Genomic DNA, 110165 nt, shown 5'->3' on the forward strand with positions numbered 1-110165 from the left:
CATGGCCACGAGCATTGGGCTTCACGATCAAGCGCGGCAGCTGTTGCCGTTTCGCGAGTCGGTATTGGCGATGCTCGGCGTCGCGTCGGTTTCGATGCTGATCGCGCTCGACCAGACCATCGTCGGCACCGCTTTGCCGCGCATCGTTGCAGAGCTTAAGGGCTTCGAACTCTATGCATGGGTCGCAACGGCCTACATGCTCGCGTCGGTCATCACGATTCCGATCTTCGGGCGTCTGGGCGATCTGTTCGGCCGCAAACCCTTCATGCTCGCAGCCATCCTCCTCTTCACCCTCGCCTCGGTGCTCTGCGGGGTCGCGACCAACATGCTGTTTCTCGTGCTCGCGCGCGGCCTGCAGGGCATCGGCGGCGGCATCATGATGGGGACGGTGTTCGCGACCGTCGCCGACCTGTTCCCCGATCCGCGGCTACGCCTGCGCTGGCTGGTGTTCGTCTCCTCTGCGTTCGGCCTGGCGAACGTGGTCGGGCCAACGCTCGGGGGCATGCTGACCCAGCACGGCAGCTGGCGCCTCGTGTTCTTCGTCAACGTGCCGGTGGGCGTGGTCGCGCTCTTCTTCGTGCACGCTTTCCTGCCGCATCTGCACCATGTCCGCGAAGGCGCGCGGCTGCGTCTCGACTGGCTCGGCGCGTGCGTCGTCGCCGTCACGTTCGGCGCGCTGCAGCTCGCCATCGAGCTTTTGCCGAGGCAGGGCTGGACGACTTCGACGATCGTGCTCGCGGTGATCGTGCTGGTGTGTTCGCTGACGCTTTTCTTCTGGGAAAAGCGCATGGGCTATCCGATCATCCCCGTGGACATGCTGCTCGACCGCAAGCTCGGGCCGCTCTTTGCGATGTCGGTGCTGGGCGGGTTTGCGTTGTTCTCGCTCGTGTTCTATGTGCCGCTGCTGTTCCAGGGAGGCTATGCGATGTCGCCGCGCGCCTCGGGCATGCTGATCACGCCGCTGCTGCTCGGCACGACGGTCGGCAGTTTCGTGAACAATCGCGTGGTCACGCGCATCCGGCGCGCCAACGCGATCCTCTACGTCGGCTTCGCGTTGGCGGCATTCGCGAGCCTCGCGGTGGTCGTGCTGCGAGGCAACGAGCCGCATCTCGTGTGGATGGCGTGCATGGGCGCGAGCGGCCTGGGGCTGGGCCTCGTGGGCACGAGCCTCACGGTCTGCTCGCAGCAGATCGTTTCGCGCGACCATCTCGGCGCCGCCACGGCGATGCTGCAATCGCTGCGCACGTTCGGCGGCATGCTGGGCACGGCGATGACCGGCGCGCTGCTCGGGCATGTTTACACCATGGGCGTGAATCGCTCGCTCGACTCGTATCAGGCGACGCAGTGGTTCAAGTCGTTCGCGAGTCCCGAACTGCTCGTGGACCGCGCCGATCAGGCTGCGCTGATCAGCCGCCTCGTGAGCGCCGGCCATGCCGGCGACGCGATGATGAACTCGGCGCGCAGCGCGCTCGTGGACTCGATCCATATGGGCCTGATCGTCGCTGCCGTGGCCGCGCTGGCCGGCCTGTGTCTCGCGTGGTTCGTGCCGCCCGTGCGGGTCGGCTATCTCGAGGCGCAGCCGTAAATGAACGACGCAAAATATTTCGCCGGTACTTCATTTCTATTACCGTTTAACATCTGCGTAATAAATTAGTAATTAGGGAGTAATCGAGGGTAAGCATAATTCGCCGCCGTCAGTCAGGAATAACCACACCGCATCAATCACGACGACGGAGCCCTCAGCATGCCCGCATCACGCCATCGAACTGCACTGCCGGTCTACCTGGCAGTGCTTACCAGCGTTGCCGCGCTGACCGCCTGCGGAGGCGGCAATAGCGATCCCGCCACCACTGTTGCCATTCCCGCGCCGCCTGCCGACCCCGGCTTCGTGGACAACGCACCGATTCCCGACGTCCCCGCCTTCGTCGACAACATCGCGACCAACCAGCGCGGCGACGCGCGTTACGCCACGCTCGCAACCAATGCGGGCGTACGCGTGGTGGCGCGCTTCCTCGATCTCTGGCAGCCGCTCACGCTGCTCGTGGACGCGGGCGTTTCCGCGCCGGCCAACGGCACATTCCCCGCGGTCGTGCAGTCGACGTGGACGGGTGTCCCCACCGACGGCACGCCCAACGGCACGATCCTCAACAGCACGGTGCTGAACGCGAACATCCAGTACGTCGTGACCGCAACGACGCAGCGCACCCAGGCGCAGGCCGACGCGGCCTACTACGACGACCGGCGCGGCAAGGGCTACAGCGTGACCGACGGCATGGGGCCGCTCACCGCCGCCTGGCGCTCGGCTGCGCAGCAAATCACGAGCATCACGTCGATTCCCGCGGACGCGACCACGACGCTCTACAACGACTCGGGCAACAACACGGGCGTGGGCAGCACGAGCAACGCGACCTTCGGCAAGGTGGTCGACCTGCTCAACACGATGGGCAACAACGCTTCCACCGAGCCCGCCAAGCGCTTCTACAAGTACGCACGGCCGTTCCGCTGGAGCACGAGCGTCGTGGTCGATCCCACGCTCGTGCCGGCCATCAGCACGACGCCTTCGACGGACGGCGGCTTCATCAGCGGCCACGAAGCCGAAGCCATGCGCGACGCGATGACCATGGCGTACCTCGTGCCCGAGCGCTACCAGGAAATGGCGAGTCGCGGCCTCGAACTCGGCGAAAACCGCATTCTCGCGGGCATGCATTCGCCGCTCGACGTGATCGGCGGCCGCATGTTCGCGCTCGCCGCCACCGCCGCGAATCTCTACGACCCCGCGAACGCCACGCTCAAGAGCGCGGCCTATGCGCAGGCGCACAGCGCGCTCGAACAGGCCACCGGCACGAGCGCCACGACCTTCCCCGCCTTCGCGCATTCGTCCACGACCGCGACCGACCGCTTTGCCGACTATGCGACCAACAAGTCGGAATTCGCGCGCCGCATGACGTTTGGCTTCAGCCAGATCGAATCGACCGAAGCACCGCCCGTCGTGCCGAAGGGCGCCGAGGTGCTGCTCGAAACGCGCTTCCCGTACCTGAGCGCCAGCCAGCGCCGCGTCGTGCTGAAGACGACCGAAGTCGTCTCGGGCTATCCGGTCATGGACGACGCCGAAGGCTGGGGTCGTCTGAACATGTTTAGTGCTGCAGACGGTTATGGCGCGTTCAGCGGCAACGTGATCGTGGCCATGGACTCGACCCAGGGTGGCTTCAACGCCGCCGACACCTGGCGCAACGACATCGCCGGCTCGGGCAAGCTCACGCTGCAGGGCAGCGGCACGCTCACGCTCGCGGGCAACAACAGCTACACGGGCGGCTCGCAGGTGAGCGGCGGCGTGCTCGCGGCGGCGTCGACCACGGCCTTCGGCAACGGCGACGTGTACGTCGGGTCGGGCGGCGGCGTGGCCGTGGCGACGAGCGCGCCGTTGACGGTGGCGGGCAAGTACACGCAGCTCGACGGCACGACGCTCGAACTCGACATCGACGGCGACGGCGGCGGACGCCTGCGCGTGGGCGGACAGCTCACGGTGGCGGGCGGCACGCTGCATGTGAAGTTCGTGAACGGCTATGCGCCGAAAGCGGGCGATACGATCGACGTGATCGACGGCAGCGGCGCATCGGTGAAATTCGCGACGGTCACGGTGGATGGCTTCAAGGCCACGCCCGTTTATTCTTCGACCGGCGTTGCGGTGAAGCTCTCGGCTTCGTGATGTAGTCACTCAGCAAAGCGGCCCCGAATCGCGATGGTTCGGGGCCGTTTTGCGTGTGAATCAGAAGCGATGCCGGATGCCCGCTGCCACGAGCACCTGATTGCGGCCGCCCGACGGGTCGCAGGTGTTGATCATCGCAAACGCACCGGACGACGCGCGCTGATAGATCGCCTCGGTATACACGTCCGTGCGTTTCGACAGCTGATAGGCGGCCTGCAGCGCACCTTGATGCCAATGCGCGGTGGTCGCGCCCGTATAGGCATACATGCCCGCCAGCGAGAACGCGGGCGTCACCTGCCAAAGCGCATTCACTTCGTAGTTGCTGAAGGCGATCGACGGCAACGGTGCGTCGCCATCGGCCTCGCTCACACCGGTATGAATGGAACGTGACCAGGCCGCGCCGAGCGTCACGTCGCCGAGCGCGTAGCTCATGCCCGCGCCAATGGTGTCTTCGCGCTGCACCGCGACCTCGGTCGGCACGAGGCCCGCACCCGGCAGCACCGACGTATCGTACGCACCCACCGAAGAGGCGCCGCGTCCGTCGATGTGCATCCACGCTACACCGGCGCTGAACGGGCCGCCCTCGTAATGCGCGCCGAAGCCGTAGGCGCGGTTCTGCGCGAAGCGCCCCGCCGCGTTCGAAAACGCGTACATCGCGCCGGCGCTGAAACCACCGTATGTGGCGCTCGCGAACTTCACCGCATTCGAGGCGAGCCACGAATTGTTGGCGTTGTCGTTGTCGAACGGATGCGCGAATGCCGTGCCGCCCGCACCGCCCGTCAGCGTAAACGGGGCGAAGTAGTCGTGCATCGTGTCGTACTGGCGGCCGAGCGTAATCGTACCAAATCGTTCGGATTGCAGACCAACGTAGAACGGATGGTCGTTGAAGGCTTCGCCAGAGGTGACCGAGAAACCGCGCTCGAGGCGAAAGATCGCGGCGTTGCCGCCGCCGAGATCCTCGCTGCCCTGCAGGCCCCAAAAACTGCCGTCGATCAGGCCCGAGCCTGCGCGATACTGGCTGCGGCCCGCAACGTCGCTGACATAGTCAACGCTAGCGTCGATCTCACCGTACAACGTGACCTGCTGCGCCGAGGCGCCAGCGCCTGTGAATGCCAACGCCCCGCCGAGGGCGGCCAGAATGTGCTTGTTCATGAGTCTTCTTGTTTGTGCTTGTAAAGAATGCATGGACGAGCGCCGTCAGCCCTCGCTTGTTGCGGCGTGGCGCCCCGACGTCGTCGTTAATCCGTCAATTTCCAGCGTGCTTTTGAACAGCGAACGCCTGGTGGCCCGTGAGCGGTCTACGCCGCATCGGGGCCGGTGGTGGTGGCCGGATTGGCCCGCGTTTCCAGGGCAGGAGGGTGTGCATTGACGGCTCCTTGGGTTACGCGCCCTGGAATGAGTCGCGAAATAAACGTAGCGAGGTCTGACTTCTGGCTCGATTGACAGCCAGTCACAGTGGCGCGACCGCGCCGGATTCTCACCGGCTTCCCTGCTGCGTTTCGCTCGTGCAGCGCCTACGCGCGAAAAACAGCTGCAAGGATAGCGTAAGTTGCGGGAGCGGCCAAACCGGGTGTTTTCGCCACACGACACACGTCAAAGGTTGACGCGGCAAATGCGCGGCCATTACCCTTGCGCGCTGATGGTTCCCGGCGACGGGATCAAAAGGGAACGCAGTGCAAGACTGCGGCTGCCCCCGCAACTGTTAGCGGCGAGTCCATGCCAGAGCGTGCCACTGGGAAACCGGGAAGGCCGGCAACGGACGTCGACCTGCGAGCCAGGAGACCTGCCATCAGCCGAGTCCAGCAGCCGCAACGGGCGGGGATCCCCAATGCGCCAAAGCATCGCCCACGCGGCGATCGCCCGTTGCACGGACAGCCCGTTTTTCAGGAGCTGTTTCCAGCCACCGCATCATGAAGTTTCGCCAATTCGTATTGACTTCCGCCGCGCTCGCCTGTGCGTGGCAAATCGCGCATGCCGCGGACGCATCGCCGACCCAGGCACAGCAGCAAGCCGGCGACGGCACCACGCTGCCCAACATCCTCGTCGTGGGCGACGCGCAGCATCTGCCGCAATCGTTCGACCAGCGCTACGCGAGCACCCAGGTGCTCACGCGCGAGGACCTCGACCGCGTCTCCCCCGCCGACCCAAGCATCGCGCAGGCGCTCGCCACGCTGCCCGGCGTCACCGTCTCGCAGACCGGCGGGCCGGGGTCGTACACGGGCGTGAGCATCCGCGGGTCGTCGGCCGACCAGGTGGCCGTGTTCATCGACGGCATACGCATAGGCTCCGTCACCACGGGCACGGCCGAATGGGCCGATCTGGCGACCGCCTCGTTCGACCGCGTCGAGGTGATCTCGGGCCCCGCGGCCGCCTCGTTCGGCGCGGATGCCGTGGGCGGCGTCGTGCAGCTCTTCACGCGCCATGCGTCGAACCAGCCGAACCAGACCACCGTCTCGTTCGGCGGCGGCTCGAACAAGACCTTCGACACGCAGGTGCGCACCTCGGGCACGATCGGCTCGACCGGGCCGCTTTCCGCACTGAGCGGCCTCACCTACTCACTGGGCCTGCACGACTACAACACGGCGGGCATCGACGCGACCCAGCCCTGGGCCTACGGCCACGAAGACGGCCGCAACCCGTACCACGCGCAGAACCTCGACGCGCGCCTTGGCTACGCGCACGACAACTGGTCGATCTCGACCTTCGCGCTCTACCACCGCTCCGATCTCTCGTACGACAACGCGGGAGGCAACGACCGCCAGCGCGACAACCAGCTCACGACCGGCCTCGCGTTCCACCTCGACATCACGCCGACCACGCAGTTCGACCAGTCGGTGGGCTACGCGACGGACCGTCAGTTCCTCTATTCGAACGACCCGACGATCCCGACCGACGAGATCGACTCGACGCGCTTTTCCACCTCCACGTCGATCACGCATCAGGAAAGAGGCCACACGCTCTTCGGCATGCCGCTCGACGGCGAGACCAAGCTCGCCTACGACTACACGCGCGAGATGGCGTTCCTGCCCGTGGATGTGCCGGGCGGCCTGCCCGCGCGCAACGATTCTGCCGTGTCGATGCATCAGTCGACCACGCTCGGACCCGTCACGCTGTTTCTGGCGGGGCGGCACGAAATCGTGCAGGGGCAATCGGTGAATACGGGCAACGTCGCGCTGTCCTGGGCGATCACGCCGGTCTACACGGCGCGCGTTTCGTACGGCAACGCGTTCCGCCTGCCGACCTTCAACGACCTGTACTATCCGGGCTACTCGAACCCCAACCTGCTGCCCGAACGCAGCGACTCGGTCGAAGCCGCGCTCGATGCCACCACGTCGATCGGCACGTTCACGGCAGCCGTGTACGACACGCGGGTGCACGACCTCATCACGTACAACTCGCAGACCTTCCTGCCCGTGAACGTGGGCCGCGCGCACATTCAGGGGCTCGACCTCTCGTACAAGGGCACGCTCGGCACGTCCACGCCGGTGAGCCTCACGGTGGGGATCCTGAATCCGCAGGACGTGACCGACCAGACCTGGCTCAATCGCCGCCCGCGCCAGACGGCGAGCCTGAGCGTAGATCACACGTGGGACGAGTTCCAGCTCCACGCGCTCAGTACCGGCGTTTCGCTGCTGTATAACGGCTCGACGTTCGACGACCAGCTCAACACGATCTACCTGCCTTCGTGGACCACGGTGAGCCTGCGCGCGTCGTACAAGGTCAATGCGCATCTCGCGCTTTCGGCCACGCTGGCGAACGTGTTCAACCGGCAGTACGTGACCGCCTACGGCTACAACACGCTGGGGCGCACGGCGTTTGGCAAGGTCACCTATACGTTCTGAGCGTTGCGTGCGAGCGGGTGCGTTCAAGCGTTTCGCGCGCCCGCTCGCCTAGCCCTCGCGCTTCGGCCGCCGCACCGCGCGAATCTTCCCGCTGTTGCCGCCGCCGCAGAAGAACTGCTCGCCGCCATCGGACTCCAGCCCCGAAACGGCGGTGCCGGGCGGCATGTCGAGTTGTTCCAGCACTTCGCCCGTGCCCGGATCGATGCGCCGCAAGTCGCTCTCGTCGCCTTCCCAGGTGCCGTGCCACAGCTCGCCGTCCACCCACGTCACGCCCGTGACGTAGCGGCTCGATTCGAGCGTGCGCAAAATCGCGCCCGTCTGCGGATCGACCTGATGGATCTTGCGCTCGCGATACACCCCGACCCAGAGCGTGCCGTCCGCCCACGCGAGTCCCGAGTCGCCGCCGCCTCCAGGCGCGGGAATCGTGGCAAGCACGCGGCCCGTTTCAGGGTCGATCTTGTGGATGCGGTCCTCGGCGATCTGAAACAGATGCCGGCCGTCGAACGCCGTGCCCGCGTGCGCCGCGATGTCGATCGAGCGCCGCGTCTGGCCGCTCTGCGGATCGAGCGACGCGATGCGCTCGCCCACGGCGAACCACACGTGCTTGCCGTCATACGAGACCCCGCCCACCTTCTCGATGCCGGGAAAGGGGCCGTACTCGCGGACGATTTCGGCAGTCGTTCGTTTCATGGTTTCCTCCTTGAATGAAGGGACAGGGGTTCATCCTGGTCGCCTGGCAGCGGCGCGGGGAGTAACAAGGTCGTCGCGAATCCGGGGACGGGCGGCGTGGTCCAGCGGCGCGCGCGGCCGAAGCCGAACGACTGCACCTTGTCCGCCGCGGCGAGCGAATCGAGCGCACGCTGCACGGTGCGCTGGCTCGCGCCGAGCGCGAGCGCCAGCGCCGAACTCGACCACGATTCACCATCGGCGAGAAAAGCCAGCACGGCGGCGTGCTTTTCTTCCACCGGCCGCGCCAGCACCACCACTTCGCTCGCGTGGCGCGGCGCCAGCGCGAAGCCCTGCTGGGTCGCGCCGATCTCGGCCACGTCGCGCATCAGCGTGCGCAAGCGGCCGATTTCCACGCGCAGGCGGGCGCGGTGCGTTTCGTCGGCGTGCTTCGTGCGAAAGGCGCGGGCGATGAGCGCGTCGCGCGGCGCGTCGGCGGGCCACGCCTCGGCGAGCGCGCGAGCGAGCACGAACAGCACGGGCCGTCTTGCGAGTTCGATGACGGTCGGGCCCTCGCGCGCGACGTAGCGGCACGCGTCCACGACGAGCGCCTTCGAGGCGAGCAACGCCTCGACGTCTTCGAGCAGCAGCACCCGCTCTTCACCGCGCGCGATGAGGCGCGCCGCCGGCGAGGTCAACAGCAGCGCGGCGCTCTCGATCTCGGCGCTCAGCGCCGCGATGCCCGCCTCACGCGCGGCGCGCGCGGCCGCGGAGAGCGCGCGCCGCGCCGCCTGCGTCTGAATGCGCCGCATGGCAATGCCGGCGGCGATCAGCTCGTGCGCCGCGCGCAATGCGGGCGGCAGCGGCGCGGGATCGGCTTCGGCAAGCATGCCGCCGGCCTCGTCGAGCCGGCCGATGAGCAGCAAACGGCGTATTTCCAGGTAGCGTGCGTGCGCGGCATTGAGACGGTCGCCATGGGCCTCGAGCGTTTGCCGCGCCGCAGCGAGCGTATCGGTCGGCCAGCCGAGGTCGCGTGAGGCGAGCGCAATTTCGGCCTCGGCGACGACACAGCGCGCACGCGCCACGGCCTCGCGCGAGCCGAAGCCGCGCGCCGCGCTGCGCAGCAGCGCTTTGGCGCGCGCGAAGTCGCCGAGCTGCGCCATGGCGATGCCGCGCAGCGCGAGCGCGGGCGCGTCGTCGCGCAACGCGACCCGGTTCAGCGCGCCGAGCGGATCACCGGCCGCGAGCGCGCGCGCCGCCGCCGTGATCAACGAATCCATGGCCATGGGAATCCCGCCACACTTGTCACTCCCCCTCCTCCTCGGTCCGGACCTAATCTAACACGGCGATCAAACGAATCATCGATCGAACGGCATGGCGATGCGCACAGCGCGCCGCCACCATAGTGAATCCATAGGAGGACCGGGCAATGGCAACCCATACCACAGGAACGCGCGAAGACTGGCTTGCGGCGCGCATCGAACTGCTCGCCGCCGAGAAAGAACACACGCGCCGCGGCGACGCACTGGCGCAGCAACGCCAGGCGTTGCCGTGGGTGCGCGTCGACAAGACGTATCGCTTCGAAACCGAAGAGGGCGGCGCCACGCTCGCCGATCTCTTCAAGGGGCGCTCGCAACTGCTCGTTTATCACTTCATGTTCGGACCGGATTACGCGGCGGGCTGTCCGTCGTGCTCGTCGATTGCGGATGGTTTCGAAGGCATCGCCGTGCATCTCGCGAATCACGACGTGCGGCTCATGGCGGTCTCGCGCGCGCCGCTCGCGAAGCTGCTCAGCTACCGCAAGCGCATGGGATGGCATTTCCCGTGGGCCTCGTCGAGCGGCAACGACTTCAACTTCGATTTCAACGTGGCGTTCACCACGGCGCAGCAGCGCGCGGGCGACATCGAATACAACTACGCGCGCAGCGGCCACGCCATGGACATGAATCCGCCGCCCGCCCCCGTTGCCGAGTTCGCGGCAAGCTGCGGCACCGACGCGGCGACCTACACGCGCGACCGTCCGGGCCTGAGCGCGTTCGTGCTCGAGGACGGCGTGGTCTATCACACGTACTCGACCTATGCGCGCGGCCTCGATGGCGTGTGGGGCATGTACCAGTGGCTCGACCGCGCACCGAAGGGACGCAACGAGGCCGGCATCTGGTGGCACCGGCATGACGAGTACGCAGAGAGCTGAGGCGCATCATGGATAACGTCGGCATGACGGTACGGCTGCGCGGCGAGGCACCGCGCGCGATGTTCTTCGGCGTTGCGTCGCTGGTCTGCGCGGCGAGCGCGGCGGCGACGTTCATCTGGTGCGCTTCGATGCAGGCGATGGGCGGCATGCCAATGCCTGGCGGCTGGACGATGTCCGCGCTCTGGACACCCATGTGCGGACGCACCTGGTTCGACGCCGCCGTATCGTTTGCCGGCATGTGGAACGCGATGATGGTCGCGATGATGTTGCCTGCGGTCGCGCCGGCATTGTGGCGGTATTTCGAGGCTGCGGGCGAGGCACGCGGGGCGCGTGCCGGTGGGCTGACGGTGATGGCTGGCGCGGGTTATTTCTTTGTGTGGCTCGTGGTTGGGATGCTCGTGTTCGCGGCGGGGGTGCAACTCACCGCGCTAGCCGTCGAGGCGCCTGCGTTGGCGCATACCGCGCCAGCCCTGGCCGGCGTTGTCATCGTGATGGCGGGCGTGCTGCAGTTCTCCGCGTGGAAAGCGAGGTGGCTTGCGTGCTGCGGGAACCTGCCGTTGCGCGCGCATGCGCGGCTCGATGTGCAGGCCGCGCTGCGTCACGGCCTGCATCTCGGCCAGCATTGCCTGTACTGCTGCGGGAACCTGATGGCGGCGCTGATCGCGGCGGGCGTGATGGATCGGCCTGCGATGGCGCTGGTCGCGGCGGCGATTGCGGCAGAAAGGTGGGCGCCGGGCGGCGCAAGAGTCGCGCGCGGGATTGGCGTGGCCGCGATTGCGGCGGGCCTGGTGATGCTGGTGCGGGCGTTGGCTGAATAAAAAAATCGCCGTTTCGCACCCGCGAAACGGCGATAAAACGCTCCGACTCTAACGTCGAACTCACGCCTCCAGACTCGCGCCTGCACACGAGCCTGATCGACGCTCCGGATTGTTATCAGCAGTCCGGAGTAACAGCAAGAGGCCGACTGGATTCAACCTCCGTGCTGCTGGGCGAAGCCCGGCGCGACCGGGGGGACTCCCGGCCTCACCGCACTCCGCGCCTCTGGTGGCAGATCACATGCCGCCGAAAGACTTCTTGACCGTCAGCTTGTTGGTCACCGACGTCACGCCGGGAACGCCTTTCGCGATTTCCTCGACCCTGGCGATCTGCGCGGGGTCCGAAACGGTCCCGGTGAGCGCAATCGCGCCACCCTTGGCGCGCACGCTGATATTGCCCGCGTCGATCGACTTGTCCTTGCCGATCGCCGCATACACCTTGCGGCGCATGGCACGATTCGCCTGCCTGTCCGTGGGAACTGCCGCCCCAGGAGCAGCCGTTGTCGGCGCCGCCTGCGCCCCCGCAGCCGCGCTCGCGTCACCCTGCGCCCACGCACTCATGGAAGCCGCCGCGACGAGCGTCGCGATCGCCAATCCGGCTACCGTAGTTTTCTTCATGAATTGCTCCGTTCTTTCTTGAGTTTATGAGGATCAAAACGCGTGACGAATACCCACCATCGCCGCCGTCGTCGACTGGCCCGGCGCGACCGGCGCCCCGTAGATGATCGTCTGGTTCATGGTCCCCTTGTTGCTGACGTAGCCGACCTGGGCGTAGGCCTTGGTCGCCTTCGAGAGGTTGTATTCGGCGCCCACGGCGACTTCGCTCGAATGATTCGCCGAGTTGTTGCGGTCCTTCAAATAGTAGTAGCCCGAGGTGACCTTGAAGACCGGGCTGAACTGGTAACCCAGGCCGGCCGAGATCATTTCGAAGTTGTAGGTCGCTTTGGTGAACAGGCTGGACGAATTGGACGAACTGAACGAGCCGGATATCGAGAATCCGCTGATCGTGTACATCGCGCCGACGTAATAGAAGTTGTTGTTGTTGCGGCCCGTCGCCGGCGCGGCCGGCGTCGTCGGGTAGGTGCCCGCGTACGGGTTGGTGTCGTGCCCGCTGTAGTAAACGCCGGCCAGGTTCAGGCCGTAGTTCGAGTACTTGAGCACGGCCGACTCGCGCGTGCCGCCCTGGAACTGCCCCGGCACGCCGCCCGGCGCGTACTCCAGCGCGAGCGAAGCCCCATAGAATTTCGGCGAGTTATAGACGATCGCGTTGCTGTCATAGAGCGCGCCGATCGGCGCGTTGGTGCTCGTGCCCGGCCAGCCGGCGGCCTGATTGAGGCCCAGCCACGCGGTGAGAATACTGCCGAAGTACTGCGCGCCGCGAACGTCCGTGTCCGCCATCGCGTAGATCATCGGGATGATCTGCCGGCCCGCGTCGATCGAACCGAACCAGCCCGATCCACCGATGGTCGTGATCTGGTTGAACAGCGCCGTCACGCCCGGCGTGTCGGACAGGCCCGGCTTGCCGTTATTCGACGTGAACGACCCTTGCAGCTTGAAGTTGATCTTGTAGCCACCGCCAATGTCCTCGGTCCCCTTCAAACCCCAGATGCTCGAAAAGATGCCGCCGTCCTTGAGCTGCCAGACGCTCCCCAGGTTCTTGGCGGTCCCCGAAAAGTTTGCGGCCGAGGTGCTCTGGTAAAGCACACCGGTGTCCACCACGCCATAAAGCGTGACCGACGATTGCGCATGCGCCGCGCTGGCGAACAGGATCAGCGCTGCCACGCTGCCAAACTTCAATTTCATTGCCTCTCTCCGTGTGTGTGGCTGCCAGGTGGACCCGGCGCCTTTTGTTGTTGCCTGATGGGTATGACCTGAAGGGTATTGCCTGAATGAAACGCTGTGACCTGGGACCTTAACCAGCTTGCAAATAGTGGCCGCCGTATTGATCGCGCAACTGGTTCTTGAGCACCTTGCCCGTCGCGCCGATCGGAACGCAATCGATGAACAGCACGGCGTCTGGCTTCCACCATTTCGCCACGCGGCCGTCGAAGAACGAGAGCAGGTCGTCGGCTTCGAGTGCGCTGCCCGGCTTCTTCACGATCAGCAAGAGCGGCCGCTCGTCCCACTTCGGGTGACGCGCCGCAATGCACACCGCCGTCGCGACTTCGGGGTGCAGGCTCGCGACGTTCTCGATGTCGGCGGAGCTGATCCACTCTCCGCCCGACTTGATGACGTCCTTGCTGCGATCGACGATCTGCATGAAACCATCGGCATCGATTTTCGCCACGTCGCCGGTCGGGAACCAGCCGTCCTGCAGCGGTGACGCGTAGTCGCCGCCGAAGTATTCGCTCGCGACCCAGTGGCCGCGCACCTGCAGGTCGCCGGCGGCATTGCCGTCCCAGGGCAGTTCCTCGCCCGCGGCATCGACGATCTTCATGTCGATGCCGAACACCGAGCGCCCCTGCTTCGCCTGCAGCGCATAGCGGGCGTCTTCGGCCAGTTCGGTCTGATGCGCCTTGAAGCTGCAAACCGTGCCGACCGGGCTCAGTTCGGTCATGCCCCATGCATGCAGGACATCGACGTAATGGCATTTCTGGAATGCCTGGGTCATTGCGGTCGGGCACGGCGCGCCGCCGATGATCGTCCGGCGCATGGAGGAAAACGAACCTGCCGCCGACTCGACGTGCGAAAGCAGCCCTTGCCAGACCGTCGGCACGCCAGCCGATACCGTGACCTGCTCTTCCTCGATCAGTTGATACAGCGACTTGCCGTCGAGCGCCGGGCCCGGAAACACGAGCTTCGCGCCGGTCATGCAGGCGATGTACGGCAGGCCCCACGCATTCACATGGAACATCGGCACCACCGGCAGGATCGTGTCGCGCGCCGAGCAGTTCAACGCATCGGGCAGCGCCGCCGCGAAGGTGTGCAGCAGCGTCGAGCGGTGGCTATAGAGCACGCCTTTCGGGTTGCCGGTCGTGCCCGACGTATAGCAGAGCGACGAGGCGCTGTTTTCATCGAGCAGCGGCCATTCGAAATCGTCCTTGTGATTGCCGATCAGGTCCTCATAGCAGAGCAGTCTCGATCCAAGACCATGGTTGCGCGGCATATTCGCGCGATCGGTCATGGCAATGAAGAACTTCGGCGTCGTCACGCGTGACGCGACACTTTCGATGAGCGGGAGAAACGTGAGATCGAAGAAAATCACGCGGTCCTGCGCATGCTCGATGATGTACACGAGCTGGTCGGCATGCAGGCGCGGATTCAGTGTATGGAGCACGGCACCCGATCCCGATACCGCGAAGTACAGCTCCATGTGACGGTAGCCATTCCACGCCAGCGTCGCCACGCGCTCGCCCGGCGCAATGACGAGGCTCGACAGCGCATTCGCCATGCGGCGCGCGCGCTGCGCGAGATCCTGATAGCGGTAGCGGTGAATATCGCCTTCCACGCGGCGCGAGACGATTTCCCGCGCGCCGTGATGGCGTTCTGCGTGCTTGAGCAGCGAAGCAACCAGGAGCGGTTGCTCCATCATCAGACCTTGCATGGTTTGCTATCCTAAGTGACTTGGTACGTATGCGGTTCTTGAGTGCGATGCCGCGCGGCTATGCCTGGCTCGAAGCCGGCGTTTCCATCACGCTCACCAGCAGCTTTCCTTCCGCGGTACGCACAGCAAATGTCGTGAGCTTCAGCCCACCCGCGCCCGGCATACAGCCGCTGCGCACGTCGAAGCGCAGTCCATGCGCCGGGCAGCGCACCACGCATCCTTCGAGCGGGCCGCTCGCGAGCGAAGCGCCGTTGTGAGGGCACGAATTGTCGATCGCGTGCAGCTGTCCTTCGATATTGAACAGGACGATGCTGCGGCCATCGACGAAAACCAGCTTGCGCTCGCCCGGCGCAAGTTCGTCGGCCGTGCCGACCGGTACTTCACGTGTCATTCCCGTTCCCCTCGGCTTCCTTTAGCTCGCCTCAGTGCGCGACCGCCAGCGCCATCGCGCCGGCCATCGCCACCGGCGAATGCACGCCCGAGAGCGAATAACCCGTGTTGAACACGAAATACGGCACGCCGTTCACCTGCGGTTCGGCATAGGGCACGCGCTGACCGGTCGGGTCCGCGAGGCGTTTCGACGCGGCGATGTGCGTCGCCAGGCTCTCGCGCTCGAGGCCGCATTCGATACCCAGGCGTTCGAGCACCGCGTAATCGCCGATGTTCTGGCCTTCCATGAAATAGGCCTCGAGCACGCGGTCGATCAGCGCCGCACTCTGTTCGCGCGTGCCGCGGCTAACGGCAAACGTGACGAGGTCGTGCGCGGCCGCGGTGTTCGGCATCAGCTCGATGCGCTCGAATGCGAACTCGACACCCGCGTCGCGTCCCGCGCGCTGCACCTGCGCACGCCGCGCCGCGACCGCTTCGGCGCTGCCCAGGCGGTCGCGATAGAACGCCTGATACGGCAGGCCTTCGAGCGGCGTCCACGGCAGCAGCTGGTGCGAACGCCACTGCACACGCACGCGCACGTCGGGCCGCGAATTCGCGAAACGCGCGAGCGCTTCGTCCAGATTGCGCTTGCCGATCAGGCACCACGGGCAGATGAAGTCGAAGAACGCTTCGATCGTCAGCACGGCCGGCTCGCCCGCGTCGCGACTCGCCTGTGCCGCCCACTTTTGATCAGACAAGTTCATGAATCAACATCTCCGCCATCGGCCATTCGCCGAAACCCGCTGCGGGATTCAGGTGGCCGACTTCGCCCAGGTCGACGAGGCTGCTGCCCCAGTCTTTCGCCATGGCCTCCACGCGCTCGAAGCGCGCGAGCGGATCGTTGCGGCTCGCGCCCACCATGCTCGGGAACGGCAGTGGCGTGCGCGGAATCGGGTTCCAGCCGTTCTCGGCCAGTGCATCGAATGCCGGATAACCCGGCGGCAGCGGCGTTTCGAGGTCGGCCGGCGCGGCGAGCAGCGCGCCGTGAATCTTGCGGCTGTGCTGCTGCGCCCAATGCACGGTGATCATCACGCCCGCGCTGTGCGCCACGAGAATGACGGGACCGTCGATCTTCGCGAGCGCCGCGTCGAGCGCGGCTACGCGCGCCGCGCAGCTGAGCTTGTCGTGCTCGAGCGGCGGCACCGAAGCCGCGTTGGGCAGCTTCTGCTGCAGCAGCGTTTGCCAGTGCTCCGCCACGTGGTCGCGCAACCCCGGGACCATCAGGATGGTCGGTGTGGTCTTCAGCGTCATTTGTAAAGATCTCCTGCGCGCTTCAGTACGGCTTGTCGCCGACGATGCCGGCGCGTTCCATCTTGCGGTGGCACGGCGGGTAGTCCATCACCGCATAGTGCTGGGTGCTGCGGTTGTCCCAGATCGCGATGCTGTTCGGCTTCCAGCGCCAGCGTACCTGGTACTCCGGAATATAGGCCTGGCTCACGAGATAGCGCAGCAGGTCGCCCGCACCCGGATTGGCGTCCTGCCCGAAACGCACGCGCTCGGGCGTGTGATAGTTCGTGAAGTGCGTCGTGAATGCGCTCACGAACAGCACTTTCTCGCCGGTCTCCGGATGCGTGCGCACCACCGGGTGCTCTGCGTCGGGAAACTGCGCCTTCAAGCCATGGCGTTTCTCGATCGGCATGGCCGCGCCGAAGCTCGCCTCGATGCTGTGGCGCGCATACAGGCCGGCAATCTGCGCCTTCACGTGTTCCGGCAGCTTCTCGTAGGCGAGCACCATGTTCGCCCACATGGTGTCGCCGCCCACGGGCGGGCACTCCACGCAGCGCAGCACCGCGCCGAACTGCGGCGCCTCGCGCCAGGTAGCGTCCGCGTGCCACGCGTTTTCGTAGCGGTCGTTGGGCTGCTCCGGGTTCTTGTAGATGCGCACGAGGCCCGGATGGTCAGGGTCGCTGCCCGCCACCGGATGATCCTCCAGCTCGCCGAAACGGCGAGCGAACGCCACGTGTTCGGTGCGCGTGATGTTCTGGTCGCGCAGGAACAGGACGCGGTGCTTGAGCAGCGCCGCGCGAATCTCGGCAAAGAGCCCGTCGTCGTGAACGGCATCGGCGAGATTCACGCCGGTCAGTTCCGCGCCGATGGCATAGGTCAGTTGTTCGACTTTCATGCTGCGCTCCTCAGATGACGAAGACCGACGACCCTGTCGTCTTGCGTGCTTCGAGGTCGCGATGCGCCTGCACCGCGTCTTCCAGCGCGTAACGCTGGTTCAGTTCGATCTTGATGCGGCCCGCCGCAACGTGCCCGAACAGCTCGCCGGCCAGCTCGTTCTTCTCCGCGGGGTCGGCGATATAGTCCGCCAGCGCCGGCCGCGTGAGATAGAGCGAGCCCTTCATCGCGAGGATCTGCGGATTGAACGGCGGAATCGGACCCGAAGCCGTGCCGACGCAAACCATCAGGCCGCGGCGCTTGAGCGAGTCGAGCGACGCCTCGAAGGTATCCTTGCCCACGCTGTCGAACACCACGTTCACGCCCACGCCGCTGGTCAGTTCGCGCACACGCTTCGCGACATCTTCACGGCCGTAGTACACGATGTGATCGCAGCCATGCGCGCGCGCCACTTCGCCCTTCGCCTCGTTCGACACCGTGCCGATCACCGTGAGGCCCAGCAGCTTCGCCCACTGCGAGACGATCAGACCGACACCGCCTGCTGCGGCATGCAGCAGGATCGTGTCGCCTGCCTTGAAGTCGTGAATGCGGCGCATGAGATACGACGAGGTGAGGCCTCGCATGGTCATGCCAGCCGCCGTTTCGCACGCGATCGCGTCGGGCAGCTTGATGAGCGGGGCCGCCGGAATCAGGCGTTCGGTGCTGTACGCGCCGAGCGTGTTGATGAAGCCGGTGTAAGTCACGCGGTCGCCCACCGCCACGTTGCTCACTTCGGAACCCACGGCCTCGACCACGCCCGCGGCTTCCACGCCCATGCCGGCAGGCAGCGGCACGGGGTACAGGCCGGAGCGGAAGTAGGTATCCGCGAAATTCAGGCCGACTGCCTCATGGCGCAGACGGACCTGTCCGGGGCCGGGATCGCCCACTTCGACGCTCTCGTAGCGCAAGACTTCGGGACCGCCGGTTTCGTGGAAGCGCACTGCTTTCGCCATGTTCAATCTCCTATCCTTTACTCGAACGCATTGACTCGAACTCAGTCAAGCTGACTCAAACTACTTGTTCAATTTCATCGTTGTGCGTGGCCACCGGCTTCTTCGCGCAGTGTGTTCACACGATCCAGATCGACAGCGTAGTTGCGCTTGCCGATCAGGAAAACAGCTGCTGCCACGAGCGGCGCAAACGGTACGAGCTGCAGCGCGCCAAGCAGGCCGATATGGTCGGCGGCGATGCCCGTGAGCACCGCGGCAGGCGCGAGGCCGAGCAGGTTGTTCGCCAGCGTGAGCGTGGCGAACGCCGAGGCGTGGATCGAAGGCGGCGTGAGGTTCGCCACCATCGCGCCCGAAGGGCCCGCTGCGCCAGCGCAGAAGAACATGGCCGCGCCGATCAGAACCAGCTGTGCCGGGCCCGCCGGAATGCGCAAGCCGACCGCGAGCAGCGCGAAGCAGATCAGGCAGTACGTAATGGCAATGCTCCATTTGCGCGCGCCGTTTTCCTTGCTGAAGCGGTCCGCGAGATTGCCGCACACCACCATGCCAACGCCCGTCACCAGCACGAACAGTGCGGCGGTCGCGGCCGCTTTGCCGGTCGCCATGCCGTAGTAGCGGTTCAAAAAGCTCGGCAGCCAGCTCCACACGGCCGCCGGCACGAGCAGATGCACGCCGCTGCCCACATACGCGCACACCACGGAGCGCGTGGAAAACAGGCCCTTGAGCAGCGCGCGCAGGCTCATGCGCATCCCGAGGCCATTCGCCTCGCGGCTCACGCTTGCCGGCTGCAGCGCGGCAATGCGCTTCTCCGTGACGACGATGCGATAAATCACGACGAGCACGATCCCCATGGCTGCCATCGCGCCAAACGCCGCGCGCCAGCCATGCTGCGCAGCCACCGCGCCGCCCAGCGCCATGCCCAGCACCGAGCCGAAGGCGCCGCCCGCCATGAATGCGCCCGTAATCGTGGAGCGCAGCCGCACTGGAAAAATACTCAGGACAACGGCAATCCCCACGCTGCCATAAGCCGCTTCGCCGATGCCGACGAAGGCGCGTGCAAGCAGCATTTCGCCGTAGTTCGTCGAAAGCGCGCAGCCAAGCGTGGCGATGCTCCACAGCGCCGCCATCAGGACGATGCTCTTCACGCGGCCCCAGCGGTCGGCGAGCACCGACAACGGAAACGTGAGCACACCCACCATCAGCGCGACCACGCTGCTCAGCGAGCCGAGCTGCGTATCCGAAAGATTCCATGTGGTCTTGAGCAGCGGGAACACTGCATTCAGGACCTGCCGCGACATGTAGTCCGAAAGCAGCAGCCCGACCGTCAAGGCGAACACTACCCACGCATATACGCGTACGTTCGTCTCGGTCTTCGTCAATTCGCCCGCGGTGGGCTCGGCATGCGTGAGCATGGGTTGTCTCCGTGGTAGCCCGCTCTTCGTCGGGTTCCGTTGTTCTCTCAGGTCTGCCGGCGGCCACAAGGCAAGCGTCACATACCCGTTTCGAGGCCCGTGCTCGCACATCTGCTCGCCGGGCCTCACTGCGATTACGCCGCGCGCAGCGGCAGGTTCTTCACGCCGGCCACGCGGTTCGGCGCCATGCCGTTCGCCGCAAGCGTTTCTTCGACCGTTTCATACTGCACGCCAATCTTGTAGATCTCGCGCGCTTCCTTGCCCGTGGCAATTTCGCGGCCCAGTTCGCGCGCCACGCGCACGCACTGCTCGATCTGCTGCACGGACGTGAAGCGGTTGCCGTGCTGGTCGATGATCGTATCTTCAATGCCGCAGCGCGGGTGCAGGCCCATGGACATCGCCATCATGTTGAACGGCAGCACGTTCTTGAGCAGCGATTCTGCCGTGATCGTGCAGCCATCGGGCGCGCGATGCACGAAGTTGAAGAAGTTGAACGGGTTCGGGCCGTCAAAGCCGCCGCCAATACCGATCCACGTGAGGTTCAGAGGGCCCTTGTACACGCCCTTGCGCACGAGGCGGTCGAGCGTTTCGAGCGCGTGGATGCCCGTGAGCTGGAAGTGCGGCTGGATGCCCGAGGCCTGCAGGCGGCGCAGATGCTCCTCGACCCATGCCGGGCCAGCGGGGACCGTCATTTCGCTATACGCGGCCATGAACGCCGGGTTGGAGAGCGAGGTGCCCGCCAGGTATTCCGGGTAGAGCAGCTCCATGATGTTCATCTGCGTGGTGTTGATCGCCACGGTCACCTGGTCCGGCTTCGGCTCGAGGTCGGCCAGCATGTGGCGCGTGTCGTCCGAGAGCCACTTCGCGGCTTCGCCTTCGTCTTCCGGCGCGAACGAGATCGAGCCGCCCACCTGGATGATCATGTCCGGCACCGCGGCGCGCACGCCTGCGATCAGCTCGTTGAACTTCGAGAGGCGCTTGGAGCCCTTGCCATCGAGTTCGCGCACATGCAGGTGCAGCACCGTTGCGCCCGCGTTGTAGCAGTCGACGGCCTTCTGGATCTGTTCTTCCATCGTCACCGGAATGTCTTCCGGGAAGTCTTCGGGCATCCACTCCGGGCCATACGGCGCGGTGGTAATCACAACCTTGTCCTGGTTCTCAGGGTGCAGCGAATCGTCGAGGAATTGCATCGTGTTCTCCAATATGGGGGACGGTATTTCAACGTTTGGCAACGTGGCCAGGAGCCTGAAATAACGCTCGGAACTTGGCTGATCCGTTGAGATGCACGATACGGCAAACCTGCGCTACACTTTTCTGATCGCGCGCCATCGTTTTAGCTTTACGCGCCACCAGGCGTTAACACCGATATAAGCGCAAGCCCATGTTCGGCGGGCTGAAAAGGCGCGACGAGGCCGCAGCAAAGAGGAGACACGACAATGGAAACGACGCTGAGCTCGGTCTCGCTGAGCGGTTATTTCGACGTGGCAAAGCGGGTGGGGCTGAACCCGGTCGAGCTTGCCCACGAGGCGGGCGTGGACGCCGCGGCGCTTGCAACCCCCGACCAACGCATCCCCGCCGCCGCGGCGTGCCGGTTGCTGGAGCGTTCGGCAGAAAAGGCCGTGTGCCCGACCTTCGCGCTGCAAATGGCCGAGACCCGCCACAAGTTCGGCACCGGCGTGGTCAACATTCTGCTCGCGCACAAGCGCACGCTGCGCGAGGTGCTGCTCGCCACCGCCGAATACCGGCATCTGCTCAACGAAGCGCTCGCGATCTATGTCGAAGACACGGGCGCAACCGTCACGATCCGCGAGGAACTGGTCGTCGATCCGGGCACCCCCACATACCAGGCCATCGAACTCGCAGTGGGCGTGCTCGCGCGTCACTCCAGCGCGCTGCTGGGCGACCACTGGAAACCGCGCGCGGTGCACTTCGTTCACCAGGCGCCGCCCAGCCTCACGTTTCACCGACGCTTTTTCGGCTGTCCGCTGGAATTCGGCAGCGACTTCAACGGCATCGTGTGCGCGGCCGCCGACCTCGACTACCCGAATCCCGCCGCCGACCCGGAACTGGTGCGCTATGCGGAGAGCCTCGCCGAATCGCTCAACGTAGCGGGGGTCGATTCCACGGCGCTCGAAGTGCGCAAGGCGATCTACCTGCTGCTGCCGCTCGAGCAGGCCACCGTCGAAGGGGTAGCCGCGCATCTGCGGCTGAGCGTGCGCACGATGCAGCGCCAGCTCGGCGTCGCCGATACGAGCTTCACGCGGCTCGTGGAGGAAGTGCGGGGCGAACTTGCCGTGCGCTACATGAGCAACCCGCGCTATCCCATCGGACGTGTGTCCGACCTGCTCGGCTACGCCCAGCAGGGCTCGTTCACGAACTGGTTCAGCGCGCGCTTCGGCATGACGCCGCGCGACTGGCGCAATAGCCATTTGAAGTGACGGGACGACGCCGCGCGTGCGCTGCGCCCCGGTCCCCTGGTCCCTCAGCCCGTATGCGGAAGCGGGTGCAGCTCAGTCGCGTCGGCTTCGAACGTGGTCATGAGCCGCACCAGATCGGCAAGCGAGTTCGCCTTCATCTTCTCCATGACGCGCGCCCGGTGAATCTTGATCGTTTTTTCCGCCGCGCCCAGCTCGTCGGCCACGAGCTTGTTCGGCCGGCCCGTCACCACGAGCGCCATGACCTCGCGCTCGCGCGGCGTGAGCTTTTCCACCCGGCGCTGGATCTCCGCGCGCTGCTCGCGTTGTTCGAACAGATGGCAGGCGAGTTCGAGCGCGCGCGACGTGGCTTCGAACAGCACCTGCGCGTCGATCGGCTTCGTCAGGAAATCCGACGCGCCCGCCTTCATCGCCCGCACCGCCGTATTCATGTCGCCGTGGCCCGAAACGAAGACGATCGGCACCCTGCCCTCGAGCTGCTGCTGCAATTCAATGCCGCTCAAGTCGGGCAACTGGAGATCGAGCAGCAGGCAGGCAGGCGCGCTCGCCAGGTCCGCGCCGTGCAGGAAGGCGCTGGCGCTGCCGTAGGCCTCCACCGTGTAGCCGCCGGATCGCAGCAAGCGGCAGAGTGCGTTGCGAACGTGCTCGTCGTCGTCCACGACGAACACGATGGAAGCTGGCGAATTCATGGTGAAAAACGCGTAGTCGTCTGCACGCACGCGCCCTCCGCGGGAAGTTCGATATGGAACGTCAGGCCGCTATCGACGTTGCGCTCGGCCCAGAGTTGGCCGCCGTGCGCCATCACGATGGTGCGGCTGATGGAGAGGCCTAGACCCAGCCCTTGCGGCTTGGACGTCATGAACGGCTTGAACAGCGTGACGAGCCGGTCGGCGTCGACACCCGGCCCATGATCGCGGATGGCGAGGCGCACCTTGCCGCGATCCTCGCTCGCCGTGACGACGATGCACACGCTGCGGTCTTCCGCGCGGCAGTCGTGCACCGCATCGAGCGCATTCAGCAGCAGATTGACGAGCACCTGCTGCAATTGAACCGCATCGCCATGCACTTGCGGCAGGCCGTCGTCGATGCGCGCGCCCACCGCCGCGCCACATGTCTCCGTCTCGCGGCGCAGCAGGCGCACCACGTCGCGCACGAGGCTGCCGACATCGACCGGGCACAACTCGGGCGGCTCGCAGCGCTCGGACTGGCGCATCTTGCGGATGATCGCGTGCGCCCGCGTGCTGTCGGATACGACCTCGCCAAGCAGTTCCCGCAGGTCGCTCATGGCCGGCGGGCTCTGGGCGAGAAACCGCTGCGCCGCCTGCGCGTTGCTGAGAATGGCGGTGAGCGGCTGGTCGACTTCGTGCGCCAGCGCGGCGGCCATGTCGCCCACTTCGGACGCCCGTTCCCGACGCAGCCGGCGTGGCTCGCTGCTGGACTCCGCGAGCGTCGTGTCGTGACTTTCCGGTTCGATGACGACCACCATGCGGGCCGTGGGTCCGGCCGCGAGCGACGCCGAAGCGCTCACATGCACGTCGATTTCGGCGCCGTTCTTCGAGCGCGCGATGGCCACGCGCGTCACGCTATGCGGCAGTCCGTCCGCGGACTTCAGTGCGGCGAACGATACGGGGCGCGCGTCTCTACGCCAGGCGACGAGCACGTTTTCGATGCGCATGCCGGTCAACTCGCCCAGGGCGTAGCCGAGCACGCGGGTGGCCATGCCATTGGCCCATGCGACGCTGCCCGCTTCGTCGATCACGAGCGCCGCCGCGGGCACGACTTCGAGAACGCTGTGCAGGCTTTGCGCAATGGCCTGCGTGGCCTGCGCCGTTGCGTGGCCGGTGTTGCGAGCGGCCAAAGCCTTGCCGTTCGGAAGAGTGCGTGGCTTCATCCTGTCGAGCCACGCCAGCAGGCTCGCCGCTGCGTGCTCGGCTCTCGATCTGTTCAGTTTTAGTTTTTCGTTCCCCATGTCTGCCCTGATCACGGTGTCCTCCGGCTACGCTGCCCTGCTGCGGCAGCCTGCGAAACGTTTCAAACGCTTCAGCGCCCAGGCGGGGCGGATTTGACGAGCACCAGAATTCCGGCCATTCGCGGGGCAGGCTGCGCCCCAATACTGACTACCGCCTACTTTTGATTTTCGAAGAACGCTCCGGCAGTTGCGGAGACTGAGTCAGTCATTGAAGAAAAGAACGGATGGGATCATGATTGCGGAACCGCGTCACTGTACGCTTTCACCGCGCGTTTATTATATGAAAGAAATTGCCGACGATTCGTTCCGTGCGCAATTGTTTTCGATAACTTTTTCTGCATACAACGCCTTCCAGGCGCTCCAGGCCTTGAATGCGCTTTCACCGGCCTATATACACTGACTATTAGCCTGAAATATTTGCGAACGTTTTATTTGATTTCGGTAAATGGCTCGCGCAATCACTTCTATTCAATACGAGTAGTGATCATGCCGTTTGTCGCTTGAATTATCTATTCTGTTTTTTATGAAATAGCCGCAGCCATTATTTCGATCTGGAAATGAATGCGCTAAATGGCCGTGCAGGATCCGTGACGGCTCGTTGGGTGCCGTTGGCGATCAAGGCGCCGAAGCCGGGGCGGCTGCACTCGCCGCATGATGCTGCGTCGAATTTTGCTGACCGTGCTGCTGGGACTGGTTCGAACGGGCCTTGTGCTCCGCTTTGCGCTGCACGTCCCGCATCTGCTTCGTACCCATCGTTCCCGCTTGCGCAAATACTTCAGACATGAAGGCGGGCGCGCACAGCAGGAGCGCCATCGCACACAGCGCAAAACGCATCTTCATTTTGGATCTCCAGGTAGCGGCGCTGCCAGCCTCGACGAGCGAATAGCATCATTGCCCCGCCATTGCGGTGTCAATAGGACTCTGGTCCGATTGCCAGCACAGAGCGGCTTACCGGACTATACCCGTGGGGCTCTCCGCCTCGCCAGACTCGAACAAGAATGCGCGCACGCGCTCGCCCCTTCACGTTGTCGCTATCCGTCCCGCAGTCCGGTTGAGCAAACGAATGGAAGGATCGGCCATGACCTTATGGATCAAACAACGCACGTACACGCTCTGCCTGCTCGTGCTCGCGTTGCTCCTGGCAGGCGCTCAGGCGGTGCGTGCGCAAGACGCGCCGCAGCCCGCCCCCTATAAACCCGAGGAGCTCGAGGCGCTGGTCGCGCCCATTGCGCTCTATCCCGATTCGGTGCTGGCGCAAGTCCTGATGGCATCGACCTATCCGCTCGAGATCGTGCACGCGGCGCGCTGGGTCAAGGAGCACCCGAAGCTGAAGGGCGACGAAGCCGTGAAGGCCGTTCAGGACCAGCCGTGGGACACGAGCGTGAAGTCGCTCGTTGCGTTCCCGCAGGCGCTCGAGCCCATGAACGACAAGCTCGACTGGACCCAGAAGCTCGGTGACGCCTTCCTCGCCCAGGAAAAGGATGTGCTCGCCGCGGTGCAGCGCCTGCGTGCACGCGCACAGGACTCGGGCAACCTGAAGAGCAACGAGCAGCAGAAGGTCGTGGTCGAACAGCCGCCCGCGCAAGGCGGCCAGACCATCGTGAAGATCGAGCCTGCCAACCCCGAGGTGATCTACGTGCCCGCGTACAACCCCACGGTCGTGTACGGCGCGTGGAGCTACCCGGCCTACCCGCCGTACGCCTGGCCACCGTACCCCGCCTACTATCCCGGCGGCGCGCTGATGACCGGCTTCGCGTGGGGCGTCGGGCTCGCCGCCGCCGGCGCGATCTTCGGCAACTGCAACTGGGGCGGCGGCGACGTCAACATCAACGTGGACAAGGCGCGCAACGTCAATCGCAACTTCGACAGCACGAAGGTTCAGGGAGGCAAGTGGCAGCACGATTCGAGCCACCGCCAGGGCGTGGCCTACCGTGACAATGCCACGCGCGAGAAATTCGGCAACAACGTGGCGGGCGCCGACGGCCGCCGCGACTATCGCGGCCGCAACGGCCAGAACGGCGCCAGCGTGGCCGATCGCGGCAACCGCACGGGCGGCGGTGCAGGCGGCCAGGGTCTGGGCAATGGCGACCGCGGGAATCAGGGCAATCTCGGCAATCGCGGGGGCGCGGGCAATAACGCGAGTGTGGGCAATCGCGCGAACTTCGCCGACAACGGAGCGGGTGGCAATCGTGGGAATCCTGGCAATAACGGCGCCGGAGGTAACCGCGGGAATCTCGGCGATAACGCAGCGGGCGGTAATCGCGGGAACATCGGTAATAACGGTGCCGGAGGCAATCGCGGCGGCATGGCTAACAATGCCGGCGTGAGCAATCGCGTGAGTACCGGGGCAGGCGGCGGGTATGGCGGCGGCGGGGGCGGGAGCTACGGCGGCGGGGGCGGCCGCGATGGCGCCTTCCAGGGTGTAGGCAGCGGCGGCGCCACCCAGCGCGACGCGAGCCGCGGCCGCTCCAGCATGCAGTCTTCGGGGTTCAATCGTCCGAGCGGCGGCGGCGGGATGCGCGGCGGTGGCGGCGGTCGTGGCGGCGGCAGACGCTAGGGAGAACGGCCATGAACAGACATGAGTTTCTCCGTCCGGCTGCATCGGCTGCAGTCGCAGCGGCGATTGCCATTGCCCTCCTCGCGTACGCGCCGCGGCCTTGCGCGGCCGCCGGACAAAACACCTTCGCTACGCCCGACGCGGCCATGGCCGCATTCGGCGACGCCGTGGCCGGCAACGACGAAGCGGAACTGCGCACGCTCTTTGGCGCCGATTTCCGCCAGCTCATCCCACCGGTTGGGGCGGAGATCCGCGACAAATTCCTCAGTGAATGGCAGATCTCGCACGCCATTCAGGATACCGATGCAAATCACGCGATGATCGCCGTTGGCGACGACGGCTGGACCTTTCCGGTCCCGCTCGTCAAAACCGCCCAGGGCTGGCACTTCGACACGCACGCCGGAGTCGAGGAAATGCGCGTGCGCCGCATTGGCCGCAACGAACTTGCCGTGATGCAGACGATGCTCGCGGTCTACGACGCGCAGCGCGAATATGCGCAAACCTATCACGACGGCAGCAACATGCTGGTCTACGCCAGCAAGCTTGCGAGTTCGCCGGGCAAGCAGGACGGACTGTACTGGCCGACCGGCCCCGACGCCACGCCGAGCCCGCTAGGCGTCGCGTTCCTCAAGGCCGGCGCGCGCAACGCCGAAAGCGCCGGTTACTACGGCTACCACTACAAGCTGCTGACCTCGCAGGGTCCGCACGCGCCCGGCGGCGCGTATAACTACATGGTCGACAACAAGCTGTTCGGCGGCTTCGGTGTCGTTGCGTGGCCGGTACGGTACGGCGACACGGGTATCAAGACATTCATGGTGAGCCACGACGGCCAGGTCTACGAGCGCGATCTCGGCCCGGATGGCGCGGCGAAAGCCGAAGCGATGACGTCCTTCGATCCGGGTCCGGGCTGGTCGAAGGCTTCGCCGTGACACGCAACACCGCCGCAGCGCCACTGCGTGTCAGGGCGCGTGCGCGGGTTCGGGGGCGGGCGTTCGTGCCGGTGCGTCTTCACCGAGCATGTAGAGCAGAAGCGCATCGCGGTCGGGTGCGCTCATTGCAGCCGTCGAGCGCATGAGCACCGCGCTCGCCCAGCATATATCGGCCATCGTGGCACCCGGCCCGCCGTTCGTGACGCGCTCGAGCCGCGCCACGGATTGCGGATCGCCAGCAAGCGCGGCGTTGACCGCGTCGTCCAGATGCCGCAGCGCCCGCTCGTACGCCACGGGCGCGGGCAGCGTGACCGGCGCGGCGAGCACGGAACGGACCACCACGCGATAAAGCAACGAGAAATATTCGGCCGTGTCGGCATCGCTCATGCTGCCGATCGAAATGCTCTGGCCAATGTCCTGCACGCTCGCCATGCCCTGGCAATTGCCGCGCGCCGCGCGGCCCATGTATTTCGCGAGCAGCGTGAAGTACGCGAGCCGGTCCTGCGGCGTCAGGCGCGCAATGCCGCCGCGGATCAGGCGCTCGCGCGCCGCGTCGTCGCGCAGCCGCGCCTCGAGGCCCGCCACGCCGCCGGGCACCGCAACCGCTACGGCCGGGTCCGCACGCAGCCGGTAGAACCAGGCTTCGACGATGCGCGCCTTGATCGTCTCCTGCTCCACGCCGGCCTCGCGCAACGCCACCGCGCTCTGCGCGGACGTCGGCTCGGCGGGCGCGACCACGTAATCGAGCACCGCGAAGAGTCCCGCTGGCGTGTCCTCGTTGCGCGGCACGCTGCCCGACGCATCGTGGCCGGCCAGCGCCAGCGCCGCGGTCAGTGCGAGCAACGCACAACGCAACGTCTTCATGAGATCCCGCGCGGCGCGCTCACTCCGTCGCGCTGCCAACGGTTGCATGGTCCGCGCGAATCGCGGCCGCAATGTCGGCGCTGATGGCGGCGAGCGCGCGATCGTGCGCGTCGACGAGCGCGCCGTAGTCCTGGCCCGTCACCTGCTCGTGCGCCACCGTGTGCCCGAGCGTCAGCGCCTGGTGACCCGGCGGGCGCACGACCCATTGCGCATCGATCGTCACCGAATCTCCCAGTACGCTGTCGATACGCGTGATATCGACGCGAACGCGCCAGACCGGTGGGGTGGCCGCGCCATCGAACGTCGAGACGTGCGCCGTACCGAGCCGCTGCGCAAGGTCCGCGGCAACGACGCGCCCGACGTCCAGTTTCAGCGGCGTGGCCCAGCGCGCGAACTCGTTCATCTGGATCGTGTTGTCCGCATTGCGCGTGACGATTTGCGGGCGATCCACCATGTCGGGCACGGTCACGGGGCCGACGATGACATCGAGTGCAGCGGCGCTCGTCGGCACGGCGGGCGACGTGCTGGCCGTTGCGGCGTCCGATTCGTCGGCGCGCAGCGCATAGAACGTGGGCGACGGCGAGGAGCAGCCGGCGAGGCACGCTATCGCAGCGGCGAGAACGGCAGGCAGGGTCGGGTTGCGGCGGTTCACTGCTTGCCTCCAGGTTTGCCTTGCACCACGGCCTCGGGATGGCGCTCGAGATAATCCGTGAGCATGCGCACGGACGCGGCGGTGCGGGCCAGTTCGCGCATGGCGTCGCTCGTGTTCTGCTGGAGCTGCGAGTCGGGCTGCAAGGCGTCGGTGGCCGAGTTGAGCGTGGATTTTGCCGCCGAGAGCGTATCGTGCGCCTGCGGCACGACATCGGTACCGAGCTTCGCCATCACGTCGTTCGCGCTTTGCAGCGTACGCTGCGCGTTTGCGCCGATCGCCTCGAACGGGATGCCGTTGAGCTTCGCGAGCAGCCGCGTGAGCGAATCCTGCAGCGACTGCAGCGTGCGCGGCACCGTCGGCATCTCGGGCGGCGTTCTCGCCCAGTCGATCTTCGCCTTCGGCGCGTCCGGGAAAACGTCGAACGCGACGTAGAGCTGTCCCGTGAGCGGATTACCCGAGCGCAGCTGGAACCGGAAGCCGCTGGCAACGAGGAACTCAGCAAGCTGGTGCGGCTGCGCAGTGAGGCGCCCGGCCGGCTGGCCGTTCTCGAAGCGCGACGTAAAGCGCTCCGGATACAGGTTGATTTCGACAGGAATGCTGAACTGTTTCTTGACCGGGTCGAAGCGCGTGTAGATGCGTGTGACCTCGCCGATCACGACGCCGCGGAAATCGACGGGCGCGCCAACGGTCAGCCCGCGCACCGAGTCGTAGAACGTCACGACGTAGGTGTCGACTATGCGGTCATGCACCTTCATCGCGTCGGCGTGCGTGGCGTAAAGCTCGAACTTCGATTCGGCGTCGGCCTCGGGCGATTCGCTGCTGGCGTCGTCGGGCATTTCGAACGCCACGCCGCCAATCAGCATCGACACCACCGACTGCGTGTTGATCTGCACGCCATCCGGGCTGAGCGAGACGTCGAGCCCGCTCGCGTGCCAGAAGCGCGTATCGCTGCGCACGAACCTGTCGTAGGGTGCGTTCACGAACACACGCAGCGTCACGCCCTTGCCGTTCGGGTCCATTTCATACGAAGCGATCTGCCCGACCTGGAGACGGCGGAAGAACACCGGCGAGCCGACATCGAGCGAGCCCATGTTCACGCTGTGCAGCACGAATTCGCGCCCCGGAATATCGCTCGGGATCACGGGCGGCACTTCGAGCCCCACGAAGTCGTGGCGCGCCTTGCCGGAGTTGCCTTCATCCATGCCGACAAACGAGCCGGAGAGCAGCGTGCCCAGGCCCGACACCGTGCCGCCCGAAATGCGCGGACGCACGACCCAGAAGCGCGTGTTGTCGACGAGCATGCTCGCCGCATCTTTCACGAGCTCGCCCGTCGCGATCACACGCTTGTGATCGGGCGAGAGCGTGACCGCCTTCACCACGCCGATATCGACGTCCTTGTACTTGATCTTCGTTTTGCCGGCCTCGAGGCCGTCGCCGGTCTTGAAGCTGATCGTGATGGTCGGCCCTTCCTCGATGATCGCCTTGGCGGCGAGCCAGCCGCCAATCAGCACCGCGACGATCGGCACGAGCCAGACGATCTGCATGCGCCAGCGCGAGCCCCGCACCGGCTTCGCCTCGGGCAGGTCCGGCAAGGAATTGTCGTTACCGGGCGCTGCCATTTTCGCGCTCCATCGCGTCCCAGATGAGACGCGGGTCGAACATGTTCGCAGCGAACATCGTGAGGATCACGACGGCGCCGAAGGCGATCGCCGCGGGGCCCGCCTTGATCGTGGCGAGCGCGTTGAACTGCACCAGCGCGACGAGCATCGTGATCACGTAGATGTCGAGCATCGACCAGCGGCCGACCAGCTCGATCAGCCGGTAGATGCGCGTGCGCTGCTCGGGCAGCCATGTCCAGCGGCGCTGCGTGGTCCACGTCAGATACGAAAGCCCGAGTATCTTCAGCATGGGCACGGCGATGCTGGCAATGAACACGAGCAGCGCAAGCGGCCAGGACCCCGACACCCACAGATACACCACACCGCTCATGATCGTGTCCTTCTGCGTGCCGAACAGCGAACTCGTGTCCATGACGGGCAGTACGTTCGCCGGCACGTACAGCACCATCGCCGCGACCAGCAGCGCCCAGGTGCGCGAGAGGCTCGCGACCTTGCGCATATGCAGCGCGCTGCCGCAGCGCGGACACGTCGCCGCATGCGCGGCCGCTGGCATGCGCGCGAGCATCCCGCATGCATGGCAGCGCGCGATGCCGCATGCGGCGCCCGTGAGCGGGCCTGCGGTGCGCTCCCCGCGCGTTCCGGCCGCCTCGCCAGCCGCGAAGTTCGTCGTCACGCCGGGCGCGTCGGGCACCCTGACCGCGCTGGCCGGCTGCGTCGCCCGCGCCACACGCGACCAGAACTGGCGCGCGTCGAACGCCGCGCTCGCGCCCGCGAGCACCAGCATCAACGCGCCGAACGACCACAACGCAACGCCCGTCACGACCGTGGCGATGTGGGACAGCTTCACGAGCGCGACCAGCAGGCCGAGTATCAGCACCTCGGTCATGCCCCAGGGCCGCGCGATGTACATCGCGCGAAACAGGAGCGGCGCCTGCCAGGGCGCGCGGTTGAACGCGAGCGGCACGAGGAGGGCGAGCAGACACACGACCTGCATGCCCGGCATGAAGATCGTCGTGGCGAACACCAGCGCCGCGATGGGCCACATGCCGTCGAGATAGAGAATCTCGACCGCATGCCACAGCGTCGTGCGCACGAGATTGCCGTTCACCGAAAGCCCGACGATCGGATACAGGTTGGAAATGACGAACAGCACGAGCGCGCCCAAAGCGAACGCGAGCGCACGGCCGAGGCTTTCCGGTAGATTCCTTTCGAGTTCGGCGTTGCAGCGCAGGCAGCGCAGCGTGCCCCCCCGCGGGCAAGGCGCGCCGCGCTGCATGAGATCGCAGTCGTGGCAGACAAGAAGCTCGGCGCGCTTCATTGCGGGGCCTCCCGGAATCCGGTCGTGGCGTGGTCGATTCATCGTCGCTGTACCGATTCGGCATGCGGGGGCGTCAGCCCGGTGGCGGCACACCAAGCACCGCATGGACCGCGCCGATGAGCGCGGAGTCGTCGAACGGTTTGCGCAGGTACGCAACCGCGCCGGCCGCTTGTGCCTGCGCGCGCACGCGCGCGTCATCGTGCGCCGTGATCACGATGCACTGGATGCCGGTGCCGCCCAGCCGGCGCTGCACCTCGATACCGTTGATGCCGGGCATCTGGATATCGAGGACCACGCACACCGGCGCGTGGGGCGCCGCAGCCGCCAGCGCGTCGAGAAAGGCCTCGCCGCTGGTGTACACGTCGGAGTCGATGCCGACCGATTTCAACAGGCGCTGAATCGCACGCCCGACCGACTCCTCGTCGTCGACGACGGCCACGGATCGTGTCACGTTGTTCATTTGACTTAGCGTTCGGTTACTGACGAGGACAGCCAGAGCGGCGCCGCCGTGCGCGCCGACCGGCATCCTGAGCGCAAGCGGCTGCCCCATGCGCGACTACTTGTGTTGTGCAGGCTTGACGGATACGGCGAACGCTTCCGTATACACTGCCTCGACCTGATCGCCGACCTGCACGTTTGCAAGCTGTTGCGGATCCTCGACCCGCAGGTCCATCGTCCCCCCTTCGGGTCCCATCAGGGTGACCGTTTTCGTTTTGGTGTCGACCGCCACGACATTCGCCGTGACCTTCACCTCACGCCCGACCATGCCGCCGGGCTTCTCGCCGGCAGCCGCGCGCTCGACCTGCGGCGTTTCCTGCACCGAGGTCTCGCCGCCGCCTCCCTTCTTCAGGCTCAGCGTGAGCGATTCCTTATAGGTCATCGTCACGACATCGCCGACCTTGAGTTGGTCGAAGTTTCTGACTTCCGGTCCCAGCTCGGCTTCGACCAGCTTGCCGTCATGACGCTTGAGCGTGACGGTGCGGGTGTCGGCATCGATCTTCGTGATGGTCGCCGTCACCTTGTGCATGCCGGTGACGGTCGCCTTGCCAGGCTCATGCGTCACGTTGGCCGTCGTCTGGCCCTGGGCCGCGGCAAGCTGCGCCGCGGCTACGATGACTGCGGAAACAATCCATTTGAGGTACGGCATCGCGACCTCCTGTTACAGATCGAGCTTCGTCACCTTGGTGCCGGCGACCGACGCATCGGCCATGATGCCCGTATTGGTCATCACGATCGCCTGGACCGGCGCCGTTGCGGTTCTCGTGTCGATCTGCCCGTTCGCACCGACCTTGACGAGCGTAACGGCAACGTCGCCGCCAACCGACCAGCCCTTCGAGTTGCGGAATTTGTCGAGCGACTCCTGCGTCATGAAGAGGAAGATCACGGCGGTGGACTGCACCCCTGCCTGCAAGCCGAACGAAGCGGCCGCCGTGCTGTAGTAACCGACCGTCGATCCGCCTACGCGCAACGCACCCTGGCCATACGACCCGCCGATAATGAACGCCGCCTTGCCGACCGATGGAAACACCAGTACGCCTTGCGACTTGGACACGAGTTCCTGCGAGCCTGGGACAGTCGAGAACAGCCGGGACATCGTGCCGTCCACGGCCGCGTCGATCTCCTGGCGTTTCGCCGCATCGGTCGCGCCGCTCGTCCCACTGCTCGTGGTCGTGCTGCAACCCGCTGCAGCCAGCCCAGCCGCGGCCGCCGCCGTAAGCACAAAAATCCGTCGCTTCATTGTTGTCCTCCATTGAGTTTAGACAGCCCGGATACGGCACTCACGCATGCGGATCGAACGTCACGCGGAAATGAGACGTTACTCGCACATCGTTGCTCATCGAGCAGTTACATAGTCGCAGACGCGGCGCACAGGACAAATCGGACCTTGGTCTTACGCCGCCGCGAGCCACAGCAAGCATCGCGGCCGCTACTGGACCGTGTAGCCGCGCCCTTGCATGCACGCGGCAAAGGCGCGGTTGAAGGTGTCGATTGCGCCCTGCTGCTGTTGCTGGGCGTTGGCCTGCTGGGCACGCCGTTCCTGCCGCGCACGCGAGCCACCCACCATCGTGCCGGCCGCCGCGCCCACTGCCGCGCCCTTGCCCGCGTCGCCGGTGATCGCGCCGATCACCGCGCCGCCCGCCGCGCCGCGCGCCGCGCCCTGGACACGCTGGCCGCCGCCCACGGCCGGGCCCGAAGGCGGCGGTGGCGTCGACGCAACCTGCTTCGGGTCGATACCCGTGTTGCTCTTCGCCCACGAGTAGCATGCCGATTCATCCGCATGCTGTTGCTGCGCGCTCTGCCCTTTCGCCGGATAGGCGATAGGCGTTGCCTGCGCGGCACTCATCGCAAGCAGCACGGCGGCGCACAGGGCGCCGGTCCGACGATTTATATAGGTATCCATATCAACTCCTTGAGTGCGTGCGAGAGCGCACCGATTACGCCTGCTGCTATCGGCGGGAGGTTGAGAAGCGACAGTCGTGCCGACGGCACGACGCCCGAATGCGGGCAAGCACCGCGCCGCGCGACCGGCGCAGTGGTCCATTCAATGATGTGGGAGCGGCACAGCGAAGACAATCAGACCATGGTCCTACCGCCAGCCACAGCGGCTGACAGGCGCCATGAAGCGCCCGCCGGCCCACGGCCGGTACGGCCACGTGGTATGGCGGGCGTAGAAGAGAGACAGTGGCGAATCAAAACTTGTGGCGAATGCCGAGGCTCACCATGATTTGCGAACTCGAACTGCCGTTCAACCCGTAGTCCGCCACGGAAGCGACCGCGGTGGTCAGAATGGAGCCCGTTGCGGTCGGTACGCGCTGCGTGCCGTTGGCGTGCTGCCACGCGCCGACCAGGTACACGTCGGTGCGCTTGGAGAGGTTGTAGTCGCCGCCCAGCGAGACCTGGTTGTAGGTTGCCGAGGTGTCGCCCGCGCTGTGCGTCCACGTATAGCCGACACCGATGAGCGACGCCGGCGTGAGCGCATAGTTCACGAAACCGCCAGCGACGTTGTAGCGCTGGTTGGATGGGAAAAGCGATTGCGCGTCGGCCTTGTACTGCGCATTGCTATACCGGCCGCCGAACGTCCACGGTCCGGCCACGTATTGCAGCGCGACGGAGCCAATGCCGACCCACTTGGCGGTTTCGTAAGCGAGGTTCTGAAAGCCGCCATCGAACGTGCCGTCCGAGGTGCTGGTCCAGGTGGTGCGGGGAATCGTGGAGTTTGCGTTATGCATGCGGAGATAGCCCGCCGCGATGCTGAACGGGCCGGTCACATAGCTCGCCGCCGCCGACCAGGTCTGCTGCGAGCCCGTCGCGCCCGCGACGCCGCCGAACGCATACATGCCTTCGATCTGGAAGCCCGCGAAGTTCGGCGAGAGATACTTGACCGCGTTGTTCGTACGCGAGCTGTTGTCGTTGTTGTCGACGTCGCCGGGCGTGGCAAAGGTGCTGCCCCAGTAATTGTCTGCGGTAAGCGGCTGGACCATGTCGACGACCGGGTCGTATTGACGGCCCAGGGTCAGCGTACCGTACTGCTGGTGCGTCAGGCCCACGAACGCCTGGCGGCCGAACAGGCGGCTGCCCTGCTGCGAAGTCCCGCTATTGATATCGAATCCGCTTTCCAGCTGGAAGATCGCTTTCAGGCCGCCGCCCAGATCCTCCGTTCCCTTCAAGCCCCAGCGGGACCCTTGCAGATTGCCGCCTTGCATCCGATACAGGTTGTTGCCCTGAGCGTCGGCGTTGTGGACGAACTGAAAGGCTTCGTCGATCACGCCGTACAGGGTAACGCTGCTTTGCGCTTGAGCGACCGGCGCCAGCATGGTGAGCGGAACAGGAAGCAACATAAGCGCAAGCTTTTTCATGTTTGCAACTCCTTCACGCACCGGGTAATCGGTATTCCTATATTAGTCGCTTGCTCCGGAATGCCCCCCGCGTGAAATTGGTGCCGTTGTTGGCGCAAGACACCCAATGCGGTACGGATGAAGGCCGGCGATCTGTAACCGCAGCTTAAATAAAGCGTTGAGACCGGCATGTTTGCAAATGCCGCGACGCCCATACTTCACCGTGCCGACGTTCGCTGCGCATAAACGATCAGGAGTCCATACACGATGCCTGCTGCGAGACTCGTACAGCCGCTATACCAGACGAGCCCGAGCGCCCAGCCCTGCACCGCTACCGCAAGCCACAGTGCAACGAGCAACGCGCACCATCCGGCACCGCGCAGAACGCGGGAAAGCACGGCGCGCTAGCGATAGAAGAACTCGCCGCCCAGCGCGTCGCGCGCGCTGACCTTTGCGCCCGTCGCGGGATCGAAGGTCGCTTCACCGAAGGCGCGCTTGCCTGACGCCGTCGCCGGCATGCGCCAGAACGCGCTGGCGATATTGCTGCGCGCGGTCGGCAGCTGCATGCTCCACTGCGGGCTGCCCGCCGCGAGCGTTGCGAGCGTGCCGTTCACGCGCTGCGCGACGGCGGCGGGGTCGGGCGGGATCTGCTGATTACCCCGTGTGCGCAATGTGGGCAAAACGGAGGACCCGAGCGCAAACGCAGGCGAGCGCCTGCGTCATCTGTTGTACTCACATCCATCCGGTAATGCGAGGCGCGCCGGTGCGGGAACCGGCGCGCCTCGCCGCTCAGATCGACTTGACCTCGCCGCCGTCCATCCTGAGCGTCGTGCCGGTCATCCAGTGCGCGCCCGGCGAGACGATGAACGCCATCAGTTCGGCGATTTCCCCGGGCATGCCGTAGCGCGCAATGCCGGCTTCGGTCGGGAACTTCGCCGTGGCTTCCTCGACGCTCACGTCATGCAGCGGTGCCCAGTGCTCCAGATACGATTGGCGGCGGCCCGTCATCACGGGGCCGGGCAGCACGCTGTTGACCTGCACGCCGTCCGCGATGCCGCGGTCCGAGAAGGCCTTCGCCAGCGCGACGATCGCCGCGTTGATCGTGCCCACGGCCGCATAAGGCGCCTTCGGAAACACGGCCGAATTGCCCGACATCAACACGACCGCGCCCGAGCTGGCCTTCAGCGCCGGCCACGCTTCGATCGTCAAGCGTCGCGCACCGTGCAGTTTGAGCGCGAGACCGCGCTCCCATTGCTCGTCGGTCATTTCGAACAGATCGATCTGCGGCACCGCGCCGGCAATGTTGAGCAAGGCGTCGATACGTCCGTACGCCGCGAGCGTTTGCTCGACCACTTGCCGCGCAGCCTCGGCAAGCGAGAGATCAATGTCGATGACGAGCGCCTCGGCGCCCGCGTTCCTCACCTGCGCGGCGGTCTCTTCGAGCTGCTCGCGGTTGCGCGCCACCACGGCGATCGCGTCGAAGTCACGCGCCAGCCTCACGGCCGTCGAACGGCCAATGCCCTGGCTTGCGCCCGTTACGATTGCGACTTTTCCGGCCATCTTCCCGCTCCTCATTCGATCAGTATTGCCAACCATCAAGCGAGAAATTCCGTGATCGCCGTGGCGATCTCGTCAGCATGCGTTTCCAGTGCGAAGTGGCCGGTGTCGAAAAAGCGCACCACGGCTCGCGGCAAGTCGCGCTTGAATGCCTCCGCGCCCGGAGGCAGGAAGAACGGATCGTTCTTGCCCCACACGGCGAGAAACGGCGGCCGATGCGTGCGGAAATACGCCTGAAACTCGGGGTAGAGCGCAACGTTGTTCCGATAGTCGCGGAACAGGTCGAGCTGGATCTCGTCCGCACCGGGGCGGTTCATATAGTAGTCGTCGAGCGAATAGCCGTCCGGCGACACCGCCGACGGATCGGGCACGCCGTGCGTGTATTGCCAGATCGTCGCTTCGCGCGAGAGCATCGCACGCAGTGCCTCGCGATTGGCCGGCGACGCGTCCTGCCAGTAGGCGCGAATCGGATTCCAGCCGTCGCTCAGGCCTTCCTCGTAGGCATTGCCGTTTTGCGAAATGATCGCCGTGATGCGCTCGGGATGCGCGAGTGCGAGGCGAAAGCCCGTGGGTGCGCCGTAGTCGAACACGTACACCGCGAAGCGGTCGAAGCCGATGCGCTCGGTGAGGCGCCCCATCACCTTCGCGATGTTCTCGAACGTGTACGCAAACTGATCCCGGGCCGGCAGGTCCGATTGACCGAAGCCGGGCAGATCCGGCGCGACGATATGAAAGCGGTCGGCCAGCTTCGGGATGAGGTCGCGGAACATGTGGCCGGCACTCGGAAAGCCGTGCAACAGCAGTAGCTTCGGCGCGCCGACGCGCCCGGCTTCCCGGTAGAACACGTTGAAGCCGTCGACATCGGCACGGCGGTAGGCAATGGCAGTCATGGATTCCTCCAGAGGTGAACGGAAAACCGCGCGTTTAGCGCGAAGAGACGGACCGAACGGCTTCAGCAATGACCTCGGCCACGGCATCGGGCGCCGTGACGCTCGGCGTGTGATCGACTTCATCGACGCGGATCTGGGCATTCATCCGGCTGGCCATGAAGCGCTGCGTATCGGGATCGATCATGCGGTCCTCGCCGGCGACGAGAAACCAGGCCGGCCGGTCTCTCCAGAGCGGCCGCGCCACCGCTTCGCCAATACACGCCGCCGCAATCGGACGCTGGATCGCGGCGAGCGCCGCCGCCTCTAGCGCGGTGGCGTGCTGCGCAAACGCATTCGCAAACGCCTCGTGCGGCAGCCAGATCCAGCCGTGCCGGTCGGGCGCGAGTTGCGGTGCCTGCGGGTGCGTCTTGCCGCGATAGAACACGTCGGCCACGGTTTCGCCTTCGTCGGGCGCCAGCGCGGCCACGTACACCAGCGCCGCGACATTCGCAGCACGCGTGGCGCCGATCACGGCCCCCGCGTACGCGTGGCCGGCCAGCACGACCGGCCCCTCGACCCGTTCGAGCGTGCGCTCGAGCGCCGCCACATCGTCCCCCAGCGAAGCGAGCGGCAACGGGGCCGCCACGGCGTCGATGCCCAGCCGGTTCAGCCGCTCGATCACCTTGCTCCAGATCGACCCATCCGCCCAGGCGCCGTGCGCCAGCACCACGCTCGTTTTGCAGCGAGACATGCTTCGCTCCTTGTGTAACCGCTTAGTTGATGGTTTAGAGGTTACTCACCAGAGATGTAACTTGTCAAGGACGATTTTAATGGTTACACTGAATGCACCCTGATTACCCTTTTGCGGCAAGCAAATGGACTTTCGTCCCATACCGGCGATATTCGTGGCCGACGCGCCGGGGCTCGACTTCCTGAACTCGGTGGCTACACCGGTGGACGTGCCGATCGACTGGATCGCCGACGGCGAAGGTTTGCTGTCCTGGCTCGAACAGGCGGGCATGGTCCCCGCGCGGGCGCTTGCCGCCCTGCGCGCACAGTTCACCGCGGCCGAGTTCGACGCCGTGGCGGGCGAGGCGCGCGCGCTACGCGAATGGTTCAGGCGCTTCGTGCGGGAAAGAAAAGGCCGGCCGCTCGCCAGCGCCGATCTGGGCGAACTCGCGCCGCTCAACGAGTTGCTTGCGCGTGACGACGGCTATGGCGAAGTCGTTGCGGCCGGCAGTGAGGGCGCGGCGACGTTCGAGTACCGCGTGAATCGCCGCTGGATTACACCGGAATCGCTCTTGATGCCCATTGCCGAGGCGCTGGCGAAACTGGTCTGCGAGCAGGACTTCACGCACGTGAAAGCCTGCGAAGGCCCGAAATGCACGCTGCTGTTCGCAGACCACACGCGCGGGCACGCGCGCCGCTGGTGCAGCATGGCGATCTGCGGGAATCGCGCGAAAGTTGCCGCGCACCGCAAACGGCTCAAGGAGCGCGAAAGCGCTTAGGGCCGATTCACCCGCCGGGCGCGGGCCTTGCGGGTTCCGGCGGGTCTACCGGAACGGGAGAGGAACGATGACCGCCAGCACCCCAAAGCCCCATGAACATGGCGCCAGCCAGGCCAGCGAAAACCCGCAGCAGAAACACACCGAGCACAGCGACGACCAGCGCAGCGCGATGCCCGAGCGCGATGACAAGTCGCGCAAGCAGTCGCCCGCCGACCGCCCCGGCAAGCAGTCCGGCGAAGGGGAGCCTTCGGTGGGTTGATTCCGATGTCTGTAGAGCGAAAGAGGCTTGCATGGCATCGCGCAAGCCTCTTTTCGCATTCCCGCCCCGCATACTTTGCATCCCTTAACGAAATCGCGCTCTCAATCGCGATCCGGCGCACCGAGCGGAAAGAGCGGACGATGCGGCCGCGCCTCGTTCACGGCCCGCGCGAAGGAGGGCCGCGCGAGCAGGCGCTCGCGATAGGCACGCAGCACGGGATACGCCGGGGCGATGCGATGCGTCCAGTCCGCGTAGAAAAGCGACGAAGACGCAGCGCAGTCCGCCATCGTGTAGTCCTCGCCCGCCGCCCACGTCTTGCCCGCCAGATGGCCTTCGAGCCATGCGTAGGCGAGTTCGAGCTTTTCCTCAGCAAAGGCACGCCCTTCGTCGCGCCGCGCCGGGTCGCCGGTCAACGCGCCATCCACGGCGCGTTGCACGGGCGTCATGACGTGCAGGTCGAAGAAGCGGTCGAGAAAGCGCGCGTCGAGCGCGGCCATGGGATCGGCGGGCAGCAGGCGCACCGGCCCGGGATGCGCGAGCTGCAGGTATTCGATGATGATGCTGGTTTCCGCAACGTTGCGCTCGCCGTCCACGAGCACCGGAAACTTGCGCAGCGGCCAGCGTTGCAGCCACTGCGCCGTATGCTCGGGCGAATCCGGACCGACGCCGCGGAACTCGAAAGGCGTGCCGTTCTCGTACAGCGCGATGAGCACCTTCTGCGTGTACGAGGAAAAAGGATGACCGTATAGCGCGAGCGACATCGTTGAGTCTCCTGGTTCGAGCCGGGGAAAGTCGTTGAACCATGCACCGGTTGCGTGCGGATTGCAAGCGTTGCCGGGAACTGCAGCGGCGCATGTTCGGGGAACTGTATATGGCCGCGGCCACATGCATGACGTATCGTGCACGGGCGCGACTCCCTCTTCTTTCCTTTCGATATGCTCAACATCCTCGGCAAAGCATCGTCCATCAACGTTCGCAAGGTGCTCTGGACCTGTGTCGAACTGAACCTCCCCTTCGAGCGTGAGGATTGGGGCTCGGGCTTTCGCTCGGCGCATACGCCGGAATTCCTCGCCTTGAATCCCAACGCGCTCGTGCCGGTCATCAGAGATGGCGATTTCGTTCTGTGGGAGTCGAACACCATCATCCGCTATCTGGCGTCGCGCTATGGCGGCGCGCAGCTCTATCCTGCCGATGCGTTCGAGCGTGCTCGCGTCGATCAATGGATGGACTGGCAGGCGACCGACCTGAACCGTTCGTGGAGCTACGCATTTCTCGCCCTGGTCAGAGCGTCGCCGGCTCACCAGGCACCCGGCGAAATCGCGCTTTCCATCGAGAACTGGACCCGACATATGCGCATTCTCGACGCGCGGCTGCAGGCGACCGGCGCGTTCGTCGCCGGCGCGCAATTCTCGCTTGCCGATATTCCCGTTGGGTTGTCGGTGAACCGCTGGTTCGGCACGCCGTTCGAGCACCCGCATTTGCCGGCTGTTTCTGCATATTTCGAACGGCTGGCCGAACGGCCCGGGTTTGCCGTGCATTGCGCAAACGGGACGCCGTGAGGAACGGCACGGGCCGCAGGCCAAGTTGCCAGGGCACTCAGGCAGCGAAGTCAGTCGATGCCGACAACGCCTGCCACGTTTGCATTTCCTGCGTCACGTAAGCGTTTTTCGCAGCAATGGCAGCGAGGGTGTCGGTGCCGAGCGGACGGCGCAACGGCGGGTTCGACGCGTCGACGAGCGTGATCAAGGCGGCGGCCAGCTTCGTCGGGTCGCCGGGCTGGTTGTGATTCATTTGCGCGGCCTTGCGGGGCGAACGGCGCCCGAAGTTTCGTCGTAGTCGTCGATCACGTCCGGCGCGACGAGCAGCGAGGAAGCGTCCAGAAAGTCGGTCCGGAAATAGCCCGGCTCGACAACAGTCGCGTGAATGCCGAGCGGCTTCAACTCGGCATGCAGCGCTTCCGTAATGCCTTCGACGGCGAACTTCGTCGACGAGTACACGCCAAATCCGGCCGCGGCGCGATAGCCGCCAATCGATGAAATATTGATCACGTGGCCCGAGCGGTTGGCGCACATCGTCGGCAACACCGCACGCGTGACGTTCAGCAGGCCGAGTGAGTGCGCCGCGCGCCGTCGGGCTCCCCGTCCTGTGGCGGTACTTCGAGGAATTCCAGAAGCGTTATCAGAACGTGCAACTCGAAGTGCAATTCGACGATCAGTTCACGGATCTCGTGACCGACCGCGCCGATGTGGGTATTCGCGGCGGACCGCCGCCTGCGGGCGGCTCGATCGCGCGCCGGCTGGTGCCGATTCAGCTGATCGTGTGCGCATCGCCGGAATATATCGAGCGCAACGGCGCGCCGCAGACCATCGAAGAACTCGCGCAACATGGCTGCACCGGCTACCGGCGCGCCAATACGGGCAAGCTCGCGCAGTGGCAGTTCCGTGTCGGCGACGAGATCGTCTATCGCGACGTGCCCGCCGCCATCTGCGTGAACGATACGGAACTGGAAACGCAGGCGGTGCTCTCGGGTCTCGGCATCGGGCAGTTGGGCAGCTTCAACGCCACGACGCATATCCGCAGCAGACGACTCATCCCGTTACTAATGCAGCACGTCACCGAATACGGCACGATTTATACCTACTACCGGCATCGAACCGAACAGTCCCTGCGCGTGAAGACGCTCATCGACTTCATGGTCGCGCGCATGGGCGGCAACCGGGACTTTTTCCTTGATCCGTCCGAGCTTCGCGCCCGCTAGCATTCGCGCGCAAACGCGAGGCCGTGCACAATACCGCCATGCAAGCCCAAGACCTCGAACGCCTTGTCACCCTCGCCATGCCCTTCGGCAAATACAAGGGCCGGCTCATCGCCGACCTGCCCGGGCACTACCTCAACTGGTTCGCCCGCGAAGGGTTCCCGCCCGGCGAGATCGGCCGTCTGCTCGCGCTGATGCAGGAGCTGGACCATAACGGCCTGAAGGGCTTGCTCGAGCCGCTGCGCAAACGCGGCTAGCGCCAAGCCGGCGCCCGGCGGACAATGCCCGGGCGAATCTCTTGCGAGGCTGCCCGACATGGCCAATTTTCAGCCCGATGGATGGCACACCGTTACGCCCCGAATCGTCGTACGCGACGCGGAGAACCTGGTCACCTTCATCAAGACGGTGTTTCAGGCGCAGGGCGCGTTCCGCGACGGCCTGCCAGCCGAAATCAGGATCGGCGATTCCGTCGTCATGGTGAGCGGCTCGGACGGTCTGCGCGAGCCGATGCCGGCATTTCTGTACGTCTACGTTCAGGACACCGATTCGACCTATCAGCGGGCGATTGCGGCAAACGCGGTCTCGCTCGAGGTTCCGGCCGACCTCCCATACGGCGACAGGCGCGCGATGGTCAGAGACCCGTGGGGAAACACCTGGCAGATCGCCACCCATCAGCGCGACCTCTCGGCTGCCGAGATCCGCTCAAGGATGGACAGCGAAGGTTAGGCCGGTATTCGAGCATTACGCGAATGAGGACTGCAGGACAATCGCATCGTCGCGCTCGGGGCCGGTGGTGACCATCGCCGCAGGAACGCCGACTTCGTTCTGGATCGCTTCGATCAGCGCCGCTGCCTGCGGTGGCAGATCGCTGTAGGAGCGGATGCCCCGGGTCGAACCGGCCCAGCCGTCGAAGCGCTGGAGAACCGGCTGCAGGCGCTGCTGCTCGGCGTTCGTGGATGGCATGTAGTCGATCCGCTCCCCATCGAGCAGATAGCCCACACAGAGCTGCACCGACTCGAAGCCATCGAGCACATCGAGCTTGGTCAGCGCGAGCTGGTTGATGCCCGCGACTTTGCAACTTTGACGCAGTTGCACGGTGTCCAGCCAGCCGCAGCGGCGCGGGCGACCCGTGTTGACCCCGTACTCGCCGCCGCGCTGCCGCAGCACGTCGCCGAGCGCGCCGTCCAGTTCCGACGTGAACGGGCCCTCGCCGACACGCGTCGCATAGACCTTGCTGACGCCAAGCACCTGCCCCAGTTGCGACGGCGCGATGCCGGCGCCGCTGGCCGCGCCGGCGGCAACGGTGCTCGACGACGTCACGTAAGGGTAGCTGCCCCAATCCACGTCGAGCATGACCGCCTGCGAGCCTTCGAATACCACGCGTTTGCCCGACGAATGAGCGCGGTCGAGCTGCTCCCAGACGCGGCCCACGAACGGCAGGATGCGCGGCGCCATGGCTAGCAGGCCGCTCAGCATCGGCTCGCACGGGAATGGCTCCTGGCCCGAGCCACGCAGCCAGGCGTTGTGGTGCTCGAGCAGAACGCCGAGCTTTTCGGCCAGCAGGGCCGGTTCGGCCAGGTCGCACACGCGCAGGCCGCGGCGCCCGACCTTGTCTTCGTATGCCGGACCAATGCCGCGCAAGGTCGTGCCGAGCGGCTTCGCGCGCGTCCGTTCCTGGGCAGCGTCGAGCGCGCGATGCACCGGCAGGACCAGCGTGGCCGTCTCGGCGATCTGCAGCACGTCCGGCGTGACGCGCACGCCCAGCGCCGCCATACGGTCGATCTCCGCGAGCAGCGCCTCGGGGTCGAGCGCGACGCCATTGCCGATCAGGCCCAGCTTCCCGCGCACGACGCCGCTGGGCAGCAGCGCCAGCTTGTAGGTCCGGCCGTCCACCACCAGCGTGTGCCCGGCGTTGTGGCCGCCGTTGTAACGGACGACGATATCCGCCTTCTCCGCGAGCCAGTCCACGATCCGGCCCTTTCCCTCGTCGCCCCACTGCGCGCCGACCACGACGACATTCGACATGCGAGATTTCCCCTGGTGAGTTAATCGAACAGATCCAGAACCGGAACTGCTGCAAAGGGCCTCAATATAGAGCGACGCTGCTGCCACGAAAAGCGATGTAAACTCACGGGACTTGTCAGGAAAAGTCACATAGGAGTGTGGGCTGATGTCGCGCCGTCTGCCACCGTTGAACGCCCTGCGCGTATTCGAAGCCGCCGCTCGCGCGGAGAGTTTTTCCATGGCGGCCGAGGAGCTTTGCGTCACGCACGGGGCCGTTAGCCGACAAGTTCGGCAACTGGAGGACTGGCTTGGACTCGACCTGTTCGAGCGTCGCGGCCGCAGGGTCGTCTTGACCGCGTCGGGGCGCGCCTACCTGGCCGAGGTATCGGCGGCGCTGGATCGCATCGCGCTGGCGACCAGTGAGCAGCTTCGGGCCACGCGCGCGCAGATCGTGAGGGTCAACGCGCCGACGACGTTCGCGCTGCGCTGGCTATTGCCGCAGCTCTCCAGCTTCCAGTTGACCAACCCGGCGGTGGAGGTCCGTCTGACGACTTCGGATGAGCCCATCGAAAAGCTCGGCGACGAATGCGACGTGGCGATTCGCGGCAGCGAGCAGAAGTCGGCGGGGTATGCGGTCAAGGAGTTTCTATCGGAAGTCCGGCTGCCGGTGTGCTCACCCAGGGTCTTGGAGTCTCACCCGATACACCGCGTTGCGGACCTGGCGCACCACACCCTGCTGCACACGGCGACCTATCCCGGCCTCTGGGCGGAATGGCTTGCGGCAAGCGGCCACCCAGAGCTTGCCACGCGCCATTCCCAGCAACTGGATCACTTTTACTTGACCCTGCAAGCCGCCATCGACGGTCTGGGCATCGCAATGGGTCCTACCGCACTGGTCGCGCTCGACGTCAAAGAGGGCCGTCTCGTGTTTCCGTTCGACGGCCCCGCCCTACCGGCATGGCGCTACTGCAGCTATGTCCGCGAAGCACGCCTCGACGATCCTGCAATCCACACCTTTCTCGCGTGGTTGCGCGAACTCGGCCAGCGCTTTTCGCATCATGCGTAGCGCTGGATCGGCGCCACGCCTGTTGCGCGCTCGCTGGTTGACAGGCCGGACTCGATGCTTTAAAAAGTAAAGCATGAAAATTCCACGGCCAGGACAACCCGTACGCGGCTCGACCACCGGACGGCCGATCATGGTCGTGCTGGACCTGCTCGGGCGGCGTACCGCACTGCGGATCCTGTGGGAACTTCGCGGCGAGGCGCTGACGTTTCGCGCGCTCCAGGAAGCGTGCGACACCAATGCCCGCCTGCTCAATACGCGGCTCGCGGAAATGCGGGCGTCCGGTCTCGTCGAGCACGGCGACGGCGGTTACCGGATGACAGCCGAAGGCAGGAATCTTCTGGCCGCGTTGCAGCCGCTGCTGGCCTGGGCGCGTCAGTGGGCCGAGCGCGATCCAGTAGGGTTCGAAGCCGCCGATCCCGATCACGCCGACCGCGAGGCGTAATTCGCGGTCTCTCATACAAGGGATGTTGCACACCGTGAACCATCTCCGCTGGAAGATCGTGGCATTGCTCGTTGCGCCACTGACGTTCGTGATGACGCTCGACCGCACGGCCATGGCTGTCGCGGCCCCGACGATCCAGAACGAACTGGGCCTGTCGATCGTCGAGATGTCGATGATTCTCACGATCTACTTCTGGGCCTATGCAATCGGGCAGATACCGGCCGGCCGCGCTGCCGAACGCTTCGGCTCGCGCAAGGTGCTGTTCGGCACGAGCACGCTCTGGTCGCTCATGATGCTCGCCACGCCCCTGGGCACCTCGTTCGCCTGGCTCTTCGGCTGCCGGCTCGTGCTGGGCGGGGCGCAGTCGGCGGACTGGTCGAGCAGTGTCGTCGCGCTCAAGCGCTGGGTTCCGGCCAGCGAGCGCGCGAAAGGCAACGCGCTGCTGCTCGCGGGGCTCTATCTTGGCCCGATCGTTTCGGCGCCGCTCACGGCGTGGACCATCGCGCGCTTCGGCTGGCATGCCGTTTTCTTTGGATTCGGCGCACTGGGCCTGCTGCTCGGCGCGATCTGGTGGTTCGGCTACCGCGACACGCCGGCCTCACATCCGCTCATCACAAAGGCAGAAGTCGAGTACATCGCCGCCGGCCAGCCCCCCGAGCGCGTGGCGGCCAGGGGTGCGCTCAGGCGCTGCCTGAAGCAGCCGCGCTTCTGGATCTTCGGTCTCCAGTACTTTCTGCTGGTGTTGATCCAGAGCTTCTATACGACGTGGCTGCCGACCTACCTCATGCGTGCGCGCGGGCTATCGCTCAAGGCGATGGGTCTGTACGCATCGTTGCCCTGGGTTGCCGTGTTCGTGGCGGTATTCGTCGCGGGCGCATTCAGCGACTGGCTGCTTCGCAAGACCGGCTCGATCTATCGGGCGCGCACGCCCGTTGCGATGACGGGATTCGTCGTGAGCGCGCTCGCATTGACGGCGGCCTCGCGCGCGGAATCGATGGCGATGGTCATCGGCTTGCTGTGCCTCTCTTTTGCCGCGGTAGGATTCGTGCAGGTGGTCGTCTGGTCGGCCACGCAGGATCTCGGGCGCGCGTTCGCCGGTGTCATGTCGGGCTGGACGAACGTGTGGGGCGCTCTCTCGAACGTCGCGGGTCCCATGACGCTGGCTTTGATCGTCAAGGTCACGCATAGCTGGGCGAGCGGCATGATCGTGATCGGCGCGGCGGCCGCCTGCGGTGCACTGCTATGGCTGTTCGTGCACCCCGAGCGCCCCTTGCTCGGCGACGAGGCGGCCGGACCGCTGCCGCCTGCGGGGACGGGCGCGGCAACAGAGTCAGCCGCGAACGCAGGGGTTTTGCGCAACGATACGCGCGAGACCGATGCCGATGCCGGAGAGGTGTCCGAGCAGAATCGCTGAGTCAGAGCACGAGGATCATCTCGTGCCACGCCATGCCACCGTGGTCGGATGCAGACGGCCTCACGTACGCGTAGCCAAACTTCCGGTACAGATCGACGTGCCGGTCCTTGCATATCAGGTGGATGGTGGCTTTGCCCATCGCCCGCATGCGGCCAACGAAGGTCGCCATCAGCAGCGTCGAGTAGCCCTTGCCTTGCTCCGCGGGGTCGACGACGACGGACATGATGACGACGTTTGGCGCCGCTGCGTCGTGTCCGACGAGTTCCTTGAACGCTTCGTCCGACATCACGACATCGTAGGCGCACCCCGAGTTGATGAAGCCGATGATCCGGTCGCCCCGTTCCATGACGAGGAAACCTGCTCGATCGACAGCGAATCCGAAACGCGCGGATGAGGCTTACGCGCCGCAACGACGTACTCGTGGGTGAAACAGTCCAGCGATTCCACGCCTTCGCACGGCGTGCTATCCGCATCGGCGAAACTGAGCGCGAAATGCGCCCGCCCCGCCGCGAGATCTTCCAGCGAATCGCGGTGACTGGAGTACCGCGTGGCCGAACGCCGGCGCATGACTCGTCAGGCGAGCGGCCCCTCCTTGTCTTTCCGGCCAACCGAGACCGAAATGGCGCTGCCGACGATGAGTGCAATTCCCACGAGGGACAGGGGCTGGAGCAGTTCGCCCCAGATGACGTAACCGAATAGCGCCGCCCAGACGATGCTCGTGTAGTTATACGGTGCGAGTTTCCCGACGTCCGCCTGGCGGAAAGCGACCGTCATCAAGATCTGACCTGCGGTCGCGAAAGCGCCAAGGAGTGCCATGATCAAGAGCGCCTCCACAGATGGGGTGCGCCAGTTGAACACGACAGTAAGACCGGTAACGACCGTCCCTACAAGGGTGAAAAACAGAACCGTCGTCACCGAGTCGTCGGTAGATCGTATGCGTTTGATCTGGACGATGGATAGCGCGCCGAAGAAAGCACTGAGGAGAAGGAACATCGGACCGAGCCAGCTTGACTGACCGCCACCCGGGCGCACCACGAGCAGCACACCGCAGAATCCGACGAGCGCCGCGGCGACGCCACTTCCCGTCAATCGCTCTCGCAAAATCAAAGGGGCGAGCAGGATGACGATTAGCGTTTCCGAATACGCGAGTGCAACCGCTTCTCCCAATGGGACGTACGGTAAGCCGGCAAAGAAGAGTCCCGATGCGCCGAGGAGCGTCAGCGCACGCGCAGTCTGTCCTTTGATGTCGATGTTGGCCAGGCGCTCCGCTAACGAACGGCGCCCCCGGCAGCACATCGCCACAGCGGGCACCAGACCGAAGAGCATTCGGAAAAACGTGACTTCATTGGCGGGATATTGCAGCGCGACCGTCTTCGCCAGTGCATCCACCACGGCAAAGCAAAACATCGAAGCCAGTATGGTGGCCACGCTGTTGAGCGCAAGCGATGTAGTTCGTGTTGCGCTGGAGGATGGCATGGCGATGCGCAAATGTAAGGAGTATTGGCATCATCGCATATGGCCTGCGCCGAAATGGCGAAAGTGGCCGCGCGGAGTGCACTCCATCGAGTGCGATGATCGTCGCGGGCATGCGCATCATGCGAAAAGAATATTGCGGACCGGAGCGGGCGCCCAACCAGCACTTAACGATTAAAGGCCCGCGCCCCGTCCTGGACAGCAATCAAACCATATTTACTTATATCAAACAACTTTTGACGGGGTAATTTCCTCCTGATATGGTCACGACAATTCAAAAGAGCAGTCCGGCAGTTGAAATCGGCAGCAAGATCCGCGTTCTGCGGCAGCGGCTCAAGCGCACGCTGGATGACACGGCAACGGCAGCGGGTATCTCGAAGCCGTTTTTGTCGCAGGTAGAGCGTGGCCTGGCGTCACCGTCCATCACGTCGCTGGCCGGTATCGCCCACGCACTCGGCGTCACCGTGCAGTAGTTCGTCGACTCACCCAGCGAAGAACGCTGTGTGAGCCGCAGTGATCAGTTGAAGTTCTTCGGTTTTGCGGATTCGGCCAATCTGTTTGCGCGGCTGACCAACGTGACCGGGGCCGTCAGCTCGAGCGATCCTCGTCAGGATGCCACCCGGGCAGAAGCGCTCCGAAGTCACCACCCATGCCGGGGAAGAGTTTATGCATGTGATCGACGGCGAAGTGTCGTTGACGCTGGAAGGTAAGACGTTCGTGCTGCACGCCGGAGACAGCGCGCATTACGAATCGACGGTGCCGCACAGCTGGTTGAACACCGCAAAAGTCGAGTCGGCGGTCGTCCGGGTGGGCACACCAAGGCTGTTCTAAGAAGCAGGCGCCTTTTCCGGTTGCTCCGGGCGGGGAATGCCTGCATTACTGAATGTAAGGATTCCTACATGTCGGACAAGCAACAAGGGCCGCCCCGGCCCGGGCAACGCAGCTAAACGGGCGCTGTGGCGCCAGCGCGTTTCCTTTTCGACCTTTCCTGCGATCTCAACCGATGAAAATCCCGTTCGTCCATGCCGCGGCGCTGTCCGCGCTCGTCCTTGCATTTTCCCCGACCGCCTTCGCCGTCACGGTGCCGCCCGGCGTCAGCCTCGCCGCCACCCAGGAAATCACCCGCCAGGTGCCCGCCGAAACCGAATCGCTCGATCCCGCGCACATCGAATCGTGGACCGGCGACACCATCGCGCTCGACCTGTTCGAGGGCCTGACGCGCATCGACGCGGCCGGCGCGATCGTGCCGGGCGTCGCGCAGTCGTGGACGCGCACCGCGCCGGATACGTGGGTCTTCAGGCTGCGCCACGACGCGCGCTGGAGCAACGGCCAGCCGGTCACGGCCGCGGACTTCATCTACTCGTGGCAGCGTGTTATCGATCCGAAAACCGGTTCGAAGTACACCATCCTGGTTGAATTCGTGAAGAACGCGAAGTCGATTCTCGCCGGCAAGGCGCCGCTCACGAGCCTTGGCGTGCGCGCAATCGATCCTTACACGCTGGAAGTCAAGACTGAGACGCCCGCCGCCTTCTTCCCGCAACTGTTGGCCATGCCGAGCATGGCGCCGGTCAATCGCGAGGTGGTCGCGAAGTTCGGCGCCGACTGGACCCGCCCGGGCAATCTCGTGGGCAACGGGCCCTACGTGCTGGCCGACTGGCAGCCGGGCAACCGTATCGTGGGCACGAAAAACAAGGCCTACTGGAACGCCGCCAACGTGGTGATCACGAAAGTGACCTACCTGCCGATCGAAAACGACGAAACGGCGATGCGCATGTACCAGGCCGGCCAGTTCGACTACACGTATCAGATCCCGTCCGGCATCTATACGCAGTTGAGCAAGCAGTTCGGTTCCGAGCTGAAAACCGGCCTGCAGATCGCCACCTACTACTACAGCCTGAACAACGACGACCCGGCCTTCAAGGACAAGCGCGTGCGCCAGGCCCTTTCGATGGTGCTCGACCGCGACCTGCTGACCCAGCGCCTGACCGCGAACGGCGAAGTGCCGATGTACGGCCTGATTGCCAAGGGCACCGAGGGCGCGGCCGTCTTCAAGCCGGACTGGGCCGGCTGGCCGATGCCCAAGCGCGTGGAGTACGCGCGCAACCTGCTGAAAGAAGCGGGCTACTCGGATGCGAAGCCGCTGACCTTCACGCTCACCTACAACACCAACGACCTGCACAAGAAGGTCGCGCTGTTCACGGCCTCGGAATGGCGCACCAAGCTCGGCGTGAACACCAGGCTCGAAAACGTCGAATACAAGGTGCTCCTCAAGCAGCGCCACGACGGCAAGGTGCAGGCTTCGCGCGACGGCTGGTTCGTCGACTACAACGACGCGATGTCGTATTTCGACCTGATCCGCTGCAACAGCCTGCAGAACGATCAGCACAACTGCAATCCGCAAGCCGACAAGCTGGTCGAGCAGGCGAACCAGCAGCTCGACGATGCCAAGCGCACCGCGATGCTCACGCAGGCGCACGACATGATCATGAACGACTACCCGATGGTGCCGCTGTTCCAGTACTCGGCTGACCGGCTCGTCAAGCCGTATGTGGGTGGCTACACGTCGACCAACTACGTCGACCAGCGCGCCACCCAAGACATGTATCTGATCAAGCACTAAGCGCGGGACCACCGTCATGCTGGCCTATACGCTACGCCGCACGCTCTGGGCGATCCCGACGATTCTCGCCGTGATCACCGCGTGCTATCTGCTGCTGCACCTCACCCCGGGCGGACCGTTCGACACCGAGAAGCATCTGTCGGCGGCCGTGATGGCAAACCTCAATGCCAAATACCACCTCGACGAGCCGTTGTGGCAGCAGTACCTGCACTACCTCGGTTCGCTGCTGCATGGCGACCTCGGGCCGTCGTTCCGCTACGCCGACTGGACCGTCAACGATCTGGTGTGGAAAGCGCTGCCGGTGAGCCTCGGCGTGGGCGGCGTGTCGGTGCCGATCGCGCTCGTGATCGGCGTCGCGCTCGGCACGGTGGCCGCCGTGCGGCGCGATCGCTTCGTCGATCACTTCGTGATGGTGCTCGGCAATATCGGCAATGTGGTGCCGCCGTTCGTGCTGGGACCGGTGCTGGTGTGGATTTTCGCGATCCTGCTGAAAACTTCCGAGGGGCGCGGCTGGCTGCCGGCCGGCGGCTGGGGCGAAGGCGAGTGGCGCTACCGCGTGCTGCCGATCGTCCTCCTCGTCATCATCAACGTCGCCGCGATTGCCCGTGTGATGCGCGGCAGCATGATCGAAGTGCTGTCGGGCAACTTCATCCGCACGGCGCGCGCCAAGGGCTTGCCGGGCCGCACGATTGTCTTGCGCCACGCCATGAAGCCCGCGCTGATGCCGGTGGTTTCGCTGCTCGGCTCGATCTGCATTTCGTCGATTACCGCCGCCGTCGTCACCGAGTCGGTGTTCGCGCTGCCGGGCCTCGGCCAACTGGTCGTCAACGGTGCGATCAATCGCGACTACACCCTCGTGCTCGGCCTCGTCGTGCTGACGACCGCCGTCGCCGTGCTGTTCAACCTGCTGGTCGACCTCGCGTATGCGTGGCTCGATCCGCGCATCCGGTACTGATCCATGCCCCGCTCTCTTCAATCGACTGCCGCGGCGCTCGATCCGCTCGCGGCCATTGCGCAGGCGCCGCGTTCACGCGGCCCGCTCGCCACGGCAGCGTGGCGCTTCGTGCGCAACCGCGCCGCCTTCACCGGCCTGCTCGTGCTGCTGCTGATCGTGCTCGCCTGCGTCGTCGGCCCTTGGCTGCTGCCGAACAATCTGATCGACAGCGACTGGAGCGCGATCAGCCTCGCGCCCACGCTGCAGGGCATGCACCTGTTCGGCACCGACGAACTTGGCCGCGACCTGCTCGCGCGCACGCTGCAAGGCGGGCGCGTGTCGCTCGAGGTCGGCCTGCTCGGCACGCTCGTGTCGGGGCTGATCGGCGTTGCCTACGGCGCGACCGCGGGCTATCTGGGCGGCCGCGTCGACGCAGTGATGATGCGGATCGTCGACATGATGTACGCGATCCCCTACATGCTGATCGCGATCCTGATGATGACGATGTTCGGCCGCGCGTTCTACCTGGTCGTGCTGACCATCAGCGCGTTCTCGTGGCTCGACATGGCGCGCGTGGTGCGCGGCCAGACGCTGTCGCTGCGCTCGCGCGAGTTCATCGACGCCGCCCGCTCGATCGGCGTAAGCTCGGGTTCGATCATTGCGCGCCACGTCGTGCCGAATCTGATCGGCGTGGTGGTGGTGTACGCCAGCATCACGGTGCCGAACATCGTGCTGACCGAATCGGTGCTGTCGTTCCTCGGCCTCGGCGTGCAGGAACCCATGACGAGCTGGGGCGTGCTGATTCAGGACGGCGCGCAGAAGCTCGAATCGATGCCCTGGCTGCTGCTGTGCCCTGCCTTGATGCTGTGCGTCACGCTGTATTGCGTGAATTTCGTCGGCGACGGTTTGCGCGACGCATTCGACCCGAAGGACCGCTGACATGCCGCTACTCGAAGTCAAAGACCTGAGCGTGCGCTTTACGCGCCGCGAAGGCGCCCCCGTCGACGCGGTGCAAGGCGTGTCGTTTGCTCTGGAAGCGGGCCGCACGCTTGGCATTGTCGGCGAGTCGGGCTCGGGCAAGAGCCAGACCGTGATGGCGCTCTTGGGCCTGCTGGCCGGCAACGGCAGCGTATCGGGCAGTGCGATGTATCGTGGCGAAAACCTGCTGACCATGAATCAGAAGGAGCTGAACCAGATTCGCGGCGACCGCATCGGCATGATCTTTCAGGACCCGATGACCTCGCTCAACCCGTTCCTGACAATCGAACGGCAAATGACCGAGACGCTGCAACTGCACCGCAAGATGTCGCGCCGCGAGGCGCGCCGCCGCGCAATCGAAACCCTGGAATCGGTGCGCATTCCGGATGCCGCGCGCCGCATCAATATGTATCCGCACGAGTTTTCCGGCGGCATGCGGCAACGCGTGATGATCGCGATGGCGCTGCTCTCTGAGCCCGAAATTCTGATCGCCGACGAACCCACCACCGCGCTCGACGTCACCGTGCAGGCGCAAATTATTGAGTTGCTGCGCGAGCTAAACAGCGAACGCGGCACCGCGATCATTCTGATCACGCACGACATGGGCGTAGTCGCCGGCCTGTGCGACGACGTGATGGTGATGTACGCCGGACAGACTGTCGAGCAGGCCAGTGCGGGCGCGCTGTTCGCCGCGCCGACGCATCCGTACACGCTCGGCCTGCTGAACGCCCTGCCGCGCCTGACCGACGACCACGACCTGCCGTTGCAAACCATTCCAGGCAATCCGCCCCTGCCTGGCGAAGTCGGCGCGGGCTGCGCCTTTGCGCCTCGCTGCGCGTATTGCAGCGACAAGTGCCGTGAATCGCGCCCGGCGCTCGCCGCCACGGAGAACAGCGCGGGTGCCCGGCGCGCGTGCCATCGTCCGGCGACTGAAATCCTGGAGGTACAACACGCATGAATACCACTCCACATTCCGGCCAGGACGCGGCTACGCTGCTGCGCGTCGACAATCTCAAAGTGCAATTCGGCGTGTCGCGCGGCGGCTTTCCGTGGTCCGGCAAAGCCACGCTGCGTGCCGTGGACGGCGTGTCGTTCAACGTTCGGCGCGGCGAGACCGTCGGGCTCGTCGGCGAATCGGGTTGTGGCAAGTCCACGCTGGCGCGCGCCATTATCGGACTGGCTCCGGTGGCGGACGGCAGCGTGCGCTGGCTCGGCAACGAAACCATGCTGCCGGGCGGGCGCCGCGACACCTCGCATTTGCGCCGCGACGTGCAGATGATTTTCCAGGACCCGCTCGCCTCGCTCGACCCGCGCATGACGATCGAACAGATCGTCGCCGAACCGTTGACGACGCACGGCCAGGATATCGCGCGCGCCGACGTGCAGCGGCGCGTGTTGACCATGCTCGAACGCGTCGGCCTCAACGCGCAGCATCTGCGCCGCTATCCGCACGAGTTTTCCGGCGGCCAATGTCAGCGCGTCGGCATTGCGCGCGCGCTGATCGGCGAGCCGCAACTGGTGATCTGCGACGAACCGGTCTCGGCGCTCGACGTGTCGATCCAGGCGCAGATCGTCAACCTGCTGCGCGATCTGCAGCGCGAACTGTCGCTCTCCTTGCTATTCGTCGCGCACGATCTGGCCGTGGTCAAAGCGATCAGCCACCGCGTGCTGGTGATGTATCTGGGGCGCGTAATGGAGTTCGGCGACAAGCGCGACGTGTATGGCACGCCGCGCCACCCGTACACGCGTGCGCTGCTTTCCGCGGTGCCGGTGCCCGACCCGGTGGTGGAGCGCGCGCGTCGTCATCTGCTGTTGCGCGGCGAGATTGCCTCGCCGCTCAATCCGCCCTCCGGCTGCGCGTTTCGCACGCGCTGCCCGGATGCGATCGAAGCCTGCGCGCGGGATATTCCGCAGGCCGTCTCGCACGGTGCGAACGCAACCCGCGTCGCCTGCATACGTGTGGGGGATGCTTCGCTGGAAGCGTCGATGAGCGGGCGTTAAACGCGAGGTTCGCTGCGAAAAACGCGGACCGCCTGCTGGGCAACAATCGCGCTGATCGACGATTCCGGGCTGCCATCGAGCGACCGCTCCTGGCCGTCTCGGGAATTCTGCCTCGCGGTCGGCGGTGAGCCAACCGCTGCGGACTTTTGGGTCCCGCGTACGAGTATCGCTTGCGCGTCTCAAAGCGGCACTTGCGTTGCGGTTCGCAAGTCCCGCTAAGATACGCTCTTTCCACAAGATATATCTGCTCATGACCACGTTAGCCGATCGCCCCAACACCGCACTTATCGTTATCGATCTTCAAAACGCAGTCATCGCGAACGCATATCGACGTAACGAAGTGCTCGGCGCAGTCAATTCGCTCATTGATCGGGCTCGTGCTGCACAGGTGCCGGTTGTCTGGGTCCGCCACGCCGACGAAGAACTCAAGGCGGGCAGCGAAGCGTGGCAGATCGTTGCTGAGCTTGCCCCGGTGCAAGGGGAAGCAATTGTCGAAAAGAGTTATCGCGACGCGTTTGAAAGCACCGATCTGGAGCAGGTGCTGTCGAGGCTCGGGGTTGGCAAACTAATTGTGACCGGCGCGCAGACTGACATGTGTATTCGATCGACACTGCATGGAGCACTCGCGCGCGGCTATGATGCAACACTGGTCAGCGATGCCCATACGACAGAGGATATGACGCGAAGAGGTGCGCCGCCACCGGAAGCCGTGATAAACCATACCAATCTGTACTGGAGCAATCAAAGAGCGCCGGGCCGCTTCGGCGGAGTAATCGAGAGTGGAGACGTTGATTTCACGCGCTCTGGTTGACAGCTTGTGGCCGAACCGCGACGATTTCTTTCCTGCCAGTCTCGCCAATTCGCGTCGTGGTCCACGTGTCCGGCAAAGCAACGCTTCACCTGGAGGCCGCCACAATGCGGTCTTCGTCGTTCAATGCTGGACGCAAGCCCAGGCTACTTTCCGCTCGACCTACACGACTCCCGATCGCTAAAGTCAACACTTGCCCTTAGTCCGAACGGCGCCACGATTCCGTTGCGCAAGGCCATCAGACATCGGACCACGTGTGGCGGATCGGCGAACACGGCGCGCGCGGCTTGTTCGGCGTCCACGTAGGTTCGATCTGCCTGGCCGGAATAACCATCGGCGAAATCAATGTGTGTCAATCCAGACGCACGAATTGCCGCCGCCGGCGTGGGAATCAGCAAGACTTTGTTTGTCATGAGTACCCCTGTTGATATTTCCAGTGTCATGGGGGCAGGCGAAAAGCGGACCGACACAAACCTGCACAACGGCCGGCAAAGTTCCCTGCGCGCCACACCGTTCACATGTAATTGCGATGTCCCAGCGACTCCAGCACACGCTCCACCACCTTATGCGGCAACCCACCTTGATCGTGCAGGCGCCGATGCACCTGCTCCGGATTCATGCCTTGCTGCAAGTACATTCTGGCATCCTGACGGATAGCGATCATGTCGTATTCGCGGATAAGATCCCGATCGCGGTAGACCGAAACCGTGTCACCAAGCACCAGCGACGAGGAACCGGCGGTCGACAGCGAAGGCGTCGCCTGGATCGACGGACTGCTCCCGGGGCTCAGCGAGGCCTTCCTCCCTTCCAGCCATTCGTGGAAGCCGATCTCCGAGCCGGGGCATTTGTCGTTATCGTCCTGAATCGGCACGATGGGCACCCCACACATATCGGCACACGTCAGAATCATGCCGCGCAGGCAGTGCGCGGCATCGTCATTCACGAAGGACTGCCATAGCATGTTCTTGCTGGTGACCTTGATGAAGATGCCGGCGATCTTCACCCGCTCCTTGCCGGCAAAGCCCAGCACCACGACCTCGTTGTGCCCGGTCGGCGAACTGAGTGCCAGGATTTGCGACGGCGACTTCAGCGGCTGCTGATACAGGCCAAGCAGCGACTCCAGGAAGGCGTCCACCTGTACCAGCCGGTGCAAAGGCGTGGGCTGCATGGCCAGCACAGCGGCACGCGCCTGGGAGTTGGAAATCGCCAGATCACTCGGACTGGCGATACAGATATTGGTGCTCGGTGCCTGGAGGATGAAACCGAAGCTGAAGTTGCCATATAGCTTCTTGCGGTTTTCGCAGATCAGCGAGCAACTGAGCATCTCGGCTTCGATCGTGCTGGGGGTGGTCAGGTAAAGCTCGGCCGATTTCAGCGTTAGCGTGCCGTCGCTGCCCTTCTCGATGAAACGCCCCAGCTTTTTCACCGTGTACTCGTGCATTTTGAGCGTGTCCCTGGTCGGCGCAATCAACCCGGTGCTCGGACGCATGGCATGGACGAGATAGCAGAACTTGTTATCGTTGTGCTTCAGTGGTTCAGTAAAGGCCACCTTCGGCTGCCATGACTGCCGTTCGAGATTGCACTGCGCCAGCGCCAGTGCATCCAGCGTGGCGCGGCCCGTGACCAGCTCGAGCAACTGCTGGCGTACCACCGTTTCTGCCATGGTGCGCAGCTGTCCGACCCACCCGATCATCTGCGTCTGGTCATTGGGCGGCACGAACGAGCCCAGCGAGATCCATTCGACCACACGCACCAGCAGCCAGGCGCGCGCCGCCTGCACCCAGCTGCCCTGCCAGAAGTACGCGAGGTTATCGGCGCTTTTGATCAAGGCGACGATCTGCAACTGTTCCTGCTGCGGCAGATCGCGCAATTTAGTTTCGATTTTCAGGCGACCGACGGGGGAAATGGCGCCAATGATGGTCAAGGCGTTGATCAGGTCCTGGTGCATGATTTGCACTCGCTAGAAAGTCGGGCCGCGTATGCCCGGTGAAGGAAACACACAGCAAAACAAACCACGCGCGCCACCCACCGTACGTCATGGCGTCCAGTCCAACTCGACCATGCATTCTCCCACGCTCGGGCCGACGTCGCAGCCTCGGAAGCGCACATCATGCAACAGGCATAAGCCGGCCCGATCGAAGCCTGGCCAAAGCCCGTTATCAGGTTTGAGGATGACACGCAGACGATACTTCATCTGCATGGCTAACCATGCGTGACGACATAAAGTACTATTTCCACAGCAGCGGAGCGTCGTTTTGCCAATGGATGATTCTCCGCGTTCGACGTTCTCGCGTCGTGAACAGGAACCGCGTGTCGAAAGACAGGAGGATTGTGAATGGAGTCGATTCCGGCAATCGCGCCGGCCCAAACCGCACTTCTCGTCATGCACTATCAGACCGACATTCTCGGGCTCTTTCCATCGGTCGCGCCGGTCTTGCTTGCCAATACGCGCAAGCTCTGCGACGCGGCGCGGACTAAAGGCGTCAGCGTTTATTTCGCCAACCTCCGCTTCAGTCCGGGTTATCCGGAAGTCAGCCCATTGAACAAGAACGGGCAGGGAATCAAGCAACTCGGTCTCTTCGTCGACGACCAGACCTCGCCGGAGCTGGGCCAGCGGGCTGGCGAACCGGTCATCGCTGCCCACCGGGCCAGTGTGTTCTTCGGCACCGATTTGCAGGCGCGACTGCTCGCACAAGGTATCGACTCGCTGATCATGGTCGGCATTGCATCGACCGGTGTTGTGCTGTCGTCGGTCGCGTATGCAAGCGACGCGGACTTCCGCCTGTACACGGTCAAGGACTGCTGCTACGACCCAGATCCGGTGGTACACGAACACCTGTTCTCCACCGCATTCGATTCGCGCACCACGGTACTCTCGCTCGCGGACGCATTGCTGCTGCTCGCCTAGACGATCCCCGCCCTCTCTCCCCCAAACTCCGCGAAGCAATCAAAAAGCCCCTCTCGATTCGGGAGAGGGGCTTTCGTGTAACGTGTGATGCGTTAGTGCGACGTGCTGCGAGACCGCACAAGACAGCCCGTCAACGCAGTGTCTTACTGACCGAAGTAAACCGGCTTCAAACCGGTAATGGCCGCCGCTGGCGCGCCGGACGCTGACGATCCGCTGACCATCCCGCCGTAACTGCTCCCGCCGTTCTGCGCGGCCACGCGTGCTTCGGCAGCCTGGATATCCGCTGGATAGCTTGCATTGTCGCCGTCACCGACGTGGTAGCCAGCCTGTTCGAGCTGGACGAGTTCGGCGCGAACCTGTTCCGTCGTCACGGGGCCGTTCGACTGTGCGAACGAGAGAACCGGAGCAGCCGCGATAGTAAGGATAACGACAGTTTGAGCAAGGCATTTCATGATGAGCTACCTCCAACGATTGCCACGTACGGTTCGATAAGACTTCTTGCATGCAACCGGCGTCAACGACCCATCGATGCAGTGAAGCAGGGTGCGTTCAAGCGAGCTGGCCGCACATCCGACTGACCTCGGCGCCAGGGGAACCGCCCAGTCACGCGAGCGCGAGCGGTGCCAGGACTGGCCGTTTCACTTCGCTGATTCCCTCCCGTCACGAACGAGATCCTGCTCAAAGCGAACCTCCTTGCCTTGAGCACGACTGGGTTGAACATATGCAAACGATCCGCGCTTGGGGGCTACGACGGCGTAGCGTCGCGCAGGCTCGCATCGCCATGCGCTTGCCCGTCGCACGGTTTCGGCAGAGGCACCGGCGGCAGAGCGTTCGGTGTTGGACAGTTACGACTGTATGCGCCGACCCCACGGGCATGAACCAGGCGACCGTCCTATAAGAGGCTAGGGGATTGCCTTATTCAGCGGGCAGGCTCAGCCCTATCGGCTCTCGATCCACTGAATTGCGAACCGCGTCAGCTCCTTGCCGCTGCGGATGCTCAGCTTTTCCTTGATATTGGCCTGGTGCGCTTCGATGGTCTTCACGCTCCGGTTCAGCTTCCCTGCGATATCGCGGGTGCTGAAGCCGAGTCCGATCAGGTGCAGAACTTCGAATTCCCTTTCTGAAAGGTTCGCAATTTGGCCCTCGGCCTTTTTATGTGGGACGGCAAGCGCCCGCGCCAGCTTCTCATGCATGGCGGCGCTCATGTAGATATTGCCCGCCAGCACTTCGCGGATGGCGCTCACGACATGCTCCGTGGCCTCGAGTTTCATCAGGTACCCGTTTGCCCCGGAGCGCAGTGCGCGTTCGGCAAACAAGCTTTCGTCATGCATGCTGAGGACAAGGATCGCGAGATCGGGATAGCGGTGCCGCAGCGTCTTGACCAGCTCGAGGCCGGAGTCGGTCTGCAGACTGATATCCACAATGGCCATGTCGGGCAGGCACGCCATCGCCGCGAGCGCTTCGTCGGCGCTGCCCGCTGCACAGCAGACGTGCAGATCCTCTTGCAGATTGAGCAGGAGCGTCATCCCGTCCCGGATGATGGGGTGGTCATCCACGATCAGGATTTGAGTCGCACGGCCTGGGCTAGTGTATTTCCTGTGCATGGCCAGTGCCCTCCGGTAGCGGATAGCTAATGGCGACCGTGGTGCCGCCCAGGCCGTTGCGGGTCACGGTGCAGGAGCCGCCAAGAAGACTCGCCCGATGGCGCAGGTTGTGCAGTCCAAGACCCGACGCTCGCTCCATTTCCTCCGGGCCGATGCCGACCCCGTCGTCACTGATCGAGAGCGTCTGCAGACCGCCCGCCCGCTCGAGGTCGATCCAGATGCGGTGGCCATGACAATATTTCAGCGCGTTGTTGACGGCTTCCTGTGCGGCTCGGTACAGGTTGATCTGCAGCAGCGGGTCCAGCAAGTCCACATCCGGCGCGATCCGCAGCTTGCAATCCACGCCGTTGAGCGCGCGAGCCGTCTCCGCCAGCGCTTGCAGTGCCTCCGCAAGTCCGCCATATTCCATCGCGACCGGATCGAGGCCATGGGCAATCCTGCGGGTCATCAAGGACGCCTGTTTGACCAGGCCGACGACGATAGCGGCGTCGGCGGCGGCCGGGTGGCCCTGGGTCTGCAGTTTCTGATTCAAGGCCGCGCAATACAGTCCCAGGCTGGTCAGGTGTTGCCCAAGTCCGTCGTGCAGTTCCTGGCCGATGAGTCTCTGCTGCTGATCGCCGATCCGGATCAATTCCCCTTCCAGCAAACGGCGTCGCTCCATCTCCTCTGTTAGCTCGTTGTTTGCCTTCTCCAGGTCTTCGGTGCGCTCCTCGACGCGTCGCTCGAGTTCGATGTGGGTCGCCTGCAGCAGGTCATGGGCGCCCCGTTCCTGAGCGCGTGCCGCCGCCAGCAACAGTCCCGTCACCGCCACGACGTTCGCAAACGCGCACCACCTCACGAGGCTGTCCACAGCAGATTCGGCAGCAAACGGCCCCGTGCCGTGCGTCGTGCCCCAGATGGCCACGACCGAGACCATCAGCGTCACGATGCTGGCGCCCAGGCGATCGAAGCGCAGCGCCGCCCAGATAACGAATGGAAAGATCGCGAGCGCTGCAGGGTAGTAGCCGTGCCCGGCAAGTTGCGGGGCACCGAAGATGAGGTAGCTCACCCAAATGGTCGCAGCAATCAGTCCGCACGCTTCCATGATCCGCCGTGCGGATCGGACAGGGTTCGAATACGTGAGGAAGCTGCACAGGGCCGGCGCCACGACGAGGACCCCCATCATGTCGCCGAGCCACCATTTCAGAAAGGCTGCGGCGTACCCGGCGGCAGGCACGAGCCCCCCTCCCAGCAGGGCGGTCGTGCCGACCAGCGCACTGACTGCCGTACTCGTCACCGCAGCGAGGGCGATGAAGGCCAGCACATCGTTGATGCGCGCGAGGGTGATCTGGAATCGTGTCGCGCGGTTGAGCAATAGCGCCGCCGTCAACGGTCCGGCCATGGAGCCGATGCCTATCGCCGCGGCCACGGCTGCAGGCACGCCGCCCGACACGTTGGCGAGGAAGGACCCAACGGCAATCCCCGGGGCGACTTCGATGCCGAGTGCGAGCAGCGCGACGAGAGCGATGCCGCTGGAAGGCCATACGAGAGAGATTGCACCGCCCACTACCGCATACGAAAGGCCCAGCTTTGCACCGGCGAAATACGCCAAGGCAACCATTCCGGTGTACAGGAAGAGGCCGAATCTGGAAGTGTCCCGAATGGTAGCCATTTTCGCTTCCAATCCAGAAGCCGGAGTGCGAATACGCTACGCGCTCCCTTGGGGGTGAACGCGGAGGGAGCCGCCCGTCAGTCCGTGAGTCACTCGGCGCTTGTTCCCGACCTGACCTCATGATTGTGGTGGCACCCACCGCGTTAATCAAACACTACACAGCACTCCTTATGCGTGAAGTGCTTCACGTTACGTCCGCATTCCGACGACGGTCACCAACGCCGCAGCCATCGAACCGCTTACGGCCTCATGTCGTAGCGCCTTTCAACAACGTCAGGTTTTCCGCTCGTTGGTGCTGGTCAGATCGATTCGAATCCCGCCAAAAAAACGCCGGGCTAAAAAGCCCGGCGCGGAGTTCGCAGGAGAGGCAACAGGGCCCGGCACTCCCACGACGTGTAGGGCGCCATTGTCGATGCGCTTCGCCCTGCACGCCGTGATCAAAGTCAAAGACTGTGGCGCCCGCCTCGCGCGCCAGCGAACTGCGCTTGAACTCAGCCGTCGCGGAAGATGAAGCTGTACGCGCTCAACGCCGGCACGCCGCCCAGATGCGCGTACAGCACCTTCGACCCCGGCTCGAATTCGCCGCGGCGCACTTTGTCGATCATGCCGTGCATCGACTTGCCCTCGTACACGGGATCGGTCAGCACGCCTTCCAGGCGCGCGCACAGGCGAATCGCCTCCAGCGTGCCTTCGTTCGGCAACCCGTACTCCGGGCCGCCGTAACGCGTGTCGAGAATCACGTCCTTTTCGCCGATATCGCGGCTGAGATCGACGAGCCCGGCGGTATGACGCGCAATGCGCGTGATCTGCGCGTGGGTCTTCTCCGGCGTAGCCGAAGCGTCGATGCCGATCACGCGGTCCGCCCGGCCATCCGCCGCAAAGCCGACCACCATGCCCGCCTGCGTGCTGCCCGTCACCGAGCACACGACGATGTAGTCGAACTTGAAACCCAGTTGCGCCTCCTGCGCCCGCACTTCCTCGGCAAAGCCCACGAAGCCGAGGCCGCCGAGCGGATGCTCCGAACAGCCCGCCGGTATCGCATACGGTTTGCCGCCCGCCGCACGCACGCTCTCGAGCGCCTCCTCCCAACTCGGTCGAATGCCGATGTCGAAGCCGTCTGGCACGAGCCGCACGTCCGCGCCCATCATGCGCGACATCTGGATGTTGCCGACGCGGTCGTAGACGGCATCGGAGTAGTTGACCCAGTTCTCCTGGACCAGCACGCACTTCATGCCGAGATGCGCGGCGACGGCTGCAACCTGACGCGTCTGGTTCGACTGGATGCCGCCAATCGAGACCAGCGTGTCGCAACCTTGAGCGAGCGCGTCGGGAATCAGGTACTCGAGCTTGCGCGTCTTGTTGCCGCCGAACGCGAGTCCGCTGTTGCAGTCCTCGCGCTTCGCGTAGAGCTCGACCTTGCCGCCGAGATGCTGGCTCAGGCGCTTGAGCGGCTGGATGGGCGTGGGTCCGAACGTGAGTGGATAACGGGGGAAACGCTGGAGGTTCATCGAATATCTCCGGGAGGTCGGCTCATGCGGGGCGGGGTCAACGGTCGGTACGCGGCTGGTACGCGCAATCCGATGGAGAAATGTTAGGCGCGTTGTCGCGAAATGAGCTTGCTAAAAAAATATCAACGACCTACGTTTAGAGCGTTCATGTTGACTTCAGAACACTTTTACCTTGTAAAACGACTTAAGGACGCAATGAAATTAACCAGACGCTCTCCCGCTACGCCGCACGAGCCACCCGCATTGGATCGCATCGATCGCGCGATCCTCAGGCATTTGCAGCAGGACGCATCGATTTCCAACGTCAGCCTCGCGGCCAGGGTGAAGCTCAGTGCGCCCGCGTGCCTGCGGCGTGTGGAACGGCTCAAGGAGTTGGGGCTGATACGCGGAATCGTCGCGTTGCTCGATCCGAAAGCGCTCGGCGCGGGCATGCTGGTCGTGATCGGCTTCGTGCTCGACCGCTCGACGCCCGAAGCGTTCGCCGCATTCGAGAAAGCGGCCCAGAAGGTTTCAGGCTGCGTGGAGTGCCACGTCGTGACCGGCGAATTCGATTACTTCATGCTGGTGCGCACGCGCGACAACGAAAGCTTCAACCAGCTGCATGCGGAGCAGTTGTTGTATTTGCCGGGCGTGCGGCAGGTCCGCAGCTTCATGGTGCTCAAGGAGATTCTGTCGACGCATGCGTTGCCGCTGTGACGGTGCGCGCGCGAAGGCGATCCACTGAAAATGGATGCGTGATTTTCGATGCGGTGCGGGGAGGTGAATCAAGATGATGAAGCAACGTGCCCGAAGGCCACACGTTCTGTTGGTGGAGGTAAGCGGGATCGAACCGCTGACCTCTTGCATGCCATGCAAGCGCTCTCCCAGCTGAGCTATACCCCCATGCAGAACGACTTCTGCGCCAGTGGGATGACGCAGAATCGAGCAGGTCAGCTTGCGGACCTGCTCGAAGAGCGGCGATTATATACGCGGCGCACGCAACCTCGCAAGCACTCTCACGCGCTCGCCTGGAACTATGCTGGAGTCCTTACGATCACCCGCAAAAACAAAAAGCCGGCTCATCAGCCGGCTCTCTTGCGCCATTCGCAGCCGAAGCACGCGAATGCAATTCGTTCCAGTACCACCACGCAATTCCCGCGCACGATACTCGATTCAACGTTGGTGCCGACGGCGAGACTCGAACTCGCACAGCTTTCGCCACTACCCCCTCAAGATAGCGTGTCTACCAATTTCACCACGTCGGCAATCCAATACGACCCGGGACTCGTTAGATCCCGTTCACTCTCGCCTCGTGGGCTCGAAGGGTCGCCATTGTATCGACTCGTCGCGCATTTTTGAAGGCCCTGCGTGAAGATTTTTTGAAGCCCCGCGCCAACGCTTAAAACTCCAGCGTCGAAGTCAATTCGAGCGTGCGTCCGAGTCCCACGCCCAGCTGATTCGACCCCGCCGCGCTCCAGTAGCGCCGGTTGGCCGCGTTCTCCAGATTCGCCTGCACCGAAACGCGTTTGCCGTACACGCGCGTTGCGTAACGCACGCCTGCGGTCAACAGCGTATAGCCGCCGATCTGTGCCTGGTTCGCGTTGTTCACCTGGCGCGGCCCCACGTAATAGATGCCGCCATTCACCGAAAGACCCGCGAGCACCGGCACGCGATATTCGGCAAACAGGCTCGCCGTGACGTGGGGCGTATTCTCCGGCGTCTTGCCGACGAGCGTCGGGTCGGAAGAATCGATCTGCTTCGCGTCGAGATAAACGGCCGATGCAGTGAGTGAAACGTCCTTCGTCACATCGCCCTGCACCGAGAATTCCACGCCGCGATAACGCGCGTTGCCGTCCATCACATAGACGTTGTCGGCGTTCGTTTCGGCGCTGGCCTGTTTGAGGTTGAAGAGCGCAAGCGATACGAGCGTATTGCCCGCGAGGCGCGTGCGCACGCCCACTTCCTGCTGCCGGCTCACTGCCGCGGGCAGGATCTGGTTCGCGTTGACGGCCGTGGCCGGCGCGCTGCCCGCCGATTCGAGCGCTTCGACATAGCTCGCGTAGACGCTCGTCTGCGGTGTGATGCGGTAGGTGATGCTGCCCGAGGGCGACGTGTGGTTGATATCGGAGCTCGGCGTACCGGCCTGCGAGGTCATGTACTCCGAGCGACGCACGCCGGCCACGATTTGCAGGCGCGCGGTGATGTCGATCTGGTCGAACAGATAGATGCCGCTGTTGCGCACGTGCTGCGCGTAGAACTGCCGCGCGCTGCCGCTTTGCTTGAGCGTCGTGATGTCGATGGGATCGTAGAGATTTTGCGCCGCCGTATACGTGTACGTCGTGAAGTCCGGCTGAAACAGCCAGTTCTGTACGACACCCGTCGTGACCGTATGCATGAACGGTCCAGTCTTGAAGTCGCCGTTCACTTCGAGGCGCACGTTCTTGTTCTCGTACATCTGCCCGTACTGCTGGCTGCCTTGCAGCGTGCCCGCGCCGGTCGCGACGTTGTACTTCTGGAACACCCAGGCCCAGCGGTCGCGCCGCGTAATCGACTGGCCGAGCGAGAGCATCGCGTTCCAGTGGTCGTTGAACGCATAGTCGGCGCGCACGAGCTGCGACGTGGCGCTCGCCGTGGTCGGTCTGTCGTTCGGCACGAGCAGCTTCGAGGGGTCGGGCATGGCGGGCAGCGTGATCTTGCCGTTCACGGCGGCTAGCGGCACGATGCCGGCCTGCTCGACCACGCGCGTTTCGATGTGCTCGAGATCGTATTGCAGCTTGAGCTTGTCGTTCACGCGCCAGTCGAGCGCGGCGCTCACGAACTTGCGGTAGCCGCGATCGCCTTCAATGGGTGTTTCGACGTGCTCGTCCATCGCGTTCACACGGATGCCGAACTGGTTGCTCGGGCCAAAGCGGCGCGCAATGTCGGCGGCCGCGCCGATCGAACCGTTCGAGTCGCCGAGCACCGAAATACTCGTGACGGGCTCGCTGCCCGCGCGCTTCATCACCATGTTGACGATGCCCGCCGGCGCGCCGAAGCCGTAGTACAGCGCGGACGCCCCCTTGAGCACTTCCACGCGCTCCTTGTTCTCCATCGGCATCCAGATGTTGTTGTCGATGGGAAGCAGGCCGTCGAGGTAGAAGCTCGAGCGATTGTCGAGCGGGATGCCGCGCACCGAGAGGTTGTCGTACGCGAGTCCGTTGAGCTGCTGGCGCGTCACGCCCGCAACGTTGCGCAGCGCGTCGTAGAGGCCCGTGTCGCCCTGGGCGTCCATGACCGAGCGCGTGACGACGTTCACCGTGGCCGGCACGTCGAGCGCATCCATGCCGCGGTATTGACCCGTCTCGACGGTTTGCGGCGCGTAGCCCTGGGTCTTGCTGCCCGTGATCTTGACGGGCGCGAGCTCGGTGGCTTCGTCGGCCGCTGCGGTTGGGTTTGCCGCGTCGGCATCGGCCGCTTGCGCCGTGTGTGCGATGCCGGCGATGCCCGCTGCCAGCGTGGAGTGAATGATCGCGTGGGCGCAGATCCTGCGCCATTGTTGCGTGCGCGTGTGCGACATGCGCGTGTGCGACGCGCGCTTCCCCGAAGCCATGCTTTCCCTTCTTCTTTGCGTTCAACGAGCGCTGCCCGGGCCACGCTGCCATCCGGCCCCGATCAGCGAAAGAGCGAGATGATAATGCGAATTATTCTTATTTTAAAAGATGGGCTCACTGCCTGTCGGGGAAATGCAACAGCCATGTATGGCTGGTGTAAGTAGATCTCGGCTATCGCATGAAGCGGTGTCAGCAATCAACGCGTCCACATGGGCGAGCGCTTGTAGGTCCTCGTCCCTTGAAGCATTGGGGGGAAATGCGCAGACGCTACCTTCGTGCGCCTGAACACCCGTCGTTGGACGAGGCAGGTAATATGAGCACGACCGAAGCCGCTGAATCAGCGGATGTGGTTGAACATCAGCCTTTGGCGGCAGCCCCGCGCCGGCTCTTTTTCGCGGGCGAAGCCGCACGCACGGCGTCGGCATGCTCGCGAATCGTCTCGATCAGCGCGCGCAATCCCGCCGGCGCGTGCCGCCGCCCTGGGTAATAGAGGCAGAGCCCGTCGAGCGGCGGCGTCCAGTCCTCCAGCACACGTACGAGCGTGCCCGCCGCAAGATCCGCGTTCACGTTCCATTCGGTCAGATACGCGAGGCCGAGTCCGTCGCGCGCGGCCGCGAGCATGAGACCGGGCTCGTCGAGCGTCAACGTGCCCTCCACGTCCACGCGCACCGCCTGGCCGCGCCGCTCGAACTCCCACTGGTAGATTTGCCCGCTCGGCATGCGGCTGCGTACGCAGCGGTGCGCCTTCAGATCGGCAGGTGTGCGCGGCGGCTTGTGCTTCGCAAAGTAGTCCGGACTACCAACCACTGCGAAACGCTGACGGTCGCCGAAAGGCACGGCGATCATGTCCTGCGGCACCGTTTCGGCCAGACGAATGCCGGCGTCGTAGCCTTCGACCACGATGTCGATGAGCCGCCCTTCCGTGACGAGATCGAGCTTCATCTCGGGATAGCGCTGCAGATAAGCGATGAAAACGGGCATGACCTGCTTCGCTGCACCCACCGAAGCATTGATACGCAGCGTGCCGGAGGGCGTGTCGCGAAAGCTCCCTGCCTGGTCGAGCGCCTCGCGGATCGTGGACAACGCCGGCGCGACGCTGCCCACGAACTGCGCGCCGGCCTCCGTCAACGCCACGCTGCGCGTGGTGCGGTTGAAGAGCCGCACGCCGATGCGCGCTTCGAGCGCCGCCACCGCGTGGCTGAGCGCCGAGGTCGACACGCTCAGTTCGTCCGCTGCCGCACGAAAGCTGCGATGGCGCGCCACGGCCAGCACGGCTTCGAGTTCCACCAGGCCCGATGTTTTCATTGTCCCAAATCGCTCAACAGGTCATGCGCCATTGTACGGCTAGTCAACGCAATGCCAGGCGTCTATCTTGCTCCCATTGACTCACGTTTTCCGGAGCAGCCATGCAGATCATCGACAAGATTTATCTCGGCGGCGCGTTCGCCACGCCGCACGGCGAGCAATACTTCGACCTCTTCAACCCCGCGACCGAGGCCGTGATCGGCCGCGTGCGCCTCGCCGACGCGGCGGACGCGGACGCGGCCATCGCCGCCGCGAAGCGCGCGTTCCCGGCGTTTTCGCGCACCCCGAAAGCGCAGCGCATCGAGATGCTGATGGCGCTGCACGAGGCCGTCGTCGCGAGCGAGGACGCGCTCTTCGAAGCGATCGTGCAAGAGTACGGGGCGCCGGTCTCGCGCGGCCGCTGGATGGCGCAGCACGCCTCCAACGTGCTGCGCGACGCCGCGCAAACGCTGGAAGGCTACGCGTTCACGCGGCGCGCAGGCACGGCCGAGGTCACCATGCAGCCGCTCGGCGTTGCGGGGCTGATCACGCCCTGGAACAGCGACGCGGGCTTCATCTGCGGCAAGCTCGCGGCCGCGCTCGCGGCGGGCTGCACGGCCGTCATCAAGCCGAGCGAAATGAGCGCGCTGCAGACACGCATCGTGACCGAAGCGTTGCATTCGGCGGGCTTGCCCGCGGGCCTCTTCAACATCGTCACGGGCCGCGGCGACACCGTGGGCGCGCGCATCGCCGGTCATCCCGACGTCGCCAAGATCTCGTTCACGGGCTCGACCGCAGTGGGCAAGTCGATCCTGCGCACGGCGGCGGAAACGCTCAAGCGCGTGACGCTCGAACTGGGCGGCAAGTCGCCGGTCATCGTGCTCGACGACGCGAATTTCGACGAAGCCGTGCCGCTCGCGCTGCAGGCTGGTTTCATGAACAGCGGACAGGCGTGCATTGCGGGCACGCGCATTCTGGTGCCGCAGTCGCGGCTCGTCGAATTCGAAGCGCGCGTCGTGGAAGCGGTGGCGCAGTTTCAGGCGGGCAATCCGCGCGACACGCGCACGAGCGTCGGCCCGATGGTGAGCCAGAAGCAATGGGAGCGCGTGCAGCGCTATATCGGCATCGGCATTGACGAAGGCGCACGCCTGATTGCGGGCGGCGCGGGGCGGCCCGAGGGCATCGAGTCGGGCTGGTTCGTGCGTCCCAGCGTGTTCAGCGGCGTGACGAACGATATGACCATCGCGCGCGAGGAGATTTTCGGGCCGGTGCTTTCGATCATCGCGTATCGCGACACGGAACACGCCATCGAGATCGCCAACGACACGCCCTATGGCCTGCAAGCCTACGTGCTCTCGCCCGATATCGCGCGCGCACGCCGCGTGGCCGCGCAAATCGATGCGGGCCGCGTGCTCGTCAACACGCTCGCCCATGAGCCGGCTGCGCCGTTCGGCGGCTTCAAGCAATCGGGCATCGGGCGCGAGTACGGCGCGTTCGGGATCGAAGCGTTTCTGGAACCGAAGTCCACACTCGGCGTGCTTTGATGCGCCGCTGAGCGCATCAAAATAAAAACGCCCCGGTTGTGCTGCTGACCGGGGCGCTTGAACTGCACTTTTAGCGTGCTACATCAGAATGTCTGCCAGTCGTCATCGGACGTGACCGCCGCCGGTTCACGGCGTTCCGCCTTCGGCGCGGGCGCAGCGGGGGCACGCGCAGGCGCGGGCCTCGAAGCGGCGGGACGCCTGGCCGTTGCGCTCGCAGCGACCTTCGTTACCGGCGCAACGCTCGTCGCTGCCACACGGCCCGCCGAACCGATGTTGAACACCGACACCAGCTCGCGCAACGCCGCTGCCTGCGAGGACATCGACTGCGCCGCCGCCGACGCTTCCTCGACGAGCGCCGCGTTCTGCTGCGTAACCTCGTCCATCTGCGTGACGGCCTGATTGACCTGCTCGATGCCGGTGCGCTGCTCGCCCGACGCTGCCGAAATTTCGTTCATCAGGTCGGCCACGCGCTTGACCGATTGCACGATTTCACCCATCGTGCGGCCCGCGTCGTCCACGAGCGCCGTGCCGTTGTTCACGCGCTCGACCGATACGCTGATCAGTTCCTTGATTTCGCGCGCTGCGGTTGCGCTGCGCTGCGCGAGCGTGCGCACTTCGCCGGCCACCACCGCGAAGCCGCGGCCCTGTTCGCCTGCACGCGCCGCTTCCACGGCTGCATTGAGCGCCAGGATGTTGGTCTGGAAGGCAATGCCCTCGATCACCGAGATGATCTGCGCGACCTGCTCGGAGCTGTTCGCGATATCGCGCATCGTATCGACCACACGGCCCACCACTTCGCCGCCGCGCGTGGCCGTTTGCGAGGCCTGGCCCGCCAGCGTGTTGCCCTGGGTCGCGTTATCGGCGTTCTGCTTGACGGTCGCCGTGAGCTCTTCCATGCTCGCCGCCGTTTCTTCGAGCGAAGCGGCCTGCTCTTCGGTGCGCTGGCTCAGGTCGGTGTTGCCCGCCGCGATCTGCGCGGAAGCCGTCGCAATGCCTTCGCTGCCCGTGCGTACGCGGCCCACGAGGTCGACGAGCCGCTCGTTCATGTGACGCAGCGCGCCGAGCAACTGGGCCGCCTCGTCGGTGCCGTCCACTTCGATGCGCGCGGTCAGGTCGCCGCGCGCCACCGTTTCGGCCACGTCCACGGCCCGGGCGATCGGGCCCGTGATCGAGCGCGTGATGAAGAGCGCAATCGTCGCGCCGAAGCCGATGGCGATCACGATCAGCGCGATGGTCCAGGCGACCGCGCTGTGGTACGCCGCCTTCGCCATGGCGACTTCGGCGATCGAGCCATTGTGATTGAGGGTCACGTCCTGGTTGATGAGATCCATGACCGCCACGAACGACTTCGCCGATGCGGTCGAAACCGCAGCGCGGGCATCCGGCGATCCGCCATCGGCGGACATGACCAGGGCCTCGATCTTCTTGTCGTCGTCCAGATATTGCGACCACGCGGTGCCGATCGAATCGGCCACGCGGCGCTCTTCGGCCGAGGAGACCAGCTTCGAATAGCTGTCGAACATCGTGCCGAACTGGCTGATCATCTGGGCGTGCTGGTCGTGCAGCGCCGCCTTCTCTTTGGCGTCGTTGGCGATCAGCATGCGCAGCGACGTGCGACGCGCGTCCTGCGCCTGGTTGCGCATGTTGCCAAGCGTCTCGACGCTGGGCAGCCAGTTCGTGCCGATTTCCTGCGTGCCGTCGAAGATGCGCGAAGCCTGCAGCAGGCCGATCCCGCCCACTGCGCCGAGCAGGAGCAACACAATGGCAAAGCCCGCGCCGAGACGCGGGCCGATCTTGATTCTGGTAAGGAATGACATGGGGACGCCGTAGTGAGAGGTCATCCCTATTGACGACATCGACGCCAAAAAATTAAGTCACTGTTGCAAATATGACAACGCGTAAGGAACGCGCGCGTCGAGCGAACGTTCGGTCTCTTTTCATACGATCAGGATCCCTTATCAATTTTCTCAGAGACTCGCCACCCATACTCCGACCTGTGCGATCGCCGCATCGCGCTGCGCCGGACTCGCGTGCGTCGCGCCCGTGAGATAGGTCGTGACGAGGATCGGCGCGCGTCCGGTGGGCCAGACGATGGCCACATCGTTCGCCGTGCCCCGGTCGCCGGTACCGGTCTTGTCGCCCACGCGCCAGTCCTTCGGCAAGCCGGCGCGCAAACGCGCGTCGCCGGTCTTGTTGGCGACGAGCCATGCAACGAGCTGCTCGCGCGATGCCGCGGAAAGACGCTCGCCCAGCAGCAATTCGCGCAGGTTCGCGACCATGGCGGCGGGCGTGGTCGTATCGCGCGGGTCGCCGGGGATCGCTTCGTTGAGCGTGGTCTCGTTGCGGTCGAGGCGCGTGACCGGATCGCCAAGGCTGCGCGCGAAAGCAGTAATCGCCGAAGGGCCGCCAATGCTCTCCAGCAGCAGGTTGGCCGCCGTGTTGTCGCTGCGCGTGAGGGCGGCTTCGCACAACTCGGCGACCGTCATGCCCTCACTGCCCGCGCGCGGTCCGCTCACCGGCGAATACGACACGACTTGCGCAGGCGAATAGACGATCTTGCGCGCGAGGTCTTCCTTGCCGTGATCCTTGCGCGTCAACACGGCCGAGGCGAGCAACACCTTGAACGTGCTGCACATCGGAAAGCGCTCGTGCATGCGCCATCCGCGCACGTGTCCGTTCGCCGTATCGAGCATCGCCACGCCGAGCCGTCCGCCTGCCTGCGCCTCGATGGCGGCGAGCTGCTTTTCCGCTGCGCCGGCGGACGCCGCGTCCGCCTCCCGCGCCGTTCCCACCGTTGCACCGAATGCCTGAGATGCAACACCAGCTATCGCACCGCCCAACACCGTCATCGTGAATCTACGTCGCGTGATCATGGCCTCTCCTTGAAGAGCCGCCACTATCGCGTGTTCTCCACGAGGTGACAAACGATGATAAATTGCGCCCTGCCCCAGAAAATCTTATGACCCAATCATGCGAACGCATCTGCCCCTCAATGCCTTGCGCGCCTTCGAATCGTCGGCGCGGCACCTGAGCTTCACACGCGCGGCGAGCGAGCTGAACGTCACCCAGGCGGCCGTGAGCCAGCAGGTCCGCACGCTCGAGGAGCGGCTTGGCGCGACCCTCTTCAAGCGCCTGCCGCGCGGCCTCGCGATCACCGACGAAGGTCTCGCGCTGCGCCCCGTGCTCTCCGATGCGTTCGACCGCATCGAAGCCGTGTTGCGGCAGTTCGAGGGCGGCCACTTTCACGAGGTGCTGACCGTGGGGGCCGTGGGGACCTTCGCGGTGGGCTGGTTGATGCCGCGCCTGAAGTCGTTTCACGACGCGCATCCGTTCGTCGAGCTGCGCATCATGACGAACAACAATCTCGTCGATCTCGCGGGCGAAGGCCTCGACTTCGCCATCCGGTTCGGCGACGGCACCTGGCCGGGTTCGCGCGCCGCGAAGCTGTTCGACGCGCCGCTCGCCGCGCTCTGCACACCCGATATCGCGCAGCGTCTGCAGAGCCCTGCCAGTCTCGCCAACGAAAAACTGCTGCGCTCGTATCGCGCCGACGACTGGGCGCTCTGGTTCGAAGCCGCCGAGCTCGCGCCGCGTCCCGTGCGCGGACCCGTATTCGATTCGTCGCGGCTCATGGTGGAAGCGGCGATGCAGGGCGCGGGCATCGCGCTCGCCCCGGTTTCGATGTTCGAGCGCGATCTCGCGGCGGGCCGGCTCGTGCGGCCCTTCGACATCGAGGTGCAGGCGGGCAGCTACTGGCTCACGTCGCAGAAGGGGAAGACGGCGACGCCCGCCATGCGCGCGTTCAAGCAATGGATCGTGAAGGAAGCCGGTAGCGGCGAGGAAGGGTGATTGCGCGGTTACCGTCGCGGTTAGTCTGCTACGCGCTTGCCTGTGTGAGCCGCGCGTGAAGCGCCTCGATTTCCGCTTCGGCAAACACCTCGATGCCGTGCTGGCGCAGCAGCGCAGTCGTCACCCCTGCGCCCGCGTGTTTGTGGCCCGCGAAACTGCCATCGTAAATCGCACGGCTGCCGCACGACGGGCTGCCATCGGTCAGCAACGCATAGCGGCAGTCGTGCGCTAGCGCCAGTTCGAGCGCGACGCGGGCGCCTTCGACGAAATACGCGGAGACGTCCTCGCCGCGCGCATCGATCACGCGTGCGATCCCCGCGAGCACCGCGGCGCCCGAAGCGGCGTTTGCGATCTCCGCAGGCGGCCTCGGCACGCCGAACCCGCCTGAGACTTCAGGACATACGGGCACGAGCCGCCCCTCACGCTGCCACTGCTCGATCAGTGCATGCGCAACGGTTTTCGCCGAGCCGTCGTATCGAACCGGGCGGCCAAGCAGGCAAGCGCTAACGAGTATTCGGGGGAGCATGCGCGATGAAATTCTGTTGCACGTCCCGCATTTTACGCGCCGAAGTCGAGCAACACCTTGCAGGTTTCGCGCGGATTGTGCTCCGCCAACTCGAACGCGCTGCTCACCTCGCGAAAATCCACCTTGTGCGTAATGATCGATTCCGGCGTGACGAGCCCGCGCTCCAGCCAGTCGATCACGGTCGGGAACATCGCGCAGTTCAGGCGCGAGGCGCACAACGTGAGCTCCTTTTTCGTCAGCTCCTGCTGCGCGATGGCCGAAGGCGTCGACGAAAAGCCGAGCAGCCCGATACGTCCCGCGGGCGCCGCGAGCCTCACCGCTTCTTCGAGGATGGACGGATGGCCCACCGCGTCGAAGATCAGCGTGGGGCCGTCTTCCACGCCGCGCGCGCGCAGCGCGTCGGCCAGCGGCTCATTGCGCGTGTTGATCGTTTCGTCGGCTTGCGCCCCGCAGCTGCGTGCGAGTTCGAGCCGCTCGTCGAGCTGATCCGTAATGAACGCACGCACGCCGTACACGCGCTTGAGCACCTGCAGGATCGTGAGCCCCACGGTGCCCGCGCCGTAGATCAACGCCACGTCGCTGTCCAGCACGCCGGTGCGCGCCGTGACGTTCGCCGCCACGGCGAACGGCTCGACAATCGCCGCGCACGATTGCGCAATACGCTCGGGAATGCGGTACGCGTTGCGCGCAGGGGCGCACACATACTCACTGAAGCCGCCGTCGCGATGCACGCCCAGCACGACGAGATTGCGACACACGTTCTGCCGCCCGATCCGGCATGCGTGGCAACGCCCGCAGCTGATGACGGGATCGACGGCCACGAGTTCGCCCACGCGAGCGGCGTCGACGCCCTCGCCCACGCACTCGATGCGGCCCACGAACTCGTGGCCGATGATGCGCGGATACGACACGAACGGATTGTGCCCGCGATAGATGTGCAGGTCCGAGCCGCAGATGCCCGCATAACGCACCCGCACGCGCACTTCTCCCGCGGCGGGCGTAGGCGTGGGCACCTCGCGCACGGCGAGGCTGTTCGGTCGATCGACTACGACGCTCAACATAGTGGACGCTTCCATGAATATTTGATCAGGTATGCCTACCAGTTCCACATCGACCCGTCGCGCAGGCGGGCGACCGGCAGGTAGGCGCGTTCATACGGATACTTCGCGGCCAGCGTCTCGTCGATATCCACGCCGAGCCCCGGCGCGTCGTCCATCACGAGGAAGCCGTTCTCGAAGCGGTACTGATGCGGGAACACGGCATTCGTCAGCGCGTTGTGCGGCATCAATTCCTGAATGCCGAAGTTCGGTGCCCACAGGCCGAAGTTCACGGCGGCGGCCATGCAGACCGGCGAAAGATCGGTGGCGCCGTGAAAGCCCGTACGCACCTGGTACATGGCCGCGTAATCGGCAATGCGGCGCATATGCGTGATGCCGCCCGCATGCACGATGGTCGCGCGGATATAGTCGATGAGCTGCTCGCGTATCAGGTCCTTGCAGTCCCAGATCGAGTTGAACACCTCGCCCACCGCGAGCGGCGTGCTGGTGTGGCTGCGGATCAGGCGGAAACTCTCCTGGTTCTCGGCCGGTGTCGCGTCTTCCAGCCAGAAGAGGCGATACGGCTCGAGGTCGCGGCCCAGGCGCGCGGCCTCGATCGGCGTGAGGCGGTGGTGCGCGTCGTGCAACAGATGCGGGCCGAAGCCCACGGCCTCGCGCACCTTGCGAAAGAGTTCGGGCGTATGGCGCAGATAGAGCGCCGTGTCCCACGGCTCCTCGGGCGGCAGCCCCTTCTGGGCGGGCTCGTATTCGCCCTTGACCTTGCCCACGCCATACACCTTGTCGAGACCGGGCACGCCCGACTGCACGCGAATCGCCTGGTAGCCCTCCTCCACGTGCTGGCGCACCGCGTCGATGGCCTCTTCATGGTCGCGCCCGTTTGCGTGGCCGTAGACCATCAGCCCTTCGCGGCTCTTGCCGCCCAGCAGCTGATACACGGGCATGTTCGCGAGCTTGCCCTTGATATCCCAGAGCGCCATGTCGATCGCGGCGATCGCCGTCATCGTCACCGGGCCGCGCCGCCAGTACGCGCCTCGATAGAGGTATTGCCAGATGTCCTCGATATTGCGCGGGTCGCGGCCCACGAGGCACGGAAACACGTGATCCTCGAGGTACGCGCGCACGGCCAGTTCGCGGCCGTTGAGCGTCGCGTCGCCAAGACCGTACACGCCTTCGTCGGTCACGATCTTCACGGTCACGAAATTGCGGCCGGGGCAGGTGACGATCGTCTGCAGCCGTTCAATCTTCAATTGCTGTCTCCACTCTCTTTCATTCGACGAAATAGTCGGGCACGCGCGCCTGCACTTCCGGCAGATGCGAGCCCACGCGGTCGATATGGCTCGCCACCGTCGCGCCCAGCTGCGCGAAGTTGCGCGAGGCGATATGCGCGAGGATCAGCTCGTGCTCGCGCAGCGCGCGCTGCGCGTGGTCCGCCACACGGTCGAGCAGCAGCCAGCGCACGCGGTCGAACTGGCGCTTCATCGGCTGCAGCATTTCCCACACGTGCGCGCGGCCCGCGAATTCGAACAGGCGGCGGTGCATCAGCTCGTCGAGATCGAAGAAGCGGTCCACGTCGCCGCGCGCGACGGCGTCGCGCTGGTCGTCGACGATCCGGCCGAACTCCGCGAGCTGGTCGGGCCTGATGGTCTGGGCCAGCTGCACATGGTTCGCGCATTCGAGCGTGCTGCGCGCGAAGCGCCCCTCTTCGAGCTGCGACACGGAGATCGGCGCGACGATCGTGCCGACCTTGCGGTAGATGTTGACGAGATGCTCGTCGGCGAGCTGCGCCAGCGCTTCGCGCACCGGCGTCCGGCTGACCTGCAGCGCTTCGGCAATCGCGGCTTCGGAGAGGCTTGCGCGCGGCGGCAGCGTGCCGCGCACGATGGCGTCGCGCAGAAAGGCGTGCACCTGGGGGCGATAAGAAGCGTCGGGATTGGCGACGAATCCGCTCAGTGCGGCGAGGACGGTGTCCTCTTGCGGTTCGATGACGGTCTGGCTCATGTCAGTAAGGGATGACTGTTCGTACCATGGTAGCAAATGCGCCATACGGTCACCCCATAGCGTTAACCCCGATAAAATGAGATATGACATCGGAATAAGCTTCATTCATTCGCATTCGTACCATGGTACAAAGCAATGACAGCACCCCTTCTGTGCGAGCGCTCACTAACAAAAATCGCGGCAACCGTGCGCCAGCCAGGGTACGACCGCCAGCGCGTGCGCCCCGGCATCGTCCATCTCGGGCTCGGTGCGTTTCATCGCGCGCACCAGGCGCTCTATACGGAAACGCTGCTCGAGCGTGGCGACACGCGCTGGGGCAGCGTCGGCGTGAGCCTGCGCGAGCCGCGTGTGCCGCAAGCGCTGGCCGCCCAGGACCACCTCTATTCGGTAACCGAGCGCAGCGGCGAAACGACGGCGTGCCGCGTGGTCGGCGCGCTGCGCGGCGCGCTTTACGCGCCCGAGGCAATGGACCGGGTGCTCGGCACGATTGCGGACCCCGGCGTCGCCATCGTGAGCCTCACCGTGACCGAGAAGGGCTACAGCCTCGCGCCCGCCGGCGCCGAGCTGGACGCCGGCGACCCAGGCATCCGCCACGACCTCATGACACCCGATGCGCCGCGCACCACGCTGGGCGTGCTCGCCGCGGGCATCCGCAGCCGCTCCGCCGGCGCGCCGCTCACCGTGGTCTGCTGCGACAACATGCAGGCCAACGGCGACACGCTGCGCAAACTGCTGATCCAGTATGCGGAGCAGTTCGACCCGGCGCTCGCGCGGCGCATCGGCGAGACGATCGCGTTTCCCAACACGATGGTCGATCGCATCGTACCGGCCGCCACGCCCGCTTCGCTCGACGCTGCTGCCGCGCAACTCGGCCTGCGCGACGAAGCCGCGATCGTGTGCGAACCGTTCACCCAGTGGGTCATCGAAGACCGCTTCAGCGGCCCGCGCCCCGCGTGGGAAGACGCGGGCGCGCTGCTCACGCGCGATGTGCACCCGTACGAGGCCATGAAATTGCGTCTCCTGAACGGCTCGCATTCGGCGATTGCGTACGTGGGCCAGTTGCGCGGGCGCGAAACCGTTTCCGATGCGATGAACGATCCCGCCATGGCCGCCTTCGTGCGCGCGCTGATGACCGAGGACCTGCTCGCCACCGTAACGGTCCCGCCCGGCTTCGACGTCCATGCGTACTGCCAGGATCTGCTGGCGCGCTTTGCCAACCCGACGCTTGCGCACCGTACCAGCCAGATCGCGACGGACGGCACGCAGAAAGTGCCGGTGCGCTGGCTACCCGCGCTGCGCGAGAGCCTCGTGCGCGGTATCGAGCGTCCCCATCTCGAACGCGCGCTCGCCGCCTGGCTGCACTACCTCGCGACCGAACGCAGCGACGCGGGCACGTCGCTCGTGGTGAGCGATCCTGGCGCCCCCGCGCTCGCCGCGAAGCTGCGCGGCGCGAGCACGACGCTCGACACCGTGCAGGCCGCCCTCTCGCACACGAGCGTATTTGGCGCAACGCCGTGGCCGCAGGCGTTCGCCGAGCGGCTCGCCGGACATCTGCAAGCGCTGCGCCGGCGCGGCACGAACGCGCTGCTGACCTGCCCCGCGCTGGCCTGACGCCGCACGCGCGCCCATATCTATAAAGACTGGAGACAGAACATGAAACAACGCACGATGGGATGGATAACCGTTTTCCTGTTATTCCTCGTCTACGGCATCAACTACCTCGACCGGGTGGCGCTTTCGATTACTGCACCGCTCGTGCAAAAGGACCTCGGCATCGATGCGGCGCAGATGGGCATCGTGTTCAGCAGCTTCTTCGTGGGCTATGCACTGTTCAACTTCGTGGGCGGCCTCGCGAGCGACAAGCTCGGGCCGAAGATCGTGTATGTTCTCGCGGTCGGGCTGTGGTCGATCTTCTGCGGGCTCACGGCCGTGGCCGTGGGCTTCGCGAGCCTGCTCGTGCTGCGCGTGCTGTTCGGCATGGCCGAAGGGCCGCTCTGCGCAGGCGCGAACAAGATGGTCAACAACTGGATGCCGCACGACATCGCAGCGACTTCCATGGGACTCCTGAGCGCCGGTTCGCCACTTGGCGGCGCGATTGCCGGCCCGATTATCGGGCTGCTCGCGATCAGCTTCGGCTGGCGCCCGGCGTTCTGGATCATCTGCGCGATCGGCCTTGTATGGTGCGTCGCGTGGATGCTGCTCACGGCCGACCGTCCTTCGGAGAGCCGCTTCGTCAGCACGCTCGACGAAGCCGAGCCCGCGCGGCGTGGACCGGGTGTTGCGCACGCGACCCACGCCGTGCCCGACAGTGCCGCTTCGTTGCCGCTCTCGGCATGGCTGCGCCAGCCGCTCGTGATCGCGGCGGCCGTGGCGTTCTTCGCCTATAACTACGTGCTGTTCTTCTTTCTGAGCTGGTTCCCCAGCTACCTCGTGCAGGCGCATCACCTCAACATCCGCGAGATGAGTCTCGCCACCGTCGTGCCCTGGCTCGTGGGCACCGTCGGCCTCGCGGCGGGCGGCGCGATCTCTGATGCGATCTTCCGCTGGACCGGCAAGCTCATGCTCTCGCGCAAGCTCGTCCTGTCCACTTGCCTCGCGGCGACGGGCGTGTGCGTGGGCGTTGCCGGCCTCGTGCATACCGCTGTCGCAGCCATTGCGCTGATGTCCATTGCGCTCTTCCTGCTCTATGCGACGGGTGCGCTCTACTGGGCGATCGTGCAGGACGTCGTGCATTCCGCCAGGGTAGGCAGCGTGAGCGGCTGCATGCACTGCGTGGGTAGTCTTTCGGGCGTGATCGGACCGGCCGTGACGGGCTTCCTGGTGGAGCGCAGCGGCTCGTTCGCCACCGCGTTCGCGCTGGCCGGCGTGGTTGCGCTCACCGGCGCGGCGCTCTCGGCAATTTTCATTCGCGACACCCGCAAGCGCGCGCCGCTCGCGGACGAGGCGTATTCATAACCAGCGCGTGAGCTAGCGCGCGCCGGCGGCGCCGTCACATCGTCATCGCGAGCCGCGTGGCCTGATCGATGGCACGCAACGCATCGAGTTCGGCGGCGACATCGGCGCCGCCTATCACCTTCGGTTTCGCTGCGCGCGCGACGAGTTCATCGTAGAGCGCCCGGTTCGAATTCTGACCCGCGCACAGCACGACATGATCGACGGCAATCACATGCGGCTTGCCATCGACGCAATAATGCAGACCTTCGTCGTCGATCGCGTCATAGGTCACGCCCGACGTCATCATCACGTTGGCCTTGCGCAGTCTCGCCTTCAGGATCCATCCCGTCGATTTGCCGAGACCCCTGCCGAGCGGTTCCTCCTTGCGCTGGAACATGTGAACGCTACGGCGCGGCGCGCCATGAGCGTCGCTACGCGTGAGACCGCCCGCATCCGCATTCGCGGGATCGACGCCCCACGCGCGGAAAAACACGCCACGGTCCAGCGATTCCTGCGCGTCGCCCAGCAGATACTCGGCCACGTCGAAGCCGATGCCGCCCGCGCCGACGATCGCCACGCGCGCGCCCACTTCGACCTTGCCCGCGAGCACGTCGAGATACGACACCGCCTTCGGATGATCGACACCCACGATATCGGGCACGCGCGGCGTGACGCCGGCGGCGATGACGATCTCGTCGAACGCGTCGCTGGCGAGTTCATCGGCCGTTGCGGCCTGCCCGAGCCGCAATGTCACGCCAAGCCGCTTTAGCCGCACCTCGAAATAGCGCAGCATCTCGTGAAACTCGGCTTTACCGGGCACGACCTTCGCCAGATTCAACTGGCCGCCCAGCCGCGCATGCGCTTCGAACAGCGTGAGCGTATGGCCACGTTCGGCGGCGTTGATCGCGAACGCCATGCCGGCCGGTCCGCCGCCCACGACCGCGATACGTTTGGGCTGCAAGGCCTTGGCCGCCGCGAACTCGATCTCGCGCCCCGCGCGCGGATTGACGAGGCAGGTCGCGGTGCGTTCCGTGAAGATGCGGTCGAGGCAGGCCTGATTGCAGCCGATGCAGGTGTTGATTTCGTCGGCCACGCCAAGCCGCGTCTTCTTCGCGAAGTCCGGGTCGGCGAGCAGCGGGCGCGCCATCGAAACGAGATCGGCCACACCGGAGGCGAGCAGTTCTTCCGCGACTTCGGGCGTGTTGATGCGGTTCGACGCCATCACCGGAATCGACACCGCCTGTTTGACGTTGCGAATCGCGTCGCGCCAGGCCGCGCGCGGCACGCATGCCGCGATGGTTGGCACCGCCGATTCGTGCCAGCCCATGCCCGTGTTGATGAGGTCCGCGCCGGCCGCTTCGATCTCCTTCGCGAACGCCGCGATCTCGGCGCCGCTCATGCCGCCATCCACGAGGTCGATGGAAGAGATGCGGTAGATCAGCATCGGCTCGCGGCCCATTTGCGCGCGCACGGCGCGCACGATCTCGAGCGCAAAGCGGATGCGGCCTGCGAAGTCGCCGCCGAATTCGTCGTCGCGCGCGTTGGTGACGGCGGCCGTGAACTCGTTGATGAGATAGCCTTCCGAGCCCATGATCTCCACGCCGTCGTAGCCGGCCTGGACCGCCAGCGCCGCCGTGCGGGCGAAGTCATCGATGGTGGCGCGCACTTCCTGAGTACTGAGCGCGCGAGGCGCGTACGCGTTGATTCTCGCCTTGGCGGCCGTGGGCCCCACGCACTCCGGCACCTTCGCATAACGGCCCGCGTGCAGGATCTGCAGCACGATCTTGCCGCCCGCCTCGTGAACCGCGCGCGTCACGGCGCGATGCTCGTCGACCTGCTCCGCGCGATTGAAGAGCGGGCCACCCGCCTCCATCACGCCTTCGGCGTTCGGCGAGAACCCGCCGCTCAGAATCAGGCCGATCTCGCCGGCCGCGCGCGCCGCATAGAACGCGGCGAGGCGCTCATGCGGACGGTCGAGCGTTTCGAGCCGCGTGTGCATCGCGCCCATCACCATGCGGTTGGGTAGCAGCGTCGCGCCAACGCGAAGCGGGGTCAAAAGCCGGTCGTAGCTCGCCATGGGATGTCTCTTGATATTCTCGTACGTCGTTTCCACACTCTAGGCGAGGCCCCTAATTACGTCAACATCATGATATATATTGAGGGTACGAGGAGGGGTATTGCCCAAATGAACGGCGCGCCCACTTCCCTTCATTATTTTCGTATCAGGTATTTGTCTCATTGCCCGCCGCACTCGCGCGGCGACCGAAAGGCGCCCATGACCCAGAACGACCCTTCGTACGACCAATCCGTCTCGTCGATTCACAACCGCTTGTTCTTCCGGCTGTTCCAGGCGGGCAACACGCTCGACCGGCAGACGACCAAGGCGCTCGGCATCACGACCGTGCAGTGGTCGGTGCTCGGCGCGCTGTCGCGACCGCAGGTGGCAGGGGGCATGTCGTTTTCCGAACTGGCCGACTATCTCGTGGTGAGCCGCCAGAGTCTCGACGGCGTGCTCAAGCGCCTGGAGCGCGACGAGCATGTGCTGCGCGTGGCAGACACCGTGGACCGGCGCGCGAAAAAAGTCGTGCTCACGGACCAGGGCAAGGTGTTCTGGGAGAGCCTGCAGCCGAAGATCTACGAGTTCTATCGCCAGGCGCTCGCAAGCTTTCGCTTCGACGACAAGGTTTCGCTCGTGCACTTCCTCAATCAACTGAACAAGGGCATGGACGAGATCGATCTCGGCGAACCGGCGCCGCGCGAAGAGGAGTGAATTGTGAATGCATGCTCGCGCTTTCATATCGTGCAATGCGCGCCCGGTGTGTGCAAATTCCGCATTTCCCGATGCAGGCCAGCAATTGCACATGGAAGGACACCTTCTCTTATCGTGAAAGACATCGCGTAAACCATTGAACGACAAGGAAATTGCGGCGCAAAAAACCTGCGGGGAAGGCGTCTTTCACTGCGATAGACTGAATCCAGTGACGCTTCTTATTCGCTTGTTAATCAATGGAGACTGATGATGGACGTCTATATCGAACCGTTACCGAGAGGCCAATGGGGGCCAATCGATGGCTACGCCCTGGAGTTCGCGGACGGCAGCAAATTCGCCGAGAACATCTTTCGCTCCGAGCTTCTCGCGATCAGCGAGATCGTCCTGAGAGGCTATAAGCCGCTGCTGGCGAAGGTCCGCATTACGGACAAGCACGCCAACGCGCACTGGAAGCGCCCCGACACTTCACGCTGATGCGCTCACGCTCGACGGCATAGCTTGCCGTCGAGCCGTGCAGTCCGCTCACGCAATTGCTGCCGGCGCTCGCCATCGACCCGGAGATCGACGGCGTGTTCGTGTGACGGACGGTGCGATTTAAAACCCTTCGAGCACGAGCTTGCCGCGCGAGCGGTTGGTCTCCACGAGCTCGTGCGCCCGACGCAGGTTCGCCGCATTGATGGTCCCGAAGCTCTCGTTGAGGGTCGTGCGCAACACGCCCTCGTCGATGAGCGAAGCCATGCGGTCGAGCAGATCATGCTGGCGAATCTGGTCTTTCGTCCCGAACATCGAGCGCGTAAACATGAATTCCCAATGCAGGGCCACGCTCTTCATCTTGAGCTTGCGGAAGTCGAACAGCTCCGGGTCGTCGATCAGCGCGAAATGTCCCTGCGGATTGATCGAGGCGACGATCTCATCGAAGTGACGGTCGGTCTGATTCAGGCTCGCGATATAGTCCACGCCTTCCATGCCGATACGCTTGAGCTCCTGCGAAAGCGGCTTCGTATGATCGATGACGTGATGCGCGCCCAGCTCGCTCACCCACTTCGACGTTTCAGGCCGCGACGCCGTGCCGATCACCGTGAGGCCCGTGAGCCTGCGCGCCAACTGCACGAGAATCGAGCCCACGCCGCCCGCCGCGCCGATCACGAGCAGCGAGTCGCCGGAAGGCGCCGTGCCCTCGGGCACCTTGAGGCGGTCGAACAGCAACTCCCACGCCGTGATGGAGGTGAGCGGCAACGCAGCCGCCTCGGCGAAGTTGAGACTTTGCGGCATGCGGCCCACGATGCGCTCGTCCACTACGTGCAATTCGCTGTTGGTGCCCGGGCGCAGCAGCGAGCCCGCATACCACACCCGGTCGCCCGGCTTGAAGAGCGTCACCTCCCGGCCCACGGCGCGCACGACGCCGCTCGCGTCCCAGCCGATCACTTTCGGCTCGCCGTTTTCGGGCGCCTTGTTCGCGCGCACCTTCACGTCGACCGGGTTCACCGACACCGCGTGCACTTCGACGAGCAGATCCTGCGGGCCCGGCTGCGGCTCGGGGAGTTCGAGATCGATCAGCGATTCGGCGTCGCTGATGGGGAGATTGCGGTAATAACCAGTCGCTTTCATCGTGAATACCTCCAGACAGTCAAATTGCGGGAAACCGGCTTTGTTGAACGAGCGGCTCGAAGTGATAGAGGTCGGGGTCGGCCGAGAAGTACGGCCACAGCGTGTGCAGAAAGGTCTGGAAATCGCCGTGCATCATGAACGCGCTCTGCGCGTCGAGCGAGTCCCATTCCACTTCCAGCACGTAGCAGCCTTCGTCTTCGCACTGCGGTCCGAGGCGATGCCCGCGATAACCCGGCTTGTTCGTGAGCAGCGGGCATACGCGCAGCCACGCCGCCTCGAAACGCGAAATCTTGTCGGCTCGCAGGTAAAAGCGGCCTATCGCGACGATCATCCGAGCCTCCGTGCCGTTCGTCTTCGTACGAATAATCGGCCAGCGCGCCCGGCGCGCATAGGGGCAAACGGCGAATTCAGCTTCAACGCCGCTTTGAAGATCGAGGGGGCGATCGGGCCCGGTACCGAACAGCGAGCGGACTGACCGCGGATTCAAATATCAGGCGAGATACGCGGCAATGCGACCGCGCAGCCAATCGCGCAGTGCGTTGACGGTCGGCGAGAGCATCGTGCGGTGCGCGCAGACGAGATGCAGCGGCGCGCCTTCGCCCTGAAACGCGTCGAGCGCGGTTTCGAGGCGCCCCGCCTGGATATCGGCGAGCACGTCCAGACGCGACTTGTACGCCAGGCCATGCCCCGCCACGGCCCAGCGGCGCACGAGTTCGCCGTCGTCGCTGCTGCGGTTGCCCTGCACGTTCACGACGCTCGCTTCGTCGCCGCGGTAGAAGGTCCAGCGGTCGTGCAGCGTGTCGCTCAGCGCGAAGCGCAGACAGTTGTGGCGCGAGAGATCGGCAGGCGTCGCGGGTTTGCCGTGACGCGCGAAATAGCCGGGCGCGGCGCACAGCACGCGCCGGTTGTCGGGCGCGAGCGGCAGCGCGACGAGGGTGGAATCTTCGGGCACGCCGTAGCGAACCGCCACGGCAACCGGCGACCGGAACATGTCGGTCACGTGGTCGCCAATGTGCACCTGGAACGACACCGCAGGATGCTGCGCCTGAAACTCGTCGAGCCAGCGCGCGAGCACGTTGCGCCCGAGGTCGGAGGGAATCGACAGCGACACCGTGCCGCCGATCATCTTGCGCCCATGCGCCACGGCGTTCTGGCCCGCCTCCACCTGCTCCATGACGCCGCGCGCGTATTCGAGGTAGCGCTCGCCGTCCGGCGTGAGGCGCAGGCTGCGCGTGGAGCGTGCGAGCAAGCGCGTGCCGAGTTCGGTTTCGAGGCGCTTGAGGCCCGCGCTCGCCACGGCGGGCGTGAGATCGAGTTGGCGCGCGGCGGCCGAGAGGCTGCCGTTGTCCGCCGCACTGATAAAGATGACGAGGTCTTCCAGTCTGATCATGTACCGTCGCGTCTCGTTGGGCTGCGCTCGCCTCGGAAGCCGGCGCCGCGGTCATGGAGTAAGCGAACTGTACACGAAGGCACCGCACGGGCGGGTAGCCCCGAACACGCCAAAAAGTCCGCGAATCCCCAATATTGCGATCGTTGAACAATCTTTGGCTTACCGTTGCGCGATTCCTATACTCCCCAGCAGACATCCCGCTAACGCTGCGCTGAGCGCCATCGGCATCGCGAATGCGGGCACAGGTCGTTTCATACAGGAGTACGAGGCAATGCTGAATTATCCCGCCGCCTACCAGTCGACCAAGGGCTCCGCGCTCGACGTGAACAAGCCCTTTTACCGCCGCATCGCCGAAGAGAAAGATCAGCGCGAGCTAATCGAATCGATCGTCGTGCCGATACGCTCGGGGCAAGCCTGGAGTGTGCCCGCGGGACACGTGTTCCGCATCGTGACCATCGAAGGCCCACAGGTGGCAGACCTCAATCTGTGGAACCGGCACGATCCGCGCGAACGCATGTGGGCTTCGCGCACGCGCCAGCTCCAGCAAGCACACGTGAGCACTTTCGACCGTCTGTGGTCGACGCTGCCCTTCCTGCGCCCGCTCGTTACCATCACCGACGACAGCCTCGCCGACTACGGCGTGGACGAGCACGGCGGGCGCGTTCACGACCTGCTCGGCACACGCTGCGACCCCTACGTGAACCGCATGCTGACCGGCGAGGACTTTCATTTCCACTGTCACTCGAACCTCACGCGCGCGATCGCGCCGTACGGGCTCACCGAATACGACGTGCACGACGTGCTCAACGTGTTCCAGTGCACGGGCCTGAATCTGGAGGACAAGTATTTCATGAAGGCCTGCCCGGCGAAGAAGGGCGACTATCTCGAGTTTTTCGCCGAGATCGACCTGTTGTGCGCGCTTTCCACCTGCCCCGGCGGCGACCTTTCACTGCCGATGTGGGGACCCGATGCACGCGACCCGCTGGAAGTCTGCCGGCCGCTCGGCATCGAGATCTACCGGCTGGCGCCGGCGCTGCTGGAAGGCTGGTCTTCGCCGCCTGTCGCCGAATATCGCGGCCTGCACGGCATGGCGTTGCAGCAGCCGGACTGGAAGTGCGGCTGCTGAAACGCGACGGCTCTAGCTTACTGCTGCTTCTCGACCTTCTTCGGCTTCGGCGGCGACTCGACCTTCGCATATTGGAAGGCAGGCGTGGCCTTCAGCGCTTCCTTGGTTGCGCCGGGCAGATAGAGATTGCCCTGGCGCACGTCGAGCGAAGCGATGGGCACGGCCACGTCGTGCGAGCCGACGCCGAGGAAACCGCCCGCCGAAACGATGGCCGCGGAAACCGAGCCGTCCGGTGCCACGATCAGGTCGCGCACAGTGCCGATCTTCACGTTGTCGTCGTTATAAACGGGCTTGCCGAGGACGCTCTTCTTCACGCTCCAGCCTTCGAGCAGCGCCTGCGACTGCTCGACCGAAACGCTCAAGGGCTGCGCGCCCGCGATCTGGGCATTCGCGCTGGCACTGGCCAGCACGGCGCTGAATGCGGCTACGGCCAATATCGTCTTGCGGAAAAGCATTTTCTTTCGCTCCTGTATTCCGGTTAGTTCGCCGCGCAGGTCGTTGCGAGTCAGCGCGAGACTGCAGGCGGGATATCATGTTAGCCGGTATGGGGCGGGGATGCGCTCAAGCTGCTTGCGCGAACAGGCACGAAGCAGGTGGGGGCGAAAACGCTGCCAAGCCTTCGAAAGACCTCGGCGAACCGTCGCTGGAGAAAATCGGGCAACGCGCGCATCCTCGATCAGGATGGAAAACGTACGGAGTTCGGCACGAACTTCACGCCGCCTTGGCTCCTGGAGAACGACATGTCCGCCCTGCCCGCCCGCCACAATCGCGCCAAGGCCAAACTCGCGGCCGGCGCAAACCTGACCGCATTCATGGTCGAGCTGCCGAGCGTGGGGCTCGTGCAGGTACTCGCGGCGAGCGGCGTGGACGTGCTGATCTTCGACATGGAGCACGGCCCCATCGACATGCAAAGCCTCCACGCCATGGTGGCCGCCACGCGCGGCACGCTGGTCACGCCCATCGTGCGGATTCCGTGGACCGAGCCCTGGCTCGTCAAGACCGCACTGGAAACGGGCGCCATGGGCATCAACTTCCCGATGATTGCGACGCCCGAACTCGCGCGCAAGGCGAGCGAGTCGCTGCGCTATCCGCCCAACGGCTCGCGCGGCTTCGCGCCTTCGCTCGCCGCCGCGCGCTGGGGCGTGAGCGGCCCCGATTACATTCGCGTCGCGGATTCGGAACTGCTGAACATCGTCACGATCGAGGACGCACAATCCGTCGAGCAGCTCGATGAGATCCTCGCGGTACCCGGCATCGACGTGGCGGCGATCGCCTCGTTCGATCTTTCGATGAGCCTTGGCGTGCCGGGCCAGTTCGATCACCCTGACGTGCAGGCGCTCGTGCACGAGGCCGAGGAGAAGGTGAAGCGCGCGGGCACGCCGCTGGGCGGCGTGGCGCTCGATGCGCAAACGGCGCAGAGGAAGCGCGCCGCCGGCTATCGCATGTTGCTGCTCGCGTTCGACGTGGTGATGATCGAGCAAGCGGCGCGCGGCATCGTCCAGGCGGCAACGGCGCCCGCGGAGAAAAGCTAGGGCGACTCGCTCATTCTCACTCCATCATCTCCGGCAACGCCTGCGCCAGCTCCTCCACGGCCAGCCGCACTCGCATCGGCACGTGCGGCGTGCGCAGCCATATCGCATACGCGTCGTAGAGAAAGCTCCGTTGCGCAGGCAACAACTCCACCAGCGCGCCTTCGCGAACCCGCTCGCGCACGAGCCAGAACGGCAGCCATCCGAGCCCTTCGGCCGCCGCGACGGCGTCGGCGATCGCGGCAAGATCGTCCAGACGAAAGCGGCTGGGCGGCGTGATCTCGACGGGCGGCTCGCCCTCGTCCTCGCCGGTAAAGCGCCACGGCGGCACACGGCCCGAGCGGCGATACATGATCGCTTCATGCTGGGCGAGATCGTCGAGCGTTGCGGGCCTCCGATGCGCCGCCAGCCATGCGGGCGACGCACACACCGTCATGCGCTGCCGCGCCACGCGGCGCGCGACGAGGTCGGCGCTGTCCTCCAGCGCTCCGGTACGGATCGCGAGGTCGTAGCCGTCGTCGGCCAGATCGACGAAGCGATCGTTCATCGAAAGATCGAGTTCGATACCCGGATAGCGGCGCGCGAAACGCATGAGCACAGGCATCGCGCAATGCCGCCCGAAATGCACCGGCATGGTGATGCGCAAGCGTCCGCGCGGCTCGCCGAGCTGGTCGGCGGCGAGGGCGTCGGCGGCATCGGCTTCCGCGAGGATCAGCTTGCAGCGCTCGTAGTAGGCGCGGCCGAACTCCGTCACGCTCTGGCGCCGCGTGGTCCGGTTGATGAGCCGCACGGCAAGACGCGCCTCGAGCCATTGCACATGTTTGCCAACCATCGGCGCGGATAGGTCCAGCGCCTCGGCAGCCGCCGCAAACGACCCCAGATCCACGGCCTTCACGAACACTTGCATGCTGGTCAAGCGGTCCATATTCGAAACGATCCGTTACGAGTGTCGATGTCGATTTGCAATTTATCGCTGATTCCTGCGTAGGTACAGTGGATTCGTTCCAATCATTCAGGAGTCGGCATATGGCACGCGCGGTTCGTTTTCATCGGCATGGGGGCCCCGAAGTGTTGCGCATCGAAGAAGTCGAGCTTGCGCCGCCCGGCCCCGGCGAGGTCGCGATACGGGTCAAGGCGCTCGGACTCAATCGCGCGGAAGCGCTCATGCGCGCGGGCACCTATATCGAAACGCCCGCGCTGCCGTCGGGGATCGGGCTGGAGGCGGCTGGCGTGGTGGATGCCGTTGGCGAAGGCGTCCTGGCGCTCGCGCCCGGCGACGCGGTGAGTTTCATTCCGCCGATCTCGATGGCGCGTTGGCCCGTTCACGGCGAGCGCGTGAATTTCCCCGCGCAATTCGTGGTGCGGCATCCGCCTTCACTGGCTTGGGAACAGGCAGCGGCGCTCTGGATGGCGTATCTCACTGCCTATGGCGCGCTCGTGGAGATCGCCGGGCTTCAGCGCGGCGAAGTCGTGGTCATCACCGCGGCATCGAGCAGCGTTGGACTGGCCGCGATCCAGATCGCGAACCGCTCCGGCGCGACGCCGGTCGCCATCACGCGGACTGCCGCCAAGCGGCGCGCCTTGCTCGACGCCGGCGCCGCTCACGTGATCGCCACTAGCGAAGAAGACGTGGCCGCCCGGCTCGCCGGCATCACGGGCAACGAAGGCGCGCGCGTCGTGCTCGACGCAATCGGCGGTTCATTGTTCGAGCCGCTCACGGCTTCGATGTCGCGCGGCGGCATACTGATCGAATACGGCGGCCTGAGCCGCGAGCCCACGCCCTTTCCCTTGCCCGCAGTGCTGGGCAAAACGCTGACGTTGCGTGGCTACCTCGTCCATGAGGTAATTGGCAATCCTGACTGGCTGGAGCGCGCCAAAACCTTCATTCTGGACGGCTTGAAAGCGGAGGCACTACGGCCCGTCATAGCGAGGACGTTCCCCTTCGAGCAGATCGTCGAGGCGCACCGCTTTCTGGAGTCGAACGAGCAGTTCGGAAAGGTGGTCGTCACGCTCTGAATCTTGCGCCGGCCATGCGCCAGTTTACGACGAAGCCGCGGCGCACTGGGCGCAAAGCCCGAAAACGACGAGACTCGAATGCGTATAGCGAAAGCGTTTCGCCGCCGCGATGGCGGCGTGCTGTTCCTGCAGCATCGGCTCGTCGATGTCCACCACGGTCTTGCAGCTCTCGCACACGAGGTGCGCATGCGGCGCGCCACGCCCAAGCTCGTACACCACGCGCGTTTCACCAACCCACGTGCTGTCGAGCAGCGACGATTCCATCAGCTGCGCAAGCGCGCGATACACGCTCGCCAGGCTGCATTGCTCCACATCTTTTGCGATGCGGCGAAAGACCTGGTCGGCCGTTAGATGCTCGTGCGGCGCGTCATGAAATACCTTCAGCACGGCCACGCGGCTGGATGTAGGGCGCAGTCGCGCGCTCTTCAGTTCGGAGTAGACCGTTCTCATACGCAGGAAACACACGTCGGCAAGGCCGACAGTTTCCCCGAGAATGCTTAAGGTTTCCTTATGTCAGTATGGCGAAGCGGCACGTTGCGGCCTGACTTGCGGCCCCACTTTATGCTGCGGCGCCGTATGATTCGGAAAATGGGACTGGCGGATATTGAACCGAAGTACGACCTGAGGCCCGCATGGCTTCCACGCCCACGGTGATCTTCGGCGCGTTCGACCGGCACAACTTCGGCGACCTGCTAATCGCGCTAGTGGCGGCGCGCATGCTGCCACGCCGCGAACTGCTGTTCGCCGGGCTCGCCGCGCGCGATCCGCGTGGGGATGGCGGGCCAGCCACGGTCGCACTCGCGCGTATCGCCGCTGTCGCGCGCGGCCGCCCGGTGAACGTGATCCACGCAGGCGGCGAGTTGCTGACCTGCAATGCGTGGGAGGCCGCCGTGATGCTCGCACCGCCGCAGCGCGCGCCGGCGCTCATTGCCGCCGAGGATGCATGGCTGCGTAACGGGCGCGCGTGGGCGCACCGGCATGTCGGCGTGGCGTCGCTCGCGCCGTATGTGCTTTCGAAGTCCGCGTTGCCGGGCGTGCGCGTGCAGCATCTCTCGTTCAACGCGGTGGGCGGCGTCGAGCTCGATGCGCGCAATGCGCAGTTGGGCGCCGATGTGCTCGCCGCGCTGCAATCCGCGGACGTGGTGAGCGTGCGCGACCGTCGAACCCAGGCGCTGCTCGCGCAACGGGGCATCGCAGCCCGCCTGATACCGGACCCCGCCACGATGACGGCGGTCCTGTTCGGCACGGCAATACGCCGGCACGCCACGGCCCTCGCAATGCGCGACGTGCGGCAGGCGTTCCCGCGCGGTTATGCAGCCGTGCAATTCAGCGCTGACTTCGGCGACGATGCCACGCTCGATACGCTCGCCACCCAGCTCGAACTCGCGGCGCAGCGGCACGACCTGGGTATTGTGCTGTTTCGCGCGGGCGCCGCTCCCTGGCATGACGACCTCGCGGTGTACGAGCGGCTCGCGGCTCGACTGCGCGCGGCTCGCGTTCGCGTGTTTGCCTCGCTGAACGTCTGGGACATCTGTGCGCTGATTGCCGGAAGCCGCATCTATTGCGGCAGCAGCCTGCATGGTCGCATCGTTGCAATGGCGTACGCGCTGCCTCGCGTCAATATCAGTCATCCTGATCATTCTCTCGAGGCAAGCAAGCATGCGGCTTATGTGCGGACATGGGAAGCAGCGGGTCTCGCGGGCGTTGTGAATCCGGGCAATCTTGCCGATGCGGTTGCCAATGCACTGGCGACCGATTGCGAATCACTGCGCGAAACCGCATCCGCACTTGCACGGCGCTATCGGGTGGAATTCGAAACCGTGGTTGCCGAGAATCGGCCATAGGCCGTGCAAAAACCCTGTAAGACGGCGACGACACTGCTCTCAGTCAGACGTTTTTTGCACAACCATTCGCAAATTTTTCTCTTCCATACTGGTGTCGCTGATGTACGGTTACCTGCACGATCGCACCGGCAAGAGCAACAACGCGCAGCAGTTAGGCCTGCTGTTCGAGTACTCGCTGTCCAAAGCGACCGAACTCTATACCGCGGCCGGCTTTCTCCAGAACCGGAATCAGGCGCAATACACGCTCTCCGGCACCGCGTATTCGGGCTTGACGGTCGCTCCCGGCAGCGACACGCGCGGCATTGGGGTCGGCCTGGTACACAAGTTCTGAGAACGGCGGCGCAGCCACTACGCGCCTTTCATTGCGGCGCGCAAGAACGCAACAAAGCGCGCCGTCACCGGATCTTCGCGCATGGAAGGCCATGCGAGTCCCACGCGCCACTTCGCGTTCTTGCCATGAAGCGGCAGTACCGTAGCATCCCGCAGCAGGTGTCGTGCACGAGACGGAATGAACGCAATGCCCACTCCCGCGGCGACCGAAGTCAGGACCGACTGGATGTCCTCGGCCTGCTGCGTCACCTTCGGCACGAAGCGGTGCTCGATGCACCATCGGTCGATCTGTGCAGCGAGCCCCGGCCCGCGTGCACGCACTAGCGAGATGAAGCCGGTTTCATTGAGCGCGTCGAGATTCGCCGGAAGGCGTGTGTACCGAAGGTGCGGCGGCAATGCGAGTGCAAGTCCCTCGTCTACGACTTTGAACGACGAGAGACCATCCGCGGCGGGCAAGCGAAGGAAACCGGCATCCAGCTTGCCCGCCAGAAGACGGCGCGTTTGCTCGGCGGAAGAGAGGTCGCTCAGGGTGACGGTGACGGCGGGATGCTGCTCCCGAAAATCGGCGATGAGCTTCGGCACAATTGTCAGTACGGACAGGCAGATCCCGAGGCGCAGATGGCCGTGCCGGCCGCTGCTCGCTTCTCGCGCGCGCAACAGGATTTCATCGGCGTCGCGTACGAGCGCCTGTGCATCGGACAGGAACGTCTCGCCAAATGGCGTGAGCTGCGCGCCGTGCCGACCGCGTTCGAACAGCCTGCCACCGAGGCTCGCCTCCAATGCGCCGATCTGCTTGCTGAGTGCCGGCTGACTCATGTGCAGCGCATCCGCCGCGCGGCTGAAATGGCGCAGTTCGGTAACCGTCAGAAACGTCCTCAGTAATTTCAGTTCCATTCGGAAAAGTAATCGTACTGGTAAGAACATTCATTTTACTGATCGATTGGCGGGGAGTTCAATATGGACATGTCCTTCTCGAGAATCATCCGCAATGCCAATTCGAACCTTGCCGGCTAACGGCCCCCAGGCGGCCCCTGAATCCGAAGCCGACGGCAAAACGGCTGTCGACAGCGAATCCAATACGCCCCTGATCAGCAACTCCGATTCGCGCAAAGGGCGCAGTCGCCGTTCTCGCTTCGGCGACGTGACGCACGAGGCACCGCTTCGCGCGGCGACAGGTGCGATCGCCGTAAGCTTCGCTGTCGTCTCTCGCAGGCATTGGCCGCGCTGAGCCCGGTTGTGCCGGCGTTGCTCATCCCAACGGATCAGGGTTGGCGTTTACCGCGGCCACCAGCGGGTTTGCCAGCCGGCTTGCGTGAACCCGCAGCTGGCTTGGTGGCGGGTTTGCTGCGCGGCTTCTGCACACTGAATGGGCTACCGCTCGTGAAACTTGTGTCCTTACCCGCGGCAACAACGCGCTGCGCCGCAGGCTTGCGCTTGTTTTCGCCACTCTGCGGGAGCGGTTTTTTGCTGGGCACCTGCATGGCGCCCGGCGCAGCTTGCGGCACTTTGGGCTTCTTGGGCTTTTTGGGTTTCTTGATGAGCTGGCCAGTCGCGCTGGTTTGCGGCACGCGGTGTTCGGCTTCAAAACCCGGCTCTTCTTCACGGGGCAGCGTTTGCCGGATCAGCGCTTCAATCGCGGCCAGTTGCGGCGCTTCATCGGCACACACGAGCGACACCGCCACGCCGCTGGCGCCCGCGCGGCCGGTACGGCCAATACGGTGCACGTAGTCTTGCGCCACGATCGGCAGATCGACGTTGATCACCAGCGGCAGGTCGTCGATATCGAGCCCGCGTGCAGCCACATCGGTGGCCACCAGCATATTGACTTCGCCCGACTTGAAGCGCTCCAGCGCACGCAGGCGCGCGGGTTGCGGTTTATCGCCGTGGATGGTGTCCACCGCATAGCCCGCTTCGTCCAGCATGGCCGCCAGATAATCGACGCCACTGCGGGTTTTGACGAACACCAGCGCGTGCTCCCAGTTGTTCTCGGCCACGAGGTGCATGAAGAGGTCAGGCTTGTTCCTTTTATCCACCGGCACCACCCACTGCTTGATCTTGCTGGCCGTGGCATTGGGCGGGCTGACGCTGATATTGACCGGGCTGCGCAGAATGCCTGCCGCCATGGCGCGGATATCGTCGGTAAACGTGGCGGAGAACAGCAGGGTCTGGCGCTGAGCCGGCAACGCAGCAAAGACGGCGTTGAGTTCGCGCGCAAAGCCCAGATCCAGCATGCGGTCGGCTTCGTCCAGCACCAGCGTTTGTACCTGGTCAAACTGCACGGCGTTCTGGCGATTGAGATCCAGCAAACGGCCCGGCGTGGCAACGAGCACATCCACGCCTTTGCGCAGTTTCATCATCTGCGGGTTGATACTCACGCCGCCGTAGGCTGCCAGCAATCGCAAGTCGAGGCCTTTGCCGTAAGCGATAAAGCTTTGCAGCACTTGCTCAGCCAGTTCACGCGTGGGCACCAGCACCAGGACACGCGCGCGGTTGCTGGACACCGCCGGGCCGTGCTGCACCAGCCGTTGCAGCAGCGGCAGCGCAAAACCCGCCGTTTTGCCAGTGCCGGTCTGCGCCCCAGCCATGACGTCCTTGCCACTGAGCACGGCAGGAATCGCCTTGGCCTGCACCGGCGTAGGTGTCTGGTAATTGAGGTCTTGCACGTTACGCAGCAAGGGTTCGATCAGGCCAAGCGAGGCAAAAGACATTGGCGTATTCCGGGCTAAAACCGCAATTTTAGCGGTTACCGCGCAGATTCGATGGTCAAGAAGATCGCTGTGAACACCGCTGAATAACGTAGCGGTGCCGCGCGCCGCGCCGGCATCATCGCTGGACATGAAAGGTTCCGTATTGGTGTGTCATCGTACAGAACCGCTTCATGTGCTACTGTAGGTACCCAGAGCCAGCAGGACGTTTCAGTCGAACACCAGAAGGATCCTCATGGAATTCAAAAATGGCGCTGTACTAGAAGCTCTTCGACTTGCTTTGCATCGACAAATACCGTGGCACAAGCGACCGGCAATCTTCACGTTGCTTCGCGCGCAGGGTTTGATCCAGACCGTAGACCAGAAACCTCCCCCCAGCACGAAGTATCTCCCCACATTGCGGATCGCCGTCCTGACGGATAAAGGACAGAGCGAAATCCAGCGCATCGAAGCGTCAAAGCACGTTTCAGGATGGCTGGACGACGACTACTTCGCGACGTTCCTTGCCGAGGTTGTGCTCGCCTGACCACGCATCATCGCGTGTCTGCGATTTCGTAATCCCCGAATCGGGCCAGATCGTCTCGGGAGTGCCTCGCATGATAAAGGGCAGAATCCGACCACTATCCGCCCTTCAGTCGAACGTCGATCCGGCGGCAGCTTCGAGCGCAATGATCGGGGGGTACATCCGCCGCCCATGCAATACCTCGCGAGATGGCGCATGCAGATTGCGGCGCACGAACTTCTGACTGGTGGCAAGCCGCTCACCGCGGTTGCGGAACAGATCGGCTATGAATCGGAGGCCGCGTTCAACCGTGCGTTCAGACGTGAATTCGGCATGCCGCCCGCAGGCTGGCGCAAGAGCAAAGAAAAGACGAGCGGCGTGGCCGCATCAGCGCAGCACCTGGAACGTACGAGTGATGCTGTGGCATTGCCGGATCAGTGACGCATCTTTCGAAACGCAGTCCGGTCACGATAACTTCGTCTGGTTCGAAGTGTGCATCAATGAGTCAAGGTGAGCCGCGACTGCTGGCTGGGTGATCAGGTGGCGCTCGAAAGGCTCGTGCGCTTCAGCGATGAAGAACTCAAACACCAGGCGCTCTTTCGACGCATCGAAAGTATGATCGGCGAAACGCTGCCTCCCGGTTATCGCTTCGACGTCGATCCTGACGCGATTGCCGCCGTGGTTCTCGGCAAAAGACCTGGGCGGTGCAGGCGATGACGCTGCATATCGAACTCTTCACGCAGATTCACTACCGACAGAGCATTCATGCAGACGATCAGCTATCCGAACTGTTCAGGAATGTCTTTCTTTATCACTGGAAGGAAGAGAGTCAGCACGCGATTCTCGACGAACTCGAATGGAAACGGCACGACGCCACGCTGACGGAAGCGGCGCGACGATGCGCCTGGCTGGGCCAGACGCGCAGTCGCTTGGCGGTCGAAGGGTTTTCAATGGGTGGTCTGTGGTTGGGTTGAAATCGGCGCTCGTGGTCGAGTGAATGGCAACAGGGGGCGCCGCGCGGCGAGTCCTCTCGATGCATCGTGTCTACGGCGCGCCCTGCCGCAATTGCTGCGCGAGCAGGCCCGCGTGCGGAGTGAGGGCGGCGAAGTCGCGCGCACAGAGATAGAGCCGCCGCGTCGCCCAGGCCTCCGCCAGCGGCAGCACCACCACGTCGCTGCAGAGTTTCCCGGCGAGCCCAGCGGAAAGGATCGAAATGCCGATCCCGGCTTCGACGTGCATGGCCACATGTTCGATGTTGCGCAACTGAATGCGGTAGTCGAGCTGGCGTCCCAGGCGCGACGCACGTTCCGCGAGATGGGTTTCGAGCGCCGTGTCTGCCACGCCCACGATGGGCTCACAGAGGATATCGGCAAAGGCGACGTCCGCTTGCTGGGCGAAACGATGCGACTGGCCGACGACCACGACGAGCTGGTCACGGGCGATCAGATGCGTCTGCAGCGTGCCGAGGTCCGTTATGTCCGCAACGACGCCGAGATCTGCGCGCCTGTCCACGAGAGTCTGGACGATCTCCGCACTGGGCCGCTCGTCCAGGTCGATCGACAGGTCGCGATGCGCGGCCAGAAATCGGCAAAGCTGCGGCGGCAGGAACGCCGCCATGGCGGCGGTGTTGGATAGCAGCCTGATGCGGCCTTTCAAGCCCGTTGCGTAGGTTCGCAGTTCGCCACGCATCATTTCGACCTGGCCCAAAATCGAACGGGCATGGCGAACCAGCGCGTCGCCTGCAGCGGTCGTGCGCACGCCACGGCGGTTGCGCTCCAGTAACGGCGCACCCAATGCCGCCTCCATGCTGGCAATGCGTTCGCTCACCGAGGCGAGCGCCAGATGCATCGTGCGGGCACCTTGTGTCAGGCTCCCGCATTCCACCACGCTCAGGAACAGCCGCATATCCGTCAAGTCGAAGCGCATAGCATCAAGTGTCATCTCTTCGGAATTCCCGAAGTCTAGCACCGGAAATGCCAGATTGTGAGAACCCGGCGCGGCGACTAACATCGCTTCCATGAACTCGATAGCTTTAGTTTTTTCCGCTGGATTGGCAGCTGGCGCGATGAATGCGCTGGCAGGGGGCGGCTCGTTCGTCAGCTTGCCGGCGCTGATTGCCGCGGGCGTGCCTCCGGTTCAGGCGAACACTTCGAGCACGGTCGCGCTGTTCCCGGGTGGGCTGGCCAGCGCGTGGGCCTATCGCGACGGACTGCGCCCGGTGGGCAGCGTGTCGCTTCGCGCGCTGCTGGCGACGACGCTCTGCGGCGGCTTTGCCGGCGCGCTGCTGTTGCTGTGGACGTCATCGGCAGCGTTCACGTTCGTGCTGCCATGGCTGCTTCTGGTTGCTTCCATCGCGCTCGCGTTCGGGCGGCGCATTGGCGAGGCGTTGCGCGCACGCTGGCACATTCACGCGAACGCGGTACTGGCTGTGCAGTTCATGCTCGGCGTCTATGGCGGCTACTTTGGTGGCGCGGTCGGGATCATGATGATTGCGATATGGGGACTGCTCGACAACTCCGACATCAAGCATCTCAACGCGCCGCGCACGCTGCTGGTCAGTGCGGCGAATATGGTGGCGGTACTTGCGTTCATCGTGGCCAACGCAGTGCACTGGCCGGAGACGCTGGTCATGCTCGTGGGCGCAATCATCGGGGGATACAGTGGCGCCCGGATCGGGCGCCGGACGCCGCCGCGCGTCATCCGCGCCGTCACGCTGCTTGTCACCTCCTGCATCACGCTGGCGTTCTTCGTGAAAACCTACGCGCCCCTGCTGCTGCATCGCTAATGAGTGAGGACACCATGCTCTGCGCCTTGTTGGAAACGGTGGGAACACTGGCCATCCTGGCCAGTCTCGCGGCACAGTTCCGCAGGCCTCGGCAGTAACGCCCTGGGTATCGATTCGCCGCCGCTTTTCGAGAGCCTCCATCAAATGATGGAGGTCAAAACGATCACTCGCGCATACGATCGGAATAGACGACAACGATAACGCTTTAGCGCTGCAAAGACTGGCAAGGGGTCGAACCAGGGTTCGGATAAGCGGGCCGTTTGCAGCACGAGTCAGCCGGTGTCACTAACCCGGAGGTGGGCCATTATGAAGACGTTAGTCCACACAGTTTGCGCGGTCGCCGTCATGGCTGTGCCAGTTGCATCGCTGGCGCAGTCGGATGCGGGGCTGACGCGCGCGCAAGTGCAGGGCGAGATCGCCCAGCTTCAGCAAGCCGGCTTCAATCCGGCCAATGCGAATACCGTCGACTTTCCCTCCAACATGCCGGCCGCCGACGCTAGCGCCGCCGGCCAGGGTAGCGGCTACGGCCCTGCAATGAACGGCTCTTCGCAGATGGGCCATCCGGCCAGCCCGACTGGGATGAAGCCGGTATTCTTTGGCGGGTCGTAAGCGCTTTTCGTCTGACCAGGTCGGGCGATTGGGGAGCATGCCGTCTCTCCGCGGGACGGTGTGGAGCGTCGTGCTGTGCGCTTCGCGCCGTTCAGGAGCCCGAAGGGAACAGGCCAAACCTGCATGGAGTTGATGGCCAGCACCTTGTCGAAGGTGTTGTCTTCGAATGGCAACCGCTCCACTGAGCCGATTCGCAGACCGACCCGGCCGCGGGCGATTGCAGCGGCATTCCGGGCTGTGGCTTGCGCCAGCATTTCCTGTGATGGATCGATGCCGTCAACATGCCCCGAGGGTGCCGCTGCTGCGAGAAGCTGAATAGCCGCGCCAGGCCCAAAGCCGATTTCAAGCACGCGGTCGTGTTCCCGAATCCCGAGGAGGCCGATCGCCCAGGCCGCGCACGGCTGGTTCATCCTTGCCATGACTGTGCCGCCGAGCCGGCCGAGGATGCCTTCGGGTCGACCGAATGCTCGCATCAAAACACGCTCGAACGCACCCACGATCGCTTCTCCCATGATGCCTGTGAGAAGGCTATCAGCGCTTCCTGGGCCAGCTTCGCAGCCACTCGCCCGGTGCGGTCATGATCAGCGCGCGGGAGACCCCGGAAGCGGTTCGACCGGCTGAGGCTGCGCAGCGGGATCGACCACCGCACTCACGCGTGCACGCAACCCGATCACGCGGCCATCACCGGCAATAGGGCGCGCGCTTGCGATCATCGACGAGCCGGACTGATCGACGAATATCGGGTCTTCGCTCTGCGTGGTCCGCTGGATCGCGTGGCTGCGATACGGATCGAGTTGCATCAGCGCCACCATCAACGATTCCGGCAAGAAGACCTGGCCGACGTGCGAAACGTGCGTGCGCTGCGGTTGCGACGCGCTTGCCGTGCGGACCTTGAAATGAATGTGGTTGGTGCGCCCGGGATAGACGCCCGGCACGATGGTCTCGAACGTGACGGTGCCCGAGCGATCGGTGTGCTGAATGCCGCGCAGGAAAGTCTGGTGGTCGGTGGGCCGCAGCATGGGCCGCGTCATGGGCGGCGGACCAGGGGGCAAATCAGCGGGCGGGCGGCCAGGCGCCTTCGGATCGAAATCGGGCGGGGGCGGCAGTTCCATCTTCGTGTAGCCCGAATAGACGCCCATCGCATCGCATTGCCATATGTCGACCGCGGCGCCAACGAGCGGCGCACACGTTCTCGCGTCGGTGAGCGCGATATCGAGCGTCAACGGCAAGCCCGGCCTGCCCTCCCGGATGTCCCGGCGCACGAGGTCTCCGTCGATCCAGTAAGGGCCGACTTCCTGCTCAGGCGTGAGCCGACAAGGTGCGGCGTTCGCGAAGGCCGCAGGGCTCGTTTCGATGGACGCGACGGTCGTGCCGACCGCGATCGTCAGTTTGATGAATTCTCGTCGTGACAGGCGTGATGTCATTGTTGTGCTGCATTGCGCGTGATGGCGGGACTTTACCGGAGCCGGCGTGCATGTCGATTACATTTCTATTACGCCTTATTTCGCGCCAGCAGGGCGTACTTGCCCTGATTGCCCCAATTTGGCCGGCTATGCAGAAATGCGCATGGAAGCCGTCGTGAACGGTCAAGACGAAGCGATATTGGCTTCCTATAGTCGCTCTCAGCGTCTCGCCCCGGCGTCTTTCGTGCGGGGCGGTTCGATCGATTCCACGCCTATTCTGGAGGAGCCCAACCCGCAGTCGACGCGAACAAGAGAGTCGTGAACCGGCCGCCGACCGCGCAAAGCAGACAACGCGGGCGAGCCCGGCCGGTATGCACGCCACAGCAGTGAACCCATGCTTGCCGACAAAGGAAACAACATGCGTTTTGCGAAGACTCTTACCCCTATCGCAGTTGCCGTTGGAGCACTTCTCGCTGTTGCACCGCTCGCCTCGCGCGCGGATACCGTCGTTAAAATCGGTTTTGCCGCGCCGCTCACCGGACCGAACGCCAGTTACGGCAAAGACCTGGAAAACGGCGTCAAGATGGCCCTCGACGACGCCAAGGCGCAAGGCGTCAAGATCAACGGTCAGCCCGTCTCGTTCGAACTCGTCGCCGAAGACGATCAGGCCGACCCGCGCGTGGGCGTGCAGGTCGCACAAAAGCTCGTGGACGAAGGCGTTTCGGTCGTCGTCGGCCACTTCAACTCGGGCACGACCATTCCCGCTTCCGAGCTGTACGAAAAGGCGGGCCTGCCCGATATCGATCCGGCCGCCACGAACCCGGTCATCAGCGGCCGCGGCTTCAAGAACATCTTCATGGTGATCTCGAGCGACGCGCAAAACGCGGGCACCGCGGGTGCCTACGCGGTCACGACGACGAAGGCCAAACGCATCGCCGTCATCGACGACCGCACGGCCTTTGGCCAGGGCGAAGCCGACGAGTTCGTGAAGGCCGTCAAGGCGCACGGCGGCGAGATCGTCGACCGCGAGTACACGACGAACCAGGCGACGGACTTCAAGACGCAGCTCACGAACATCAAGAGCAAGAACCCCGATCTGATTTTCGTGGGCGCCCTCAACCCGCAGGCGGCCGGCATCATGAAACAGATGGCCCAGCTCGGCATCAAGGCGCAGTACGTGGGCGGCGGCGGCGTGAAGGATGTGGATTTCGTCAAGCTCGCAGGCGACGTGTCCGAAGGCGCCATGGCGTGGGAGTACGGGCGGCCGCTCGACAGCACGCCGGTCGGCGCGAAATTCGCCGATCGCTTCAAGCAGAAGTACGGCGTGGACGTGCTCTCTTATGCGCCGTTCGGCTACGACGCAGCGTGGGCCGCCATCAAGGCGATGCAGGCCGCCAATTCGACCAAGCCCGACGACTATCGCACGAAGATGCAAAGCATCGCCTTCGACGGCATTACCGGCCATATCGAGTACAACGCGAATGGCTCGCTCAAGAACGGTTCGTCCACGGTCTATCAGGTGAAGAACGGCCAGTGGGTGACGGTCAAGACGGTAAGCGGTCTCTGATCGCCCCGCCGACCTCGCCTCGTTCAGGCGAGGTCCGCGTGCAAGGCGAGGGATTGCACCGCCACCGGCAGCCGCATTCCTAGAAGCTATGCCGGATACCCGCCATGATCCCCAGTTGCCCCGCCCCCGGTGCGGGCGTCGTGCCGCCGCCGCCCTGGCTCACGGTGTAGGCCGCCTTCGCGCCGTTCCACAAATACGCGCCCTGCAGATACACGGCTGATCGCTTGGAAAGCTGATACGTGCTGCGCAGCGCCGCAATCGTGCCGCGCGTATCGTGGTCGCTATTGACGATGTGGTACACGCCGCCATCGACGATAAAGGCCGCCGTCACCGGATACTGCGCCGTGAGATAGAACTGGTCCGAATGCACGTTGGGCGTTTCAGCCGAAACCGTGTCGACGCGCCTGCCCAGCCAGCCGCCGCCGATGCGCAGCGCGCCGATATGGCCGTAGCCGTTGAGCTGGATGCGCACGTCGGTGTCGCCCGGGTTCGTCAGCGCGAAGGTCGGCGTGCCGTCGTAGAGGTTTGCCGCCGCGCCCGGGCCGCCGCGTTGTTCGTCATAGGCAGCGGCGACGCCGTAGCCATTGCGGTCGTAGCGCAGCATCGCCGACCATTCGCGGCAAGACTGCGAACTGCCCGGCACGGGCCCCGCGCAGGTGCCCTGGCCCGGCGAATTGCCGGTGCCGGCCGAATCGCGCCCGAACGACCACGTCGCGCCGAGCGTGAAGCCGCCGTAGCTGCCCTTGTAGACGACCGTGTTATCGCTGCGCGAGCTCGGCAGGTACTGGTCGAACGAGGCCGTACCGCCGTAAATGTCCGGTCCGAGCAGATCGGCGTCGGCGATCGCCCAGAACGTCATGGTGTACTGGCGCCCGAACGTCAGGTTGCCATAAGGGCTGCTCATGCCGACCCACGCCTGGCGCCCGAACAGCCGGCCGCCCTGGTTCAAGGTGCCGCCGCGCATGTTGAAGCCGCTCTCCAGCGCGAAAATCGTGGACCACCCGCCGCCCAGCCCCTCGCTCCCGCGCACACCCCAGCGCGAGGGCATTTCGCCGGTGATGCCGGGCATACGCACCACGCTGTCGCCCGCCGCATTCGCGTGCGAAACGTATTCGATGCCGGTATCGACGATGCCGTAGAGCGTGACGCTGCCCTGCGCGAACGCCGACGCGCTGAGGCCCGCGCACGCCAGCCCTGCTGCGATCCGAAGTTTCATGATCTCCGTGTTCTCCTGGTGGTCCGGTCTAGCGGGCTCGCCGCCAGCCGGACGTTGTTTTCGATTCGACGCGTGAAAAGGCGACACGCAGCCTTGTTACGCGCCGTTTTTTAGGACTCTTGATTGAACGAACTGGCCGACCGAACGCGATGGCGCGGGGTCCGCGCCATCGGCCGGTCTCAGGAATGGGTCAAATGTGCTGCTGTCCGGCGCGCTTCGGGATATGACGGCCCACCACGGCCAGCGCGATCAGCACCAGCGCCATGGCTGCGCCGAGCATCGTCAGATAGCCCGCCGCGCCGCCTGCGGTAATCACCACCGCGCCGGCAAACGCGCTCAGGATCGCGCCCACACGGCCGAACGCCAGCGCCGAGGCCGTGCCCGTCGCGCGCACGCCGGTTGGGTAAACGTAGGCACACAACGCGTACATGGTCGATTGCACCGCGTTGACGAACAGGCCATGCAGGCCGAGACCCGCAATCAGCAAGCCCGTGTGCTGGGTCGCGCCCACGCCGAGCATCACCCAGGCGCTCGCCGCGCCGCCCGCGCAGCACAGCAGCAGCGGCCCGCGCGAGCCGAAGCGCGCAATGGCGAGCGCGCACAGCAACGCGCCGATCACGCCGCCCAGGTTGTACGCGCTCAACCCGTAACCGGCGAGCGAGACGCTCAGGCCTTCGCTCGTCAGCATGGCGGGCAGCCAGCTGAATGCGCTGTACACGGCGAGCAGGCACATGAAGAATGCCCACCAGATCGCCAGGGTGTCGCGTGCGCGGCCGTCGCGAAAGAGCGCCGTGAAGCCCACGTGCTTTTCGGCGCTTTGCTCGCGCACGTCGGTGAACACCGCGTCCGGCGCAACCTCGCGCGCCATGCGGCCGAGCAGGCGCACGAGTTCGGGCCAGCGCCTGGGACGGCGTGCGAGAAAGCGCGGCGACTCGGGCAGCGCCACGAGCAGCACGAGCGCAAGCACGAGGGGCAACACGCCGCCTGCGAAAAAGAGCCCGCGCCAACCGTACACCGGCAGCACTTGCGCCGCGAAAATGCCCGCCAGCATGCCGCCGAGCGGTACGCACACGATGGTTGCCGTCACCGCGAAGGTGCGAAAGCGCGCGGGCGTGAATTCGGCCGTCATCGTCGTCGAACTCGGCAGCGCGCCGCCAATGCCGAAGCCGGCAATGAAGCGCAGCGCGGCGATGGCCGCCACGTTTGGCGCGAGACCGATCGCGCAGGTCGCCGTGCCGAACACGAGCACGCTGCCCACCACGGCCCAGCGGCGCCCGAAGCGATCCGCGAGCAGGCCGGCGAATGCGCTGCCGAAGCCCATGCCGATCAGCCCCGCCGCCACCACGGGCGCGAACGCATTGCGCGTGATGCCCCACTCCTTGATCAGCACCGGAATCGCGAAGCCGATCAACTGGCTGTCGAAGCCGTCGACGACGATCGACAAGGCCGCCAGCACCACGGCGAACTTCTGCAGCGTGGAATACGCGCCTTCGTCGAGCGTGCGGCCGATATCGACCGTGCCGCCGGCGATGGCGTCGCTTTCGCGCGGCGTCGCCCCCGAGGCGGGGGCGGGCGTGGCATAAGTCATGAATTGTCTCCTTTGCTGCGCTGTGAGCGCGCAGTCATTCGTTTGTCATAGTGGTGCGACATTGACTGCCTGGTTCATACGGAATCCTTTGCATCGACGAGACGAACGAGATGCAGCAGCGCTGCCGTATTCGGCACGGCAATCGCACGCGTGCGCGCGGCCTCGACGACCGCGCCGTTGATGGCTTCGATCTCGGTCTTGCGTCTCGCGAGCACGTCCTGAAGCATCGAAGGCCGATGCGCGCGGTGATGCGCGAGCGCATGCCGCACGTTGTCGGCCACATGCGCTTCGTTCACGGCCACGCCGTGCGCCTGCGCCACCGCCGCGACTTCCGCGACGATCTTGAGCGCGAGCGCTTCGCCGTCCGGCACGTTCGTGAGTTCGCCGACGGTGCAACCCGTCACCGCGCACAGGCTGTTGAGCGCCGCGTTGAACGCGACCTTCTCCCAGATCGCGGCCCAGACATCGGCGTCCGCTGTGCAGGCGAGGCCGGCGTCGTTGAGCGCCTGGACCGTGCGGGAAAGCATCGGCGAATGCGCGCCGTCCGCGCTCATCAGGCGGATCGCGCCCGCGCCGTGCGAACTCACACGGCCAGGGCCGTTCTTGTCGGCGGGCCAGGTCGTCACGCCGATCATCACGCGCGCCGGGTCCGCGAACCGCGCGAGACGCTCGGCGTTGCCGAGGCCGTTCTGCAGCGAGAGCAATGCGGTTTGCGGCCCGAGCACGGCGTGCGCCGCGCCGAGCGCCGCCTGCGTGTGCAGCGTCTTGGTGAAGACGATCAGCAGATCCGCTGCCGTGGTCGCCGCCTCCGGCCGCAACGCTTCGAGATTCGTGACGACGCGCTCGCCCGCATCGGTCGTGAGCCGCAGACCGGCTTCGTTGATCGCGTTCAGGTGAGCGTCATCGACGTCGAGCAGCGTGACGCGATGACCCGCAATCGCAAGCAGGCCGCCGAACAGCGAGCCCATCGCGCCCGCGCCGAGTATGGCGATATGCATGGCGCGCTCTTAGAACGGATAGTGGCGCGGCGCCGTCTGCAGCGTGATCCAGCGCAGTTCGGTGAATTCGGCAATGCCCGCCTTGCCGCCGAAGCGCCCGAAGCCGCTCTCCTTCACGCCGCCGAACGGCATCTGCGCTTCGTCGTGCACGGTCGGCCCATTGATGTGGCAGATGCCCGACTCAATGCGCTGCGCGACGCGCCACGCACGCGCCGTATCGCGGCTGAACACCGCCGACGAGAGCCCGTACGCGTTGTCGTTCGCGCAGGCAATCGCAGCGTCCTCGCCGCGCACGCGCACGATGCCCTTCACGGGGCCGAACGATTCGTCGTGATAGAGGCGCATGTCGGGCGTGACATGGTCGAGCAGCGTGGCGGGCATGAGCGTGGTTTCGACCTTGCCGCCGCATACGAGCGTCGCGCCTTTGGCGAGCGCGTCGTCGATCAGCGCGTTGCAGCGCGCAACAGTGCTCATGTCCACTACCGAGCCGAGCACGACCGGGCCCTTGCGCGGATCGCCGAGCGGCAGCGCGCGGGCGCGCTCGCCGAGACGCGCGACGAAAGCGTCGGCAATGCTTTCATCGACGATGATGCGCTCCGTCGACATGCAGATCTGCCCGGAGTTGGCGAACGCGCCGAACGCGGCCGCGTGCGCCGCCGCTTCGATATCGGCATCGTCGAGCACGACAAGCGGCGCCTTGCCGCCCAGTTCGAGCACCGACGGCTTCAGATGGCGCGCACAGGTTTCGGCGATGATGCGGCCCACGCGCGTGGAGCCCGTGAAGTTCACGCGGCGCACCTTCGGATGCGCGATCATGGCTTCGACCACGCGCGCCGCGTCGGCGGGCGCGTTCGTCACGAAGTTGACGGTGCCGCGCGGCAGGCCCGCCTCCTGCATCGCCGCGACGATGAGTCCGTGGGTGGCCGGGCAAATCTCCGAGCCCTTCAGCACGACGGTATTGCCGCACGCGAGCGGCAGCGCGATGGCGCGCACCGCGAGGATCACGGGCGCATTCCACGGCGCGAGGCCGAGCACGACGCCCGCCGGCTGGCGCACGCCCATGGCGAGGCTGCCGGGCACGTCGGAGGGAATCAGCTCGCCGCCGATCTGCGTGGTGAGCGCGGCGGCCTCGATCAGGCCCGCCGCCGCGAGATGCACGTTGAAGCCCGCCCAGATGCCCGACGCGCCGGTTTCCGCAGCCATCGCGGCGGCGAACGCTTCGGCCTTCGCTTCGAGCGCGTGCGCGGCCTTCGTGAGCAGCGCGCGGCGTTCGCTCGGGCCCATGGCCGACCACACCGGGAAGGCTGCCGCCGCCGCATCGACCGCCGCGACTGCATCTTCCACTGTGGCCGCGGGCGCGCGGCTCGCCACCGTGCCGTCGAGCGGATTGCGGCGCTCGAACGTCGCCCCGTTGCGTGCCTGCACCGCTTCGCCGTCGATCAGCATCGTTACGGTTTGCATGTCCTTTTTCCTCGCTTTACGTGAATTCGATGGGTTGCGCGCGCACCGTTCAGGCGACGAGCAGCTCGACCAGCTTCGGGCCCTGCCCGGCCAGCGCGCGGCCAAGCGTATCGCGTAACGGCCCGGCCTCGCTCACGCGCACGCCGGGGCAGCCCATGCCCGCGGCCAGCGTGACGAAATCGAGCCCCGGCAGGTCGGTGCCCTGCACCGGGTCGGTCGGCGCAAAACCGAACACCGGCGCGAAGTCCTGCAGCGCGGCGTAGCGCGTATTGTTCAGGATGACGAAGGTAATCGGCAGATCGAGCTGCACCGCGCTCCAGATCGCCTGGATCGAGTACATGCTGGAGCCGTCGCCGACCAGCGCGATCACGCGTTCGCCCGGCTTCGCGAGCGCCACGCCCACGGCGGCGGGCATGCCGTAGCCCAGGCCGCCGCTGTCCATCGTGAGGAAGGTGCCGGGGCGCTCGTAGGGCAGATACGCCTGCATCACCGGGCGCGAGCTGGGCGCTTCCTCGACGACGGTCGTGCCCGCGTCGCGCACTTCGGCGAGCGTTTGCAGCGCATAGGCAACCGACATGCGCACGCCCGGCTCAGCCGGCGGCGTGGCGCGCGGCGGCACGGCACGCGGCGCGGGCATCGCACGCTCCACGGCCGGCGCGGGCCGCTCCAGCAGATCCAGCACGCCCAGCCTCACATTGCCCACTGCGGCCATCCCCTCGGGTGTCCATGCGGCGGTGTTCGGATCGTCGATCAACTGGCACAGCGCGGCGCCCGGCGGCACGTGCGGCCCGTGGCCCTCCACGTGATAGGTGAAAGCCGGCGCGCCGATCGCGAACACGACATCGTGCCCGCCGAGCAGCTCGACGATGCGCTCGCGCATGGCGGGAAGAAAGCCCGCGAACAGCGGATGCTTTTCCGGAAAGCTGCAACGGCCCGTCATGGGGGCGACGAACACACGCGCACGATGGCGCTCCGCGAGCCGCACCACGTCGTCGGCCGCGCCCGCGCGATCCACCGCGCCGCCCACCACGAAGACGGGGCGCGCGCACGCGTCGAGCGCTGCGCCGATGGTCGCCAGCATCGCGGGCTCGGCGCGCGTGGTGTGCGCGAGCGCGCGCTCGGGCACGCGTTCGGCCGGCTGGTCCCAGTCGTCCACGGGAATCGACACGAACACCGGGCCGCGCGGCTCCTGCATGGCGATCGCATAAGCGCGCGCAATCGCGAGCGGCACGTCCTGCGCGCGCGCCGGCTCGATGCTCCACTTCACATAGGGCTTCGGCAGCTCGGTGGCCTGGGTGGCCGCGAGAAATGGGTCGAAGGGCAGGATCGAACGCGCCTGCTGGCCCGCCGTGACGACGAGCGGCGTGCGGTTGCGAAACGCCGTGAAGATGTTGCCCATGGCGTTTCCGACGCCCGCCGCCGAGTGCAGGTTCACGAGCGCGGCGTTGCCGGTGGCCTGCGCGTAGCCGTCGGCCATGCCGACCACGACCGCTTCCTGGAGGCCGAGCACGTAGCGGAAGTCGGCGGGAAAGTCGCGGAACATGGGCAGCTCGGTCGAGCCGGGGTTCGCGAAGACCGAGGTCATGCCGACGCGGCGCGCGAAGTCGATGACCGCGTCGCGTACGGTAAAGACGCCGCCGGGCGCCGTGGTGCCCTGCTTCCGTTGGTTCCGCTGGTTCTGCTGAGGCGCGCTGCCAGTCATC

The 110165-nt window shown here is 65.0% G+C and carries 104 protein-coding genes, 2 tRNA genes, 6 pseudogenes and 2 riboswitches; of the genes and pseudogenes, 44 read left to right on the plus strand and 68 right to left on the minus strand.

The window, feature by feature from the left end; translation table 11 throughout:
* The first annotated feature begins 1 nt into the window (after window position 1).
* Complete coding sequence (locus tag AB4Y44_RS04860) at window positions 2-1585, plus strand: MFS transporter (RefSeq protein WP_342919845.1); 1584 nt, start codon at window positions 2-4, stop codon at window positions 1583-1585.
* A gap of 159 nt (window positions 1586-1744) precedes the next feature.
* On the plus strand, window positions 1745-3706 hold the full coding sequence (locus AB4Y44_RS04865; protein ID WP_342919844.1) for a phosphatase PAP2 family protein: 1962 nt from the start codon (window positions 1745-1747) through the stop codon (window positions 3704-3706).
* A 60-nt stretch (window positions 3707-3766) separates the two neighbouring features.
* Here the strand turns inward: AB4Y44_RS04865 and AB4Y44_RS04870 are convergent, their stop codons facing one another.
* Entirely contained in the window at window positions 3767-4858 is a 1092-nt protein-coding gene (locus AB4Y44_RS04870) for a porin (protein WP_368698855.1), read from the minus strand.
* Window positions 4859-5104: 246 nt separating this feature from the next.
* Window positions 5105-5239: riboswitch (cobalamin riboswitch) on the minus strand.
* A gap of 90 nt (window positions 5240-5329) precedes the next feature.
* Window positions 5330-5512, plus strand: a riboswitch (cobalamin riboswitch).
* Window positions 5513-5616: 104 nt separating this feature from the next.
* Here AB4Y44_RS04870 and AB4Y44_RS04875 point away from each other — a divergent pair.
* Window positions 5617-7548 carry a TonB-dependent receptor gene (locus AB4Y44_RS04875; RefSeq protein ID WP_368698856.1) on the plus strand — a complete coding sequence of 644 codons (1932 nt, stop codon included), beginning with the start codon at window positions 5617-5619 and terminating at the stop codon, window positions 7546-7548.
* Between the two features lie 48 nt (window positions 7549-7596).
* On the opposite strand, the gene AB4Y44_RS04880 is transcribed toward AB4Y44_RS04875, so the two are convergent.
* Both AB4Y44_RS04880 and AB4Y44_RS04885 read right to left on the minus strand, forming a co-directional pair.
* Window positions 7597-8238 (minus strand): glutamine cyclotransferase, encoded by a 642-nt coding sequence (locus AB4Y44_RS04880; RefSeq protein WP_368698857.1) that lies wholly within the window; start codon window positions 8236-8238, stop codon window positions 7597-7599.
* On the minus strand, window positions 8235-9494 hold the full coding sequence (locus AB4Y44_RS04885; protein WP_368698858.1) for a helix-turn-helix domain-containing protein: 1260 nt from the start codon (window positions 9492-9494) through the stop codon (window positions 8235-8237). Before AB4Y44_RS04885 ends, AB4Y44_RS04880 begins: the two co-directional genes overlap by 4 nt.
* Before the next feature lie 149 nt (window positions 9495-9643).
* Between AB4Y44_RS04885 and AB4Y44_RS04890 the strand changes: the two genes are divergently transcribed.
* On the plus strand, window positions 9644-10408 hold the full coding sequence (locus AB4Y44_RS04890) for a DUF899 domain-containing protein (RefSeq protein WP_342919839.1): 765 nt from the start codon (window positions 9644-9646) through the stop codon (window positions 10406-10408).
* An 8-nt stretch (window positions 10409-10416) separates the two neighbouring features.
* Window positions 10417-11226, plus strand: coding sequence for a DUF2182 domain-containing protein (locus AB4Y44_RS04895; protein ID WP_368698859.1), 810 nt, complete (start codon window positions 10417-10419; stop codon window positions 11224-11226).
* A gap of 234 nt (window positions 11227-11460) precedes the next feature.
* Here AB4Y44_RS04895 and AB4Y44_RS04900 read toward each other — a convergent pair whose 3' ends face one another.
* From AB4Y44_RS04900 to AB4Y44_RS04945, 10 genes are all read right to left on the minus strand, one after another.
* Window positions 11461-11841, minus strand: a complete 381-nt coding sequence (locus AB4Y44_RS04900; protein WP_342919837.1) for a BON domain-containing protein — start codon at window positions 11839-11841, stop codon at window positions 11461-11463.
* Between the two features lie 33 nt (window positions 11842-11874).
* Window positions 11875-13026 carry a porin gene (locus AB4Y44_RS04905; RefSeq protein WP_342919836.1) on the minus strand — a complete coding sequence of 384 codons (1152 nt, stop codon included), beginning with the start codon at window positions 13024-13026 and terminating at the stop codon, window positions 11875-11877.
* A 109-nt stretch (window positions 13027-13135) separates the two neighbouring features.
* Window positions 13136-14767, minus strand: coding sequence for a 3-(methylthio)propionyl-CoA ligase (locus AB4Y44_RS04910; protein WP_368698860.1), 1632 nt, complete (start codon window positions 14765-14767; stop codon window positions 13136-13138).
* Window positions 14768-14825: 58 nt separating this feature from the next.
* Window positions 14826-15158: a Rieske 2Fe-2S domain-containing protein gene (locus AB4Y44_RS04915; protein WP_342919834.1), complete on the minus strand. Its 333-nt coding sequence runs from the start codon at window positions 15156-15158 to the stop codon at window positions 14826-14828.
* Window positions 15159-15189: 31 nt separating this feature from the next.
* Window positions 15190-15900 carry a DsbA family oxidoreductase gene (locus AB4Y44_RS04920; RefSeq protein ID WP_342919833.1) on the minus strand — a complete coding sequence of 237 codons (711 nt, stop codon included), beginning with the start codon at window positions 15898-15900 and terminating at the stop codon, window positions 15190-15192.
* A complete protein-coding gene (locus tag AB4Y44_RS04925; RefSeq protein ID WP_342919832.1) occupies window positions 15887-16447 on the minus strand; it encodes an alpha/beta hydrolase in 561 nt (186 codons plus the stop codon). The genes AB4Y44_RS04920 and AB4Y44_RS04925 overlap by 14 nt, the downstream gene beginning before the upstream one ends.
* 22 nt (window positions 16448-16469) lie before the next feature.
* Entirely contained in the window at window positions 16470-17318 is an 849-nt protein-coding gene (locus tag AB4Y44_RS04930) for a TauD/TfdA family dioxygenase (protein WP_342919831.1), read from the minus strand.
* 10 nt (window positions 17319-17328) lie between these two features.
* Entirely contained in the window at window positions 17329-18309 is a 981-nt protein-coding gene (locus AB4Y44_RS04935) for a quinone oxidoreductase (protein WP_342919830.1), read from the minus strand.
* Between the two features lie 74 nt (window positions 18310-18383).
* Window positions 18384-19715, minus strand: coding sequence for an MFS transporter (locus tag AB4Y44_RS04940; RefSeq protein ID WP_342919829.1), 1332 nt, complete (start codon window positions 19713-19715; stop codon window positions 18384-18386).
* Window positions 19716-19849: 134 nt separating this feature from the next.
* Window positions 19850-20905 carry a 3-keto-5-aminohexanoate cleavage protein gene (locus AB4Y44_RS04945; protein WP_342919828.1) on the minus strand — a complete coding sequence of 352 codons (1056 nt, stop codon included), beginning with the start codon at window positions 20903-20905 and terminating at the stop codon, window positions 19850-19852.
* A gap of 246 nt (window positions 20906-21151) precedes the next feature.
* On the opposite strand from AB4Y44_RS04945, the gene AB4Y44_RS04950 reads away from it, so the two are divergent.
* Window positions 21152-22153 (plus strand): AraC family transcriptional regulator, encoded by a 1002-nt coding sequence (locus AB4Y44_RS04950; protein WP_342919827.1) that lies wholly within the window; start codon window positions 21152-21154, stop codon window positions 22151-22153.
* A gap of 44 nt (window positions 22154-22197) precedes the next feature.
* Here AB4Y44_RS04950 and AB4Y44_RS04955 read toward each other — a convergent pair whose 3' ends face one another.
* Window positions 22198-22839, minus strand: a complete 642-nt coding sequence (locus tag AB4Y44_RS04955) for a response regulator (RefSeq protein ID WP_342919826.1) — start codon at window positions 22837-22839, stop codon at window positions 22198-22200.
* Window positions 22836-24041, minus strand: a complete 1206-nt coding sequence (locus tag AB4Y44_RS04960; RefSeq protein ID WP_368698861.1) for a nitrogen regulation protein NR(II) — start codon at window positions 24039-24041, stop codon at window positions 22836-22838. The genes AB4Y44_RS04955 and AB4Y44_RS04960 overlap by 4 nt, the downstream gene beginning before the upstream one ends.
* A gap of 310 nt (window positions 24042-24351) precedes the next feature.
* Here AB4Y44_RS04960 and AB4Y44_RS04965 point away from each other — a divergent pair, with 310 nt between their 5' ends.
* Window positions 24352-24519, plus strand: coding sequence for a hypothetical protein (locus tag AB4Y44_RS04965; protein ID WP_342919824.1), 168 nt, complete (start codon window positions 24352-24354; stop codon window positions 24517-24519).
* Between the two features lie 215 nt (window positions 24520-24734).
* Here AB4Y44_RS04965 and AB4Y44_RS04970 read toward each other — a convergent pair whose 3' ends face one another.
* On the minus strand, window positions 24735-24959 hold the full coding sequence (locus tag AB4Y44_RS04970) for a hypothetical protein (protein WP_342919823.1): 225 nt from the start codon (window positions 24957-24959) through the stop codon (window positions 24735-24737).
* A 238-nt stretch (window positions 24960-25197) separates the two neighbouring features.
* Between AB4Y44_RS04970 and AB4Y44_RS04975 the strand changes: the two genes are divergently transcribed.
* Window positions 25198-26676 (plus strand): DUF3300 domain-containing protein, encoded by a 1479-nt coding sequence (locus AB4Y44_RS04975; RefSeq protein ID WP_368698862.1) that lies wholly within the window; start codon window positions 25198-25200, stop codon window positions 26674-26676.
* Between the two features lie 11 nt (window positions 26677-26687).
* Window positions 26688-27605, plus strand: coding sequence for a DUF2950 domain-containing protein (locus tag AB4Y44_RS04980; protein ID WP_342919821.1), 918 nt, complete (start codon window positions 26688-26690; stop codon window positions 27603-27605).
* A gap of 30 nt (window positions 27606-27635) precedes the next feature.
* Here the strand turns inward: AB4Y44_RS04980 and AB4Y44_RS04985 are convergent, their stop codons facing one another.
* The 14 genes from AB4Y44_RS04985 to AB4Y44_RS05050 form a co-directional block, all read right to left on the minus strand.
* On the minus strand, window positions 27636-28469 hold the full coding sequence (locus AB4Y44_RS04985; RefSeq protein WP_368698863.1) for a hypothetical protein: 834 nt from the start codon (window positions 28467-28469) through the stop codon (window positions 27636-27638).
* A gap of 19 nt (window positions 28470-28488) precedes the next feature.
* On the minus strand, window positions 28489-29121 hold the full coding sequence (locus AB4Y44_RS04990; protein ID WP_342919819.1) for a PqiC family protein: 633 nt from the start codon (window positions 29119-29121) through the stop codon (window positions 28489-28491).
* Window positions 29118-30740: an intermembrane transport protein PqiB gene (locus tag AB4Y44_RS04995; RefSeq protein ID WP_368698864.1), complete on the minus strand. Its 1623-nt coding sequence runs from the start codon at window positions 30738-30740 to the stop codon at window positions 29118-29120. Before AB4Y44_RS04995 ends, AB4Y44_RS04990 begins: the two co-directional genes overlap by 4 nt.
* Complete coding sequence (locus AB4Y44_RS05000; RefSeq protein WP_342919817.1) at window positions 30724-32058, minus strand: paraquat-inducible protein A; 1335 nt, start codon at window positions 32056-32058, stop codon at window positions 30724-30726. Before AB4Y44_RS05000 ends, AB4Y44_RS04995 begins: the two co-directional genes overlap by 17 nt.
* Window positions 32059-32131: 73 nt before the next feature.
* The gene (locus tag AB4Y44_RS05005) at window positions 32132-32518 is read right to left on the minus strand and encodes a response regulator (RefSeq protein ID WP_342919907.1); all 387 of its coding nucleotides are present in this window, start codon (window positions 32516-32518) and stop codon (window positions 32132-32134) included.
* A 96-nt stretch (window positions 32519-32614) separates the two neighbouring features.
* Window positions 32615-33205: a hypothetical protein gene (locus AB4Y44_RS05010; RefSeq protein ID WP_368698865.1), complete on the minus strand. Its 591-nt coding sequence runs from the start codon at window positions 33203-33205 to the stop codon at window positions 32615-32617.
* A gap of 12 nt (window positions 33206-33217) precedes the next feature.
* Window positions 33218-33796, minus strand: a complete 579-nt coding sequence (locus AB4Y44_RS05015; protein WP_342919815.1) for a YSC84-related protein — start codon at window positions 33794-33796, stop codon at window positions 33218-33220.
* Window positions 33797-33985: 189 nt separating this feature from the next.
* Window positions 33986-34459 (minus strand): glycine zipper family protein, encoded by a 474-nt coding sequence (locus AB4Y44_RS05020; RefSeq protein WP_342919814.1) that lies wholly within the window; start codon window positions 34457-34459, stop codon window positions 33986-33988.
* Between the two features lie 289 nt (window positions 34460-34748).
* The gene (locus AB4Y44_RS05025) at window positions 34749-35915 is read right to left on the minus strand and encodes a porin (RefSeq protein WP_368698866.1); all 1167 of its coding nucleotides are present in this window, start codon (window positions 35913-35915) and stop codon (window positions 34749-34751) included.
* Window positions 35916-36112: 197 nt separating this feature from the next.
* Window positions 36113-36292 carry a DUF3325 family protein gene (locus AB4Y44_RS05030; RefSeq protein WP_342919812.1) on the minus strand — a complete coding sequence of 60 codons (180 nt, stop codon included), beginning with the start codon at window positions 36290-36292 and terminating at the stop codon, window positions 36113-36115.
* Between the two features lie 6 nt (window positions 36293-36298).
* Window positions 36299-36574: a hypothetical protein gene (locus tag AB4Y44_RS05035; protein ID WP_368698867.1), complete on the minus strand. Its 276-nt coding sequence runs from the start codon at window positions 36572-36574 to the stop codon at window positions 36299-36301.
* Window positions 36575-36683: 109 nt separating this feature from the next.
* Entirely contained in the window at window positions 36684-37454 is a 771-nt protein-coding gene (locus tag AB4Y44_RS05040; RefSeq protein ID WP_368698868.1) for an SDR family oxidoreductase, read from the minus strand.
* Between the two features lie 35 nt (window positions 37455-37489).
* Complete coding sequence (locus AB4Y44_RS05045) at window positions 37490-38341, minus strand: alpha/beta fold hydrolase (RefSeq protein WP_368698869.1); 852 nt, start codon at window positions 38339-38341, stop codon at window positions 37490-37492.
* Between the two features lie 34 nt (window positions 38342-38375).
* Window positions 38376-39071 carry an alpha/beta hydrolase gene (locus AB4Y44_RS05050; protein ID WP_368698870.1) on the minus strand — a complete coding sequence of 232 codons (696 nt, stop codon included), beginning with the start codon at window positions 39069-39071 and terminating at the stop codon, window positions 38376-38378.
* 124 nt (window positions 39072-39195) lie between these two features.
* On the opposite strand from AB4Y44_RS05050, the gene AB4Y44_RS05055 reads away from it, so the two are divergent.
* Entirely contained in the window at window positions 39196-39828 is a 633-nt protein-coding gene (locus AB4Y44_RS05055) for an ABATE domain-containing protein (protein ID WP_368698871.1), read from the plus strand.
* A 67-nt stretch (window positions 39829-39895) separates the two neighbouring features.
* Window positions 39896-40087: a hypothetical protein gene (locus tag AB4Y44_RS05060; protein WP_342919806.1), complete on the plus strand. Its 192-nt coding sequence runs from the start codon at window positions 39896-39898 to the stop codon at window positions 40085-40087.
* A gap of 101 nt (window positions 40088-40188) precedes the next feature.
* Here AB4Y44_RS05060 and AB4Y44_RS05065 read toward each other — a convergent pair whose 3' ends face one another.
* Window positions 40189-40848: a glutathione S-transferase family protein gene (locus tag AB4Y44_RS05065; RefSeq protein ID WP_368698872.1), complete on the minus strand. Its 660-nt coding sequence runs from the start codon at window positions 40846-40848 to the stop codon at window positions 40189-40191.
* Between the two features lie 174 nt (window positions 40849-41022).
* On the opposite strand from AB4Y44_RS05065, the gene AB4Y44_RS05070 reads away from it, so the two are divergent.
* Window positions 41023-41646 (plus strand): glutathione S-transferase family protein, encoded by a 624-nt coding sequence (locus tag AB4Y44_RS05070; RefSeq protein WP_368698942.1) that lies wholly within the window; start codon window positions 41023-41025, stop codon window positions 41644-41646.
* A gap of 37 nt (window positions 41647-41683) precedes the next feature.
* On the opposite strand, the pseudogene AB4Y44_RS05075 reads toward AB4Y44_RS05070, so the two are convergent.
* Window positions 41684-42195, minus strand: a pseudogene (locus AB4Y44_RS05075) (SDR family NAD(P)-dependent oxidoreductase); the annotation flags it as partial.
* Between AB4Y44_RS05075 and AB4Y44_RS05080 the strand changes: the two are divergent.
* The 3 genes and pseudogenes from AB4Y44_RS05080 to AB4Y44_RS05090 form a co-directional block, all read left to right on the plus strand.
* A pseudogene (locus tag AB4Y44_RS05080) lies at window positions 42189-42845 on the plus strand (substrate binding domain-containing protein); the annotation flags it as partial. The pseudogenes AB4Y44_RS05075 and AB4Y44_RS05080 overlap by 7 nt on opposite strands.
* 38 nt (window positions 42846-42883) lie before the next feature.
* The gene (locus AB4Y44_RS05085) at window positions 42884-43099 is read left to right on the plus strand and encodes a DUF3820 family protein (RefSeq protein WP_028208077.1); all 216 of its coding nucleotides are present in this window, start codon (window positions 42884-42886) and stop codon (window positions 43097-43099) included.
* Between the two features lie 58 nt (window positions 43100-43157).
* A complete protein-coding gene (locus AB4Y44_RS05090; RefSeq protein ID WP_368698873.1) occupies window positions 43158-43568 on the plus strand; it encodes a VOC family protein in 411 nt (136 codons plus the stop codon).
* 15 nt (window positions 43569-43583) lie between these two features.
* Here the strand turns inward: AB4Y44_RS05090 and AB4Y44_RS05095 are convergent, their stop codons facing one another.
* Window positions 43584-44867, minus strand: a complete 1284-nt coding sequence (locus tag AB4Y44_RS05095) for an adenylosuccinate synthase (protein ID WP_368698874.1) — start codon at window positions 44865-44867, stop codon at window positions 43584-43586.
* A gap of 145 nt (window positions 44868-45012) precedes the next feature.
* Here AB4Y44_RS05095 and gcvA point away from each other — a divergent pair, with 145 nt between their 5' ends.
* The 3 genes from gcvA (at window position 45013) to AB4Y44_RS05110 (ending at window position 47768) form a co-directional block, all read left to right on the plus strand.
* A complete protein-coding gene (gene gcvA, locus AB4Y44_RS05100; protein WP_342919802.1) occupies window positions 45013-45912 on the plus strand; it encodes a transcriptional regulator GcvA in 900 nt (299 codons plus the stop codon).
* 130 nt (window positions 45913-46042) lie between these two features.
* The gene (locus AB4Y44_RS05105) at window positions 46043-46354 is read left to right on the plus strand and encodes a winged helix-turn-helix transcriptional regulator (RefSeq protein ID WP_342919801.1); all 312 of its coding nucleotides are present in this window, start codon (window positions 46043-46045) and stop codon (window positions 46352-46354) included.
* Window positions 46355-46388: 34 nt separating this feature from the next.
* Window positions 46389-47768 carry an MFS transporter gene (locus AB4Y44_RS05110; RefSeq protein ID WP_368698875.1) on the plus strand — a complete coding sequence of 460 codons (1380 nt, stop codon included), beginning with the start codon at window positions 46389-46391 and terminating at the stop codon, window positions 47766-47768.
* Window position 47769: 1 nt separating this feature from the next.
* Here the strand turns inward: AB4Y44_RS05110 and AB4Y44_RS05115 are convergent.
* Together AB4Y44_RS05115 and AB4Y44_RS05120 are read right to left on the minus strand one after the other, a co-directional pair.
* A pseudogene (locus AB4Y44_RS05115) lies at window positions 47770-48126 on the minus strand (GNAT family N-acetyltransferase); the annotation flags it as partial.
* Between the two features lie 215 nt (window positions 48127-48341).
* Entirely contained in the window at window positions 48342-49244 is a 903-nt protein-coding gene (locus tag AB4Y44_RS05120) for a DMT family transporter (protein ID WP_342919799.1), read from the minus strand.
* A gap of 257 nt (window positions 49245-49501) precedes the next feature.
* Here AB4Y44_RS05120 and AB4Y44_RS05125 point away from each other — a divergent pair.
* The 7 genes and pseudogenes from AB4Y44_RS05125 to AB4Y44_RS05155 all read left to right on the plus strand — a co-directional run bounded on the left by AB4Y44_RS05125 (window position 49502) and on the right by AB4Y44_RS05155 (window position 56585).
* Window positions 49502-50072 (plus strand): annotated as a pseudogene (locus AB4Y44_RS05125) (cupin domain-containing protein).
* A 172-nt stretch (window positions 50073-50244) separates the two neighbouring features.
* Entirely contained in the window at window positions 50245-51861 is a 1617-nt protein-coding gene (locus AB4Y44_RS05130) for a peptide ABC transporter substrate-binding protein (RefSeq protein ID WP_368698876.1), read from the plus strand.
* 16 nt (window positions 51862-51877) lie between these two features.
* Entirely contained in the window at window positions 51878-52816 is a 939-nt protein-coding gene (locus AB4Y44_RS05135; RefSeq protein ID WP_368698877.1) for an ABC transporter permease subunit, read from the plus strand.
* Between the two features lie 3 nt (window positions 52817-52819).
* Window positions 52820-53734 (plus strand): ABC transporter permease, encoded by a 915-nt coding sequence (locus AB4Y44_RS05140; protein WP_368698878.1) that lies wholly within the window; start codon window positions 52820-52822, stop codon window positions 53732-53734.
* Between the two features lies 1 nt (window position 53735).
* Window positions 53736-54731, plus strand: coding sequence for an ABC transporter ATP-binding protein (locus AB4Y44_RS05145; RefSeq protein WP_368698879.1), 996 nt, complete (start codon window positions 53736-53738; stop codon window positions 54729-54731).
* On the plus strand, window positions 54728-55774 hold the full coding sequence (locus tag AB4Y44_RS05150; RefSeq protein ID WP_368698880.1) for an ABC transporter ATP-binding protein: 1047 nt from the start codon (window positions 54728-54730) through the stop codon (window positions 55772-55774). The genes AB4Y44_RS05145 and AB4Y44_RS05150 overlap by 4 nt, the downstream gene beginning before the upstream one ends.
* A 250-nt stretch (window positions 55775-56024) precedes the next feature.
* A complete protein-coding gene (locus AB4Y44_RS05155; RefSeq protein ID WP_342919793.1) occupies window positions 56025-56585 on the plus strand; it encodes a cysteine hydrolase family protein in 561 nt (186 codons plus the stop codon).
* A 143-nt stretch (window positions 56586-56728) separates the two neighbouring features.
* Here AB4Y44_RS05155 and AB4Y44_RS05160 read toward each other — a convergent pair whose 3' ends face one another.
* Window positions 56729-56995 carry a DUF2867 domain-containing protein gene (locus AB4Y44_RS05160; protein WP_342919792.1) on the minus strand — a complete coding sequence of 89 codons (267 nt, stop codon included), beginning with the start codon at window positions 56993-56995 and terminating at the stop codon, window positions 56729-56731.
* A gap of 101 nt (window positions 56996-57096) precedes the next feature.
* Window positions 57097-58530, minus strand: coding sequence for a hypothetical protein (locus AB4Y44_RS05165; RefSeq protein WP_342919791.1), 1434 nt, complete (start codon window positions 58528-58530; stop codon window positions 57097-57099).
* A 387-nt stretch (window positions 58531-58917) separates the two neighbouring features.
* On the opposite strand from AB4Y44_RS05165, the gene AB4Y44_RS05170 reads away from it, so the two are divergent.
* On the plus strand, window positions 58918-59490 hold the full coding sequence (locus AB4Y44_RS05170; RefSeq protein WP_342919790.1) for an isochorismatase family cysteine hydrolase: 573 nt from the start codon (window positions 58918-58920) through the stop codon (window positions 59488-59490).
* A 143-nt stretch (window positions 59491-59633) separates the two neighbouring features.
* Here the strand turns inward: AB4Y44_RS05170 and AB4Y44_RS05175 are convergent, their stop codons facing one another.
* The 4 genes from AB4Y44_RS05175 to AB4Y44_RS05190 all read right to left on the minus strand — a co-directional run bounded on the left by AB4Y44_RS05175 (window position 59634) and on the right by AB4Y44_RS05190 (window position 64253).
* Window positions 59634-59942 carry a DUF4148 domain-containing protein gene (locus tag AB4Y44_RS05175; RefSeq protein WP_342919789.1) on the minus strand — a complete coding sequence of 103 codons (309 nt, stop codon included), beginning with the start codon at window positions 59940-59942 and terminating at the stop codon, window positions 59634-59636.
* A gap of 486 nt (window positions 59943-60428) precedes the next feature.
* Window positions 60429-61094, minus strand: coding sequence for a response regulator (locus tag AB4Y44_RS05180; protein WP_368698881.1), 666 nt, complete (start codon window positions 61092-61094; stop codon window positions 60429-60431).
* Window positions 61075-62745, minus strand: coding sequence for an MASE1 domain-containing protein (locus tag AB4Y44_RS05185; RefSeq protein WP_368698882.1), 1671 nt, complete (start codon window positions 62743-62745; stop codon window positions 61075-61077). Before AB4Y44_RS05185 ends, AB4Y44_RS05180 begins: the two co-directional genes overlap by 20 nt.
* 491 nt (window positions 62746-63236) lie before the next feature.
* Window positions 63237-64253: a 1-aminocyclopropane-1-carboxylate deaminase gene (locus AB4Y44_RS05190; protein WP_342919786.1), complete on the minus strand. Its 1017-nt coding sequence runs from the start codon at window positions 64251-64253 to the stop codon at window positions 63237-63239.
* A gap of 195 nt (window positions 64254-64448) precedes the next feature.
* Here AB4Y44_RS05190 and AB4Y44_RS05195 point away from each other — a divergent pair, with 195 nt between their 5' ends.
* Complete coding sequence (locus AB4Y44_RS05195; RefSeq protein ID WP_342919785.1) at window positions 64449-64949, plus strand: Lrp/AsnC family transcriptional regulator; 501 nt, start codon at window positions 64449-64451, stop codon at window positions 64947-64949.
* A 110-nt stretch (window positions 64950-65059) separates the two neighbouring features.
* On the opposite strand, the gene AB4Y44_RS05200 is transcribed toward AB4Y44_RS05195, so the two are convergent.
* The 4 genes from AB4Y44_RS05200 to AB4Y44_RS05215 form a co-directional block, all read right to left on the minus strand.
* Window positions 65060-65135 (minus strand) — tRNA-Ala (locus AB4Y44_RS05200).
* A 277-nt stretch (window positions 65136-65412) separates the two neighbouring features.
* Window positions 65413-65497, minus strand: a tRNA-Leu gene (locus tag AB4Y44_RS05205).
* Between the two features lie 134 nt (window positions 65498-65631).
* Window positions 65632-67821 (minus strand): TonB-dependent siderophore receptor, encoded by a 2190-nt coding sequence (locus tag AB4Y44_RS05210; protein ID WP_368698883.1) that lies wholly within the window; start codon window positions 67819-67821, stop codon window positions 65632-65634.
* A gap of 358 nt (window positions 67822-68179) precedes the next feature.
* Window positions 68180-69127: a LysR family transcriptional regulator gene (locus AB4Y44_RS05215; RefSeq protein ID WP_368698884.1), complete on the minus strand. Its 948-nt coding sequence runs from the start codon at window positions 69125-69127 to the stop codon at window positions 68180-68182.
* Window positions 69128-69228: 101 nt separating this feature from the next.
* Here AB4Y44_RS05215 and AB4Y44_RS05220 point away from each other — a divergent pair, with 101 nt between their 5' ends.
* The gene (locus AB4Y44_RS05220; protein ID WP_342919782.1) at window positions 69229-70650 is read left to right on the plus strand and encodes an aldehyde dehydrogenase family protein; all 1422 of its coding nucleotides are present in this window, start codon (window positions 69229-69231) and stop codon (window positions 70648-70650) included.
* An 83-nt stretch (window positions 70651-70733) separates the two neighbouring features.
* Here the strand turns inward: AB4Y44_RS05220 and AB4Y44_RS05225 are convergent, their stop codons facing one another.
* Window positions 70734-72467, minus strand: coding sequence for a methyl-accepting chemotaxis protein (locus AB4Y44_RS05225; protein WP_368698885.1), 1734 nt, complete (start codon window positions 72465-72467; stop codon window positions 70734-70736).
* Window positions 72468-72617: 150 nt separating this feature from the next.
* On the minus strand, window positions 72618-73523 hold the full coding sequence (bla, locus tag AB4Y44_RS05230; RefSeq protein WP_368698886.1) for a class A beta-lactamase: 906 nt from the start codon (window positions 73521-73523) through the stop codon (window positions 72618-72620).
* A gap of 97 nt (window positions 73524-73620) precedes the next feature.
* On the opposite strand from bla, the gene AB4Y44_RS05235 reads away from it, so the two are divergent.
* Window positions 73621-74499 carry a LysR family transcriptional regulator gene (locus AB4Y44_RS05235; RefSeq protein ID WP_368698887.1) on the plus strand — a complete coding sequence of 293 codons (879 nt, stop codon included), beginning with the start codon at window positions 73621-73623 and terminating at the stop codon, window positions 74497-74499.
* Between the two features lie 28 nt (window positions 74500-74527).
* On the opposite strand, the gene AB4Y44_RS05240 is transcribed toward AB4Y44_RS05235, so the two are convergent.
* The 4 genes from AB4Y44_RS05240 to AB4Y44_RS05255 are packed head-to-tail and all read right to left on the minus strand — an operon-like array spanning window position 74528 to window position 78081.
* Window positions 74528-75025, minus strand: a complete 498-nt coding sequence (locus AB4Y44_RS05240) for a DUF523 domain-containing protein (RefSeq protein ID WP_342919778.1) — start codon at window positions 75023-75025, stop codon at window positions 74528-74530.
* Window positions 75026-75057: 32 nt separating this feature from the next.
* Entirely contained in the window at window positions 75058-76086 is a 1029-nt protein-coding gene (locus tag AB4Y44_RS05245; protein WP_368698888.1) for a Zn-dependent oxidoreductase, read from the minus strand.
* A 35-nt stretch (window positions 76087-76121) separates the two neighbouring features.
* Window positions 76122-77330, minus strand: a complete 1209-nt coding sequence (gene manD, locus AB4Y44_RS05250; RefSeq protein WP_133180697.1) for a D-mannonate dehydratase ManD — start codon at window positions 77328-77330, stop codon at window positions 76122-76124.
* A gap of 19 nt (window positions 77331-77349) precedes the next feature.
* Window positions 77350-78081 (minus strand): GntR family transcriptional regulator, encoded by a 732-nt coding sequence (locus AB4Y44_RS05255; protein ID WP_368698889.1) that lies wholly within the window; start codon window positions 78079-78081, stop codon window positions 77350-77352.
* Between the two features lie 135 nt (window positions 78082-78216).
* Here AB4Y44_RS05255 and AB4Y44_RS05260 point away from each other — a divergent pair, with 135 nt between their 5' ends.
* The gene (locus AB4Y44_RS05260) at window positions 78217-79692 is read left to right on the plus strand and encodes a mannitol dehydrogenase family protein (protein WP_368698890.1); all 1476 of its coding nucleotides are present in this window, start codon (window positions 78217-78219) and stop codon (window positions 79690-79692) included.
* Between the two features lie 42 nt (window positions 79693-79734).
* Complete coding sequence (locus tag AB4Y44_RS05265; RefSeq protein ID WP_368698891.1) at window positions 79735-81036, plus strand: MFS transporter; 1302 nt, start codon at window positions 79735-79737, stop codon at window positions 81034-81036.
* 34 nt (window positions 81037-81070) lie between these two features.
* Here the strand turns inward: AB4Y44_RS05265 and AB4Y44_RS05270 are convergent, their stop codons facing one another.
* Window positions 81071-83092, minus strand: a complete 2022-nt coding sequence (locus AB4Y44_RS05270) for an FAD-dependent oxidoreductase (RefSeq protein ID WP_368698892.1) — start codon at window positions 83090-83092, stop codon at window positions 81071-81073.
* A gap of 198 nt (window positions 83093-83290) precedes the next feature.
* Between AB4Y44_RS05270 and AB4Y44_RS05275 the strand changes: the two genes are divergently transcribed.
* Both AB4Y44_RS05275 and AB4Y44_RS05280 read left to right on the plus strand, forming a co-directional pair.
* Window positions 83291-83785, plus strand: a complete 495-nt coding sequence (locus AB4Y44_RS05275) for a MarR family transcriptional regulator (protein ID WP_342919773.1) — start codon at window positions 83291-83293, stop codon at window positions 83783-83785.
* A 246-nt stretch (window positions 83786-84031) separates the two neighbouring features.
* Window positions 84032-84259, plus strand: a complete 228-nt coding sequence (locus AB4Y44_RS05280; RefSeq protein WP_042263805.1) for a hypothetical protein — start codon at window positions 84032-84034, stop codon at window positions 84257-84259.
* A 120-nt stretch (window positions 84260-84379) separates the two neighbouring features.
* Here AB4Y44_RS05280 and AB4Y44_RS05285 read toward each other — a convergent pair whose 3' ends face one another.
* The 3 genes from AB4Y44_RS05285 to AB4Y44_RS05295 all read right to left on the minus strand — a co-directional run bounded on the left by AB4Y44_RS05285 (window position 84380) and on the right by AB4Y44_RS05295 (window position 86783).
* Window positions 84380-85393 carry a zinc-binding alcohol dehydrogenase family protein gene (locus tag AB4Y44_RS05285; RefSeq protein WP_368698893.1) on the minus strand — a complete coding sequence of 338 codons (1014 nt, stop codon included), beginning with the start codon at window positions 85391-85393 and terminating at the stop codon, window positions 84380-84382.
* Window positions 85394-85412: 19 nt separating this feature from the next.
* Window positions 85413-85724, minus strand: a complete 312-nt coding sequence (locus tag AB4Y44_RS05290; protein ID WP_069263021.1) for an antibiotic biosynthesis monooxygenase — start codon at window positions 85722-85724, stop codon at window positions 85413-85415.
* A gap of 159 nt (window positions 85725-85883) precedes the next feature.
* Window positions 85884-86783, minus strand: a complete 900-nt coding sequence (locus AB4Y44_RS05295; protein ID WP_342919771.1) for a LysR family transcriptional regulator — start codon at window positions 86781-86783, stop codon at window positions 85884-85886.
* Window positions 86784-87054: 271 nt separating this feature from the next.
* Between AB4Y44_RS05295 and AB4Y44_RS05300 the strand changes: the two genes are divergently transcribed.
* Window positions 87055-87909, plus strand: coding sequence for a DUF1989 domain-containing protein (locus AB4Y44_RS05300; protein ID WP_133180720.1), 855 nt, complete (start codon window positions 87055-87057; stop codon window positions 87907-87909).
* 17 nt (window positions 87910-87926) lie between these two features.
* Here AB4Y44_RS05300 and AB4Y44_RS05305 read toward each other — a convergent pair whose 3' ends face one another.
* Window positions 87927-88364 carry a PRC-barrel domain-containing protein gene (locus AB4Y44_RS05305; protein ID WP_342919770.1) on the minus strand — a complete coding sequence of 146 codons (438 nt, stop codon included), beginning with the start codon at window positions 88362-88364 and terminating at the stop codon, window positions 87927-87929.
* Between the two features lie 285 nt (window positions 88365-88649).
* Here AB4Y44_RS05305 and AB4Y44_RS05310 point away from each other — a divergent pair, with 285 nt between their 5' ends.
* A complete protein-coding gene (locus AB4Y44_RS05310; protein ID WP_368698894.1) occupies window positions 88650-89441 on the plus strand; it encodes an HpcH/HpaI aldolase/citrate lyase family protein in 792 nt (263 codons plus the stop codon).
* A 16-nt stretch (window positions 89442-89457) separates the two neighbouring features.
* On the opposite strand, the gene AB4Y44_RS05315 is transcribed toward AB4Y44_RS05310, so the two are convergent.
* Window positions 89458-90363, minus strand: a complete 906-nt coding sequence (locus AB4Y44_RS05315) for a LysR family transcriptional regulator (protein ID WP_342919768.1) — start codon at window positions 90361-90363, stop codon at window positions 89458-89460.
* 101 nt (window positions 90364-90464) lie between these two features.
* On the opposite strand from AB4Y44_RS05315, the gene AB4Y44_RS05320 reads away from it, so the two are divergent.
* A complete protein-coding gene (locus AB4Y44_RS05320) occupies window positions 90465-91454 on the plus strand; it encodes a zinc-dependent alcohol dehydrogenase family protein (protein WP_342919767.1) in 990 nt (329 codons plus the stop codon).
* A 24-nt stretch (window positions 91455-91478) separates the two neighbouring features.
* Here the strand turns inward: AB4Y44_RS05320 and AB4Y44_RS05325 are convergent, their stop codons facing one another.
* The gene (locus tag AB4Y44_RS05325) at window positions 91479-91904 is read right to left on the minus strand and encodes a Fur family transcriptional regulator (RefSeq protein WP_028206271.1); all 426 of its coding nucleotides are present in this window, start codon (window positions 91902-91904) and stop codon (window positions 91479-91481) included.
* Window positions 91905-92086: 182 nt separating this feature from the next.
* Between AB4Y44_RS05325 and AB4Y44_RS05330 the strand changes: the two genes are divergently transcribed.
* Window positions 92087-93298 (plus strand): polysaccharide pyruvyl transferase family protein, encoded by a 1212-nt coding sequence (locus tag AB4Y44_RS05330; protein ID WP_368698895.1) that lies wholly within the window; start codon window positions 92087-92089, stop codon window positions 93296-93298.
* Between the two features lie 100 nt (window positions 93299-93398).
* The gene (locus tag AB4Y44_RS05335; RefSeq protein ID WP_342919765.1) at window positions 93399-93629 is read left to right on the plus strand and encodes a hypothetical protein; all 231 of its coding nucleotides are present in this window, start codon (window positions 93399-93401) and stop codon (window positions 93627-93629) included.
* 17 nt (window positions 93630-93646) lie between these two features.
* Here AB4Y44_RS05335 and AB4Y44_RS05340 read toward each other — a convergent pair whose 3' ends face one another.
* Window positions 93647-94522: a LysR substrate-binding domain-containing protein gene (locus AB4Y44_RS05340; RefSeq protein WP_342919764.1), complete on the minus strand. Its 876-nt coding sequence runs from the start codon at window positions 94520-94522 to the stop codon at window positions 93647-93649.
* A 368-nt stretch (window positions 94523-94890) separates the two neighbouring features.
* The gene (locus tag AB4Y44_RS05345) at window positions 94891-96336 is read right to left on the minus strand and encodes a DEAD/DEAH box helicase (RefSeq protein WP_342919904.1); all 1446 of its coding nucleotides are present in this window, start codon (window positions 96334-96336) and stop codon (window positions 94891-94893) included.
* A 232-nt stretch (window positions 96337-96568) separates the two neighbouring features.
* On the opposite strand from AB4Y44_RS05345, the gene AB4Y44_RS05350 reads away from it, so the two are divergent.
* The 3 genes and pseudogenes from AB4Y44_RS05350 to AB4Y44_RS05360 all read left to right on the plus strand — a co-directional run.
* The gene (locus AB4Y44_RS05350) at window positions 96569-96859 is read left to right on the plus strand and encodes a hypothetical protein (RefSeq protein ID WP_342919763.1); all 291 of its coding nucleotides are present in this window, start codon (window positions 96569-96571) and stop codon (window positions 96857-96859) included.
* A 162-nt stretch (window positions 96860-97021) separates the two neighbouring features.
* A pseudogene (locus AB4Y44_RS05355) lies at window positions 97022-97276 on the plus strand (helix-turn-helix domain-containing protein); the annotation flags it as partial.
* A 57-nt stretch (window positions 97277-97333) separates the two neighbouring features.
* Window positions 97334-97719 (plus strand): annotated as a pseudogene (locus AB4Y44_RS05360) (hypothetical protein); the annotation flags it as partial.
* A 160-nt stretch (window positions 97720-97879) separates the two neighbouring features.
* Here the strand turns inward: AB4Y44_RS05360 and AB4Y44_RS05365 are convergent.
* Window positions 97880-98761, minus strand: coding sequence for a LysR family transcriptional regulator (locus tag AB4Y44_RS05365; RefSeq protein ID WP_368698943.1), 882 nt, complete (start codon window positions 98759-98761; stop codon window positions 97880-97882).
* A 91-nt stretch (window positions 98762-98852) separates the two neighbouring features.
* Between AB4Y44_RS05365 and AB4Y44_RS05370 the strand changes: the two genes are divergently transcribed.
* Entirely contained in the window at window positions 98853-99620 is a 768-nt protein-coding gene (locus tag AB4Y44_RS05370) for a sulfite exporter TauE/SafE family protein (RefSeq protein WP_342919762.1), read from the plus strand.
* Between the two features lie 306 nt (window positions 99621-99926).
* Complete coding sequence (locus AB4Y44_RS05375; protein WP_342919761.1) at window positions 99927-100229, plus strand: DUF4148 domain-containing protein; 303 nt, start codon at window positions 99927-99929, stop codon at window positions 100227-100229.
* On the opposite strand, the gene AB4Y44_RS05380 is transcribed toward AB4Y44_RS05375, so the two are convergent.
* On the minus strand, window positions 100142-100741 hold the full coding sequence (locus AB4Y44_RS05380) for a class I SAM-dependent methyltransferase (protein ID WP_368698896.1): 600 nt from the start codon (window positions 100739-100741) through the stop codon (window positions 100142-100144). The genes AB4Y44_RS05375 and AB4Y44_RS05380 overlap by 88 nt on opposite strands.
* A gap of 69 nt (window positions 100742-100810) precedes the next feature.
* Entirely contained in the window at window positions 100811-101653 is an 843-nt protein-coding gene (locus AB4Y44_RS05385) for an intradiol ring-cleavage dioxygenase (RefSeq protein ID WP_368698897.1), read from the minus strand.
* Window positions 101654-102050: 397 nt separating this feature from the next.
* Between AB4Y44_RS05385 and AB4Y44_RS05390 the strand changes: the two genes are divergently transcribed.
* Window positions 102051-103199: a branched-chain amino acid ABC transporter substrate-binding protein gene (locus AB4Y44_RS05390; RefSeq protein ID WP_368687362.1), complete on the plus strand. Its 1149-nt coding sequence runs from the start codon at window positions 102051-102053 to the stop codon at window positions 103197-103199.
* Window positions 103200-103278: 79 nt separating this feature from the next.
* On the opposite strand, the gene AB4Y44_RS05395 is transcribed toward AB4Y44_RS05390, so the two are convergent.
* The 5 genes from AB4Y44_RS05395 to mdlC form a co-directional block, all read right to left on the minus strand.
* Window positions 103279-104415 (minus strand): porin, encoded by a 1137-nt coding sequence (locus AB4Y44_RS05395; RefSeq protein WP_368698898.1) that lies wholly within the window; start codon window positions 104413-104415, stop codon window positions 103279-103281.
* Window positions 104416-104605: 190 nt separating this feature from the next.
* Window positions 104606-106003, minus strand: coding sequence for an MFS transporter (locus AB4Y44_RS05400; RefSeq protein WP_368698899.1), 1398 nt, complete (start codon window positions 106001-106003; stop codon window positions 104606-104608).
* A gap of 74 nt (window positions 106004-106077) precedes the next feature.
* Window positions 106078-107001 carry a ketopantoate reductase family protein gene (locus tag AB4Y44_RS05405; RefSeq protein ID WP_368698900.1) on the minus strand — a complete coding sequence of 308 codons (924 nt, stop codon included), beginning with the start codon at window positions 106999-107001 and terminating at the stop codon, window positions 106078-106080.
* Between the two features lie 9 nt (window positions 107002-107010).
* Window positions 107011-108462 carry an aldehyde dehydrogenase gene (locus AB4Y44_RS05410; RefSeq protein ID WP_342919754.1) on the minus strand — a complete coding sequence of 484 codons (1452 nt, stop codon included), beginning with the start codon at window positions 108460-108462 and terminating at the stop codon, window positions 107011-107013.
* A 49-nt stretch (window positions 108463-108511) separates the two neighbouring features.
* Window positions 108512-110164: a benzoylformate decarboxylase gene (gene mdlC, locus AB4Y44_RS05415; RefSeq protein WP_368698901.1), complete on the minus strand. Its 1653-nt coding sequence runs from the start codon at window positions 110162-110164 to the stop codon at window positions 108512-108514.
* Window position 110165: the final 1 nt, after the last annotated feature.

It is taken from the genome of Paraburkholderia sp. BR10937, from assembly GCF_040965695.1.
Taxonomy (GTDB): Bacteria; Pseudomonadota; Gammaproteobacteria; order Burkholderiales; family Burkholderiaceae; genus Paraburkholderia.

Excerpts from the sequence above, each read along its gene's own strand:
- AB4Y44_RS04860 (WP_342919845.1), top strand. The coding sequence starts at position 2 with ATGGCCACGAGCATTGGGCTTCACGATCAAGCGCGGCAGCTGTTGCCG.
- AB4Y44_RS04865 (WP_342919844.1), top strand. The coding sequence starts at position 1,745 with ATGCCCGCATCACGCCATCGAACTGCACTGCCGGTCTACCTGGCAGTG.
- AB4Y44_RS04870 (WP_368698855.1), bottom strand. The coding sequence starts at position 4,858 with ATGAACAAGCACATTCTGGCCGCCCTCGGCGGGGCGTTGGCATTCACA.
- AB4Y44_RS04875 (WP_368698856.1), top strand. The coding sequence starts at position 5,617 with ATGAAGTTTCGCCAATTCGTATTGACTTCCGCCGCGCTCGCCTGTGCG.
- AB4Y44_RS04880 (WP_368698857.1), bottom strand. The coding sequence starts at position 8,238 with ATGAAACGAACGACTGCCGAAATCGTCCGCGAGTACGGCCCCTTTCCC.
- AB4Y44_RS04885 (WP_368698858.1), bottom strand. The coding sequence starts at position 9,494 with ATGGATTCGTTGATCACGGCGGCGGCGCGCGCGCTCGCGGCCGGTGAT.
- AB4Y44_RS04890 (WP_342919839.1), top strand. The coding sequence starts at position 9,644 with ATGGCAACCCATACCACAGGAACGCGCGAAGACTGGCTTGCGGCGCGC.
- AB4Y44_RS04895 (WP_368698859.1), top strand. The coding sequence starts at position 10,417 with ATGGATAACGTCGGCATGACGGTACGGCTGCGCGGCGAGGCACCGCGC.
- AB4Y44_RS04900 (WP_342919837.1), bottom strand. The coding sequence starts at position 11,841 with ATGAAGAAAACTACGGTAGCCGGATTGGCGATCGCGACGCTCGTCGCG.
- AB4Y44_RS04905 (WP_342919836.1), bottom strand. The coding sequence starts at position 13,026 with ATGAAATTGAAGTTTGGCAGCGTGGCAGCGCTGATCCTGTTCGCCAGC.
- AB4Y44_RS04910 (WP_368698860.1), bottom strand. The coding sequence starts at position 14,767 with ATGCAAGGTCTGATGATGGAGCAACCGCTCCTGGTTGCTTCGCTGCTC.
- AB4Y44_RS04915 (WP_342919834.1), bottom strand. The coding sequence starts at position 15,158 with ATGACACGTGAAGTACCGGTCGGCACGGCCGACGAACTTGCGCCGGGC.
- AB4Y44_RS04920 (WP_342919833.1), bottom strand. The coding sequence starts at position 15,900 with ATGAACTTGTCTGATCAAAAGTGGGCGGCACAGGCGAGTCGCGACGCG.
- AB4Y44_RS04925 (WP_342919832.1), bottom strand. The coding sequence starts at position 16,447 with ATGACGCTGAAGACCACACCGACCATCCTGATGGTCCCGGGGTTGCGC.
- AB4Y44_RS04930 (WP_342919831.1), bottom strand. The coding sequence starts at position 17,318 with ATGAAAGTCGAACAACTGACCTATGCCATCGGCGCGGAACTGACCGGC.
- AB4Y44_RS04935 (WP_342919830.1), bottom strand. The coding sequence starts at position 18,309 with ATGGCGAAAGCAGTGCGCTTCCACGAAACCGGCGGTCCCGAAGTCTTG.
- AB4Y44_RS04940 (WP_342919829.1), bottom strand. The coding sequence starts at position 19,715 with ATGCTCACGCATGCCGAGCCCACCGCGGGCGAATTGACGAAGACCGAG.
- AB4Y44_RS04945 (WP_342919828.1), bottom strand. The coding sequence starts at position 20,905 with ATGCAATTCCTCGACGATTCGCTGCACCCTGAGAACCAGGACAAGGTT.
- AB4Y44_RS04950 (WP_342919827.1), top strand. The coding sequence starts at position 21,152 with ATGGAAACGACGCTGAGCTCGGTCTCGCTGAGCGGTTATTTCGACGTG.
- AB4Y44_RS04955 (WP_342919826.1), bottom strand. The coding sequence starts at position 22,839 with ATGAATTCGCCAGCTTCCATCGTGTTCGTCGTGGACGACGACGAGCAC.
- AB4Y44_RS04960 (WP_368698861.1), bottom strand. The coding sequence starts at position 24,041 with ATGAAGCCACGCACTCTTCCGAACGGCAAGGCTTTGGCCGCTCGCAAC.
- AB4Y44_RS04965 (WP_342919824.1), top strand. The coding sequence starts at position 24,352 with ATGATTGCGGAACCGCGTCACTGTACGCTTTCACCGCGCGTTTATTAT.
- AB4Y44_RS04970 (WP_342919823.1), bottom strand. The coding sequence starts at position 24,959 with ATGAAGATGCGTTTTGCGCTGTGTGCGATGGCGCTCCTGCTGTGCGCG.
- AB4Y44_RS04975 (WP_368698862.1), top strand. The coding sequence starts at position 25,198 with ATGACCTTATGGATCAAACAACGCACGTACACGCTCTGCCTGCTCGTG.
- AB4Y44_RS04980 (WP_342919821.1), top strand. The coding sequence starts at position 26,688 with ATGAACAGACATGAGTTTCTCCGTCCGGCTGCATCGGCTGCAGTCGCA.
- AB4Y44_RS04985 (WP_368698863.1), bottom strand. The coding sequence starts at position 28,469 with ATGAAGACGTTGCGTTGTGCGTTGCTCGCACTGACCGCGGCGCTGGCG.
- AB4Y44_RS04995 (WP_368698864.1), bottom strand. The coding sequence starts at position 30,740 with ATGGCAGCGCCCGGTAACGACAATTCCTTGCCGGACCTGCCCGAGGCG.
- AB4Y44_RS05000 (WP_342919817.1), bottom strand. The coding sequence starts at position 32,058 with ATGAAGCGCGCCGAGCTTCTTGTCTGCCACGACTGCGATCTCATGCAG.
- AB4Y44_RS05005 (WP_342919907.1), bottom strand. The coding sequence starts at position 32,518 with ATGAACAACGTGACACGATCCGTGGCCGTCGTCGACGACGAGGAGTCG.
- AB4Y44_RS05010 (WP_368698865.1), bottom strand. The coding sequence starts at position 33,205 with ATGCCGTACCTCAAATGGATTGTTTCCGCAGTCATCGTAGCCGCGGCG.
- AB4Y44_RS05015 (WP_342919815.1), bottom strand. The coding sequence starts at position 33,796 with ATGAAGCGACGGATTTTTGTGCTTACGGCGGCGGCCGCGGCTGGGCTG.
- AB4Y44_RS05020 (WP_342919814.1), bottom strand. The coding sequence starts at position 34,459 with ATGGATACCTATATAAATCGTCGGACCGGCGCCCTGTGCGCCGCCGTG.
- AB4Y44_RS05025 (WP_368698866.1), bottom strand. The coding sequence starts at position 35,915 with ATGAAAAAGCTTGCGCTTATGTTGCTTCCTGTTCCGCTCACCATGCTG.
- AB4Y44_RS05040 (WP_368698868.1), bottom strand. The coding sequence starts at position 37,454 with ATGGCCGGAAAAGTCGCAATCGTAACGGGCGCAAGCCAGGGCATTGGC.
- AB4Y44_RS05045 (WP_368698869.1), bottom strand. The coding sequence starts at position 38,341 with ATGACTGCCATTGCCTACCGCCGTGCCGATGTCGACGGCTTCAACGTG.
- AB4Y44_RS05050 (WP_368698870.1), bottom strand. The coding sequence starts at position 39,071 with ATGTCTCGCTGCAAAACGAGCGTGGTGCTGGCGCACGGCGCCTGGGCG.
- AB4Y44_RS05055 (WP_368698871.1), top strand. The coding sequence starts at position 39,196 with ATGGACTTTCGTCCCATACCGGCGATATTCGTGGCCGACGCGCCGGGG.
- AB4Y44_RS05060 (WP_342919806.1), top strand. The coding sequence starts at position 39,896 with ATGACCGCCAGCACCCCAAAGCCCCATGAACATGGCGCCAGCCAGGCC.
- AB4Y44_RS05065 (WP_368698872.1), bottom strand. The coding sequence starts at position 40,848 with ATGTCGCTCGCGCTATACGGTCATCCTTTTTCCTCGTACACGCAGAAG.
- AB4Y44_RS05070 (WP_368698942.1), top strand. The coding sequence starts at position 41,023 with ATGCTCAACATCCTCGGCAAAGCATCGTCCATCAACGTTCGCAAGGTG.
- AB4Y44_RS05085 (WP_028208077.1), top strand. The coding sequence starts at position 42,884 with ATGCAAGCCCAAGACCTCGAACGCCTTGTCACCCTCGCCATGCCCTTC.
- AB4Y44_RS05090 (WP_368698873.1), top strand. The coding sequence starts at position 43,158 with ATGGCCAATTTTCAGCCCGATGGATGGCACACCGTTACGCCCCGAATC.
- AB4Y44_RS05095 (WP_368698874.1), bottom strand. The coding sequence starts at position 44,867 with ATGTCGAATGTCGTCGTGGTCGGCGCGCAGTGGGGCGACGAGGGAAAG.
- gcvA (WP_342919802.1), top strand. The coding sequence starts at position 45,013 with ATGTCGCGCCGTCTGCCACCGTTGAACGCCCTGCGCGTATTCGAAGCC.
- AB4Y44_RS05105 (WP_342919801.1), top strand. The coding sequence starts at position 46,043 with ATGGTCGTGCTGGACCTGCTCGGGCGGCGTACCGCACTGCGGATCCTG.
- AB4Y44_RS05120 (WP_342919799.1), bottom strand. The coding sequence starts at position 49,244 with ATGCCATCCTCCAGCGCAACACGAACTACATCGCTTGCGCTCAACAGC.
- AB4Y44_RS05130 (WP_368698876.1), top strand. The coding sequence starts at position 50,245 with ATGAAAATCCCGTTCGTCCATGCCGCGGCGCTGTCCGCGCTCGTCCTT.
- AB4Y44_RS05135 (WP_368698877.1), top strand. The coding sequence starts at position 51,878 with ATGCTGGCCTATACGCTACGCCGCACGCTCTGGGCGATCCCGACGATT.
- AB4Y44_RS05140 (WP_368698878.1), top strand. The coding sequence starts at position 52,820 with ATGCCCCGCTCTCTTCAATCGACTGCCGCGGCGCTCGATCCGCTCGCG.
- AB4Y44_RS05145 (WP_368698879.1), top strand. The coding sequence starts at position 53,736 with ATGCCGCTACTCGAAGTCAAAGACCTGAGCGTGCGCTTTACGCGCCGC.
- AB4Y44_RS05150 (WP_368698880.1), top strand. The coding sequence starts at position 54,728 with ATGAATACCACTCCACATTCCGGCCAGGACGCGGCTACGCTGCTGCGC.
- AB4Y44_RS05155 (WP_342919793.1), top strand. The coding sequence starts at position 56,025 with ATGACCACGTTAGCCGATCGCCCCAACACCGCACTTATCGTTATCGAT.
- AB4Y44_RS05160 (WP_342919792.1), bottom strand. The coding sequence starts at position 56,995 with ATGACAAACAAAGTCTTGCTGATTCCCACGCCGGCGGCGGCAATTCGT.
- AB4Y44_RS05165 (WP_342919791.1), bottom strand. The coding sequence starts at position 58,530 with ATGCACCAGGACCTGATCAACGCCTTGACCATCATTGGCGCCATTTCC.
- AB4Y44_RS05170 (WP_342919790.1), top strand. The coding sequence starts at position 58,918 with ATGGAGTCGATTCCGGCAATCGCGCCGGCCCAAACCGCACTTCTCGTC.
- AB4Y44_RS05175 (WP_342919789.1), bottom strand. The coding sequence starts at position 59,942 with ATGAAATGCCTTGCTCAAACTGTCGTTATCCTTACTATCGCGGCTGCT.
- AB4Y44_RS05180 (WP_368698881.1), bottom strand. The coding sequence starts at position 61,094 with ATGCACAGGAAATACACTAGCCCAGGCCGTGCGACTCAAATCCTGATC.
- AB4Y44_RS05185 (WP_368698882.1), bottom strand. The coding sequence starts at position 62,745 with ATGGCTACCATTCGGGACACTTCCAGATTCGGCCTCTTCCTGTACACC.
- AB4Y44_RS05190 (WP_342919786.1), bottom strand. The coding sequence starts at position 64,253 with ATGAACCTCCAGCGTTTCCCCCGTTATCCACTCACGTTCGGACCCACG.
- AB4Y44_RS05195 (WP_342919785.1), top strand. The coding sequence starts at position 64,449 with ATGAAATTAACCAGACGCTCTCCCGCTACGCCGCACGAGCCACCCGCA.
- AB4Y44_RS05210 (WP_368698883.1), bottom strand. The coding sequence starts at position 67,821 with ATGGCTTCGGGGAAGCGCGCGTCGCACACGCGCATGTCGCACACGCGC.
- AB4Y44_RS05215 (WP_368698884.1), bottom strand. The coding sequence starts at position 69,127 with ATGAAAACATCGGGCCTGGTGGAACTCGAAGCCGTGCTGGCCGTGGCG.
- AB4Y44_RS05220 (WP_342919782.1), top strand. The coding sequence starts at position 69,229 with ATGCAGATCATCGACAAGATTTATCTCGGCGGCGCGTTCGCCACGCCG.
- AB4Y44_RS05225 (WP_368698885.1), bottom strand. The coding sequence starts at position 72,467 with ATGTCATTCCTTACCAGAATCAAGATCGGCCCGCGTCTCGGCGCGGGC.
- bla (WP_368698886.1), bottom strand. The coding sequence starts at position 73,523 with ATGATCACGCGACGTAGATTCACGATGACGGTGTTGGGCGGTGCGATA.
- AB4Y44_RS05235 (WP_368698887.1), top strand. The coding sequence starts at position 73,621 with ATGCGAACGCATCTGCCCCTCAATGCCTTGCGCGCCTTCGAATCGTCG.
- AB4Y44_RS05240 (WP_342919778.1), bottom strand. The coding sequence starts at position 75,025 with ATGCTCCCCCGAATACTCGTTAGCGCTTGCCTGCTTGGCCGCCCGGTT.
- AB4Y44_RS05245 (WP_368698888.1), bottom strand. The coding sequence starts at position 76,086 with ATGTTGAGCGTCGTAGTCGATCGACCGAACAGCCTCGCCGTGCGCGAG.
- AB4Y44_RS05255 (WP_368698889.1), bottom strand. The coding sequence starts at position 78,081 with ATGAGCCAGACCGTCATCGAACCGCAAGAGGACACCGTCCTCGCCGCA.
- AB4Y44_RS05260 (WP_368698890.1), top strand. The coding sequence starts at position 78,217 with ATGACAGCACCCCTTCTGTGCGAGCGCTCACTAACAAAAATCGCGGCA.
- AB4Y44_RS05265 (WP_368698891.1), top strand. The coding sequence starts at position 79,735 with ATGAAACAACGCACGATGGGATGGATAACCGTTTTCCTGTTATTCCTC.
- AB4Y44_RS05270 (WP_368698892.1), bottom strand. The coding sequence starts at position 83,092 with ATGGCGAGCTACGACCGGCTTTTGACCCCGCTTCGCGTTGGCGCGACG.
- AB4Y44_RS05275 (WP_342919773.1), top strand. The coding sequence starts at position 83,291 with ATGACCCAGAACGACCCTTCGTACGACCAATCCGTCTCGTCGATTCAC.
- AB4Y44_RS05280 (WP_042263805.1), top strand. The coding sequence starts at position 84,032 with ATGATGGACGTCTATATCGAACCGTTACCGAGAGGCCAATGGGGGCCA.
- AB4Y44_RS05285 (WP_368698893.1), bottom strand. The coding sequence starts at position 85,393 with ATGAAAGCGACTGGTTATTACCGCAATCTCCCCATCAGCGACGCCGAA.
- AB4Y44_RS05290 (WP_069263021.1), bottom strand. The coding sequence starts at position 85,724 with ATGATCGTCGCGATAGGCCGCTTTTACCTGCGAGCCGACAAGATTTCG.
- AB4Y44_RS05295 (WP_342919771.1), bottom strand. The coding sequence starts at position 86,783 with ATGATCAGACTGGAAGACCTCGTCATCTTTATCAGTGCGGCGGACAAC.
- AB4Y44_RS05300 (WP_133180720.1), top strand. The coding sequence starts at position 87,055 with ATGCTGAATTATCCCGCCGCCTACCAGTCGACCAAGGGCTCCGCGCTC.
- AB4Y44_RS05305 (WP_342919770.1), bottom strand. The coding sequence starts at position 88,364 with ATGCTTTTCCGCAAGACGATATTGGCCGTAGCCGCATTCAGCGCCGTG.
- AB4Y44_RS05310 (WP_368698894.1), top strand. The coding sequence starts at position 88,650 with ATGTCCGCCCTGCCCGCCCGCCACAATCGCGCCAAGGCCAAACTCGCG.
- AB4Y44_RS05315 (WP_342919768.1), bottom strand. The coding sequence starts at position 90,363 with ATGGACCGCTTGACCAGCATGCAAGTGTTCGTGAAGGCCGTGGATCTG.
- AB4Y44_RS05320 (WP_342919767.1), top strand. The coding sequence starts at position 90,465 with ATGGCACGCGCGGTTCGTTTTCATCGGCATGGGGGCCCCGAAGTGTTG.
- AB4Y44_RS05325 (WP_028206271.1), bottom strand. The coding sequence starts at position 91,904 with ATGAGAACGGTCTACTCCGAACTGAAGAGCGCGCGACTGCGCCCTACA.
- AB4Y44_RS05330 (WP_368698895.1), top strand. The coding sequence starts at position 92,087 with ATGGCTTCCACGCCCACGGTGATCTTCGGCGCGTTCGACCGGCACAAC.
- AB4Y44_RS05335 (WP_342919765.1), top strand. The coding sequence starts at position 93,399 with ATGTACGGTTACCTGCACGATCGCACCGGCAAGAGCAACAACGCGCAG.
- AB4Y44_RS05340 (WP_342919764.1), bottom strand. The coding sequence starts at position 94,522 with ATGGAACTGAAATTACTGAGGACGTTTCTGACGGTTACCGAACTGCGC.
- AB4Y44_RS05345 (WP_342919904.1), bottom strand. The coding sequence starts at position 96,336 with ATGTCTTTTGCCTCGCTTGGCCTGATCGAACCCTTGCTGCGTAACGTG.
- AB4Y44_RS05350 (WP_342919763.1), top strand. The coding sequence starts at position 96,569 with ATGGAATTCAAAAATGGCGCTGTACTAGAAGCTCTTCGACTTGCTTTG.
- AB4Y44_RS05365 (WP_368698943.1), bottom strand. The coding sequence starts at position 98,761 with ATGCGCTTCGACTTGACGGATATGCGGCTGTTCCTGAGCGTGGTGGAA.
- AB4Y44_RS05370 (WP_342919762.1), top strand. The coding sequence starts at position 98,853 with ATGAACTCGATAGCTTTAGTTTTTTCCGCTGGATTGGCAGCTGGCGCG.
- AB4Y44_RS05375 (WP_342919761.1), top strand. The coding sequence starts at position 99,927 with ATGAAGACGTTAGTCCACACAGTTTGCGCGGTCGCCGTCATGGCTGTG.
- AB4Y44_RS05380 (WP_368698896.1), bottom strand. The coding sequence starts at position 100,741 with ATGGGAGAAGCGATCGTGGGTGCGTTCGAGCGTGTTTTGATGCGAGCA.
- AB4Y44_RS05385 (WP_368698897.1), bottom strand. The coding sequence starts at position 101,653 with ATGACATCACGCCTGTCACGACGAGAATTCATCAAACTGACGATCGCG.
- AB4Y44_RS05390 (WP_368687362.1), top strand. The coding sequence starts at position 102,051 with ATGCGTTTTGCGAAGACTCTTACCCCTATCGCAGTTGCCGTTGGAGCA.
- AB4Y44_RS05395 (WP_368698898.1), bottom strand. The coding sequence starts at position 104,415 with ATGAAACTTCGGATCGCAGCAGGGCTGGCGTGCGCGGGCCTCAGCGCG.
- AB4Y44_RS05400 (WP_368698899.1), bottom strand. The coding sequence starts at position 106,003 with ATGACTTATGCCACGCCCGCCCCCGCCTCGGGGGCGACGCCGCGCGAA.
- AB4Y44_RS05405 (WP_368698900.1), bottom strand. The coding sequence starts at position 107,001 with ATGCATATCGCCATACTCGGCGCGGGCGCGATGGGCTCGCTGTTCGGC.
- AB4Y44_RS05410 (WP_342919754.1), bottom strand. The coding sequence starts at position 108,462 with ATGCAAACCGTAACGATGCTGATCGACGGCGAAGCGGTGCAGGCACGC.
- mdlC (WP_368698901.1), bottom strand. The coding sequence starts at position 110,164 with ATGACTGGCAGCGCGCCTCAGCAGAACCAGCGGAACCAACGGAAGCAG.